The sequence below is a fragment of the Tessaracoccus luoxuelianae genome (assembly GCF_054483915.1).
On sequence record NZ_JBTLTG010000002.1, the window covers coordinates 115344 to 228425 of the forward strand.

The 113082-nt window shown below is 67.5% G+C and carries 117 protein-coding genes and 3 pseudogenes (1 of these 120 cut by a window edge); 96 read left to right on the forward strand and 24 right to left on the reverse strand.

What is annotated here, in order from left to right:
- The 4 genes from ACX1D1_RS16235 to ACX1D1_RS16250 all read left to right on the forward strand — a co-directional run.
- Positions 1-2535: the 3' portion of a tetratricopeptide repeat protein gene (locus ACX1D1_RS16235; protein ID WP_459056698.1), read on the forward strand. Its footprint begins 426 nt before the window's first position; 2535 of the gene's 2961 nt are visible here — the last part of the coding sequence; its start codon lies off the left edge, out of view; it ends in the stop codon at positions 2533-2535.
- Positions 2536-2963: 428 nt separating this feature from the next.
- Entirely contained in the window at positions 2964-3317 is a 354-nt protein-coding gene (locus ACX1D1_RS16240; protein WP_459056699.1) for a hypothetical protein, read from the forward strand.
- Entirely contained in the window at positions 3314-3742 is a 429-nt protein-coding gene (locus ACX1D1_RS16245; protein WP_459056700.1) for a hypothetical protein, read from the forward strand. The genes ACX1D1_RS16240 and ACX1D1_RS16245 overlap by 4 nt, the downstream gene beginning before the upstream one ends.
- A 121-nt stretch (positions 3743-3863) precedes the next feature.
- Entirely contained in the window at positions 3864-4022 is a 159-nt protein-coding gene (locus tag ACX1D1_RS16250) for a hypothetical protein (protein WP_459056701.1), read from the forward strand.
- Between the two features lie 145 nt (positions 4023-4167).
- Here ACX1D1_RS16250 and ACX1D1_RS16255 read toward each other — a convergent pair whose 3' ends face one another.
- Positions 4168-5169 (reverse strand): DUF3039 domain-containing protein, encoded by a 1002-nt coding sequence (locus ACX1D1_RS16255; RefSeq protein ID WP_459056702.1) that lies wholly within the window; start codon positions 5167-5169, stop codon positions 4168-4170.
- A 53-nt stretch (positions 5170-5222) separates the two neighbouring features.
- Positions 5223-5624 carry a helix-turn-helix domain-containing protein gene (locus ACX1D1_RS16260; protein ID WP_459056703.1) on the reverse strand — a complete coding sequence of 134 codons (402 nt, stop codon included), beginning with the start codon at positions 5622-5624 and terminating at the stop codon, positions 5223-5225.
- A 341-nt stretch (positions 5625-5965) separates the two neighbouring features.
- Between ACX1D1_RS16260 and ACX1D1_RS16265 the strand changes: the two genes are divergently transcribed.
- The 15 genes from ACX1D1_RS16265 to ACX1D1_RS16335 all read left to right on the forward strand — a co-directional run bounded on the left by ACX1D1_RS16265 (position 5966) and on the right by ACX1D1_RS16335 (position 19883).
- Positions 5966-6457, forward strand: coding sequence for a MucR family transcriptional regulator (locus ACX1D1_RS16265; protein ID WP_459056704.1), 492 nt, complete (start codon positions 5966-5968; stop codon positions 6455-6457).
- Between the two features lie 312 nt (positions 6458-6769).
- Positions 6770-7546 carry a hypothetical protein gene (locus ACX1D1_RS16270; protein ID WP_459056705.1) on the forward strand — a complete coding sequence of 259 codons (777 nt, stop codon included), beginning with the start codon at positions 6770-6772 and terminating at the stop codon, positions 7544-7546.
- Positions 7547-7903: 357 nt separating this feature from the next.
- Entirely contained in the window at positions 7904-8323 is a 420-nt protein-coding gene (locus tag ACX1D1_RS16275) for a hypothetical protein (protein ID WP_459056706.1), read from the forward strand.
- A gap of 386 nt (positions 8324-8709) precedes the next feature.
- Positions 8710-8880: a hypothetical protein gene (locus ACX1D1_RS16280; RefSeq protein WP_157633319.1), complete on the forward strand. Its 171-nt coding sequence runs from the start codon at positions 8710-8712 to the stop codon at positions 8878-8880.
- On the forward strand, positions 8877-9611 hold the full coding sequence (locus ACX1D1_RS16285; RefSeq protein WP_459056707.1) for a hypothetical protein: 735 nt from the start codon (positions 8877-8879) through the stop codon (positions 9609-9611). The genes ACX1D1_RS16280 and ACX1D1_RS16285 overlap by 4 nt, the downstream gene beginning before the upstream one ends.
- Positions 9608-9940 carry a hypothetical protein gene (locus ACX1D1_RS16290; RefSeq protein WP_459056708.1) on the forward strand — a complete coding sequence of 111 codons (333 nt, stop codon included), beginning with the start codon at positions 9608-9610 and terminating at the stop codon, positions 9938-9940. Before ACX1D1_RS16285 ends, ACX1D1_RS16290 begins: the two co-directional genes overlap by 4 nt.
- Before the next feature lie 2 nt (positions 9941-9942).
- Positions 9943-10713: a hypothetical protein gene (locus tag ACX1D1_RS16295; RefSeq protein WP_459056709.1), complete on the forward strand. Its 771-nt coding sequence runs from the start codon at positions 9943-9945 to the stop codon at positions 10711-10713.
- A 3-nt stretch (positions 10714-10716) separates the two neighbouring features.
- Complete coding sequence (locus ACX1D1_RS16300) at positions 10717-12183, forward strand: hypothetical protein (protein ID WP_459056710.1); 1467 nt, start codon at positions 10717-10719, stop codon at positions 12181-12183.
- Entirely contained in the window at positions 12164-13669 is a 1506-nt protein-coding gene (locus ACX1D1_RS16305; protein ID WP_459056711.1) for an SCO6880 family protein, read from the forward strand. The genes ACX1D1_RS16300 and ACX1D1_RS16305 overlap by 20 nt, the downstream gene beginning before the upstream one ends.
- Positions 13669-15156 (forward strand): putative type IV secretion/conjugal transfer ATPase, encoded by a 1488-nt coding sequence (locus ACX1D1_RS16310; protein WP_459056712.1) that lies wholly within the window; start codon positions 13669-13671, stop codon positions 15154-15156. The genes ACX1D1_RS16305 and ACX1D1_RS16310 overlap by 1 nt, the downstream gene beginning before the upstream one ends.
- Complete coding sequence (locus ACX1D1_RS16315; RefSeq protein WP_459056713.1) at positions 15156-16625, forward strand: M23 family metallopeptidase; 1470 nt, start codon at positions 15156-15158, stop codon at positions 16623-16625. Before ACX1D1_RS16310 ends, ACX1D1_RS16315 begins: the two co-directional genes overlap by 1 nt.
- Entirely contained in the window at positions 16622-17164 is a 543-nt protein-coding gene (locus tag ACX1D1_RS16320; protein WP_459056714.1) for a hypothetical protein, read from the forward strand. Before ACX1D1_RS16315 ends, ACX1D1_RS16320 begins: the two co-directional genes overlap by 4 nt.
- 259 nt (positions 17165-17423) lie before the next feature.
- Positions 17424-17873 carry a hypothetical protein gene (locus tag ACX1D1_RS16325; RefSeq protein WP_459056715.1) on the forward strand — a complete coding sequence of 150 codons (450 nt, stop codon included), beginning with the start codon at positions 17424-17426 and terminating at the stop codon, positions 17871-17873.
- Positions 17870-19306, forward strand: coding sequence for a type IV secretory system conjugative DNA transfer family protein (locus tag ACX1D1_RS16330; protein ID WP_459056716.1), 1437 nt, complete (start codon positions 17870-17872; stop codon positions 19304-19306). The genes ACX1D1_RS16325 and ACX1D1_RS16330 overlap by 4 nt, the downstream gene beginning before the upstream one ends.
- Before the next feature lie 16 nt (positions 19307-19322).
- On the forward strand, positions 19323-19883 hold the full coding sequence (locus ACX1D1_RS16335; protein ID WP_459056717.1) for a hypothetical protein: 561 nt from the start codon (positions 19323-19325) through the stop codon (positions 19881-19883).
- Here the strand turns inward: ACX1D1_RS16335 and ACX1D1_RS16340 are convergent.
- The gene (locus tag ACX1D1_RS16340) at positions 19864-20145 is read right to left on the reverse strand and encodes a hypothetical protein (protein ID WP_459056718.1); all 282 of its coding nucleotides are present in this window, start codon (positions 20143-20145) and stop codon (positions 19864-19866) included. The genes ACX1D1_RS16335 and ACX1D1_RS16340 overlap by 20 nt on opposite strands.
- Positions 20146-20255: 110 nt before the next feature.
- Here ACX1D1_RS16340 and ACX1D1_RS16345 point away from each other — a divergent pair, with 110 nt between their 5' ends.
- The 7 genes from ACX1D1_RS16345 (at position 20256) to ACX1D1_RS16375 (ending at position 25559) form a co-directional block, all read left to right on the forward strand.
- Complete coding sequence (locus ACX1D1_RS16345; RefSeq protein WP_459056719.1) at positions 20256-20459, forward strand: substrate-binding domain-containing protein; 204 nt, start codon at positions 20256-20258, stop codon at positions 20457-20459.
- Between the two features lie 298 nt (positions 20460-20757).
- Entirely contained in the window at positions 20758-21054 is a 297-nt protein-coding gene (locus tag ACX1D1_RS16350; protein WP_459056720.1) for a putative quinol monooxygenase, read from the forward strand.
- 170 nt (positions 21055-21224) lie between these two features.
- Positions 21225-22343: a helix-turn-helix domain-containing protein gene (locus tag ACX1D1_RS16355; RefSeq protein ID WP_459056721.1), complete on the forward strand. Its 1119-nt coding sequence runs from the start codon at positions 21225-21227 to the stop codon at positions 22341-22343.
- A 13-nt stretch (positions 22344-22356) separates the two neighbouring features.
- Positions 22357-22803 carry an RpiB/LacA/LacB family sugar-phosphate isomerase gene (locus tag ACX1D1_RS16360; RefSeq protein ID WP_345582446.1) on the forward strand — a complete coding sequence of 149 codons (447 nt, stop codon included), beginning with the start codon at positions 22357-22359 and terminating at the stop codon, positions 22801-22803.
- Complete coding sequence (locus ACX1D1_RS16365) at positions 22800-23651, forward strand: transketolase (RefSeq protein WP_042540841.1); 852 nt, start codon at positions 22800-22802, stop codon at positions 23649-23651. The genes ACX1D1_RS16360 and ACX1D1_RS16365 overlap by 4 nt, the downstream gene beginning before the upstream one ends.
- Positions 23641-24579, forward strand: a complete 939-nt coding sequence (locus ACX1D1_RS16370) for a transketolase family protein (protein WP_042540843.1) — start codon at positions 23641-23643, stop codon at positions 24577-24579. Before ACX1D1_RS16365 ends, ACX1D1_RS16370 begins: the two co-directional genes overlap by 11 nt.
- A gap of 46 nt (positions 24580-24625) precedes the next feature.
- Positions 24626-25559, forward strand: a protein-coding gene (locus ACX1D1_RS16375; RefSeq protein WP_459056722.1) for an IS5 family transposase whose coding sequence is annotated in 2 segments (ribosomal slippage) — positions 24626-25003 and positions 25005-25559 — 933 coding nt in all. Because the reading frame shifts where the segments join, the coding sequence is not laid out codon by codon here.
- A gap of 48 nt (positions 25560-25607) precedes the next feature.
- On the opposite strand, the gene ACX1D1_RS16380 is transcribed toward ACX1D1_RS16375, so the two are convergent.
- Positions 25608-26345 carry a GntR family transcriptional regulator gene (locus ACX1D1_RS16380; protein WP_459056723.1) on the reverse strand — a complete coding sequence of 246 codons (738 nt, stop codon included), beginning with the start codon at positions 26343-26345 and terminating at the stop codon, positions 25608-25610.
- 157 nt (positions 26346-26502) lie between these two features.
- Between ACX1D1_RS16380 and ACX1D1_RS16385 the strand changes: the two genes are divergently transcribed.
- The 6 genes from ACX1D1_RS16385 to ACX1D1_RS16410 all read left to right on the forward strand — a co-directional run bounded on the left by ACX1D1_RS16385 (position 26503) and on the right by ACX1D1_RS16410 (position 32169).
- Positions 26503-27894 (forward strand): IS1380 family transposase, encoded by a 1392-nt coding sequence (locus ACX1D1_RS16385; RefSeq protein WP_459056724.1) that lies wholly within the window; start codon positions 26503-26505, stop codon positions 27892-27894.
- Between the two features lie 273 nt (positions 27895-28167).
- Positions 28168-29046, forward strand: coding sequence for a class II fructose-bisphosphate aldolase (locus tag ACX1D1_RS16390; protein WP_459056725.1), 879 nt, complete (start codon positions 28168-28170; stop codon positions 29044-29046).
- Positions 28995-29816 carry an HAD-IA family hydrolase gene (locus ACX1D1_RS16395; protein WP_459056726.1) on the forward strand — a complete coding sequence of 274 codons (822 nt, stop codon included), beginning with the start codon at positions 28995-28997 and terminating at the stop codon, positions 29814-29816. The genes ACX1D1_RS16390 and ACX1D1_RS16395 overlap by 52 nt, the downstream gene beginning before the upstream one ends.
- 18 nt (positions 29817-29834) lie before the next feature.
- On the forward strand, positions 29835-30476 hold the full coding sequence (dhaL, locus tag ACX1D1_RS16400) for a dihydroxyacetone kinase subunit DhaL (RefSeq protein ID WP_459056727.1): 642 nt from the start codon (positions 29835-29837) through the stop codon (positions 30474-30476).
- A 50-nt stretch (positions 30477-30526) separates the two neighbouring features.
- Positions 30527-31522 (forward strand): dihydroxyacetone kinase subunit DhaK, encoded by a 996-nt coding sequence (gene dhaK, locus ACX1D1_RS16405; protein ID WP_068751136.1) that lies wholly within the window; start codon positions 30527-30529, stop codon positions 31520-31522.
- A 227-nt stretch (positions 31523-31749) separates the two neighbouring features.
- On the forward strand, positions 31750-32169 hold the full coding sequence (locus ACX1D1_RS16410; RefSeq protein WP_042540859.1) for a GlcG/HbpS family heme-binding protein: 420 nt from the start codon (positions 31750-31752) through the stop codon (positions 32167-32169).
- 106 nt (positions 32170-32275) lie between these two features.
- Here the strand turns inward: ACX1D1_RS16410 and ACX1D1_RS16415 are convergent.
- Positions 32276-32353, reverse strand: a pseudogene (locus ACX1D1_RS16415) (DNA-binding response regulator); the annotation flags it as partial.
- A gap of 45 nt (positions 32354-32398) precedes the next feature.
- On the opposite strand from ACX1D1_RS16415, the pseudogene ACX1D1_RS16420 reads away from it, so the two are divergent.
- The 3 genes and pseudogenes from ACX1D1_RS16420 to ACX1D1_RS16430 form a co-directional block, all read left to right on the forward strand.
- Positions 32399-32494, forward strand: a pseudogene (locus ACX1D1_RS16420) (hypothetical protein); the annotation flags it as partial.
- A gap of 50 nt (positions 32495-32544) precedes the next feature.
- Positions 32545-33540, forward strand: coding sequence for a dihydroxyacetone kinase subunit DhaK (dhaK, locus tag ACX1D1_RS16425; protein ID WP_068751136.1), 996 nt, complete (start codon positions 32545-32547; stop codon positions 33538-33540).
- A gap of 227 nt (positions 33541-33767) precedes the next feature.
- The gene (locus ACX1D1_RS16430) at positions 33768-34187 is read left to right on the forward strand and encodes a GlcG/HbpS family heme-binding protein (protein WP_042540859.1); all 420 of its coding nucleotides are present in this window, start codon (positions 33768-33770) and stop codon (positions 34185-34187) included.
- Positions 34188-34293: 106 nt separating this feature from the next.
- On the opposite strand, the gene ACX1D1_RS16435 is transcribed toward ACX1D1_RS16430, so the two are convergent.
- The gene (locus tag ACX1D1_RS16435; RefSeq protein WP_459056728.1) at positions 34294-34947 is read right to left on the reverse strand and encodes a response regulator transcription factor; all 654 of its coding nucleotides are present in this window, start codon (positions 34945-34947) and stop codon (positions 34294-34296) included.
- 758 nt (positions 34948-35705) lie between these two features.
- On the opposite strand from ACX1D1_RS16435, the gene ACX1D1_RS16440 reads away from it, so the two are divergent.
- The 4 genes and pseudogenes from ACX1D1_RS16440 to ACX1D1_RS16455 all read left to right on the forward strand — a co-directional run bounded on the left by ACX1D1_RS16440 (position 35706) and on the right by ACX1D1_RS16455 (position 38759).
- Positions 35706-36038: a hypothetical protein gene (locus ACX1D1_RS16440; RefSeq protein WP_459056729.1), complete on the forward strand. Its 333-nt coding sequence runs from the start codon at positions 35706-35708 to the stop codon at positions 36036-36038.
- Positions 36031-37074, forward strand: coding sequence for a site-specific integrase (locus tag ACX1D1_RS16445; RefSeq protein WP_459056730.1), 1044 nt, complete (start codon positions 36031-36033; stop codon positions 37072-37074). The genes ACX1D1_RS16440 and ACX1D1_RS16445 overlap by 8 nt, the downstream gene beginning before the upstream one ends.
- A 341-nt stretch (positions 37075-37415) precedes the next feature.
- Positions 37416-38447: pseudogene (locus tag ACX1D1_RS16450) on the forward strand (heavy metal translocating P-type ATPase); the annotation flags it as partial.
- Positions 38448-38525: 78 nt separating this feature from the next.
- Positions 38526-38759: a heavy-metal-associated domain-containing protein gene (locus tag ACX1D1_RS16455; RefSeq protein WP_459056731.1), complete on the forward strand. Its 234-nt coding sequence runs from the start codon at positions 38526-38528 to the stop codon at positions 38757-38759.
- 58 nt (positions 38760-38817) lie between these two features.
- Here the strand turns inward: ACX1D1_RS16455 and ACX1D1_RS16460 are convergent, their stop codons facing one another.
- Positions 38818-39642: an SAM-dependent methyltransferase gene (locus ACX1D1_RS16460; protein WP_459056732.1), complete on the reverse strand. Its 825-nt coding sequence runs from the start codon at positions 39640-39642 to the stop codon at positions 38818-38820.
- Positions 39643-39735: 93 nt separating this feature from the next.
- Between ACX1D1_RS16460 and ACX1D1_RS16465 the strand changes: the two genes are divergently transcribed.
- On the forward strand, positions 39736-40101 hold the full coding sequence (locus tag ACX1D1_RS16465; protein WP_459056733.1) for a VOC family protein: 366 nt from the start codon (positions 39736-39738) through the stop codon (positions 40099-40101).
- Here ACX1D1_RS16465 and ACX1D1_RS16470 read toward each other — a convergent pair.
- Positions 40098-40421: a hypothetical protein gene (locus ACX1D1_RS16470; RefSeq protein WP_459056734.1), complete on the reverse strand. Its 324-nt coding sequence runs from the start codon at positions 40419-40421 to the stop codon at positions 40098-40100. The two genes, ACX1D1_RS16465 and ACX1D1_RS16470, sit on opposite strands and share 4 nt — an antisense overlap.
- A 188-nt stretch (positions 40422-40609) precedes the next feature.
- Between ACX1D1_RS16470 and ACX1D1_RS16475 the strand changes: the two genes are divergently transcribed.
- Positions 40610-41029 (forward strand): VOC family protein, encoded by a 420-nt coding sequence (locus ACX1D1_RS16475; RefSeq protein ID WP_459056735.1) that lies wholly within the window; start codon positions 40610-40612, stop codon positions 41027-41029.
- A gap of 1 nt (position 41030) precedes the next feature.
- Here ACX1D1_RS16475 and ACX1D1_RS16480 read toward each other — a convergent pair whose 3' ends face one another.
- Positions 41031-41630 carry an O-methyltransferase gene (locus ACX1D1_RS16480; protein WP_459056736.1) on the reverse strand — a complete coding sequence of 200 codons (600 nt, stop codon included), beginning with the start codon at positions 41628-41630 and terminating at the stop codon, positions 41031-41033.
- Between the two features lie 38 nt (positions 41631-41668).
- Here ACX1D1_RS16480 and ACX1D1_RS16485 point away from each other — a divergent pair, with 38 nt between their 5' ends.
- From ACX1D1_RS16485 to ACX1D1_RS16495, 3 genes are read left to right on the forward strand one after another with little or no spacing between them, the layout of a single operon-like run.
- Positions 41669-42688, forward strand: a complete 1020-nt coding sequence (locus tag ACX1D1_RS16485; protein ID WP_061620010.1) for a DUF7639 domain-containing protein — start codon at positions 41669-41671, stop codon at positions 42686-42688.
- Positions 42628-42933, forward strand: a complete 306-nt coding sequence (locus ACX1D1_RS16490; RefSeq protein ID WP_061620011.1) for an NADAR family protein — start codon at positions 42628-42630, stop codon at positions 42931-42933. The genes ACX1D1_RS16485 and ACX1D1_RS16490 overlap by 61 nt, the downstream gene beginning before the upstream one ends.
- Before the next feature lie 56 nt (positions 42934-42989).
- Entirely contained in the window at positions 42990-43481 is a 492-nt protein-coding gene (locus ACX1D1_RS16495) for a SixA phosphatase family protein (protein ID WP_459056737.1), read from the forward strand.
- 646 nt (positions 43482-44127) lie between these two features.
- Here the strand turns inward: ACX1D1_RS16495 and ACX1D1_RS16500 are convergent.
- Both ACX1D1_RS16500 and ACX1D1_RS16505 read right to left on the reverse strand, forming a co-directional pair.
- Positions 44128-44796 carry a uracil-DNA glycosylase family protein gene (locus ACX1D1_RS16500; RefSeq protein ID WP_459056738.1) on the reverse strand — a complete coding sequence of 223 codons (669 nt, stop codon included), beginning with the start codon at positions 44794-44796 and terminating at the stop codon, positions 44128-44130.
- Positions 44793-45173 (reverse strand): helix-turn-helix domain-containing protein, encoded by a 381-nt coding sequence (locus ACX1D1_RS16505; protein WP_459056739.1) that lies wholly within the window; start codon positions 45171-45173, stop codon positions 44793-44795. Before ACX1D1_RS16505 ends, ACX1D1_RS16500 begins: the two co-directional genes overlap by 4 nt.
- Positions 45174-45953: 780 nt before the next feature.
- On the opposite strand from ACX1D1_RS16505, the gene ACX1D1_RS16510 reads away from it, so the two are divergent.
- Positions 45954-46745: a coiled-coil domain-containing protein gene (locus ACX1D1_RS16510; RefSeq protein ID WP_459056740.1), complete on the forward strand. Its 792-nt coding sequence runs from the start codon at positions 45954-45956 to the stop codon at positions 46743-46745.
- Positions 46746-46803: 58 nt separating this feature from the next.
- On the opposite strand, the gene ACX1D1_RS16515 is transcribed toward ACX1D1_RS16510, so the two are convergent.
- The 3 genes from ACX1D1_RS16515 to mobF all read right to left on the reverse strand — a co-directional run bounded on the left by ACX1D1_RS16515 (position 46804) and on the right by mobF (position 58245).
- A complete protein-coding gene (locus ACX1D1_RS16515) occupies positions 46804-51945 on the reverse strand; it encodes a helicase-like domain-containing protein (protein WP_459056741.1) in 5142 nt (1713 codons plus the stop codon).
- A 116-nt stretch (positions 51946-52061) separates the two neighbouring features.
- Positions 52062-52442: a TnpV protein gene (locus ACX1D1_RS16520; protein WP_459056742.1), complete on the reverse strand. Its 381-nt coding sequence runs from the start codon at positions 52440-52442 to the stop codon at positions 52062-52064.
- A gap of 103 nt (positions 52443-52545) precedes the next feature.
- Entirely contained in the window at positions 52546-58245 is a 5700-nt protein-coding gene (mobF, locus tag ACX1D1_RS16525) for a MobF family relaxase (protein WP_459056743.1), read from the reverse strand.
- 114 nt (positions 58246-58359) lie between these two features.
- On the opposite strand from mobF, the gene ACX1D1_RS16530 reads away from it, so the two are divergent.
- From ACX1D1_RS16530 to ACX1D1_RS16540, 3 genes are all read left to right on the forward strand, one after another.
- Complete coding sequence (locus ACX1D1_RS16530; RefSeq protein WP_459056744.1) at positions 58360-58743, forward strand: hypothetical protein; 384 nt, start codon at positions 58360-58362, stop codon at positions 58741-58743.
- Between the two features lie 376 nt (positions 58744-59119).
- Positions 59120-60655 (forward strand): IS21 family transposase, encoded by a 1536-nt coding sequence (gene istA, locus ACX1D1_RS16535; RefSeq protein ID WP_459056745.1) that lies wholly within the window; start codon positions 59120-59122, stop codon positions 60653-60655.
- Positions 60652-61395 carry an ATP-binding protein gene (locus ACX1D1_RS16540; protein ID WP_459056746.1) on the forward strand — a complete coding sequence of 248 codons (744 nt, stop codon included), beginning with the start codon at positions 60652-60654 and terminating at the stop codon, positions 61393-61395. Before istA ends, ACX1D1_RS16540 begins: the two co-directional genes overlap by 4 nt.
- A gap of 365 nt (positions 61396-61760) precedes the next feature.
- On the opposite strand, the gene ACX1D1_RS16545 is transcribed toward ACX1D1_RS16540, so the two are convergent.
- The 6 genes from ACX1D1_RS16545 to ACX1D1_RS16570 form a co-directional block, all read right to left on the reverse strand.
- Positions 61761-64253: a DEAD/DEAH box helicase gene (locus ACX1D1_RS16545; RefSeq protein ID WP_459056747.1), complete on the reverse strand. Its 2493-nt coding sequence runs from the start codon at positions 64251-64253 to the stop codon at positions 61761-61763.
- Position 64254: 1 nt separating this feature from the next.
- Positions 64255-66030: a site-specific DNA-methyltransferase gene (locus tag ACX1D1_RS16550; protein WP_459056748.1), complete on the reverse strand. Its 1776-nt coding sequence runs from the start codon at positions 66028-66030 to the stop codon at positions 64255-64257.
- Positions 66031-66299: 269 nt separating this feature from the next.
- Positions 66300-67580 carry a hypothetical protein gene (locus tag ACX1D1_RS16555; protein ID WP_459056749.1) on the reverse strand — a complete coding sequence of 427 codons (1281 nt, stop codon included), beginning with the start codon at positions 67578-67580 and terminating at the stop codon, positions 66300-66302.
- A 140-nt stretch (positions 67581-67720) separates the two neighbouring features.
- Complete coding sequence (locus ACX1D1_RS16560) at positions 67721-67864, reverse strand: hypothetical protein (protein WP_459056750.1); 144 nt, start codon at positions 67862-67864, stop codon at positions 67721-67723.
- A gap of 37 nt (positions 67865-67901) precedes the next feature.
- Positions 67902-68483 carry a hypothetical protein gene (locus ACX1D1_RS16565; RefSeq protein ID WP_459056751.1) on the reverse strand — a complete coding sequence of 194 codons (582 nt, stop codon included), beginning with the start codon at positions 68481-68483 and terminating at the stop codon, positions 67902-67904.
- The gene (locus ACX1D1_RS16570) at positions 68474-69436 is read right to left on the reverse strand and encodes an MvdC/MvdD family ATP grasp protein (protein ID WP_459056752.1); all 963 of its coding nucleotides are present in this window, start codon (positions 69434-69436) and stop codon (positions 68474-68476) included. The genes ACX1D1_RS16565 and ACX1D1_RS16570 overlap by 10 nt, the downstream gene beginning before the upstream one ends.
- 152 nt (positions 69437-69588) lie before the next feature.
- Here ACX1D1_RS16570 and ACX1D1_RS16575 point away from each other — a divergent pair, with 152 nt between their 5' ends.
- From ACX1D1_RS16575 to ACX1D1_RS16695, 25 genes are all read left to right on the forward strand, one after another.
- Positions 69589-70467 (forward strand): TIGR02391 family protein, encoded by an 879-nt coding sequence (locus tag ACX1D1_RS16575; protein ID WP_459056753.1) that lies wholly within the window; start codon positions 69589-69591, stop codon positions 70465-70467.
- 178 nt (positions 70468-70645) lie between these two features.
- The gene (locus ACX1D1_RS16580; protein WP_459056754.1) at positions 70646-70978 is read left to right on the forward strand and encodes a hypothetical protein; all 333 of its coding nucleotides are present in this window, start codon (positions 70646-70648) and stop codon (positions 70976-70978) included.
- A gap of 13 nt (positions 70979-70991) precedes the next feature.
- Positions 70992-71465, forward strand: coding sequence for a hypothetical protein (locus ACX1D1_RS16585; RefSeq protein WP_459056755.1), 474 nt, complete (start codon positions 70992-70994; stop codon positions 71463-71465).
- Positions 71466-71535: 70 nt separating this feature from the next.
- On the forward strand, positions 71536-71775 hold the full coding sequence (locus ACX1D1_RS16590) for a hypothetical protein (protein ID WP_459056756.1): 240 nt from the start codon (positions 71536-71538) through the stop codon (positions 71773-71775).
- Between the two features lie 196 nt (positions 71776-71971).
- Positions 71972-73771: a hypothetical protein gene (locus ACX1D1_RS16595; RefSeq protein WP_459056757.1), complete on the forward strand. Its 1800-nt coding sequence runs from the start codon at positions 71972-71974 to the stop codon at positions 73769-73771.
- Positions 73772-74279: 508 nt separating this feature from the next.
- Positions 74280-75041 carry a ParA family protein gene (locus ACX1D1_RS16600; protein ID WP_459056758.1) on the forward strand — a complete coding sequence of 254 codons (762 nt, stop codon included), beginning with the start codon at positions 74280-74282 and terminating at the stop codon, positions 75039-75041.
- Positions 75042-75250: 209 nt separating this feature from the next.
- Positions 75251-75439, forward strand: coding sequence for a ParB family protein (locus ACX1D1_RS16605; RefSeq protein WP_255443813.1), 189 nt, complete (start codon positions 75251-75253; stop codon positions 75437-75439).
- A 177-nt stretch (positions 75440-75616) separates the two neighbouring features.
- The gene (locus ACX1D1_RS16610) at positions 75617-75952 is read left to right on the forward strand and encodes a hypothetical protein (RefSeq protein WP_458996623.1); all 336 of its coding nucleotides are present in this window, start codon (positions 75617-75619) and stop codon (positions 75950-75952) included.
- A 454-nt stretch (positions 75953-76406) separates the two neighbouring features.
- The gene (locus ACX1D1_RS16615; protein ID WP_459056759.1) at positions 76407-77777 is read left to right on the forward strand and encodes a sigma-70 RNA polymerase sigma factor region 4 domain-containing protein; all 1371 of its coding nucleotides are present in this window, start codon (positions 76407-76409) and stop codon (positions 77775-77777) included.
- A gap of 22 nt (positions 77778-77799) precedes the next feature.
- Positions 77800-78162: a helix-turn-helix domain-containing protein gene (locus tag ACX1D1_RS16620; RefSeq protein ID WP_182800769.1), complete on the forward strand. Its 363-nt coding sequence runs from the start codon at positions 77800-77802 to the stop codon at positions 78160-78162.
- Between the two features lie 89 nt (positions 78163-78251).
- Positions 78252-78959: an SAF domain-containing protein gene (locus tag ACX1D1_RS16625; RefSeq protein ID WP_459056760.1), complete on the forward strand. Its 708-nt coding sequence runs from the start codon at positions 78252-78254 to the stop codon at positions 78957-78959.
- Positions 78959-79690 carry a CpaE/TadZ family protein gene (locus tag ACX1D1_RS16630; RefSeq protein ID WP_459056761.1) on the forward strand — a complete coding sequence of 244 codons (732 nt, stop codon included), beginning with the start codon at positions 78959-78961 and terminating at the stop codon, positions 79688-79690. The genes ACX1D1_RS16625 and ACX1D1_RS16630 overlap by 1 nt, the downstream gene beginning before the upstream one ends.
- On the forward strand, positions 79687-81210 hold the full coding sequence (locus ACX1D1_RS16635; protein WP_459056762.1) for a TadA family conjugal transfer-associated ATPase: 1524 nt from the start codon (positions 79687-79689) through the stop codon (positions 81208-81210). Before ACX1D1_RS16630 ends, ACX1D1_RS16635 begins: the two co-directional genes overlap by 4 nt.
- Positions 81207-82088 carry a type II secretion system F family protein gene (locus ACX1D1_RS16640; protein ID WP_459056763.1) on the forward strand — a complete coding sequence of 294 codons (882 nt, stop codon included), beginning with the start codon at positions 81207-81209 and terminating at the stop codon, positions 82086-82088. Before ACX1D1_RS16635 ends, ACX1D1_RS16640 begins: the two co-directional genes overlap by 4 nt.
- On the forward strand, positions 82085-82972 hold the full coding sequence (locus tag ACX1D1_RS16645; RefSeq protein WP_459056764.1) for a type II secretion system F family protein: 888 nt from the start codon (positions 82085-82087) through the stop codon (positions 82970-82972). Before ACX1D1_RS16640 ends, ACX1D1_RS16645 begins: the two co-directional genes overlap by 4 nt.
- 20 nt (positions 82973-82992) lie before the next feature.
- A complete protein-coding gene (locus ACX1D1_RS16650; RefSeq protein WP_459056765.1) occupies positions 82993-83178 on the forward strand; it encodes a hypothetical protein in 186 nt (61 codons plus the stop codon).
- Complete coding sequence (locus tag ACX1D1_RS16655; RefSeq protein WP_459056766.1) at positions 83153-83542, forward strand: TadE/TadG family type IV pilus assembly protein; 390 nt, start codon at positions 83153-83155, stop codon at positions 83540-83542. Before ACX1D1_RS16650 ends, ACX1D1_RS16655 begins: the two co-directional genes overlap by 26 nt.
- Positions 83543-83729: 187 nt before the next feature.
- Entirely contained in the window at positions 83730-84146 is a 417-nt protein-coding gene (locus tag ACX1D1_RS16660; RefSeq protein WP_459056767.1) for a hypothetical protein, read from the forward strand.
- Positions 84140-85072, forward strand: coding sequence for a hypothetical protein (locus ACX1D1_RS16665; RefSeq protein WP_459056768.1), 933 nt, complete (start codon positions 84140-84142; stop codon positions 85070-85072). The genes ACX1D1_RS16660 and ACX1D1_RS16665 overlap by 7 nt, the downstream gene beginning before the upstream one ends.
- 5 nt (positions 85073-85077) lie before the next feature.
- Positions 85078-85503: a TadE/TadG family type IV pilus assembly protein gene (locus tag ACX1D1_RS16670; RefSeq protein ID WP_459056769.1), complete on the forward strand. Its 426-nt coding sequence runs from the start codon at positions 85078-85080 to the stop codon at positions 85501-85503.
- Positions 85504-85574: 71 nt separating this feature from the next.
- Positions 85575-85958, forward strand: a complete 384-nt coding sequence (locus ACX1D1_RS16675; RefSeq protein WP_459056770.1) for a pilus assembly protein TadG-related protein — start codon at positions 85575-85577, stop codon at positions 85956-85958.
- Positions 85955-88915 (forward strand): tetratricopeptide repeat protein, encoded by a 2961-nt coding sequence (locus ACX1D1_RS16680; RefSeq protein WP_459056698.1) that lies wholly within the window; start codon positions 85955-85957, stop codon positions 88913-88915. The genes ACX1D1_RS16675 and ACX1D1_RS16680 overlap by 4 nt, the downstream gene beginning before the upstream one ends.
- Positions 88916-89343: 428 nt before the next feature.
- Positions 89344-89697: a hypothetical protein gene (locus ACX1D1_RS16685; RefSeq protein ID WP_459056699.1), complete on the forward strand. Its 354-nt coding sequence runs from the start codon at positions 89344-89346 to the stop codon at positions 89695-89697.
- On the forward strand, positions 89694-90122 hold the full coding sequence (locus ACX1D1_RS16690; RefSeq protein WP_459056700.1) for a hypothetical protein: 429 nt from the start codon (positions 89694-89696) through the stop codon (positions 90120-90122). The genes ACX1D1_RS16685 and ACX1D1_RS16690 overlap by 4 nt, the downstream gene beginning before the upstream one ends.
- Positions 90123-90243: 121 nt before the next feature.
- Positions 90244-90402 (forward strand): hypothetical protein, encoded by a 159-nt coding sequence (locus ACX1D1_RS16695; RefSeq protein ID WP_459056701.1) that lies wholly within the window; start codon positions 90244-90246, stop codon positions 90400-90402.
- Positions 90403-90547: 145 nt separating this feature from the next.
- On the opposite strand, the gene ACX1D1_RS16700 is transcribed toward ACX1D1_RS16695, so the two are convergent.
- Complete coding sequence (locus tag ACX1D1_RS16700; RefSeq protein WP_459056702.1) at positions 90548-91549, reverse strand: DUF3039 domain-containing protein; 1002 nt, start codon at positions 91547-91549, stop codon at positions 90548-90550.
- Positions 91550-91602: 53 nt separating this feature from the next.
- Complete coding sequence (locus ACX1D1_RS16705) at positions 91603-92004, reverse strand: helix-turn-helix domain-containing protein (RefSeq protein WP_459056703.1); 402 nt, start codon at positions 92002-92004, stop codon at positions 91603-91605.
- Between the two features lie 341 nt (positions 92005-92345).
- Between ACX1D1_RS16705 and ACX1D1_RS16710 the strand changes: the two genes are divergently transcribed.
- From ACX1D1_RS16710 to ACX1D1_RS16780, 15 genes are all read left to right on the forward strand, one after another.
- A complete protein-coding gene (locus ACX1D1_RS16710) occupies positions 92346-92837 on the forward strand; it encodes a MucR family transcriptional regulator (RefSeq protein ID WP_459056704.1) in 492 nt (163 codons plus the stop codon).
- Positions 92838-93149: 312 nt separating this feature from the next.
- A complete protein-coding gene (locus ACX1D1_RS16715) occupies positions 93150-93926 on the forward strand; it encodes a hypothetical protein (RefSeq protein WP_459056705.1) in 777 nt (258 codons plus the stop codon).
- 357 nt (positions 93927-94283) lie between these two features.
- Positions 94284-94703, forward strand: coding sequence for a hypothetical protein (locus ACX1D1_RS16720; RefSeq protein ID WP_459056706.1), 420 nt, complete (start codon positions 94284-94286; stop codon positions 94701-94703).
- Between the two features lie 386 nt (positions 94704-95089).
- Complete coding sequence (locus ACX1D1_RS16725) at positions 95090-95260, forward strand: hypothetical protein (protein ID WP_157633319.1); 171 nt, start codon at positions 95090-95092, stop codon at positions 95258-95260.
- Positions 95257-95991, forward strand: coding sequence for a hypothetical protein (locus ACX1D1_RS16730; protein WP_459056707.1), 735 nt, complete (start codon positions 95257-95259; stop codon positions 95989-95991). Before ACX1D1_RS16725 ends, ACX1D1_RS16730 begins: the two co-directional genes overlap by 4 nt.
- Positions 95988-96320, forward strand: coding sequence for a hypothetical protein (locus ACX1D1_RS16735; RefSeq protein WP_459056708.1), 333 nt, complete (start codon positions 95988-95990; stop codon positions 96318-96320). Before ACX1D1_RS16730 ends, ACX1D1_RS16735 begins: the two co-directional genes overlap by 4 nt.
- A 2-nt stretch (positions 96321-96322) precedes the next feature.
- The gene (locus ACX1D1_RS16740; RefSeq protein WP_459056709.1) at positions 96323-97093 is read left to right on the forward strand and encodes a hypothetical protein; all 771 of its coding nucleotides are present in this window, start codon (positions 96323-96325) and stop codon (positions 97091-97093) included.
- A 3-nt stretch (positions 97094-97096) separates the two neighbouring features.
- Positions 97097-98563 carry a hypothetical protein gene (locus ACX1D1_RS16745; protein WP_459056710.1) on the forward strand — a complete coding sequence of 489 codons (1467 nt, stop codon included), beginning with the start codon at positions 97097-97099 and terminating at the stop codon, positions 98561-98563.
- Positions 98544-100049, forward strand: a complete 1506-nt coding sequence (locus ACX1D1_RS16750; protein ID WP_459056711.1) for an SCO6880 family protein — start codon at positions 98544-98546, stop codon at positions 100047-100049. The genes ACX1D1_RS16745 and ACX1D1_RS16750 overlap by 20 nt, the downstream gene beginning before the upstream one ends.
- Positions 100049-101536 (forward strand): putative type IV secretion/conjugal transfer ATPase, encoded by a 1488-nt coding sequence (locus ACX1D1_RS16755; protein WP_459056712.1) that lies wholly within the window; start codon positions 100049-100051, stop codon positions 101534-101536. Before ACX1D1_RS16750 ends, ACX1D1_RS16755 begins: the two co-directional genes overlap by 1 nt.
- The gene (locus ACX1D1_RS16760; RefSeq protein ID WP_459056713.1) at positions 101536-103005 is read left to right on the forward strand and encodes a M23 family metallopeptidase; all 1470 of its coding nucleotides are present in this window, start codon (positions 101536-101538) and stop codon (positions 103003-103005) included. The genes ACX1D1_RS16755 and ACX1D1_RS16760 overlap by 1 nt, the downstream gene beginning before the upstream one ends.
- Positions 103002-103544, forward strand: coding sequence for a hypothetical protein (locus ACX1D1_RS16765; RefSeq protein WP_459056714.1), 543 nt, complete (start codon positions 103002-103004; stop codon positions 103542-103544). Before ACX1D1_RS16760 ends, ACX1D1_RS16765 begins: the two co-directional genes overlap by 4 nt.
- Before the next feature lie 259 nt (positions 103545-103803).
- Entirely contained in the window at positions 103804-104253 is a 450-nt protein-coding gene (locus tag ACX1D1_RS16770; protein ID WP_459056715.1) for a hypothetical protein, read from the forward strand.
- Complete coding sequence (locus ACX1D1_RS16775) at positions 104250-105686, forward strand: type IV secretory system conjugative DNA transfer family protein (protein ID WP_459056716.1); 1437 nt, start codon at positions 104250-104252, stop codon at positions 105684-105686. Before ACX1D1_RS16770 ends, ACX1D1_RS16775 begins: the two co-directional genes overlap by 4 nt.
- Before the next feature lie 16 nt (positions 105687-105702).
- Entirely contained in the window at positions 105703-106263 is a 561-nt protein-coding gene (locus ACX1D1_RS16780) for a hypothetical protein (RefSeq protein ID WP_459056717.1), read from the forward strand.
- Here ACX1D1_RS16780 and ACX1D1_RS16785 read toward each other — a convergent pair.
- On the reverse strand, positions 106244-106525 hold the full coding sequence (locus ACX1D1_RS16785) for a hypothetical protein (RefSeq protein WP_459056718.1): 282 nt from the start codon (positions 106523-106525) through the stop codon (positions 106244-106246). The genes ACX1D1_RS16780 and ACX1D1_RS16785 overlap by 20 nt on opposite strands.
- Before the next feature lie 110 nt (positions 106526-106635).
- Between ACX1D1_RS16785 and ACX1D1_RS16790 the strand changes: the two genes are divergently transcribed.
- The 7 genes from ACX1D1_RS16790 to ACX1D1_RS16820 all read left to right on the forward strand — a co-directional run bounded on the left by ACX1D1_RS16790 (position 106636) and on the right by ACX1D1_RS16820 (position 111939).
- Positions 106636-106839, forward strand: coding sequence for a substrate-binding domain-containing protein (locus tag ACX1D1_RS16790; RefSeq protein WP_459056719.1), 204 nt, complete (start codon positions 106636-106638; stop codon positions 106837-106839).
- 298 nt (positions 106840-107137) lie between these two features.
- Positions 107138-107434 (forward strand): putative quinol monooxygenase, encoded by a 297-nt coding sequence (locus ACX1D1_RS16795; RefSeq protein WP_459056720.1) that lies wholly within the window; start codon positions 107138-107140, stop codon positions 107432-107434.
- 170 nt (positions 107435-107604) lie between these two features.
- Entirely contained in the window at positions 107605-108723 is a 1119-nt protein-coding gene (locus ACX1D1_RS16800) for a helix-turn-helix domain-containing protein (RefSeq protein ID WP_459056721.1), read from the forward strand.
- A gap of 13 nt (positions 108724-108736) precedes the next feature.
- Positions 108737-109183, forward strand: a complete 447-nt coding sequence (locus tag ACX1D1_RS16805) for an RpiB/LacA/LacB family sugar-phosphate isomerase (protein ID WP_345582446.1) — start codon at positions 108737-108739, stop codon at positions 109181-109183.
- On the forward strand, positions 109180-110031 hold the full coding sequence (locus ACX1D1_RS16810; RefSeq protein ID WP_042540841.1) for a transketolase: 852 nt from the start codon (positions 109180-109182) through the stop codon (positions 110029-110031). The genes ACX1D1_RS16805 and ACX1D1_RS16810 overlap by 4 nt, the downstream gene beginning before the upstream one ends.
- A complete protein-coding gene (locus ACX1D1_RS16815) occupies positions 110021-110959 on the forward strand; it encodes a transketolase family protein (RefSeq protein WP_042540843.1) in 939 nt (312 codons plus the stop codon). The genes ACX1D1_RS16810 and ACX1D1_RS16815 overlap by 11 nt, the downstream gene beginning before the upstream one ends.
- A 46-nt stretch (positions 110960-111005) precedes the next feature.
- Positions 111006-111939 (forward strand): IS5 family transposase gene (locus ACX1D1_RS16820; protein WP_459056722.1). Its coding sequence is split into 2 segments (ribosomal slippage): positions 111006-111383 and positions 111385-111939, totalling 933 coding nucleotides; the frame shifts between segments, so codons are not numbered across the junction.
- 48 nt (positions 111940-111987) lie between these two features.
- On the opposite strand, the gene ACX1D1_RS16825 is transcribed toward ACX1D1_RS16820, so the two are convergent.
- The gene (locus ACX1D1_RS16825) at positions 111988-112725 is read right to left on the reverse strand and encodes a GntR family transcriptional regulator (protein ID WP_459056723.1); all 738 of its coding nucleotides are present in this window, start codon (positions 112723-112725) and stop codon (positions 111988-111990) included.
- A gap of 157 nt (positions 112726-112882) precedes the next feature.
- On the opposite strand from ACX1D1_RS16825, the gene ACX1D1_RS16830 reads away from it, so the two are divergent.
- Positions 112883-113082 (forward strand): hypothetical protein (locus ACX1D1_RS16830; RefSeq protein ID WP_459056771.1); only part of this gene is annotated, 200 nt, incomplete at its 3' end.

Sequence of the window (113082 nt, forward strand, 5' to 3'; positions counted from 1 at the left end):
GCGGCGGTGGCGCTGCCCAGCCAGGACCCCCGCCCCACACCCCCACCCGACGTGGCCCCGGCAGAGTCGGTCACGGTCGAGGAGGGCGACACCCTGTGGGATCTCGCCGAGGAGCACCTCGGCGACCCTGGTCGGTGGCCCGAGCTCTACGACGCCAACAAAGGCCACCCGCAGCCCACCGGGCACGTCCTTCAGGACCCCGACCAGATCGACGTCGGCTGGACCCTCACCATCCCCGGCCAACCAGCCCGAGCCACCACCGAACCGGCGCCCCAGACCCAGACGCAGCCGGAGACTCCTCGCCGCGAAGCCGTCACCGCACTGCTCCCCGCCGAAGACACCGCCCCCGTCGAGACGCCGGCCGCCGCCACCCCGTCGACAGCACCTTCAGTCACGCCCTCCGCCACGCCGTCCGCCGCCGCGCCGTCCGCTGCCGCGCCCACGGCGATCTCCTCCGCGGCTCCGGCGACGCTGACCCCGCTCCGCGCGGAAGCCACCGCCGTGGACATCGCCGAGGACTCCGACAGGGTTGATGCGTCGATGTATGCGTGGGAGGTTGCCGGGCTCCTCGGCGCCGGCACGTTCCTCGGTGTCGGGATCTCCACGCTGCTCGGTGCGCGGCGCAGGGAGCAGTTCCGCACCCGCCGCCCGGGCCGGATGATCGCCACCCCCGACCCGGTGGTGACCCCGATCGAGCAGACCGCACAGCTCGCCACGAGCCTCTCCGGCCTCCTGGTGGCCCGCCTCGACCAGGTGCTGCGCCGCCTCGACCCCCACACCACCCTCACCGCAGCCGTCGTCGCCCGCGACGCTTCGATCGTCGTGCACACCCCCGACCAGCTCCCCGCCCCCTGGCAGCAGGACCGGGACGGGTGGCTGCTGCCCAACACCGCCCGCGTGGAGACCGTCGGGGACCTGGTCCCGGACCGGCCGTGCCCCTGGCCGCTGCTAGTTACCATCGGCGCCGACACCGCCGACCGGGTCGTGCTCCTCAACCTCGAACACGCCGGCCTGGTCACGGTGTCCGGGGATCGGGTGATGAGCGCCGACTTCACCCGCTACCTCGCCGCCGAACTCGCCATCAACCCCTGGTCCGACGGGGTTCGGATCGCCTGCGAGGGACCCGCCACCCAGGTCATTGGCATGTCCCCCGAACGCCTCGACGCCCACCTCGACGAGATCCTCACCATCGCCACCACGAACGCCGCACGCGCCGCCCACAACGCGGTGGCAGCGTCTGAGGGCCGCGCCGCACAGGCCGGCGACGAAACCTGGCCCGCGGCCGCCGTCATCACCGGCCAGCCATCAGAGGACCTCGAGCAGCTGGCCGCGCTCATCGCGAACCACCCCCACCAGACCGGCACCGCCCTCCTCACCCTCACACCCAGTGGAGGGGATCTGGCGCTAACACCAGCCGGACGCATCCGCGGCTACGGGTTCGAGCTCACCGCCGTCGGCCTCACCGAAGACGAAGCAGCCGGCTGCGCCGACCTCCTCGCCGCCGCCACCCGCGACGACACCCACCCGGCCCCGGCCGATCAGCTCGTCGACGTCACCGGCAACCTACTCCCCGAGCACCGCGCCGACCGCGACAACGACGACACCGACACGGTCGAGTCGCTGCTCCCCGAACCCGACCACGCCTACATCGACACCGCCGCCGTCACCGCCGACGACCTCACCACCATCGCCCCCCGCGTGCCGGAACCGGTCGCCGAGACGCTGCAAGACCGGGATCCGGACCTCGACGCGCAGGTCCGGGCCTGGTTCTCCCCCCACTGCCCCTACCCCCGCCTGTCCCTCCTCGGCCCCGTCACAGCCCGCTGCCACGGCAAACCGCTGGCCAAGCAGAAGGCCTACTACACCGAAGCCCTGGCCTACCTCGCCCTCCACCCCCACGGGGTGACCGGCGACCAGGTCGCCGCAGCCCTCGGCATCACCATCGAACGGGCCCGCACCGTCATCTCCACCCTCCGCCTATGGCTCGGCACCAACCCCCACACCGGCAGCCCCCACCTCCCCGACGCGAAAAGCTCCCCACAGGCCAAAGCCAGGGGAGTGGGGCTCTACCTCGTCGAGGACCTCCTCGTCGACGCCGACCTGTTCCGCCGCCTCCGAGCCCGCGGCCTCGCCCGCGGACCAGCCGGGATCGAAGACCTCGAAACCGCGCTGCAGCTCGTGACAGGCCGCCCGTTCGACCAGCTGCGCCCCGCCGGCTGGACCTGGCTCATCGACGGAGACCGCGTCGACCACCACATGATCTGCGCCGTCACCGACGTCGCCCACATCCTCGTCACCCGTCATCTCCACACCGGTGACCTCGACGCCGCGAAACGCGCCGCCACCATCGCCCTGACAGCCGACCCCGACTCCGAAACCGCACGCCTCGACCTGGCCGGGATCATGGTCCACGACGGCCACTCGACCTCTGCACGCCAGATCCTCGCCGACGCCCTCGGCGAGGACGCCGACCTCGACCTCACACCCCGAGCCACTGACATTCTCAACGGCAAAGACTGGTTGAAGACTGGATAGTGCGACTGCCTGGGACTACCCAGTTAGAGCCCCACCACTTCAACGAAGGCCAACCACCTCTGCCCGCCCAATCGTCGGCACCCTCGGCGACGACGCCGACCTCGACCTGACACCCGCATAGCCCACCACAGCTACCCCGCGGACGCCGTGGCCGCTGCTCCGAACCACGAGAAAGTTCTAGGCCGTCGGTTACGCGCTGGCTGATGCGGGTCCGGGTTCTAAGAGCAGGACCAGCAAAAGACAAAGGGAGAAGGGGTGAGCGTGCCGTGTCGGATGCGCAGCAGCTGATTGTGACCGCGAAGAGTGGGGCGGAGGTCTGTGCCCAGTTGGTGTTCTGGACGCGCCAGTTGCAACGCGCCTTGGACGCGCGCCGCCGCCTGCTGGGAGTTGCCGCCGCTGGAGTTGAAGGCCGCGCTAGAGGAGCAGTGATGACCGCCACGTCGGAATCTGACGAGGTGACGTCGGTGGATCTCGGCACCTGGACTCCCCAGGCCCCGTCCGATAGTCCGCTGCTGGTGGCGCCGTGTTCGGTGCCGCGGGTCCGCCGCCTGAATGCCTGCCTTCGCGACCCGGCGTTGTTGCGGCGGGTGGCGACCCGGGTTCCGGGCCGGTCCCTGCCGCGCCAGGGTGGCTGGCGCGGCGGCACCCCACGCACCGGCGGTGTGTTGGTCGTCCCGGAGAGTCCGGCGCTTCGCCTCGCCGGGATTACCGCTCAGCCGCTTCCTCGGCTGCTGCACACCGCAGCGGCTCCCGTCACTGATCTTCTGGAGGACCTCTCATGATCCGTATCTCGCTGTGTTTCGAGCCCGCCCGCGGGGGTGATGGTCCGGTCCGCCCGATCGCCCCGCTCTCGGCCACTGCCGTGAGGGAGCTGACGCAGCTCCTGAACCATGAACTGAACCTGACACCGAGGTATCGCAGCTTCGCCCTCCGGGAGGATCCCCGGGTCCGGCTCCTGCTGGAGCCGATCGGACCGTCGGCGGCCGCCGACGCGCCGGTCGTCAGCCATCCACCCGAGTACGTCGACGAACTCGTCGAGACCCTGCTGACGGAGCTCCTGCCCGTCCTCTCCGCCCAGGATCCCGGTCTCCCGCTGCTCGCACCAGATCTGTGGATGCGCCGTTTCGTACCAGTCGACTCAACTCCGGACCTCGAGCCCGACACGCTCAGAAGTGCGCCACGGCCTCGACGGTCACCGCCGGTGTAGCGCGTTGGCCGTGCAGGGCCGAGGGGGGTCGGCTGGTGGGCCCAGACCGGGGCCCGAGCCGGCGTCGATGTCCGAGGGCTTCCGTAGGCTCCATGACATTCATCAGAGGGGAAGACATCACATGCCCACCGAGAAGAAGAGCAAGCCCCGAAAGCGTAAGACGCCGCTGCTGGCCGATGGCCGCGAGGAGATCTTCTTGCCGGAGTGGCTGAAGACAGGCAGCTACAACCTGGTGCGCGTCGCTGACGAGAGGCCTCCGTCGAAGCCGTTGGCGAAATGACTCTCGCCCTCGGGTGGGGCGCTGGGCGGTCGGCGCAGTGCGTCATGGAGGGTTTGCGCTCGGGGGTGGGGTGGATGGTGACCGCCGCGGGCTGCTTGTGTGTGCGAGCCCGGCTAGCCCACGGCTAGCCCGTGCTAGCCCTGGTTCAGGCTTTCAGGTCCTCGAGCCGTGTCTGGCAGACCTGACAGCACGGCAAGGCTTCGTGGTCCTGGGTGGGGACGAAGTATGTGCCGCAGAGTGCTCGAACGGCCTTGCCGTTGACGGTGCTGCCGGCCAGGTGTTGCCGGTGGGTGTAGTGGGCGCTGTGGCCTGGCTCGGATTCTGCGAGCTCGTGGTCGGCGGTGAGGGCCTCCAGCGCCGCGACGCGGGCGGCGAAGTAGCCGGGCTCAGCGATGGTGGAGAAGGTGTCTTTGTAGCGGTCCCATCCTTGTTCGGGCGGACTGAGCGTGATCAGGGCCCGCAGGGTCAACTGCCACACAAGGTTGCTTCCCGCGTGGGCACGGGTTGGGGTGAGCTCGAGCTCGACTTCGTCGGCGGCATAGTCATGTTCCCGCACCAGTGTCACGGTGATTGTGAGCGTCGCGACGGCACCCCTGGTGATGGGGTGGGCGATCTCGATCTGCTGGGTGCCTCCTGCGTGGATGGCGCGCAGTGCTTCCAGTAGTTGCTCTTGGACGCTCAGCTCCCACAGGGTGAGGAGGCGTGCGGCGGTTTCCTGTTTGAGGAGACGACGGTCCTCGTCTGTGGGGAGCCAGCGGAGTGGCTCGTCGGTGTGGTCGTGGCGCCTGATCTGTTCGTAGAAGTCGTCGCGGTCCTCATGTCCGCCCTTGGCCAGTCCCGCCACGACGAGCCAGTGAACGCCGGAGGTGTCATCACGCCAGACCCCGCCGCGCCACTGGCCTGCCTTGATCTCCATCAGCGGCACCGTGGTGCTGCTGGCGATCGATCCGACGAAGGTGTCGGTGTCGGCGTCGTGGCGAAACGAGTCCGCTGCCTTGGCCACGATCGGGTGGGGGAGCTCGCTGAGCGGGTGCAGGTCCTCGAACGTCCCTGAGGTCAGAACACGGCGGGGGTAGGGAGATGCCCAGTCAGCTGTGAGGTCCTCGACGAGCAGGCGAAGGGTCGGACGGGCTCGACGGCTGTGCACCTGCCCATTGTGCCGGAGCGCTCCGACACAATGAGCCGCGCTCTGGCGGGCGTTTAGAGGAGGTCGGCGAGCTCGTTGATCGCGCCGGTGCGTGTCTGACGCTGGTGGGCGAAACGCTCAGCGAGTTCGCGGCGGTCGTGATCGCGCTGTGTCTCGAAGGCAATGAGGTCGGCTAGGCGAATACGGCGATCTCGGCCGACACGATGTGACATCAACTCACCACGATCTAGAAGCTTGTACAGGTGGCTCCGGCTCATCCCCAGACGCTCGGCAACCTGGTTGGGAGTCAGGATGGCCGCGTTGTCGACGACGGCCAGGTCGACGCCGTCGCTGATGCACCGACTCACGCTGAGCAGCACATCGCGGAGCTCGGGGCCCACTTCAGCGCTGTCGGCGAACTGTGCCAGCGCTGCGAGCTGGGCGTCGGGGACAGTGGAAGTCTGAATGGTCTGCATCACTAACTCGTCTCGAAAAGTCACAACTGACATAGATGTCACAGATGACTCTACCTCAACTGCAGCGCTAGCGCTGCACCGCACCAGTGAACAACCAAGGTGCCAACTCCTCGCCGATCGAGATCCGGAGCCAGCGGGCGGCGGCGCCAGGCATGGGTGGGACGGCAGGGTGGGCGGTTAGTCTCATGGGCATGTCGCGGTGTGGGGCGTTCGGGTGCACGACGGAGACGGTGGATCCGCTGTGCATCTTCCACGCGAGGAGGGTCCGGCGGGGTCTCGGGCTGCCCACCGTTGACGATCTGAGGGTCGGGGACCCGAGTGGCCGTGGCGTGTGGGGGAGGGTGGACCGCACCGCCGAGGGGGTCTTGTGTCATGAGTGTGGGCAGCGGTTCGCCAGTCTCGGTATCCATCTGGCCCGTGCCCACGAACTCACCGCCCGGGTGTATCGGGATCGGCACGGGATCGCCGACGAGGAGTCTTTGGCGGTCGTGTCAGCGGGGCCGCGGCGGCGTCCGCATCCGTGTGGCCGTTGCGGCACGATCCTGACGGTGCCGGGGAAGCTGTGTGACGACTGCCGCGTCACGCGCCGGGTCGAGCTAGAGAGCCGCCAGGCGGCTCTGGCGGAGCCGAGACCGGTCAAGGCGCGGTGGCGGCGCCTGACCGGGGAGGAACGTGACGACCTGCTGCGGGCGGCGCCCGAGGAAATGGGGTCGTTGATCGCGTCGCTGCAGCGGAGCCGGGTCACATCGGCGGAGATCGCCGCCGTCCTGGGCCGAAGTCAGAAATGGATGGCGCGCACCCATCCCCGCCCCGACTGGGGAACCCCACGCTGAGGACCGCACCCGTGTTGTGCACAGCGTTGTCCACCGCGGTAGGTGAAACGATCACAACCCCAGGGGCACCCGGGACAGTAGGCGTCGGCGAGGCTGAGAGACCCGCCGAGCGCGCGACCCCACCCCTAGCTCCATGCCTTGGAGCGCGGCTGTCCAGCGGCCTGGGTGAAGTTTCGGGGGTAGGTTCATCGCCCCTAGCCAGACGCCGAATCGGGGTCGCGTACCCCTCGTGGGGCGGGGTTTGGGGGTAGGGAACGGGAGAGGTGCCCGCGGGAGGTTCATCGCGAACCAACCGCGAAAGGACCCCTTGCGATGAGCGTGCGCGCAGCCCTCCATCTCGACCCTCTTCTTCAGGCCGCCGACGACACCTGGCCGCAGTGGACCAGGACCGAGCCCCTGCTTGCCCGGTTCGCCTCGCACCGGGAGATCGGGCAGTGGCGGATGGATGATGTCGACTGGCAGGAGGACCGGGAGATGTTCCTCGCGTTGGGTCGGCTGACGTTGGTGGAGGAGTCACGGACCGCCGCGACAGCGGTCCTGGTGTTCCTGGTGCTGCCCGCATGTGAGGCCACTGTCATGCGGCGGGCCTCCAGGACCCATGACGTGAGGCAGCTGGAGGATGTGGCGGCTGGCTATCTGTGGACCGAGGTGGCGCAGTATCCGTGGGACGATCCGATGAAGGGCTGGATCCCGCAGGGGGTCGCCCGCCGCGTCGGTCGGGCGATCGACCGCGACTTCGGCTGGGGAGAGACGGCGGAGCGGGTCTGGCGGGATCGGGCCACGCTGGACTTCGAAGCGGTGGAGCGCCTCAATCATCGCGGGGCGTATATGAGGCCACTGCACACCACCGACCTGTACTGGTGGGCGGTGACCGAGGCGGGGCTCAGCAGGGAGGACATGGATCTGCTGGTCGCGCTGGCGGTCACCGCCCACGAGGACGGGATCACGTCGCGGTCCAGCGCGGGTATCACCGCCCGCTCCGCGTGTGTGCAGCTGGTCCAGCCCGGACAAACCGTCGACCAGCTGCAGTACCGCGCCAGGAAAGCGTTGACGGTCCTCCGCGAAGCAGCCCGCAGCACCGCCGCCTGACCCAATTCGACGATCTGCCCGCGCACATCGAGGACTGCACACCGACCCTGAGTTCCACCGACACTGGTCGCCGCTCGAATCGGGTGAGGCGAGTCGGTGATCGATCTGTTGGAGATGATCTAGACCATGAACCCACGACGTGCAGCGGTAGTAGCCGTAGCCATGACCGCCACGTGCGCGGTCCTCGCCGGCTGTTCGCCGGGCACTCAATCTGCCGGCAGCCCGTCCACGTCCCCGACGATGGTGACAACCAGCGCTGCGCCGGCCTCACCCTCCACGACGCCGAGCCCATCCCCGAATGCCGAACCCTCCGGGAGCCAAGAGTGGTTCCCCGACCGGCCAGCCGGAGAGTCTGCGGTGCAGGCCGAGATCCGCGCCGCCTGGGAAACCCACGAGATCACCATGGACAAGTTCACCCGGAATCCCGACCTGACCGATCTGACGGAGATCCAGCTCGTCAGCACGGGTCAGGAAGCCACCGATTCGGTCGCTGGAATCGTTCGGCTTCGGAACAACAACCTGATCCGCAAGGGGTATGTGATCTTCCGTGACGCGGTGATCGCTGAGCCGACCACCGACACCGATGGAGTCACCACCTCGGAAATCAACTTCTGTTTCGACCCAACACACTTGCAGACCGTCGACATCGACACCGGCCAGCCCGGCGAGAGCGTCATCCAGCCCGATCAGACGATGAAGGTCATGGTCCTCATGGAGCAGATGCCCGACGGGAGTTGGCGGGCGGCGCTGTCCGAGACCGAATTGGCTCCGTGCTGAGAGGCTTCGATCACGGGCGGCCTCTTCCTCCACTGCTGCCGGCGGCATGACGCCAGGGTCACCAGATTGTTCCTAGGGCGTTCGTGATGGAGTGCCCACTCCGGGTCGGTGCCTGACGCCGGCTCACCGGGCATTGCTGCTGCGCTCTGAACACTCCGGCCCGCACGACGTCGCTGGCTTGCCCCACCCCGCCCGGCCCTTCAGCAGGAACCCTGCCTGCACCTCCCACGGTCAAGCAGCCGCTGGTTAGCCGGCCTCCCCTCCTGCCCGGACGTAGGGGCTCCCTGTCTGCGTGGAGTCGCTGGAACTTCTTTACGCGCTGGCCGGGATTGGACCGGGTTCATAGGGGGCAGGACAGCACGAGGACAGCGAAAGGGGCCACGGAGATGTCGGATGAGGAGACGCAGCAGCTGATCGTTGCTGCGAAGGGCGAGGCGGAGGCCTGCGACCAGTTGGTGTTCTGGACCCAGCGCCTGCAGCACGCGCTGGATGCCCGCCGGCAGCTGCTGGACGTTCCCCCGGAGGAACTGAAGGCCGCCTTGGAGGCGCAGCGATGACCACCGCCACGTTCTCGCTGGCTGAGTTGCGCGCCGCCTACACCGCCCTCCACGCCGGAGCCTTCACCACCGACCCAATCCCCCAACCCGAAACGGCCGCCGCAGAAGTGGCGGAGCGGCCGGCTGTGGCTGCTGCGGTGGTGGGTGTGGTCGGGGTCTCGGGTGGGGTGGGGACCACGACCGTGGCGTTGGCGATCGCCGAGGCCCTCGGCGCCGGCCGCCTGGTCGAGCTCAGCGTGCCGCACACCTCGGGGTTGGCGGCCGCCTCGGGGGCTGAACTCGGCACCCAGGACGGCTGGAGTATCGGGTCGCGCGACGGGCTGCGGCTGGAGCGCCGCGCCGACCCCGACGCTGCGATCCTCACCGACACCGCCGCTGGGGTGATGGTTCTTGACCTCGGCGCTTGGGCAGAGCCTCAGCCGGCGGTGTCTGTGTTGGTGGTGGTGGCGGCGTGTTCGGTGCCGAGCGTGCGGCGTCTCAACGCCCGCCTCGACACCCTCGACGGTCTGCGGGTGGTGCCGGTGATCACCGGGGTCCCGGGTCGGGCACTGCCCAAACCGGTCGGTTCGGTGTGCGGGCCGAGGCTGCGCGCCGCGGCAGCGGCCGGCCGGCTGCTGCTGGTGCCGGAATGCGCGTCTCTGCGGGTCGGTGGGGTTACTGCCGATCCGCTTCCTCGTCGGCTGCAGTCCGCGGTCGACGTCATCAAGTCGTGTGTGGAGGAACTCTCATGATCATTCAGTTCGTAGCCGAGGCCGTGTCTGCGGGTGTGTTGGTGCCGGCGGAGGGGCGGGGGATGGTGTGCCCGGTGGCGCCGGCGGGGGCGCAGGTCCTGGTCGATGAGTTCCTGGGCTGGTTCTCGTGGGCGTTGGTGTGGGTGGCGTTCCCGGCGGGGATCCTGGCCGCGGTGGCGGCGGTGATCCTGGGCAAGGTGTTCTCGATGCCGCACGTGTCGAAGGGTGGCCTGATCGGGGTGTTCGTCGTCCTCGGCGCCGCACTGCTCTACCTCGTGATCCCGGGCATCTTGTCGGGGTTCCTCGGCGACGGCTGCGTCACCCGCTAGCCATGAGGCCCGATCGCGCGCACCTGACCCTGCTGGCCGCCGTCACGGCGGTGGCGTTGCTGCTGCTCTCCGGCCTGGGGTTCGCCGTCTACTTCGCCGTCGTCGACGACCCCACCACCCCCACGACGGCGAGAGTCGTCGACTCGCTACCTATCGGCGGCGCCTCGCTGCGCGATGAGATCGCGGCCGCACCGATGCTGCCGGTGGCGCCGGCGGATGCCACGGGCGGTACCCCTGCCCTCGGCCCGCTGCCGACGATCGACATCCCCCTGGTTGATCAGATCGGGGCGGAGGGGATCCCGACCGGGTACCCGCAGACGCCTGAGGGGGCGGTGGGGCAGTTGGGGGAGATCCTGGTCTCCGTCCTGAGCTCGATGGACCTGACTCATGCGCAGCGAGTGCAGCAGTCCTGGTTCGAGGACCCGACTGGCACGGCGGGCTCGTGGCCGGTGCTGGGGCTGATTCAGTCGTTCCTGACCGCCGGCAAGATGCCGGACGGTTTGCAGCCGGGGGCCTCGCTGACCGTGATCCCCTCGGCGGGCCAGGTGAAAGGCTCTGACGGCGACGGCTGGCATGTGGGGTGTGTGTTGGTGGAGATCACCTACACGTTCCGCGACCAGGCCCGCCTGGCCTATGGGCACTGCGAACGCATGACCTGGGTCGACGGCCGGTGGCTGATCGCGGAGGGGGCGCATCCGGTGCCGGGGCCATCGACGTGGCCGGGCACCGAACTCGCCGTCAAAGTGGGCTGGCTGACCTGGCGGGACGCCTGAGCCATGTGGGAGCAGATCGGGGAGTTGTTCGGTGATCTGGCCGCGGCCGGGGGTCAGATTGTGGTGGACGCGTGGGTGGCGATCTGCATGGCGGTGTGGGGCGCCGGGTTGTGGGTGATGCGCGCGATCCTGCAGCTCGGGGACTGGTTCCTCACCCCCAACCTCAACCCCGACGGGTCGTCGGCGCTGTGGTCGGTCTACGGCCTCACCCTCTGGCTCGGCCTCTCGCTGGCGCTGATGCTGCTGATCGTGCAGCTGGTCGGCACCGTGCTCCGCCGAGACGCCCTCTCCCTTGGCGGCGCCCTCTTCGGCGCGGTGAAGTTCCTGCTGGTGTGCACCCTCTGGTACACCTACGGCGCCGCCCTGGTCACAGCTGTGGAGGGCCTCAACACGGCGCTACGGATCCAGCTGCTGGGCACGGCCGATCTGGCCGACTGGGAGCCCACGGGTCTGGACTTCACCGAAGGCGTGATGACCGGCACCACCGCCACCGTGCTCATGCTGCTCGGGTTGGTGTTGTGGCTGGCCGCCTTCGCGCATCTGGTGGTGATGCTGGGCCGGGCGGTTTCCCTGATCGTGATCGCCGCCACCGCCCCCATCGCCGCAGCCGGACTGATGTACAAGCCCTTCGAAGCCTGGTTCTGGAAGGCGTTTCGCTGGTTCCACGCCGCCGCCATCGCACCGCTGCTGATGACCCTGATGCTCGGGTTGGGGGTGCAGCTCGCCACCGGCGTCTCCCTCGGGATGGAGGACTCCGCCCAGGAGGCCGTCGCCCTCGCGCTGCCGAGCGTGGTGATGATCGCCGTCGCCGCACTCTCCCCGGTGGCCCTGTTCCGGCTGCTGGCCTTCGTCGATCCGGGCACCACCAGCGGCGCCTCGTTCCGCGCCGGCCTCGCCGGCACCACCGGCGCCTCCTCAGCCGCCGGCCACGCCCACACCGCTGTGACCCGCAGCGGCGGCAGTGGTGGCGGTGGTGGTGGTGGGGCGGGGGAGTCGGCCACGGCGAGCCGTGCCGCCGCGGCGCAGAGCTCCAGCCTCAGCCCGGCCGCAGCCGGGGCCGGCGGCGGCGGAGCCGGGGGAGCCGCGGGGGGCTCCGCTGGTGCTTCTGGGGGTGCTGCAGCCGGCGCGGGTGCTTCTGCCGGTGGGGGAGCGGCCGCTGGTGCTGCTGGTGTGGGTGCGGTGGCGGGGCCGGTGGGTGTGGTGGCGGCGGGGGTGATCCTCGGCGCGAAGAAGCTCGTCGACGGGTTCCAGCAGGTCGGCGCCCGCGCCACCGGGCTGGTCAACGACACCACCTCCGGCATGGGGGCCGGCGACCCGTCCTACCCGTACGACCCGGCCGGCGACATCCGCCGCGCTCCTCATCCGGCGCAGGTCGCCACCACGACGACATCAACCCAGCCGCAGCGTGCGGCCCAGCCTCCTGTGGCTGTGAGAGAAGCGGAGGACCACAATGGCGGCCAGAACCTTTGACGCGTTCACCACCCCGAAGGCCGGCGTGATCTGGGGGCTGAGCGTCCCCCAGCTGCTGTTCCTGTCGGTGGCGACGTTCCCGGCGTGGATGGCGATCAGCTCACAGCGCTGGCTGGCCGGGATCATGTGGGTGCCGGTGTGGCTGCTGCTGCTGTTCCTCACTGTCGTCCCCCTCGGCGGCCGCCCCGCAGTCGGCTGGTTCGCCGCCGCCGCCGCGTTCGCGGTCGCCGGCCTCAGCGGGTGGTTGACCTTCCGGTCGAAGGCCGCCACCGGAACCCTCCGCGACCTGGACGAGCTGGACATGCCCGGCTCCCTGACCGGCGTCGAAGTGTTGGACGGCCCACCCATCGGTTTGACCCAAAGGCGGGTCGCGGTGATCAAACACGCTGCTGCCAGGACGTGGGCGATCACGGCACGGATCGAGCATGACGGGATCGCGATGGCCACCGACGCCCTGTGCAACCGGTACGCCGACGGCCTGACCGATCTGCTGGACACCGCCGCCCGGGGCGAGTTGATCTCAGAGATCCACCTGATGGTGCGCACCACCCCGGATGACTGCACCGAGCGGGAACTGTGGCTACGCGCCAACATCACCCCCGACGCGCCCGTCACGAGCGTGGCCACACAGATCGAGCACCTGCGCTGGTCCCAGGCCGGGGTCCGCACCGAAGCCTTCATCACCCTCGTCATCCCTGAGGCCCGCCTCAGCAAGGAAGCCAGACACATGGGCGGCGCCACCGACGGCCGGATGAACACCCTCCTCTCCCTGGCTGCCGAGATCGGAGCAGTAGTCACCGGCCCCATCGGCGCACGCAACGTCGAATGGCTCACCTCCCCAGAGTTGGCGCAGGTCGTCCGGCTGGGGTTCGCCCCCGGCGACCGCGCCGGCCTTGTCGCCGCCGCCCACGACGCAGCCAACGATCTGCAGGTGTGCGCGGGGGTGCCGTGGGCGTTGGCGGGCCCCGCGCAGGCGTACGCCGCCGTGCGGCACTATGCGCATGATGCGTGGGCGACGGTCACTGCGACGGTGAAGCTGCCCGAGCGTGGCGCAACGATGGGCGGCTGGGGACACGTCCTGGCCCCGTCCGAGGCGGTGGAGCGGCGCAGTGTGGCGATCGTGTTCCCGATCGAGAAGCAGTCGGCCGCGGATCGGAAGGCGGCGCAGCAGGAGTTCGGCCAGAGCCTCGGCCAGGGGTTGAAGGACCGGCTCGGGGTCCGCACCGGCGCCAAGGACCACCGCCGGCAGGCGAAACTGGACCGGGTCGAGGTGCAGCTCGCGATGGGCGCCACCATGAGCCACCCCTACGCCCTCTGCTCCACGACGATTCCCGCGACGTCCCCGGTGGCGGAGTTCGGCCGCCGGCTGGATGCGGCGATCCGCCGCGGCGGCATGGCACCGCAGCGCCTCGACATGTCCCAGGACCTGGCCTTCGTCACCGCCACCCTCCCGCTGGGGGTCAGCCTCACCACCAGGCACCAGTGATGGCCCGCAGCATCAACCGCCTGCTGGCGGACTTCGGCCACACCCTGCCCACCAAACCCTCACCAGAGCAGCCAAAGCTTCCCCGTGAGTTCACTTCCGCCCCGCCCTGGCGCGGCAAACCCGCGAGGGGGGCGGGGTGGGTGGCGTCTCGGCCTGCGGTGAAGCGGTACCAGATGACCTCCGACCAGGCCGGCGTGTTCTGGCCCTTCCTCACCGCCAGCCCATTGCCGCCGACCGGGGCCCCGATGGGCACCGACATGAGCAACGGAGCCACCTTCTACGTCGACCCCCACGGCTGGGTCCTCAACGACTCGATACCGGTCACCAATCCGAACATCTTCGTGTTCGGGAAACCCGGCCGCGGGAAATCCGCATGGGTCAAAGCGTTCCTCAACCGGATGTTCGCCTTCGGGTACCAGGCCCTGATCCTCGGCGACCCGAAGGACGAGTACGAGCTGATGTGCCGCCACTTCGGCGTCGAACCCTTCGCCATCGGCCCCGGCATGCCCACCCGCCTCAACCCCCTCGACCCCGGACCACTCGCCACAAACTGGGGCCAACTGAACCGCGATGAGCAGGAGCGGCGTTCGGCGGTCATCTTCGGACGCTGGCTCGTCCTCCTCCGGTCGTTGATCGGCTCCCAAAGCATCGGCGACAGGAAAGTCGCGGTGGGACCGACGGAGGAACAGGTCCTCAAAGCCGTCCTCGTTGAACTCACCCACACCACCAATTCGGACAGCCGAGCGTTGCGGCCGATCGTGATCCCGCAAGTGTGGCAACAACTCCACTCACCCAGCGACCACCTCATCAGCGAGCTGCGCTACCCGGACCGGCACACGTTCCTCGACGACACCCGACTGCTCCGCGATGCGGTGGCGCAGCTGATCTCGGGTGTGTTCGCAGGCATCTTCGATGCTCCCACCACCGTGGCCATCGACTGGAACGCGCCGATCCAATCCCTGTCCCTCTCGAGGCTGATGCCATTGGGTGACGACGCCGTCGGGATGGCGTTGATGTGTCTCAACTCCTGGGGCACCGCCATGCGCCACGTGAGCGGCCGGCGCAGGATCAACGTCCGCGACGAAGTCTGGCGACAACTCCGCCTCGGAACCGGCGCCGTCTCCTCCTTCGACGCGGACCTGCGGCTGTCGAGGTCTCATGGGGATATTGAGATCGCCAACGCCCACAAACCCTCGGACTACCTGGGTGCGGGGCATGCCGGGTCGCAGGCGCAGCAGATCGCCAAAGACCTCCTCCACCTCGGCGACATCAAGGTCCTCTTCGGCCAGGACGCCGAAGTCGCCGACGACCTGGAACAGCTCCTCGACCTCGGCCCGATCGCCCGCGACATCGTCACCGGCTGGGCCATGGGAGGCAAAGGCCGAGCCCTCATCGCCGTAGGGCCCCGCCTCCACAAAGTCGCACTCACCCTCCACCCCGACCTCGAACAACCCCTGACCGACACCAACCAGAAACTGCAGACCTGATGTGGAAGGCACTGGCCGCGATCGGGGCGGCGCTGACGGTGCCGCTGGCACCGATCCTCGTGTTCGCCGGCGCCCTGACCGGACCTCAGGTCCAGACCCAGACCATCAGCGCCACGTGCGCAGGATGGGCCGGCGACACCCCGGTCGGCATCGAGTTGGATGCGGGGCAGATGAACCGCGCCGCCCTCATCTACGCGGCGGCACTCGACACCGGCGCAGGCCCCGCCGGCGCGGTAGTCGGGATCGCCACCGCCATGCAGGAATCAGTCCTCGGCGCCCACCCCGCCGCCGCCACCCCCAACCAGGATGGCGACGTCGGACTCTTTCAGCAACGCTCCCTGGTCGGCTGGTACGCCGACGGCACCACCCAAACCGAGAACCTCACGATCCTGGCCGACGACACCTACCAGGCCCGCACCTTCTACCTCGGCCACACCACCCTCACCGGTTGGCACATCCCCGGCCTCACAGACATCGACGGCTGGCAGCACATGTCTGTCGCCCAGGCGGCGCAGAAGGTGCAGGTGTCGGCCTACCCCGACGCCTACGCCAAACACGAAGGCCTCGCCCGCACCCTCGTCGCCCTCTTCGCGGGGCAACCCGCCGGCCTCGCCAACTGCGGCCCGATGGACCCCAACTTGGACTGCGCTCCCACGGGGATGGCCTCGGAGCGGGGGCAGACCCCTGACGCGCTGCGCGTGATGCGCTGCATCCACGCGAAGTGGCCGCAGATCCGATCGCTGCTTGGCGTCCGCCCTGGAGACCCGAAAGATCACGGTTCGGGCCGGGCCGTCGACGTGATGATCCCCAACTACTTCTCCCCAGCCGGAATCGCCCTGGGTACGGAGATCGCGGAATGGGCCCGCACCAACGCCACCGCGCTCGGCGTCACATATGTTATCTGGCGCGAACACCTCTGGTCCGTCGCCCGCGCCGATGAGGGCTGGCGACGCTGCGGCCAGGCCGCGTCCTGCTACACCGGCCCCGACCCATCGGCCGCGCATCTGGACCACGTCCACATCTCCGTCCACGGCACCCAAGGAACCGGCACCACCACCACCGCAGCCGCCGGTGGCTCGGTGGTGTTGCCCGTCGACCAGTACCGCCTCACCTCCCGCTTCGGGGACACCGGATCCCGGTGGAAGAAGACGCACACCGGCCTCGACTTCGCCGCCCCCACCGGCACCCCCATCCGCGCCGTGATCGACGGCACCATCACCCGCACCGAGTCTGCCTGTGCCTACGGCAACCTCACCACCCTCACCACCGCCGATGGCACCGTCATCTACTACGCCCACCAATCCACCACCAACGTCCGCGTCGGCCAGACGGTGACCGCCGGGACCGTGATCGGAAGGGTCGGCGCCACCGGGAACGTCACCGGCCCCCACCTCCACCTGGAGGTCCGCGTCGGCGGTATCCCGACCGATCCTGACCGATGGTTCCGCACTCGAGGAGTCACCCCGTGACCTCACACCCCGCCGACCGTCTCCTCACCGCAGTGCTCGCCGCGCTGCTGCTCGCCGGCTGCAGCGACACGCCGATGCAGGCACCCACCCCACACACGACCACGCCCGCTGCCCACCCGGTCACCTCACCGGCATCGGTGGGGGAGAGCGACCCAGCCGAGGGCTGGGTCGGCGACGACGAACTCGACACCACCCCGTCGACGGTGGATGCGCATCCCGACGAGCCGCCCGAGGATGTCCAGGTCGTGGCGGCGGTCTCCGCGGCCACCGCGTTCGTCGTCGGCTGGTTGACCGTCGACCAGGAGCGGCGGCGTGAGCGCCTCGAGGGTGTGGCGGCGGAGGCGCTGATCGCCAGCTTCGACGACCCCCGCTTCACCCCCGCCGCCCGCACCCAGCACGGCCCAGCCCATGTGATCGACGTCGATCCGATGCAGATCACCACCCGCCACCGCCTCGACACCGGCGACGTCGTCGACGTCACCCTCATCCTCGACCCCGACAGCACACACGGCTGGATCGCCATCACCATCACCACCTGACAAACCCACCCAACCGAGCAGCGGGCGGCGCGCCTGGACGGCAGCCGATGGTAGGTATCCGGGCCTTGCCCCAGCCCGGTAGCGTCCAGAATCACACCCAAAGCGGTGTCGACTCCCTCGACACCATCCAGCCGGAAGCCTCCAGCGACCCCCCATCGCCGGAGGCTTCCGTGCACCCCGGACCAGAGACCAGTCCTGCCCAGCGCTGATGTCTGAAGGCTCACGCTGTGGACTCGTCTTGTCCGGGTTCGTAAGGGGCATGACTGATTCGCAGCACGACGACGGCTACGCCTGGACCTGGGAACCCCCCGTCGGCGCCCTCACCACCATCGCCCTCCTCGGGGTGGTGGCCGTCCAGGCCGGCCGCAGCCTCACCCTCGCCGCAGCCGGAGCCGGCTGGCACTGGCCACCGTCGGCCGCCCTGATCACCAGCAGCTGGGGCATCCTCACCGGCAACCTCCACGCCGGCCTCACCACCCACGGCACCACCGCCGTCGGCATGGCCCGGGTGGCATGGGCGATCGCCGGCGCGCTGTTCATCGCCGGCCTGACCGCCGCCATCGTCCTTGCGCTGCGCGTCACGGCAGGCCGCCGCTTCAAGGGCATGGCCACCACCGGGCAGGCCGAACAGCTCCTCGGGCTCGGCCGGCTCCGCGCCACCCGGGCCGTGATCCGCCCCGACCTGTACCGAAAGAGTCACCGGCGATGAGCAGGTTTGAGCCGACCGAGGTTGGGTGGCGGATCGGCACCAGCAAGGTCCCGGTGGGGGTGCAGCTGTGGCAACCGTGGGACCGCACCGCCGGCGTCATCGGACCCCAAGGCTCCGGCAAGACCCTCGACATCCTCACCCCCGCCCTCCTCCAAGCCCCCGGCGCCGCCCTTGTCACCCTCACCAAACCCGACGACCTGCTGCTGACCCTCGCCGCTCGCCAAGCGAAGGGCCCTGTTGCGGTGCTCGACCCGTTCGGTGCCGCGCCAGGGCTGCCGGAGCTGATCTGGGACCCGATCGACGGCTGCGTCGACGCCACCGTGGCCGAGAAGCGCGCCAAAGCGTTCTGCGCCGGCACCCTCGGCAGCGGGGGAGACGGGGCCGATTCCGCCGCCCGCTTCTACGCCGCCGAAGCCGCCAAAGTCATCCAGTGCTACCTCCACGCCGCGGCGTTGGCCGGCTACACGTTGAACGACGTCCTGGAATGGTCCGCCAACCCCCGCACCGCCACCCTGCCCTCGGAGATTCTCCGGTCGCATCCGATGGCGGAACCGAACTGGTCCGGCCTCCTCGCCGGCGCGGTCAGCAACACCGATGAGCGCACCGCCGGCAACACCAAATCCACCGTCGACCAGGCCCTGGCGCTCTTCGCGACGAAGGATCGCCGGGAACGCTGCGTCCCTAGCGACGACCGGCCGGCCGTCGACATCGCCGACCTCATCCGCCAAGGCGGCACCATCTACCTGCTCGGCCGCGAAGACCCCTACGTCTCCGCCTCCCCACTCATGACCGCCGTCGCCGAGCACGTCCTCGACACCGCCCTCCAGCTCGCCCACGAGAGTGGGTTCGGCAGGCTGTGTCCACCGATGCTGGCCTGCCTCGACGAACTCCCCTCCACCGCACCCCTACCGACACTGGCCACCCGGATGGCCAATGAGCGGGCGCTGGGCATCTCATTCATCTGGGCCTCCCAGACCTGGGCCCAGCTCACCCGCATCTTCGGGGAACAGCAAGCCCGCGCGATCAAGGACCTCACCAACAGCCTGATCATCTTCGGCGGCTCCAAAGACGCCGGCTTCAACCGAGAGATCAGCGACCTCCTCGGCACCCGCCGCATCACCCGCCGCAACCACCAACACGGCGGACACGGCTCGATCTCCACCCACGGCGAAGACACCCCCGTCATCCGCCCCGAACAACTCCGCGAACTCCCCACCCGCACCGCCCTCGTCGTCGCCGAGAACGGCAAACCCATCCTCGCCACCCTCCACCGCGCCATCGACGGCAAACCCGGCAAACACCTCCTGACGCAGCAGCGCCAAGCCCGCCGCCTCCTCACCACACCCGAGAGTGGGGCTCCCCACCCGATGACGGTGAGGGAGAGGACCGCGCTGGCTCACTCCTACTCACGCCAACTCGGCCTCACCGACTAGACAAGGGACCCGCCCGATGACGAACCTTCTGGAGCCGTTCCCCGAACCCTCGGAGCGCATGCTTGCTGCCCTGGTCGACCTCGCGATACTCGCCCGCGGGGGAGACGCCGCCGAGGCCATCATGGCCACCGGCGAGATCCTGCCCAGGATCTGGGACATCACTTCGATCGCCGACCCCGACCTGCGGCAGGACACCTGGCAGTGGCTCGACGCCTTCGTGATCTGGCTCAACACCCAACACGCCTGGTACTCCGCCGACCACACACCCGCCTGCTGGCCGCAACACCCAGGCCTGATCCGCGAACTCTCCACCCTCGCCGCGATGCGCTACCAAGCCGGCGAAGCCACCAGCCCCATGCCGCTCGAGGAATGGCACCGCTACGCACTGCCCGGCTACCTCGACCGCACCCGCGATCAACGCCGCGCCTGCGACGAGAAACACCAACCCTGGCCCGGCCGCGCCGCCCACGCACGTCACACCAACGACGACGCAGCGGCCCGACGCCTTCGCGTCTTCAGCCGCGATGTTGACAGCACTACTGTCGTGCAGCAGACGGTCACCCTGCAGGCTCTATAGGTGCGAGACCAGACTGGGGGAGCGAAGCCGGTTGCTCGACGTTGGAGATCCTGTCACCGTTCACCCAGCCCACTAGGAGTTCACCGTCCTCAACCCGCGCCACAAGCCCTTCCCACTGACCAGCGGTCTTGCGACGGTCAACCACCAGAGCGGCCACGGTGCTATCGAGCCACACATGACGCACCCTCAGCTCGTCGAGTCTCCTCGGCGTCCGCCCCAGGCGATCGCTGAGAGACCCGAAATCGGATCGCTTCATGGTCATGGAGCGGACGCTACGGTGCATCGCTGACAAACATCGCCGCCGAGCCTGGCGGGTGGTCCCCGCTGAACTCGAGGGCAGACATCCAGGCGCGATGCGTCCTGTCGATCGAGTTGTCCCCCATCTCTGCGCTTGTCGATGCGGCGCTCCCCGACCTAGAACTGGCCGACCTGCTGCGGAAACCCTTGACCGTCGTGGCGCAGGCCCCAGCAAAGATCGGCCAAGCTGCGGCCGAGTGCTTGTTCGCACGCATCAACGGTCTGGAGGGCGGCCCGGCTCAAACGATCTACCTCCCCACCCACCTAATCATCCGCTAGGTAGGCTCCTATCCCGATGGTGGCCTGGCTGGCTCTCAATCTGTCTGATCCGCATCGTGGTCGAGAACGCCGGTGCCGACGTCGTCGCACTCCTCCTTCATGACAGCGTTGCCGAAACAGATCGTTGATCCGAACGCGGAGTTCGCCGGCGGCAGGCCAATCGTTCACGGAGTGCAGCAGAACTGGGTGCGAATAGACTGGTTTCGCTCGTCGGTGTACAGTACAGGACAAGGTTCCCGACGGCGGCGTACTGCCGACCGGGTGCCATGCCGCCGCAAAGTCAAGAAGTCCGTTCAAGGTGACCAAAGCTCTCCTCGTGCGTCTCGAAGCCCTGCCGGGCAAGGAGACCGAACTCGCAGACTTCCTCACCGGGGCGCGGTCGATCGTGATGGAAGAGCCAGGCACTGTCGCCTGGTTCGCGATCCGGTTTGGCCCCTCTACCTTTGGCGTGTTCGACGTGTTCCCCGACGACGAGGCCAGAGACGCCCACCTCGCCGGAGGTGTCGGCCAGGCGCTCGGACCCAACACCGGCGTGCTCTTCTCCGAACCGCAGATCGAGAAGATCGACCTTCTCGCCGACAAGCTCCCGGCGTAGCCGCCACCGCAACCGTGAGATCTCTCTGCCCATCCATTTCAGCTGACGAGAACAGCAAACATTTGGCGGAACCAACACGACCGTAAGCCACTGTTCTCGGCGACCGGATTCCGAATGCAGCGAGTCTCGAACCGATGCGGCGCACGGCGCACAGTCCTAGACTGAGCGCCGTGTCGACCCGTGAAGACACACCGACCCCTCGCGAGAGCGCGGTCCTCGCCGCGGTCGAGCGGCGACTGAGCAACCCCGAGATCGCCGCGGAGTTGTTCATCTCGGTGCGCACCGTCGAGAGCCATATCGCGAGCCTGAAACGCAAGCTGGGCGCCGGGAGCCGGTCCGACCTGATGGCGGCGGCCGGGCGAGCCGAAGCGGCGCCGATGCGCCTCTCGGGCTCGCACCCGTCGCCCGGTGAGGTGGAGCTCGCGGCCGAGGTCTGCGCGCGTCTCGACGGGCTGCCGCTCGCGATCGAACTCGCGGCGGCCGTCGCCCGCCACCTGTCGCTCGCCTCGCGCCTCGAGCGCGACTTCGCGACCCTCGATCGCGAGGTACCCGAGGGCCGGCACCGCACCCTCGAGACGGCGTTCGAGTGGACCTGGGACCTCCTCACCGACGAGGAGCGCGAGGTGCTCTGCCGGCTCGGCGCGCTGCCGCGCACGTTCGACGTCGACCTCGCTGCTGCAGTGACGCATCCGGGTGCCGAAGGGGTCGTGCTGCGCCTGCTCGACCACTCGTTGATCGTGCCCGCGGGCGGACACCCGAGGCGGTTCCGCCTGCTCGCCGTCACGCGCGAGTTCGTGCGCTCGCGCACCGAGCCGGAGGTCATCCATGAGGTGCTGCGACAGCACGCCGAGTTCCTCGACGAGAGCGTGCTCGTGTTCGTCGCGACGGCCCGCACCGACAGCAGCCTCGAGGCCATGCACAGGTCGGAGACACTGTGCCCAGAGGTCAACGCCGCCCTGCGCTGGGCGCTCGCGGCGCGGCATCCGGCTGCGGTCTCGCTCGCGAACTCGCTCTCGATCGGCGTCGAGCAGTTCGGATCGGACGCCGACAGCATCCGCACGCTCGCGATGGCGGCGTCGGTCGTCGTACACGACGATCGCCTCGAGGTCGTCGCCGACGTCGAGGGCCGCGGCGAGGTGCAACGCGTCGAGCGATCGCATCGACGGCGGAGTGGGGTGGGCATCTCTGGCCATGCTGTCTCCCAGTTCGATGGGCGGACCATCCAGTCCGATCTTGCATCTTACGTCGATTCGGTCTATCCTCAGATATACAGGCCTATACAGGTATAGACAGGAGACATGCGTGTTGATTGGAATTGGCTGCGACCCGAACGCAACAACCCTCAAGGATGCCGTCGCTGATTACCTTCGCGAGCTCGGCCACGAGGTTCGCGATTTCGGCTCCGACGACCCCCTATATCCGAAGACGGCCATTGCGGTGGCGGAAAGCGTCGCGGCGAAGGAGGTCGAGCGTGGTGTCGTGATGTGCGGCACCGGCATCGGCGTCTCCATCTCGGCGAATAAGGTTCCCGGCGCATACTGCGCCCTGCTCACGGATGCGTACCAGGCCGAGCGTGCACAGCTAAGCAACGACGCCAACATGGTCGCTTTCGGAGCTCAGGTCACCGGCGTCGAGTCGGTCAAGCGACTCGTTCGGGAGTACCTGTCGGTGTCGTACGTGGAGAACGAGCGGAGTGCGCCGAAGCTCGCCGCTCTGTACGACTACGAAACCGAGAACACTCGCGTATGAATGCCATCCCGCTGCAGATCGAGGCGGAGCTCGCACGCCTCAACGTCCTGCGGATGGTGCGGGCAGGCGGTTCTGGCCACCTCGGCGGGGCGCTCTCGTGCATCGACATCGTGACCGCCTTGTATTTCGCGACCATGCGCGTCAACCCGCAAGCCGCGAAGGACCCGAATCGCGACCGGTTCCTGCTGTCCGCGGGCCACAAAGCAATGGCGCAGTACGCAGTTCTCGGGCGTCGCGGTTACTTCGAGGAGGCGCTGTTCGACACGTACGGCTCTGTCGGCAGCAAACTCGGCGGTCACCCCGACCTTCACAAGCTTCCGGGCATCGAAGCGAATACGGGTGCCCTGGGTCACGGGCTGTCGATTGCTGCAGGGATGGCACTGGGCCTCCGTGCCGCGAGCAACGGAGGACGGGTTTTCACCATCCTTGGGGACGGTGAGCTCCCCGAGGGGGCGAACTGGGAAGGGGCGTCGATTGCTGCGCACCACCGACTCGACAACCTCGTCGCTTTCGTCGATGTCAACGATCTGCAGATTTCCGGGCCGACCGCTGAAGTCATGAACATGGAGCCGATTGCCGACAAGTTCGCGGCGTTCGGGTGGAATACCGTCACCATCGACGGGAACGATATCGATGCCGTCCTCGACGCTGTCAGCGTTGCGGATGGCGAAAAGGGCCGGCCGACCGTTGTCGTTGCTCGCACGACGAAGGCGAAGGGCATCAGCTTCCTGGAGGGAACCCTTGCCTCGCACTACTGGAAGCCGACGGTCGAGGAGCTCGACCGAGCCGAACGTGAAGTGCACGCCCGCATCGACAACCTGCGCGAATGGAACGACCATGGCTGCTGAGACGCTTACTCTTATCGATCCGCGAAAGACCTTCGGGCAAGCAGTGACCGACCTCGCTGCGGACGATGACCGTGTCGTCGTCCTCTCCGCCGACAGCGGGCTGTCGTCGGGGTTCGGCTCATTCCGCGAGCGCTTCCCCGACCGCTACTATGAGTTCGGCATTCAGGAGCACGGAACGACGGGCGTCGCCGCAGGTCTCGCGTCGACCGGCAAGATCCCCGTCTTCGCGGCCATCGCAGCGTTTGTCACCAACCGGAACTACGAAGCATTCCGCAATGACATCGCGTACATGGGTCAGAACGTCAAGATCGTCGGTCGCAACGGAGGGATCACTTACTCCGACCTCGGGCCCACACACTACTCCCTCGAAGACTATGCAATCATCCGCATGCTTCCCGGTGTCGTCGTCCTCTCACCCCAGGACCCCGGAGAGATCCGGGAGGCAGCGAAGGCGATGATTGAGCACGACGGGCCCGTGTACATGCGCATCGGGGGCCCATCGATCCCCGATCTGTTCCCACAGGCACCGTTCACCATCGGGGAAGGGCGGATGATTCGGGAAGGGTCTCGCGCAACGGTCGTCACGACGGGGACCATCACCCCGGAGGTCGTGGTCGCGGTGCAACGGCTCGCGGACGACGGCATCGATGTGGACCTCATCGGGATGCCAACTGTCGAACCTGTTGACGCGGCGCTTATCCGCGCGTCCGCTCATCGCACCGGACGCGTCATCACCGTCGAGGAGCACTACACCCGCGGCGGTCTCTCCGCGGCCGTTGGCGAGGCTCTGGCATCCTCGGGAATTCCCGTGCACGCCATCGGGTTGCCGCATGAGCACATCGTCACCGGTACGTACTCAGGACTGCTTGCTCGATACGCGCTTGACGCCGCGGGACTGGACGAGCGCATTCGGCTGCTCGTCCGCTAGGGCGTGTCTCCCATATGGCTCATGATTGATGCGCGATTCTTGACGGGTGACTTCTGTTTTGGACTCCCGCACTCGCCGATTGACGGACGAGCAGTGGGTGTTGATCGCCCCGTTGCTGCCGTCAAACACCGGTCGGCGTGGTCACCCGTTCGGTGATGATCGCCGCGTCGTGGACGGGATCATCTACCGGTTTCGGACCTCGACGCCCTGGCGTGATGTGCCTCGGGATGAGTTCGGCCCCTGGCAGACGGTGTGGAAGCGCCACCGTCGCTATGCCGGCGATGGCACCTGGGACCGGGTGCTGCAGACGTTGCTGTCTCAGGCGGACGAAGCCGGATTGATCGACTGGGACGTCTCGGTCGACGCAAGGATCGCGCGTGCGCACCAGCACGCGACCAACACCACGCGCCCTGAGCAGGACACAGGGGGCGTTCTCGAATTACAAACCTCTGCCGCTTGAGGAGATCGAACCGGCCGGCCATGGCATCGGCCACTCCCGCGGCGGACTGACAACGAAAGTCCACCATGCCGTCGACGGCAACGGGATGCCGTTGGCGATCGTGGTCACCGGCGGGCAGCGCAACGACGGCGCGATGCTCGAGCAGGTTCTCGATGACATCCGCGTACCAAGGATCGCTGGCGGCAGGCCTCGCACCCGACCGAACGCGGTTCTGGCGGATAAGGCCTATGGCAGTGGGGTGAACCGGCGCTTGCTCCGCGCCCGCGGAATCCGAGCCGTGATCCCGGAGAAGAGCGACCAGATCGCCGCCCGAAAACGCAAGGGACGCAAGGGCGGCCGACCACCCGCGTTCGACGCAGGTGCCTACAAAGACCGCAACGTCGTCGAGCGGTCCTTCGCGCTCATCAAGCAATGGCGCGGAATCGCGACTCGCTACGACAAGCTCGCCATCACCTACCGAGCCGGCGCCGTCCTCCACGCCTGCCTCACCTGGGCCGCGCTATTGGGAGACATGCCCTAGCCAGGCGGACCCGCTGTGGTGGACCCCGAGTCATCCACCACGGCGGGTTCACTCACGCTTGTAATCGAACTTCAGCCGCACCGTATCGCCGCGGAAGACGATGGTCGAGTACTCAAAGGCCGTCCCTGCCGGGTTCGTGATGACATCCGTCAACAGCAGTGCCGGGTCGCCCTTGCGCAGCTCCAGCAGCTTGGCGTCGGTTCCTTCGACGGCGATGACTTCCAGATCTTCGGAGACGCTCTTCATCGACAGATTGAATTTGTCTTCGAGAACCACGCACAGCTGCTCGTTGACGACATCCAGCTGATCCAGTCCCGGTGCGAGGCTCGCTGGCACGAAGGAGCGGTGGACGCTCAGAGGCTTCCCGTCTACCGTCCGCAGTCGTATGATGGCGATGACCTCGGCGCCCGCCGGCAGATTCAGGTGCTCACGCACTCTCGTCGGCGCGGGAACGCGCTCCGTAGAAATCAACGTCGTCGCGATGTCGTACCCGAGCACTTCGAGCTGCTCACGGATTCCTTTGTATGCAGGAGAGACCGCGTTGATCTTTTGCGGGGCGACGAACGTGCCCTTGCCGGCAACGCGGATGAGCAGACCATCACCCGCCAGTTTGTTGAGCACACCACGAATCGTCATGCGGCTCAGGCTGTACTCCCGGTTCAGCTCGTTCTCCGACGGGATGCGCTGCTCGGGTGCCCACTCACCACTGGCGATCTTCGCGTGAAAGATGTCCTCGAGCTGCTGATAGATCGGTGTCGCTGAGTCGCGCTCAATCACGTCCGTCATCTTTATGCCTCCAAAACTTTCCACATGATCTTACCTAGCCTCGATCGTTCATGGCGGAGTGAGCGACGCGTGCTGCAGATAGGCCGGAGTGCCTTCTGACTACGGGATACTTGGACATGCGACTGTTCAAAACCCTGAAGTGGAAGGCACTCCGTAGGTGAAGCGTACTTCGTGGTCCACCGGTATGTCCGTGACCGGCGATGGCGGCGCGGTGATCGCCCACGCCGGCAGCATCGGGCTGAGGATGCTGGCCGAGAACACCGGCCTGACCGGAGCCCTGTCGACGGCGATGGCCCGGCGTTCGTTCATCCCCTCGGTGCATGACTGTGGCCAGGTACTGACCGATGTCGCGGTGCTACTCGCCGACGGCGGCGAGGCGATCTCCGACATCGACGTCCTGCGCCACCAGAGGCAGATCTTGGGGCCGGTCGCGTCTGCTCCGACGGTGTGGCGGGCGTTGGATGAGGTCACCGACGCCAGGCGGAGGAAGATCTCCACGGCCCGGGCCCGGGTCCGGCGCCACGTGTGGTCCCAGCTGACAGCCACTGGCGGGGTTCTGGCTTCGAAGGTCGCCGGGACCGATCTCGGAGAGACGATCGTGTTGGATGTCGATGCCACGATCGTGGTGACGCACTCGGAGAAGGAGTTGGCGTCGCCGACGTTTAAGAGGACGTTCGGGTATCACCCGATCGGTGTGTGGTGCGACAACACCGGGGAGTTCCTCGCCGCCGCGCTGCGGACGGGTCGGGCGGGGTCGAACACCGCCGCCGATCACATTGAGGTCCTGGGTGAGGCGATCACTCAGGTCCCGATGCCGTATCGCCGGAACCTGTTGATCCGCTGCGACGGTGCCGGCGCCTCTCACCAGTTGCTGGACTGGCTCCATGCGCAAGGCCAAGTCAGAGGCCGCAGCCTGGACTACAGCGTGGGGTTCACCATCGGGGAGAACGTGCGCCACGCCATCACCGAACTGCCCGTCGGGTCCTGGTCTCCGGCGCTGAAGGCCGATGCTCAGGTCCGAGAGGGCGGGGAAGTCGCTGAGATCACGAGACTGCTCAATCTCGATGGCTGGCCGACAGGGATGAGGGTGATCCTGCGCCGGGAACGCCCGCATCCGGGGGCTCAACTGTCGCTGTTCGAAGCCCACGACGGGTGGCGCTATCAAGCGTTCGCCACCAACACCACCAGCGGCACCCTGCAGTTCCTCGAGGCCCGGCATCGGGCCCATGTCCGGGTCGAGGACCGGATCCGACACGCGAAAGACTCCGGCCTGGGCAGGTTCCCGTCCCGTGAGTTCGGCATCAACCAGACCTGGCTGCAGTTGACGATGATCGCCGCCGATCTGGTCGCCTGGCTCAAGATGCTGGCCCTCGACGGTGACCTCGCGAAAGCCGAACCAAAGGCACTCAGGTATCGGCTGCTGCATGTCCCGGCCCGACTCGTCTATGGCGCTCGCCGGCGACGGTTGCGTCTACCCAAGACCTGGCCCTGGGTCGAGCAACTCGTGGCCGCGTTCGCCCGGATCGCCGCGATCCCACCACCTGCCTGACCCCACCAGCCCATCACTACCCGAGGAAACCTGGAGAACCGCAGCCCGGCAGCGTCAGCCGGCCAACAATCACGCCCTCACTTGGCCCCGTGTTCAGATCGGGCCCCGACAGCCCGGCTGGCAGCTCTCAAGCCGCCTCATGAAAGACGGAGGCTAGTCCGTCTTGTATAGAGTTGTATAGCCATGTACTCTGGACCAAAAGGACCGGAACGAAAGATGTTCCGGCCCGAGCTCGCTGAGGCAGAGCCTGACACAAGGAAGTGAGATCGGACTATGGCCGTATCAACTCGTCGTCTCACGACGGGAGCGCGGAAGCACGGATACGCGGTTCCCGCCGTGAACGTCTTCGACGAGATCAGCATGCGCGCGGTCATCGCCGCAGCCGAGGAGAAGGACTCGCCTCTGATTGTCCAGATCTCGACAAAGACTGTTCGCACCTCGGGGACCGCTTTCATCACGAGCCTTTTCCAGGCGCTCACGCGGCACACATCCGTGCCGGTCGCGCTCCACTTGGATCACTGCCCGGACCGTTCTGTCCTCTCTGACGTCATTGCCGCCGGGTGGTCATCGGTTCTCTTCGATGCTTCTGACCGTGATCTTGCTGACGCAGAGCGTGAGACGACGGAAGTCGTCAAGGAGGCTCACGCAGCGGGCGTCGACGTCGAATCCGAGATCGAGAACATCCTCGGGGTCGAAGACGGAGTCGGCAGCGACGAAGCCCACCACGCGTATACCGTCGACCAGCTCGCAGCCATCGCGGAGCGCACCGGCGCTGACCTGCTCGCCCCGCAGTTGGGCACGAGCCACGGCCTGTTCACGTCCAAGCCGACCCTTCTCCCTGAGCGCGCCCGCGAACTCGCGCACCTCACGGACAAGGGAATTGTTCTTCACGGGGGAACCGGCCTTGAGCCGGCCGACTTCCGCGCCTTCATCAACAATGGCGTCTCCAAGATCAACATCTCCACAGCCGTCAAGCACGCGTACATGCAGGCATCGGCGGAGCATCTCGATTGGGCGCGCGCCAACAACCATTGGGATCCGCCGAAGTTGATGACTGCCATCGGTGATGCTGTCACCAGCGTCATCGGTGACCACATCGAATGGTTCGGCTCCGATGGCACGGCAGCCAAGGCGAAGGCCGTCAAGCCGTGACTCGCGCCCTGATCTTCGACTGCGACGGAGTGCTCGCAGACACCGAGCGCGATGGTCACCTGCCCGCCTTCAACGACACCTTCGCGCATTTCAACCTTCCCGTGCACTGGTCCGAGGAGGACTATGCCGAGAAGGTACGAATCGGCGGCGGCAAGGAGCGTCTCGCCTCGCTTCTCACCAGCGACTTCATTGCGTCGGCGAACCTGCCCACCGACGAAGCTGCACAGATCGACCTCGTCAAGCAGTGGCACCGCTTCAAGACCGACCGCTATACAGCGAAGGTTCGAGCCGGCGAGATGCCGGGACGGCCCGGAATCGCCCGAATCGTCGCTGCTGCACACGACGCAGGATGGCTGCTCGCTGTCGCATCCACGTCCGCCGAAGAATCGGTGCGCGCCGTGCTGGAACATGCGGTCGGTGCAGAGTCCGCCTCCTGGTTCCGTATCTACGCGGGAGACGTGGTCCCGGCGAAGAAGCCGGCACCGGACATCTACCTGCTCGCTCTGCGGGACCTCGGTGTCGACGCGGCGGACGCTGTGGTCATCGAAGACAGCCAGAACGGGCTACGGGCCGCCGCCGCGGCCGGCATCACCACGGTCGTGACGGTGTCCAGTTACACCGCCGACGAGGACTTCACCGAGGCGGCACTGGTCGTTGACAGCCTGGGCGACCAGCCGCAGACGCCAGCACACTTCCTTTCCAACCCGCGCGGCGTCGAGGAGACCGGCCAGGTCACCCTCGACACCCTCACTGCCCTCACCACCCGATAACCGAACCCGAGGAACATCATGAGCAGCACCTTCAGCCAGGCGGGCGCCGCCCGCGTCGAGAGCGTCATCAAGCTCATCGCACAGACGTGCGTCGACAACGAGAAGTACTTCAGCGACCTGGACGCCGTCGCCGGCGACGGCGACTTCGGATACTCGCTCGCTCGCGGATTCGAGAACGTCATCGCCGAATGGGACGAGTACGACCGGTCGGATCTCAGCACCTTCATCCAGAAGGTCGCGACAACGATGTCCGGCCGCATCGGTGGCACGTCCGGCCCGATCTGGGGCACCGCGTTCCTTCGCGCCGCTATCTCCGTGAAAGACAAGAACGACATCACCCAGGCCGATGTGGTCGCGATGCTCCGCTCAGCCATCGAGGGCATCATGAAGCGCGGCGGCGCATCCCTCGGAGACAAGACGCTGCTCGACGCTCTGGTCCCGCTCACCGACGCCATCGAGGCGGACCTCGATAAGGGTCTGGACGGCAAGGCCGTCGCTCAGCACGCAGCCGAGGTCGCACGCACCGCCGCCGAAGAGACCGCGAAGCTCGAGGCACACCGCGGCCGAGCGTCCTACACCGGTGAGCGCAGCATCGGCTCCCCCGACCCAGGCGCCATCGCGATGGCAGTGCTCGCCGAGCGCGTCGCCGAGGCCTGGTAACGACTTACCCTCCCTCCATTACCCATCCGACACAAAGAAGTGAGGACACAATGAAGAAGTTCATCAACGACCCGAAGGCGTTCGTCCCGGAGATGCTGAAGGGCCTGGCCCTGGCGAACCCCGACACGCTCACGTACGACCCGAAGTACAACCTCATCGTCCGCGCCGATGCGCCCAACAACGACAAGGTCTCTATCATCCAGGGCTCCGGCTCCGGCCACGAGCCCGCACACGTGATGATTGTCGGCAAGGGCATGCTGGACGCCGCCTGCCCCGGTGACGTGTTCGCCGCCCCGCCCACCGATTTCGTCGTCGAGGCCGCACGCCGCGTCAAGAGCGACAAGGGTGTGCTGCTGCTGGTGAACAACTACACCGGCGACAAGATGGCATTCGAAATGGCAGAAGAACTCGCTGCCGCAGAGGGCATCAAGGTGCGCACCCTCTTCATCGACGACGACGTCGCGGTGAAGGACTCGCTGTACACCATCGGTCGCCGCGGCGTCGCCGGCAACTTCTTCGTCATCAAGGCCGTCGGCGCTGCCGCTGAGGCCGGCAAGGACCTCGACGAGATCGTCCGGATCGGCGAGAAGGTCAACGCCGTCACCCGCACCATGGGCGTGGCGCTCACCGCCTGCACCCCGCCCGCCAAGGGCGAGCCGCTGTTCGAGATCGGCGACGACGAGATCGAAGTCGGCATCGGTATCCACGGTGAGCCCGGCCGTGCACGTCAGAAGTGGGTCCCGGCGAACGAGATCGTCGACCTGCTTCTGGAGCCCATCGTGAGCGACATCCCCTACAGCAGCGGCGATGACGTCGCGCTGATGGTGAACGGTCTCGGTGGCACCCCCATCAGCGAGCTGTACCTTCTGTACGGCATCGCACACGAGAAGCTCGCGGCCCAGGGAATCACCCCAACCCGTAGCTATGTCGGCGAGTACTGCACCTCGCTGGACATGGCGGGCGCGTCCATCACGCTTGTCAAGCTTGACGACGAGATTCGCGAACTTCTCGAGGCTCCCGCGGAGATCCCGATCCGCACCTTCTGAGGAGCCCCCCGCTGTTCGGCGTAGGTCACGCTGCGCCGCACAGTCCCGTACCGAGCGCGCCCGGGTAGACCGCGATTGACCTTCCACCTTCTACCCGGGCGCCGCCCCCTCGCACCACCATCTGTGAACTGTCAGGCCTTCATCGGGGCCGGCCGAGGCCACCCCAGTCGTCGCTCACGCGACGCCTAACACCCGCAACAACTGACCTTCAATGAAGAGGAGACACCATGTCGAACCCCAAGATCCAGGACACCATCACCCTTGAGGACGCTCGCCGCGTCATCGATGCCGCCATCGCGCGCGCTGAGGAGATCGGACAGCCCCAGGACATCGCCGTCGTGGACGCCGGAGGCAACCTCAAGGCACACGTGCGGATGGATACTGCGAACATCGGCAGCATCCACATCGCCATCAACAAGGCGTACACGTCCATCGCTTTCCAGACCCAGACCAAGGACCTCACCGAGGCAACGCGCCCGACGGGCGACCTGTACGGACTCAACGACGCTCACGGTGGCCGTATCGTCGTGTTCCCCGGGGGCATTCCGCTGGTCCGCGACGGCGTCATCGTCGGAGCCATCGGAGTGTCCACCGGTAGCATCGAGGAAGACCAGACTGTGGCTGAGGCCGGAGCCGCCGCACTCTGACTTCGGACCGCACGAGCTGGCGCCGATCCCTGTTGAGCGGTGTCCGATCTCACGAGAACCTCAACTCCACCCAGCCGTCAGCACAAGACGGCCAGCAACGCAGCCGTCACGCCAGCCGGTAGCCCATCCCGCGGACCGTCTCGAAGCGGTCCTTGCCCAGCTTGCCCCGCAGGTATCGGACGTAGGCGCCGCCGCCGAAGAGACCGCGAAGCTCGAGGCACACCGCGGCCGAGCGTCCTACGCAGGTGAGCGCAGCATTGGCTCCCCTGACCCCGGCGCCATCGCGATAGCGGTGCTCAGCGAGCGCGTCGCCGAGGCCTGGTAACGACTTACCCTCCCTCCATTACCCATCCGACACAAAGAAGTGAGGACACAATGAAGAAGTTCATCAACGACCCGAAGGCGTTCGTCCCGGAGATGCTGAAGGGCCTGGCCCTGGCGAACCCCGACACGCTCACGTACGACCCGAAGTACAACCTCATCGTCCGCGCCGATGCGCCCAACAACGACAAGGTCTCTATCATCCAGGGCTCCGGCTCCGGCCACGAGCCCGCACACGTGATGATTGTCGGCAAGGGCATGCTGGACGCCGCCTGCCCCGGTGACGTGTTCGCCGCCCCGCCCACCGATTTCGTCGTCGAGGCCGCACGCCGCGTCAAGAGCGACAAGGGTGTGCTGCTGCTGGTGAACAACTACACCGGCGACAAGATGGCATTCGAAATGGCAGAAGAACTCGCTGCCGCAGAGGGCATCAAGGTGCGCACCCTCTTCATCGACGACGACGTCGCGGTGAAGGACTCGCTGTACACCATCGGTCGCCGCGGCGTCGCCGGCAACTTCTTCGTCATCAAGGCCGTCGGCGCTGCCGCTGAGGCCGGCAAGGACCTCGACGAGATCGTCCGGATCGGCGAGAAGGTCAACGCCGTCACCCGCACCATGGGCGTGGCGCTCACCGCCTGCACCCCGCCCGCCAAGGGCGAGCCGCTGTTCGAGATCGGCGACGACGAGATCGAAGTCGGCATCGGTATCCACGGTGAGCCCGGCCGTGCACGTCAGAAGTGGGTCCCGGCGAACGAGATCGTCGACCTGCTTCTGGAGCCCATCGTGAGCGACATCCCCTACAGCAGCGGCGATGACGTCGCGCTGATGGTGAACGGTCTCGGTGGCACCCCCATCAGCGAGCTGTACCTTCTGTACGGCATCGCACACGAGAAGCTCGCGGCCCAGGGAATCACCCCAACCCGTAGCTATGTCGGCGAGTACTGCACCTCGCTGGACATGGCGGGCGCGTCCATCACGCTTGTCAAGCTTGACGACGAGATTCGCGAACTTCTCGAGGCTCCCGCGGAGATCCCGATCCGCACCTTCTGAGGAGCCCCCCGCTGTTCGGCGTAGGTCACGCTGCGCCGCACAGTCCCGTACCGAGCGCGCCCGGGTAGACCGCGATTGACCTTCCACCTTCTACCCGGGCGCCGCCCCCTCGCACCACCATCTGTGAACTGTCAGGCCTTCATCGGGGCCGGCCGAGGCCACCCCAGTCGTCGCTCACGCGACGCCTAACACCCGCAACAACTGACCTTCAATGAAGAGGAGACACCATGTCGAACCCCAAGATCCAGGACACCATCACCCTTGAGGACGCTCGCCGCGTCATCGATGCCGCCATCGCGCGCGCTGAGGAGATCGGACAGCCCCAGGACATCGCCGTCGTGGACGCCGGAGGCAACCTCAAGGCACACGTGCGGATGGATACTGCGAACATCGGCAGCATCCACATCGCCATCAACAAGGCGTACACGTCCATCGCTTTCCAGACCCAGACCAAGGACCTCACCGAGGCAACGCGCCCGACGGGCGACCTGTACGGACTCAACGACGCTCACGGTGGCCGTATCGTCGTGTTCCCCGGGGGCATTCCGCTGGTCCGCGACGGCGTCATCGTCGGAGCCATCGGAGTGTCCACCGGTAGCATCGAGGAAGACCAGACTGTGGCTGAGGCCGGAGCCGCCGCACTCTGACTTCGGACCGCACGAGCTGGCGCCGATCCCTGTTGAGCGGTGTCCGATCTCACGAGAACCTCAACTCCACCCAGCCGTCAGCACAAGACGGCCAGCAACGCAGCCGTCACGCCAGCCGGTAGCCCATCCCGCGGACCGTCTCGAAGCGGTCCTTGCCCAGCTTGCCCCGCAGGTATCGGACGTAGACGTCGACGACGTTGCTGCCCGGGTCGAAGTCGAAGCCCCACACATTGCTCAGCAGCTGCTCGCGGCTCAGCACCTGCCCAGGGTTGCGCAGGAACGTCTCCGCCAACGTGAATTCGCGGGCGGACAGGTCCACCCACTCGCCGTCCACCTGGGCCTTGCGCGTTCGGAAATCCAGCACCAGGCCGTTGTGCGACAACTGCGTCACGCTCTGCCCGGCCGGCTGGGGCGACTCGGTGCGCAACCGCAGCCGGATCCGCGCCAACAGTTCCTCGAACGAGAAGGGCTTGGGCATGTAGTCGTCCGCGCCGCCCTCGAGCCCGGCCACGCGGTCAGCGACGGAGGACCGGGCCGTGAGCATGATCACCGGCACGGCGACCCCCTGCCCGCGGATCTGTTCGAGCACCTCGAAGCCGTCGATGTCCGGCAGGCCGACGTCGAGGATCACCAGGTCGAAATTGCCGTGCACCGCCAGCGTGGCGCCCTCGGACCCCGACGCGGTGGTGTGGGAGGTGAAGCCCGCCGCCTTCAGCCCCTTGGCGATGAATCCGGCGATGCGGGTCTCGTCCTCGCGCATGCACGCTCTCATGCTCCCCACGGCCCGGGAACAACCGCGCATACACGGCCGACTCCTCCATGCCGGCCACGGCATCCCAGTCGATGCCCTCCCGATCCGCGGCTTCGATCACCGCCGCGACGCTGGTGCGGGACATGCCCTGCGCGGCGATCTGCCGCCCCGTGAACCCCTCAGCCCGAAGCCGGAGCACCAGCTTCGCCTTGATCTTGCGTACCATCCGAACAACTCCTTCTGCCGCGTGATTGGCCACACGGTAGAAGGAGCCTAGAAACGGTGGCCCTCAACCCAAATATTGGGTGGCACTCACCGACGCGAACGCGTCAGCCGGCGACTGGCCCCCAAGCGCAATATCGGTGGCCCTCAGAAGTGCGAATACTCAGCCGCGGCCCGGCGACTTCGGCTGTTCCGTGAAACTGAGTCGTGAGGAAGATGAACTCTCCTATCGCAGGGGCTACGGGTTCCACCACATCCTGCAGCCGGGCGATGAGGGCTCAGCGATCAGCGTGACCGTGACCAGCTCAAAGAGCGGATGTGCAGCAGTCTCAAGAACCTCCGCTCCCACAACGATGGTGCAGCCAGCACCCGTGCTGCCTCAGTAGAGATCACGTCAGCATTTCGCTCTGATCTGGGTCGGTCGCAGCTGCCCGCGCGTCGGTGGAGTAGGGGCGACTGACCCAGGCTCGAATGCTGCCGAAACGCCTCCCGTATTACATCGGATTATCCAGAGAATCCGATGTAATAACCGGTAAGATCCAGGCATGGCCACCCGACGCCGACAGCACCTCGTCACCCTCGACGACGTGCCGCTGCCCCCGTACGAGTGGAGCCACGCCCGCTCCGGCGTGAAGTCGGCGTGGGGTGTGAACCTGCCGATCTCGGAGCGCCACGATCTGCAGCTGATGGCCCAGCGCGGCACCGCCGGCCGCTGGACCTGGACGCTCACCATCTACAGCACCGGCAGCACCGACCAGGTGACCCGCATCGCCCGCGGCGTCCAGTCCACCCTGACAGCCGCCAAACCGGCTGCCGAGGCCGCCGCCCGCACCTGGCTCGCCGACCAACTCGAGCTACCTGACGAGTCCCATGTCTGACAGCCAGCCAGGGGGCCTGCACAGTGCGGCTGGTGGTCTGGTCGCGGTTGATCATCAGGCGGGGATGTTGCTGCCGGAGGACCTGTCGTTGGATGCGGCCGAGGCCGCGTTTGCCACGGCGTCGCGGGCCTCATCGACGCTGCGCGGGTACCGCTCCGACTGGACCGAGTTCGTCACCTGGTGCCGCGACAACCACCACACGGCACTGCCCGCCACCGACATCGCGATCTCCCGCTACATCTCGGCGCTGGCCACCGCCGGAGCGAAGGTCGGCACGATCAGCCGGCGTCTGTCGACGATCCGGTTCGCCCACAAGGTCCGTAACCATCCCGACCCCACCCAGACCGCGCGCGTGATCGCCGTCTGGGAAGGGATCCGCCGACAACTCGGCGCTCCCCCGGACCAGGCCCGCCCCCTCATGCCCCCACTCCTCCTCGACGTCGTTGATGCTTGCCCGGCGATGACGAAATGGAAGACCCGCGACGATGAGCCCTCGCTCAGCGGGATCCGGGACCGGGTACTCCTGCTGGTCGGGTTCGTGTCCGCGCTGCGCGCCTCCGAACTCGCCGCCCTCGAGGTCGATCAGATCAAACCCCACGAACGGGGGCTGGTGATCGAGCTCACCCGCTCCAAAACCAACCAGACCGGAGACCTTGAGCTCGTGGTCCTCCCCTGGGGTGCCCGCCAGGACTACTGCCCCGTCACCGCGCTACGCCACTGGCTCACCGTCGCCGGCATCACCGAAGGCCTGGTGTTCCGGTCCGTCTCCAAAGGCAACCGGGTCAGCGCCCGTGGCCTCACCCCCGACGGCCTGTCTCGGCTGATCACCCAGGCAGTCACCCGGGCCGGTCTCGACGCCACCGGCTTCTCGGCGCATTCCCTTCGGGCGGGGTTCGTCACCTACGCCGCGAAACGCGGCGCCACCTCCCTGCAGATCGCCAGACAGACCCGGCACAAGGACCTGGCCTCCATCGGCATCTACACCCGCATCGAAGACGCCTGGGAAGAGAACGCCGCCACCCAACTCCCTCTCTGAAGAGGTCGGCGGGCTTGGCCTCGAATCGTCCCCGGGTCCGGCCGGAGGCCTCCCTGGACACTCCCCCGCTTCACTCTCATGCCGAGAAGCGAGCTTTCGCGCGACGCTCACGGACCCTTGTCTAGCCTTGCCCCATGCAGATCCTGGGAGATAGGACCCGACAATTGCCGGCGCCGCCGCACGTCGTGTTCACCTCCCTGACACACCCAGGCCTTCCCTGTGCGCGTCCCTGGTTGGTGCTCCTGGACGACGAGGTGCCACCCGTCATCCTCAGCAGTCACGAGCCGCACCGTGTCCAGTGGAGCTCCCTGTGGCCCTCGCGGCCCAACGACCTCGTGGACCTCGAGACCTCCGCCAAGATCACCGCCGTCGCCCTCGACAAGACCGGCACCCTCACCGAGGGCAAGCCCAAGCTGACCGACGTCGTCGTCCTCGACCCGTCCCTCTCCGCCGACGAACTCCTCACCATCGCCGCCCGCGCCGAGGCCGGGTCCGAGCATCCGCTCGCCCGCCCGATCATCGACGGCGCCGTCGCCCGAGGCCTCGAGGTGGGCGGCCTGCCCACTCACACCGAGCCGGTCGCCGGCCAGGGCATCGTCGTCGAACTCGACGGCCAGCGCGTCGCCATCGGCAACACCCGCCTGCTCGACGCCGAGGGCGTCGAGGCCCCGACCTCCGTGCTCGATGACCTGTCCGCCCAGGGTCGCACCCCGATGGCGATCGCCATCGACGGCCGGCTCGCCGGCGTGGTCGCCGTCGCCGACAAGATCCGCGACGACGCCGCCGAGATGATCCGCCGCCTGCACGCGAACGGCGTGAAGAAGGTCGTCATGCTGACGGGCGACAACCAGCGCGTGGCCGACGCCGTCGGCGCCCAGGTGGGGGTCGACGAGGTGCACGCGGGCCTGCTGCCCGAGGACAAGCTCGACATCGTCGCCAAGCTCCAGCGCGAGGGCCATGTCGTCGCGATGGTGGGCGACGGCGTCAACGACGCCCCCGCCCTGGCCACCGCGGACATCGGCGTGGCCATGGGTGCCGCGGGTACCGGGGTCGCGATCGAGACCGCCGACATCGCGCTCATGAAGGACGACCTGCTGAAGCTCCCCCAGGCGGTCCGCCTCGCCCGCCGCACCGTCGCCAACATGAAGCAGAACATCACGGTGGCCTTGGTGGTCGTCGCGACGCTGCTCGCCGGCGTCCTCTTCGGCGGCGTCACGATGGCGATCGGCATGCTCGTGCACGAGGCCTCCGTGCTGGTGGTCATCGTCAACGCGATGCGCCTCCTCCGCAGCGAGAACCCGCGTCGCCCGAAGGCCGCCAGCCCGGCGAAGACCGTTGTCAGCCCCGATCGCGAGCTCGTCAACCAGCCCTGATCCGAACTTGATCCAGATCAAGGAACGCAACCCCGCAACTCCGTACAGTCACAGACATCAGCCACGAAAGGACACACCATGACCGCGCAGACCACCACCCACACCATCCTTCGCGCCGAGGGCTTCTCCTGCCCCTCGTGCGTCACCAAGATCGAGAAGCAGGTCGGCCAGCTCGCCGGCGTCGAGACCGTGAAGGTGCACTTCGCCTCGTCCCGCATCGAGGTAGACCACGACGCCGAGCGCACCAGCGCGCAGGACCTGGTCGACACCGTCGCCAAGGCCGGCTACAAGTCGAAGGTCTCCGCCTTCTGAGCCAGCCCCCACCAACCCACGAGCCCCCGGCCAGCCACACCCGGGGGCTCGTTGTCGTCTATCCGACGGCGCACGCCACGACGGCGAACGTCGGCGACGCCGCGTCGAAGGGACCGCCGGCCGCGTCGCCGACGACCTGCTCCACCTCGAAGCCAACCGCATTGAGCTCCGCCTCGACCTCCGCCACGGTGAGGCAGTGGGTCCAGTTCCAGAACTCCCGCACGTGGCCGTCGCGCTCGATGACGTAGCGGTCGAGCATCAGTCGCAGGTGTGGGTAGGTCCACCGCTCATGCACGCCTCGGTACGGGCTGGGCGCCCAGAAGCCGCGCTGCAGGTCGGCCTCCTCGCGCCGGAACTCGGTGGGATCGAAGCGGGCCGCGGAGGTGACGTCGAACGCCAGGCGGCCGCCGGGTCGGAGGGCCTCCCGAACGCGCCGCAGCAACACGGCCCGCTGAGACGGACTGAGGACGCAATAGTCCCCGTAGATGAGGATGGCGGCGTCGTGGCCCGACCCGAGGTCGGCCTCGAGGTAGCTGCCCTCGAGAGTCCGCACGGGCAGATCCTCGGCCGCGGCAGCGGCGCGCAGGTGCTCCAGCGAGAGCGGGGCGACATCGACGGCGAGCACCTCAACGCCTCGACGCGCGAGGCGAATCGCGTAGAGGCCGGGGCCGGAGCCCAGGTCCAGAAGGCGGGCGCCGTCGCTCAGTTGGAGCGCGGAGAACAACCACTCGGCGGAGCGGTCGATGAACTCATGCCGACGCGACGACGCGTTGATGTCGGGGTCCAGGTGGTGGGTGAGCATGCGCGCGGAGATGTGCGGGTCGGCCCAGAACTCCGGCGTGGTGTAGACGCTGAACGGCTCGGGTCGTCCGGTGGCGGTCATGCGTCGACACTACCCACCGACGGCGGTCCCGCGGCCTCTTCCAAAGGAGGGTCCCGAGACGTAGCGTTGGACTCCCGACCCCAGGAGGTCCCCATGCACGGCGACATCACCCACATCGACATCCCGGTCAGCGACCACGTCAAGGCCCGCGAGTTCTACGGCGAGCTCTTCGGCTGGCAGTTCAACGAGTACCCCGGCTTCGAGGGCTACCCCATGTGGCAGGCGCCCAACAAGATCAGCGGCGGCGGACTGGCCCCGCGCGACGAGTCCTTCACGCAGCCGCGTTCGTACGTCGAGGTGGACTCGATCCACGACACCCTGGCCAAGGTCGAGGCGAACGGCGGCACGGTGATCATGCCCAAGACCGCGATCTCCGAGACGAGCTGGTTCGCCTTCTTCGAGGACCTCGACGGTAACGTGCTGGGCCTCTACGAGGGAGAGACGGACACCTCCGCCTAGCGGCTGGGCTGGCTTGGCTCGAGGGCGCCGCCGACGGCGAACAGGAACGTGACCGCCGCGGCCTCCCAGAAGTTGCCGACGAGGATCGCGCCGATGGCGGCGACGGAGACCAACAGGTCGATGCTGATGTGCTTGACCATCAGCGAGCGGAAGGCCTTGATGGCGATGGGCAGGCCGGCGACGACGGCGGCCGCCAGCATGAGGATGTTGCCGACGGTGGTCGCGCCCAGCTTGTCGGCGATGAGGGAGGCGACGATGGCGACGCCGGAGATGGCGGGCACGGCCCAGCGGCCGTGGAGCCAAGTGTGGATCTTGTTCATGATGCGTCCTTCGGGGGTGATCTTGACCTTGAAATTACGCGCGATCGGCGCCCCGTTCCTTGACGCACGTCAAGTTCTGAAGCGGGCTGATGGAGGGGTGAGGAAGGGGGCGTTTTCAGTGATGGATCTGGTGCCGTCATTGGCACCAGATCCATCACTGAAAACGCCGTTCGGTGCGACGATGGGTCATGACCTTCACGCTGACCATGGATGCCGCCGACCCGAGGCGGCTGGGTGACTTCTGGGCGCTGGCGCTCGGTTACCGGCCTGAGGACCCGCCGGGGAACTTCGCCACGTGGGCGGAGGCGCTGACGAGTTGGGGTCTTCCCGAGGAGCGCTGGAACGACGCCTACGCGATCGTCGGAGACGGCCCGCGGATCTTCATCCAGAAGGTGCCCGAGCCCAAGACCGCCAAGAACCGGTTGCACATCGACGTCCACAGCAACGCCGGCGGCCCCGACCAGCCGAAGGCCTGGGACGTGATGCGCGCCAAGGCGGCCAAGCTGGTCGCCGCGGGTGCCGACGTCGTGGAGGAGTTCCGGCAGCCTCCTCAGGGCGAGTGGATCGTGATGGAGGATCCGGAGGGCAACGAGTTCTGCGTGGTGTGACTCAGTCGCGCACGCAGAGCATGAGGCCCGAGCCCCACGGCAGGAACTCGGTGCGCCAGCCGTCGATGGACTGCATGTCGGCGATGAGGCGGTCGACGTTGGCTTGATGGCCGTCGGGCCAGCCCGGCTGCGGGTACAGGTCGTCGAGGACGAACCAGCCGTGCGGCTTCACCAGTTCCATGGCGAGGTCGCGGTCGTGGTACTTGCCGGGCCAGGTGTCGGCGAAGACGACGTCGAACCGCTCCGGGCGGGCGACCGCCTCGCGGAGCCACTCCGAGCCGTCTCCCAGCACCCACTCGACGCGGGGGTCGTCGTCGAAGGTGGCGCGCGCGACCCGCTGCAGGTCGTCCTCGAGCTCCACCGAGACCAGTCGTGAGTCGGCGTCCATGCCGTCGAGCAGCCACGCCGCCCCGTAACCGACTCCGGTGCCGAGCTCGAGGAAGGTGCCGCCCGGGCGCGACGCAACCAGGAGTCGAAGCAGCCGGCCGAGGTCGCCCTCGGAGGACTGCACGAAGCCCAGATCCTCCGCCGCTGCGGTCAGCACGGCCAGGGTCTGGCGGAGCGAGGAGCCGTCGGGCGTGGGTCGAGTGGTGGAGCTCATGCGTGCATCCAAGCACAGGGTGTGGGCAAGATGGGCCCGTGAACGACTCGACGGCCGACGACGCGCTGGCGCGCTGGCACCGCGCGCACGCGGCGGCGTCGATGGTGGGCTGGGACTTCTCCCGACTCGACGGGCGAATGACCGCGGACGAGCCCTGGTGGGACCTCGAGGGCGACTGCCGCGAGGCGCTGGCGACGGCGACCAGCGCGCTCGACCTCGGCACCGGCGGCTGTCCTGAAGTCGGGGAACCACCCGGGCGCTACCTTGGGCGCATGAGCACCTGGACGCGAACGTACCGACCTGTCGAGGGTGAGCGCGTCGACGGCGTCGTCACTCACGTCCTCGGCCGCCGTGACTCGAGGGGCGGGCACTACTTCGGCGTCACGAACCTCGAGGTGTACGCGGACGGTTCCATCCTGTGCGACTTCGGGCGGATGGATCTGGACGGGTTGCGCCAGGCGTTGTCGGTGAACCGGATCGCCCTGAACGTGGCCGAGGGGACCACGGTGACGCTGGGCCTCACCGCTCGGATGACTGCGGCCACGCCGTCGGGCCCGCCGGTGGCTGACGAGGACTTCGTCAGGGAGGTCGCCGACCAGATCGAGCGCCTCAACGGTCGGCCCACGTCCCGCGAACTCTGCCGCGACGCCGCCGAGGCCTTCGCCGAGGAACCGAGCCACGAACGCTGGTTGGTGATGCAGGAGGCGTATCTGCGGGTACCGGCCCACCTGCGGCCGTACGTCTTCTCGGACATGGACGTGAAGGACCAGCCGATCCGGGTTCTCCTGACGCCTCTGGGCGGATCGACGGCCGAGGGCGTCACCGTCACGGAGAAGGTCCAGGCGCAGGCGATCGAGTACTTCCGCGAGCGCCGGGCCGACCGCACCGGTGGGAAGCCCACAAGGAGCGCGAGTTCCACGAGTTCACGGGGACTCCCACCGTCATCGAGAAGGTGTTCGTGCGCGACGAGTACTGGCCCCAGCCGCCGGCGCCGGAGGTGCTGCACAACAACTTCCCGCGGCAGATCGTCGTCGACGGCCAGCCGTACCCGACGGTGACGGCGGCGTTCCACGCGCTGCAGCGCCCGGGCGCCGGGCCCGATGCCAACCTCGCGCTCATGGCGGCAGCCCTGCGCGCCAAGTACACGCAACACAAGGACCTGGCGAAGGCGCTGCTCGCCACCGACGGCCGCATCGAGTACGCCAACGGCATCGACGGCTTCTGGACCAGCTACCGCGGAGGCCGCAACTGGATCGGACGGCTCCTGGAGCTCGTCCGGGCGGAGTTGCGCGCCCGACGCTGACGTCGCACTCCGGTCTGGCAGGCACGTCGGCGGCGCTGCGTGGCTAGGGTTCCATCATGGGAGTACGCCTCATCCTCATCCGTCACGCGAAGTCCGACTGGAATGCGGGGGTCTCCGACCGCGACCGCCCGCTCAACGGCCGGGGCCGTAGCCAAGCGCCTGAAACGGGTGAGTGGCTGGCTGGCCGGTTCGGCGACGTCGACCTCGCCGTCGTGTCGGTGGCGGCGCGGGCGCGGGAGACGTGGGAGCTGGTCTCGCGGCACCTGTCCGCGGCCGAGGTGCGCGACGCCGAGGACGCCTACACGTTCGACGGCGACGACCTCGCGGACCTGGTCGCGGGGCTGCCCGAGTCGGCGTCGTCGGTGGTGCTGGTGGGACACAACCCGGCGATGGAGGAGTTGATCCACCTCGCGACGGGGCGGTTCCTGCCGATGCCGACGTCGGCGCTGGCGGTGCTGGAGCTGGACAGCTGGTCCCAGGTCGCCGAGGGCACTGCCGGGGTGGTCGCGGCCGGGCGCCCCGCCGACGACCAGTGGTCGGTCGAGTGAGCTAGGTCCCAACCCGTCACCATGCAGGTGGTGTCACTCGGGGGCTTCTCCCAGCCGAGCATGCTTCGCAGTAGTTGGCCGTTCACCGTCCAGTCCAGGAATGCGTGCTCGTTGGCCTGGGCTCTGTCGCCATTCAGGAGCGTCGTCGCCGTTGTTGCTTCGACTACGGCGAGGAGGTCCATGTTGCCAGCCTAGAACCCGTCGCAGGGATGGAACCCCAGACGCCCGGATCTGCCGCGATGGGTGGCGCTCACGTGTTCAAGGTGTTCGTCGGCGTGCCCACCATCGCCAAGACGCGGGTAGGACCGCCGCTGCAGCGAGCAGCCACCAGAGTTCGTCCATCCCAGGTGGATCGGCCCAGGGGCCGAGGTAGAACATCGTGACCACGACGATCGCGGTGACGATCGTCCGTGACAGCGGATGACATCCATGTGACAGCAATGACATGCACGTGAGGGACAGCCCTCGCGTCTTGGCCTTGACCGCCGACCAGCGCGGCTCCACCTCCGCTTAGAGCACGCTCATCTCCCCCGGTATGTCGCGGGGGAATGGCATTGAAGTTGTCACAGCGGACGACACGTTGACGCCATCGGTGGGTGGATTCCGCTACCCACCGATGGCGTCAAGCCTTCACCGTGGAAATGAATCAGGACAGCTTCTGGCCGTCCTCGAGTGCTCGCGCCACCAGTGGTGAGACATCGGCCAACGGGTTGCGCCAGTCGGCACGCGACGGATGAGTCACGGTGACGATCTTCAGTCCCCCAGGAGCACGATGTGTCGTGCTCCGCCAACCGCGGTTGTTCCGCTCAGTGAAATGGTCGATCTCGTGATGGGCGCCGTACTGCCGACGGACGAACTCGCCGGCACTCTTGCCGAAGCAGACGACGACCTTCACGCCGAGGGTACGAATGACGGCCTCGTGGAAGGGCCAGCAGAGCGCGGCCAATCTGTCGAACTCCTTAGCAATGTCCGACTCAGCACGCGTCCGGGAGAACACCAGGCAGCTCGCCGGAACCTCAGTCGCTTGGAGGGACACCTTGCGAAGCAGGTGGAGAACGTTGTGGTCAATGCGGGCGGCCGGCTTCCACGTGTGCGTGACGTAGGCCGAGTAGGCGCTGTGGGCGACCTTGAGCTGCTGGAACTGTTGACGGACTGTCTCAGCGCCGTCCCCGCCGGGGTTGAGACCCAGGAGGTAGAGGGGTTTCCGACCAGTGAAGCCCGCTTCGCCGGTGTAGAACGCGTGTCCCGGAACGTCCAACATTTCCTCGGGGATCAGCGCAGCAAATCCCTCCACCCCTGGCTCGGTGGCGCTCACTTCTGCTCCTCCACTTCGTCGAAGTAGACGACCCTGAAGGCCGCGACGGCCCGGCCCTCGTCGCCGTGGTCATTCATGAGAATCCATCGAACTGAATCAACGAGGGCGCGGTACCACGATGCGGGAAAGCCGAGGTGGGTCCCGGCGCGTGGAATCATCATCACACCATCAGGCGTGGCGAGCAGCTGTTCGGCACAAGGCCGCGCCGCCAATTCCCCCATCGCCGTGGCGATAATGTCCAACTCTTGTGCGACCCCCTCCGGGATCGCACGATGTCCATTCTCCCAGCGCTGAACTGTCTTGAGAGCCACACCGAGTCGCTCGGCTAGCCAGTACGAGTAGCCACTGCTTGAGCTGAGACGGTAGTTGAAGATCATGCTCCGCTTCGAAGGCCCCGATGAGTGTGTTCGTCGTCGGTTCCACGAAACTCATCTGCTCAGAAGATCTGCAACGGTCTCGGGCTCACTGGACATGTGGTCACTCCTAGGACTGGCCCGGTTTGGCTGACGATCGGTGTGGAGGGTTCTCAGGTAGTTCCGGCGGTCGTGTAGATCATCTCAGATCGGGACCCGGGTGAGAACTTGCCGAGGACGCGTTGGCTACGAAAATTGGTCGTCGCTAGGCCTCCGCTCAACCATCTGACATCTGCGATGCAAGCGTCAACGGATGTGGAACAGCACCTCCAGGGTCGCAGCCGTAATCAGCGTGGTTCGGGCAGGTGCCCGCCCATGTTTCAGACCGACGGCGCCAAGGCTGATCGTCGAGGCGATGCACCTTGTCCGGCGGCGGCTCCGGGCCGAGCAGGACCGCCCCAAACTGATCGGATCATCCGCGCTCTGGCTGGGGGCTGAGAGCCCCCCAACGCCGGAGACGCCGATGCGAGGCCGAAAGCAGGTTTTGTTTTCGTTACGTCAGTGCGTTACGTAACGTCATGCTAGGGTGACGTTATGACGATTGAGACTGTGCAGCGGATGTGTCGGTTCCCGGGGTGTGAGCGGCCGGCGGTATCGTCTTCGGAGGGTGTGGGGCGTCCGTCGGAGTATTGCGATGATCGGCAGCACACTCGGGCGGCGGCGTGGCGGGCTCGGCAGAAGCTGGCCGAAGGGCCTCGCCCGGTGGAGGCGTTTCCGGTGGATGCGGCGCGGCAGCGGGCGAGCATGATCACTGGTCAGGTCACCGGGATGATCGAGCACCTCGGTCAGCAGCTCACTGTTCTGGTCGAAGAGCTGCGCACCGTCGGTGACCCGGAAGCGGTGGAGGCGCAGCTGGAGGCGGTGTCGAGTGAGGCGGCCGAGCAGGTGGCCACAGCCAACGCGCGCGCGACCCGGGCTGAGCAGGGTCAGCGTCGAGCGGAGGCCGAGAAGGCTGAGGCGGACGCCGCCGCCACGGAGGCCACCGCGGCCGTCGAGGAACTGACCGCGGCCCTGGCCCAGGCCCGCCAAGACCTGCACGACTCGACGCAGGCACGGGAATCGCTCGCCGCGGAGCTCGCCGCCGTGCAGCAGGTCATGGCCGAGGCGCAGGCCCACGCCGATGAGGTGCAGACGCAGCTGCGCGACGACTTGGCGATCGCCAGGTCCGAGCTCGCCGACGCGATCACGCAGCGCGACGAGGCCCAGGCCCGCGGCGAGGAGACGCAGCACGCTCTTGCCGCGGCCCAGTCCCGCGCCGAGACGGCCGTTGCCGAGACCGAAGCCCTACGCGTGAAGGTCGGGGAGCTCCAGGGGGCTGCCGCGGTCCTCACGGCCGAGCGTGACGCGGCCCGCGCAGAGACGCAACGCGAACGTGTCCATGCTGACCAGCGGGTGGCGGACCTGCAGGCGGCCTTCGACGCCCAACTCCACCAACGACAGGCCGAGATCACCCAGGCACGCGAGGAGCTGCACGTCTACCAGGAGCGGGCCATCCGCGCCGAGGCGCTGGGCCCGGTGCCCAAACGCCGCACCTGACCACGCCTGGGTCGAGTGACCCGGGATCTCCCCCGAAGGCCGAGGTCCCGCTTGGCCTCTATCTGGGTGGCGTGTGCCGGGGCGCCGTCGACAGGGTGTGACCCATCGGATGCTGGGTCGTGTGCAGGGTGGTGCTGTTGGTCGGCGGGGGTGTGGTTCGTTGTCGGAGGTTGGTTTCGAGGGCGCGGTGGATGGCCTGGGGGTGGAGGCCTTTGAGGCGTGTGGAGAGGTGGTCGAGGTCGGCGCCGAGGTGGGCGAGTCGGTTCAGGTGGATGCGGGTGGTGTCGCGGTTGGGGTCGGTGAGGAGGGCGGGGTTGGTGGCGTGTGCCCAGGTGTCGAACCGTTCCTGGTCGGCGGCGTCGTTGGGGGTGTTGGGGCTGGTGAGGGGGGTTTGGTGGGTGAGTTGTTCGTTGATGGTGGTGTAGCGCTGTCGGGCGGTGTCGAGGTCGTCTTGGTGGGGGAAGGGTTGCCCGTGGAGGGCGGTGGCGTGCGCGTGGCGGGTGTGGTGTTCGGCTAGGGATTCTTCGTGGCCGGCGATGAGGGCTGGGAGGGCTCGGCTGATGAGGTTCTCGAGTTTGGTGAGGGTGCCTTTCTGCGGGTTGCCGAGATCGATGTGCGGGATCGTGACGGCGGGGGTGTCGCCGGCGGCGGTGAGGGTGAAGGCGATGTTGCCGTTACCGAGTGCGGTCATCTGGATCTGGTGGCCGCCGAGCTCGGCGACAGGGCCGAGGTCGAGGTGCTGGTCGGGTCGGAGGTTCAGCTGGGTGAACATGGCGTGCAGCTCGTCGGCGGCGTCGCCGCGTTTGGTGTAGCGCTGACCGTTGAGGGTGACGTGGAACGCGTCACCAGCGGTCGGCACGCTGAGTGCGGCGGCGGCGTGGAGTTCGGGGAGCCGGCCGGTGAGGTGCTCGATGGCCTGCTGGCTGCTGCTGATGGTGTGCCTGAGCGCGATCTGGGTGTGCTTGTGCGCTTCGGCGAGGCGGGTGAGACGGGCCAGGTCGTGTTGGGCTTGGGCGTGTTGGAGGAGGAGGGGGTTACCGGAGGCGATGGCTTTGAATTCGGCGAAGCTGAGGGTGGCTTCGGAGACGTCTTCGATGTCGCGGGCGCCGCCGAGGGTGCCGCGCATGATTTGGTCGATGAAGCGGCCTTTCCGTTCGAGGGTTTGCCACATGTAGGTGTCGAAGGAGCCTTCGGTGATGACCTGGCTGATCTGGACGGTGGTGTTCTGGTTGCCTTGGCGGATGGCGCGGCCTTCGCGTTGGGTGACGTCGGCGGGTCGCCAGGGGGCGTCGAGGTGCATGACGTGGAGGGCGCGGTCTTGGACGTTGGTGCCGGTGCCCATTTTCGCGGTGGACCCGATGAGGACGGCGATCTTCCCGCTACGGGCGTCGGCGAACAGGCGGGCTTTGGCTTGGTCGGTGGTCGCGTCGTGGATGAACCGCACCGATCCGGGTGGGAGTCCGTTGGCGTGGAGTTGGTCGCGGAGCTCGTGGTAGATGTTCCACTGGTCGCTGGGGGTCGACAGGTCACAGAACACGATCTGCAGCCCGCCGAGGATCGGGGATGGCTGGCCGGTGGCCGGATCCAGATACTCCCGGGTTTTGGTGGTGTGCCAGATGCGGGTGATTTCGGCGGCGGCGATGTCGACTTTGCCGGGTTCGTGGAGGAGGGGGTGCTGGTCGGGGTCGGTGACCAGGCGCATGTCGAGGGCGGCGAGGCGGCCGTCGTTGCCGATTTTGAGCATGTTGTCGTCGCGGGGGTCGACCTGTCGGCCGGCGATCAGGTCGACGCGGTCGGCCAGCTCGTCGATGTAGCCGGTCAACGCCGCGGATTTTGCGACGGTGAGCAGTTGTGGGAGGGGGGTGCCGTCGTGGCGGGGGGTGATGGTGGGGACGGGCAGGTTGAGGTCGGCGGCGGTTTTCACGTCGCCGAAGGAGTGGAACATGGTGAGGAGTTCGGGAACGTTGGTGAAGCGGGCGAATCTGGCGCGGAGTTGGAACTTGTCGCCGGTGATGTTGGTTTCGAAGCCGGTGACCACTTCCCCGAAGGTCGCGGCCCAGGAGTCGAAGTCGTTGATCCCGGCCTGGGTGAGGAGGTGGGGGGCGAGGTAGTGCTGCATGACGTACATCTCGGTGACGGAGTTCGCGATCGGGGTGGCGGTGGCGCCGGTGATCACGCGATGCCCGTAGCGTGCACGCAGGAACCACAGTTTCGCGTCGAGGTCCTGGGACCGTTGTGAGCCGTCGATGGAGGCGCCGGGGATGTTCGAGGCGACGCGCAGGTTCTTGTAGTCGTGGAGTTCGTCGATGACCAGGTAGTCGATGCCGGTTTCTTCGAAGCTGATCCCGGGGTCGCGGGGCTGGTCGAGTTTGGCTTTGAGTTTCTCTTCGGCGCGCAGGATCTGCTTCTCGATGGCCTTGACGCGGGATTCGGCGCGGCCGCCGGCGTCAGCGAGCCGGGTCAGTGCGGCGCGGATGTCGCGGGTCTGGTCGGTGAGGTAGTCGAGTTCGCGGCGCGGGTCCAGGGAGAGGGCTTGGAAGGCGGTGCGGGTGAGGATGACCGCGTCCCAGTCGTTGGCGGCGACGCGGGCGACGAACGCGCGGCGTTTGTCGGAGGTGACGTCATCGGCGCCGGCGGCCAGGACGGTGGCGTGGGGGTAGAGCTGCATCCAGTCGCGGGTGAACTGCGCCAGCAGGTTGTTGGGCACCACGATCGCGGGTTTGCGGATCATCTGGAGGCGTTTGAGTTCGGTGGCGCCGATGATCATCTCCGCGGTCTTCCCGGCGCCGACGACGTGGAACAGGCCCACGGATGGCTCGTTGAGCATCCGCGCGACCGCCGCCCGCTGATGCGGCCGCGGGGTGAACGAGCTCACCAAACCGGGAAACGTCAACTGTTGACCTTCGGCGCTGTAGTCGCGCAGCACGATCGAGTTGAACCGGCGGTTGTACTCGGCCTGCAGCCGCGCGCCACGCTCGGGGTCCTCCCACACCCACCCGGCGAACCGCTCAGCTAGCAGGCGGGCTTTCTCCTGCGCGGCCTCGGTTTCGGTGGCGTTCAACGTGTCGATCTTGCGGCCGTCACGGTCGGTGTGGGAGTCCTTGACCAGGATCTGCGTCTGGGTCAGCAGGCGTTGGATCAGTTCGGGGGCGGTGAGCCGGCGGGTCCCCCAATCGTGGGTGGCCGACATCGACCACTTGTTGCCCTCGACCACCCACTCGGAGCCATGAATATGAGTCACCTTCGCCTGCCGATCCTGCAGGACTTCGCGCATGAACAAGGTGTGATCCTCAGCCGGGATCCACACCGCCCCCAGCGCGGCGGTGATGTCACCTGGGCCCAGATCGGGGGGCAGCACGGCCCGCAGCGCGGCCACGTTGTGATGCCAGCGGGGATCGACGGCGGCCGCCTGCCGGGCGAGGTCGAGTTTGTCGCGGACGTTGCCGGAGAGGTACTCGGCCCGCAGCACCACACCGCTGCTGTCGCCTTCGGGGGTGGGGGTGTCGAACACCAGATCATCAATCCGTTGTCGTGCCTGGTCCTGGTCGCAGCCCAGCAGGGCGGCGATGGTGGGCAGGTCGACGCGGCCGAGGGTGTCCAGGCTGACACTGACCGCATCCGAAGGTGTCTCGGCCGAGGTGACGGGTTCCCGGGGCACGATCTGCCGGGCGGTCAGCAACCCCGCGGGCAGAGCCAGGCCGGTGTCGTCGTCGAAGCGTTCCAGGGCCGCGACCAGCGGACCGTAGGGGTCGAGGCGGGTCACCAGCCGCACCGCCGCCGGTATCAACCGCGCCGGTCTGCGGGCAGGGTCTTTCGGCTGCGTCAACGTGAACCGATTGATCGGCCCAAACGCTTCGACGTAGCGTTCCCACGACCGCAGCAGCCTTCGCCGGTCCTCCTCCAACCCAGGGTCACCATCGGCGGCGGTGGTCTCGGCCGCGATCACGGTCCGGGCCTGGTCCCGCAACTCGAGCAGGGCCCGCACCTCCACGTGTTGCCTGACCGGGACCTCCACCGCCACATTCACGCCCTCGGAGACCACGGTGAACCGGCCATCAGGGTGCGCGCTCAGATGCCCATCACGCTCAGCCACCACCCCCTCCCCCACCACCACCGCAGGCGAGTCGCCGGTGGAGGGCGTGAACGTCCACCCCCTCTCCCGGGCCTGACCGGTGATCCCCGCCAGGGCGTGGCGGAGGGCCTCGCTGGTGTCGATGTCGGGGGTGGGGGTGATGTGGAGGCCCGCCACACCGTGCATCCCGACCCTGCATTCCGGCTGGCCGAGCACCAGCGACGGGTTGGCGGTCAGGCGACGGTTGATGTGGAGGGTTTCCTCGGTGCCGTGGGGTCCGGGCACGGTGACCGGGTCGGTGAAGATCCAGTCATCCTCCCCCGGAGCCTCCCCTTCGACGCGGCGGCGGAGGATCAGGAGGTCGGTGACGGCCTCGGTGCCGGCGGCCGCGGTGTGGGCGCCGGTGGGGAGCCGGATGACGCCGACCAGGTCGGCGAGGTGGTGCAGGTCGCGGCGATGCGCCGGGTCACGCGAGTCGAGGGTGTAGTGGCTGGTCAACACCGCCACCAGCCCGCCGGGGCGGGTCAACTGCACCGACTTGGACAGGAAATGGTTGTGCATCACGTAGTGGTGCGGGTTGTGCAGCGGGTCATGGAGCCGGACATCAGCGAACGGCACGTTCCCGACCACGGCGTCGAAGTACCCGCCCGGTAGGCGGGTCTCGGCAAACGACTCGGCACGGATCCGCGCCGCTGGATACAGCAGGGCGGCGATGGCGGCGGTGGTCGGGTCGAGCTCGACGCCCATCATCGACACCGCCTCCGGGGCGGTCCCGATGAACACCCCCGCCCCGCAGCCCGGCTCCAACACCCGCCCCCCAGTGGTGGGGGCGCCGAGTTCGATCAGCGTGTCCCAGATCGCGCGGGCATACTCCACATGCGTGTAGTGCGCGTTGATCGTGGTGCGGCGCGCCGCATCGTAGGCGGCCGGGTCCAGCAGCTCCCGCAGCATCTGGCGCCGCTGCGCATGATCGGGGCGGGCTTCGTCGAAGATCTGCGACAGGCCCTGCGCCCCCCACGACCCCCACCGGGCCAACACCTCCTGCTCCCCCACCGTCGCAGGGCGGCCCTCGGCCTGCACCCGGTGAAGGACGCGGATCGCGGCCACGTTGGCATCGAACCTGGCCACCGCCCCCGACGGCGCCAAACCGTCCTGCCCCCCAACCCGAAACCCCACCACCGCGCCGGCCACCGGCCCGGCCGCGGACGTGGCAGCGGTTGAGGGAGGGGCTGGTGGGGTGGGGGTTACTGGTCCTCGATCAGGCCCGTCTTGTCGTGGATCGCGTGGTGAGTCTCCATCAGCAGCTGCAGGATCGAAGAGGTCTGCGGGTCGAAGCCCGCGTTCTCGTCGTCGTCCTCTTCCAGGGTTTCCGGTTCCGGGGTCAGCATCTCGGCCCGGACGATCTCCTCGGCCTGCATCCGGATCGCGTTGAGCCGACCCACCTTCTCCCAATAGGTTTCGCCGGTCGGGTCGGGGCCCTGCATCTGCTCGGCCAGCCACACCACCCGCGTCTGGGCCTCCTGCCCCAACGTCGAGAAGAAGTGGTTGGGATCCTCCAGCGCCGCGTACCTGGCCGGGGCCAGCATCTGCCACGACTGCTCGGCGAACCGGCCGTACTGATTCATCAACGGACTCCTCTGCTGCGCTGAGCCACAACTCCTCGAGCGAGGGCTGGTCATAGCGGGATCGACTTCTAGACGCCATGCCTTCGAAGAACCCCAACTCAGGTCACACACCGCGTGAACCATCATCGCGACCCACCCCTCTCCACAGTCCTTGTAGCGTCATCCTCTCGGGCCCCTCCGACATCTTCGAACCGGTGGGCCTCTGGCTGGCGAGGTTGCGCAGCACGTTGCGCAGCCCTGCTATCACTTTCTCCGGGTCGCGACCCGCCAGCCTCCGAGCCAGTGCGGTGAGGTCGGTGCCGGCGGCCTGCAACCTGGTCAGGTCCGCCTGCACACTCCCCCACCCTTCACGAAGGAGGGCGGGGTTCACGGCTTGAGCCCAGGGACGCCAGTCGACCTGCACCGCGGCCCCCGGCTCGTGGTGTGCCAGGGTCGCGGCCGCCACTGCGGCCGGTACCTTCGCCAGCCGCCGGGCCAAGAGGGTGGTGTCGGCGCCGGCGTGGTGGAGCTCGTCGAGCCGGGCGGCGAGATGCGGCCACTCCCCCACCCCAGCCAGGCCGGTCAGGTCGGCCCAGCGTTGCCAGCGGTCGGCTGGGGTCTGGTCGAGGCGGCGGCGTGTCTGCCTGGTCTGTTCGCGTGTCTGGTCGGCGGCCGCGGCCGGGGTGGTGGTCCAGGCATGGATCCGCGTCACCAGGTGTCGAGTCTGCTCCTCCGGCACCTGGGCCTGGTGTTGCTGCCAGGTGGCTGGGGGGCGGGCGGCGATGATCTCGGCGACCTGCCGGCCAGCCTCGGCGGGGTGGAGGAACGTGACACGGTCACGGATCATCAGCTCCCCCTGCGCCGTGGTGGCCTCGGCCAGCGCGTGGTGGAGGGCGTCGGGGCCGTGCTGTTGGAGTAGCTGTGCTGGGTCTCCGCCGGCTGGGAGGAGCAGGCGGCGTGGGTCGCGGCGGTGCTGGGCGAGGAGCCAGAAGGTGTTCTCGGCTGCGACGTGGCCGGCGTTGTCGGCGTCGGTGGCGATCAGCGGGGTGGGTCCGTCGCGCAGCAGCAGCGTCTGCTCCGGGGTCAGCGCGGTTCCCAGCGGTGCGACGCCGACGAAGGCCCCGTGGCCGGCGAGGGTGACCGCGATCGCGTCCATCGGGCCCTCCACGATCACCGGCGTGGCGGTGCCATGGAGGAGGTGGTGGCCGTAGAGGACGTCGCGCTTCGCGAACAGCGCGCTGGCGGGGCTGTTCAAGTATTTCGGGCCGTGGTCGTCGTCGGCGTCGGGGTGCCTGCGGCCGACGAACCCGACGATGACGCCTTCGTGGTGGATGGGGAGGATGGCGCGGTCGCGGAAGCGGTCGATCACGGTGCCCTGCCGGGTGGTGGTGGCCACCCCCGCGGCGAGCAGCTCGGCGGTGTCGAATCCTTGCTTCCGCAGCGCACTGACCAGCGTCGTCCAGCCCGCGGGGGCGTGCCCGATCCTGAATCGCGGGTCGCCGGCCAGATCCTGACCGGACCGCTGCGAGAAGTAGTGCTGGCTCCACGAGCCGGGCAGTTGGGCCTCGAAGAACGCGGCCGCCGCCTCGGTGACCTGGGCGAGGCGCTGCGGGGTGTGGGGGGTCTCGGCCCAGCGGTCGGCGGCCGCGAACCCCTGCCGCAGCTCGACCTCGGTGAAGTCCGGATCGGTACGCTCCCGCAAACTCGCCGCCTTGGCGAGGTCGGCGGTGCGGGTGGACCAGTCGATGTCCTCGATTCCCTCAGGCGGCAGCTCGTCGGGATGCGGCGGCTCCACCTGCTCGTCCGGGGGCGGGGTGGTGAGGTGGTGTGTGCGCCACAGCATGGCCTGGCACGCATCATCGAACCCGGACACATCCACCGTCGGGGTGATCAGATTGTCGAGGTGGTGTCCGTGGTCGGTGGCGTGGGTGAGTGCTGCGGCCAGGTGGGGCCACCAGGGGCTGGCCTCCAGCTCGGCCGCCGCTTCGTACCCGAGCCGGTCGACCAGATCTGATTCCCAGGTGGGGAGGGTGGGACCGGCGCCGTCGGCGGCGAGGTGTCGGGCCAGTCGCCACCACAATGCGGCGGCGGGCTGTTCCGCGGGCAGTGGTCCGTCGGCGACGGCGGCGGCGAGGTGCTCGGTGACGGGCACACCGGCCTGATGGAGGGCGGCGAGGCGGTGCGCCAGGACGGTGGCGTATGGGTCGCGGGGCAGATCGGCGCGGACGTCGCGCAGCAGATCGGTCCACACCCTCACCGGATGCGCAGGCCGCAACCGGTCCAGGAGACGCTGCTGCCAGCGGTGCGCCGCGGCGCCGAGCTGGGGAGGGCCGGTGGGGCGCCGGTCTGCGCGGTCGACCTGCCACGCCGCCCGCCACACCTCCACCTCCCCCACGCTCGAGGTCGTCAGGGTCTGCCCGGGCAGCGCCCACACCGGCCGCGACACCCCCGCCGCAGCGTCACGCACCTCGACAGCGAAGTCCTCCACCAAGCCCTGGCGTGCGGCCAGGTACGGCCCCCACTGCGGATGCGCGGTGAGGGCGGAGGGGATGGCGGGGAGCCACGGCAACGGCCCCACCCCGGCAGGGTTCGGGAGCCGCCAGGTCAGCACCGCCGCCGGATCCGCAGCCGTCCCCAGCTCACGGGCATCGACCGCCGCCCGCAACACCTCCAGCGGCGAGGTGGCTTGGTCGGCGGCCGCGTGCAGGAGATGGGACCGCAGCGTGGGCCACGCGGGGCAGGACGTCAGCTGCTCCACCACCTGGTCGGCCTGCTCATCCAACTCGACGACCAAGTCGGCATAGAGCTGTTCGATGGCCACGGTGACCGCGTCGGTGTAGCGGGCGGCCGCGAACCCCAGGCGGGTGTACGGATCGGTGGCGTGGCGGGCTTCGGTGGTCACCGATCGGGAGGATCCGTCCCGGGCCAGGACCTGCTCCAGGACGTCGCCGGCGGTGACCGGCCGCAGCGTCGCGGGATGGATCGGGGCATTCTCCTCTCCCCCGTCGACGACCTGCACATACGCCTGGTTCGATTCGCGGCCGCGGCTCATCGCCACATACAACTGCTGCCTGCTCTCCGTCCCGGTCAGCACCGTGTGGGTGGTGTCGACCGTGACCCCCTGAGCGCAGTGCACCGTCACCGCGTACCCCAACTCCACATGCTCCGAGACATACGTCGGCGGCAGCACGACCCGCAGCCCGGTGCTGCGGTGGACTGCTCGGAGTGCGCCGGCCGGGTCGACGCCGGTGACGGTCCACCGGTCGCCGTTCTTCACCCAATCCGTCGCGCTCACACTGAGCCGCCGGTCATTGAATCGGGTCACGATCACATCCCCCACCGATGCCACGTTCCCATCCGACAGCACCGCAACGGGACCTCCACCATCGCCGTCGGGGGTGTCGGTGAGACGGTGGTCGCGGGCCCACCGGTTGAGTTGGGCGACCTGGTCGCGGGTGCCGGCCAGCATCACGCTGTCGAGCCCTACGGCGCGGTCGTGGAGCCAGCCTGTGAGGGCGTCGCGCAGCACGGTTTCCTCGGAGCCGGCATGGATTCGTCCCTGGTCGAGGTAGAAGCCCAGGGCCTCGAGCCGGCCCTCCCGCAGGGCCAGGGAGGCTGCTGCTTCGGCGGGGTCGACGAAGCGCATCACCTCGGTCAGCTGTACCGCGCCGTGGGTCTCGGTGATGTCGCGCAGCACGCCGCCGGCGCCGACCGCGGCGAGCTGCTGATCATCACCGATCAGCCGCACCGACGCCCCCCGCCCCACAGCGAACCCGACCACTACGGCCAGGGTGGGGGTATCGGCCATGCCTGCCTCGTCGACGATCAACAACGTCTCCGCACCGATCAGAGCCTCCACGGCCGCCTGGTTGTGGTGGAGGTCGTGGGCGATCTTCGCCAGCGTCGCCGCTGCCCCGACCTGCTCCCCCAGCACCCCCGCCGCGACCGCGGAGGGAGCCAGGCCCAGCACGGTGCCGCCGCTTTCCCGCCACGCGCCGGCCAACACGGCCAACGCTGTGGTCTTGCCTGATCCGGCCGCCGCCAACCCCACCTGCACGCGCCGACCGCTGGTCGCCATGTACCGGACCAGCTGGATCTGTCCCGCGTTCAACGTCACCCCGCCGGCGGTGGAGGCCAGCAGCGCGACAGTGACGTCGACCTCGTCGACCCGCCGCCCATCGGTCATGCCGGCGGCCGCGGTGATGACCTGTTCGGCTTCAATGACGGCGGTGGAGGTGAACCGGCGACCCCCGACGGTGCTGTACACCGACTGCCCATCACTGCGGCGCAGGAGTTGCGGATCACTGACCGGATCGGTCCAGCCGGCCACCGGCAGACACCGGGCGGTCGCGGCCGCGAGCAGCGCGGCGGTCAACTCCTCCGCCTGCTGCGGGTCCGTGGCGCGTTCCCGGGCACGGCGTGAGGCTTCGGCTTGCAGGTGCCACACCGTCCACGACGCCCGCGACACACCCATCCGGGCCACCATCTCGTTGGCAACAGAGTCGACCCATTCCGTCGTTGCCGCGGGTCCCGGCCTGCTGGCGGCGGCGGTCACGTCGGTGAGCATCCGGGCCACCCCGTCGACGCCGAGGACGGCAGCTGCTTCGGTCGCCCAGGTGGTGCGCTGCTCGGCCAGTGAGCGGGGTTCGTGCTTGGCCTGCCTGGTCTCCAGGGTGGCCTGCTGCGCCAACGCGATCGCCTCGGCCGGTGTCGGCGGCCGACCATGCGCGTGCTGGAAATCGACTGCCAACTCCGCCTGACGGGCCTCGATCGCCGCCCGCCGGCTCGACCACGCCTCCCGCAACCGTGCCGGCACACCCACGATCTCCCGCACCACCCGCTTGCCCGGATCCCGCGCCGTGTCGACCGCGAACCGGACCCCGAGACGGGCCACCAGGTGGGCCTCCAGAGCCGTGTTGTACACCTCCGAGATGCTCACCATCCCCGCATGCAACGGGCGGCCGTCGACCGCCAGCCACGCCCCATCCAAGGTCTGGACCTTGTTCGCGATCGCGACATGGGTGTGAAGGTTCGGATCCCCCGCCCGAGAATCCCGATGCGTGAACGCGGCCGCGACCAGGCCGGTGACTTCGACCTGCCGCACCCCGCCATGCCCCCGCCTCGAGAACAGGACCCGCTCCTCCAGATAGCGCAGCGCGTCCGCGACCGCCGCGTTGTGAGCCTCCTCGATCTGCGCCGCCACCTCCTGAGGCGCCACCGCCCACAGGGCAGAGACCGACTTCACCGGCGTGAACGTCACGTCATAGCCCGCGCACGCAATCGTCGGGTTCCTCGTCAACGTCGCCACCTCCGACGACAACTCCGCCCCGCTCGGCGCCCTCCCCATCCTCTGCTGGAAGCCAGCAGTGGCGAGCTCGTTGCGGATACCAGCCCGCACATCCACCGGCACCGTCCCACCACTGCCCAGTCCGTTAGCTGCAGCCCACTGACTGCACCGGATCGCGACCTCCTGCTGGAACACCGTCGCCGCCGTGCGCACCTGGAACGGCGACCCCAGGCGGGCCGCCTGGCGGATCTGAGCGGGCGTCGCGTCGGCCGGGAGAGCAGCCAGCCGGGCTTCCATGTCCGGATGGAACCCGGCCCCGAACAAGGCACGCATCTGCACCTCCGACACCGCACTCCCCGGCTGCATCTCCAACGCTTCCAGGCCGGTGCCGACCCACCGACCCGGCACCTCGCCCTTCTCCGTGTAGTAGCTCGTCAGCGACGCGTGGCCCTTCTCCGTTGAATCCTGCGCAGCAACCTGCCGGGTCAGGTAGTCATAACCCGACCCGGCAGTCAGCTTGTGCAAAGACGCCGTCACACCCCCTACCAACCCGAACCCGACCCGGCTACAGCGTGAACCGACTCCGCTGAATTCTCGTGTGACGGCCCGGGAATCACGCGAGGTCCGGTGCCCGAGGAGCAGACTCGTCGCATGAATCCCGAGCTTGGCGCCGACTACGAGCTGCTCGCAGCCGTAGCGCAGGTCGTCCAGGTCTTGGCATGGATCGCCATCCTCGTCGGAGCGTTCCTGCGCGAGAGCGGTACCCGTGAGTACCTCAGCAAGGGCGCCGAAGGCTTGGGATGGGTGGCCCTGATCGGCTCCGGAATCGTGGGCTCGCAGATAGCCGCCCAGCAGGCGCTGAACTGCTCACTGTGGGGGCGAGACTGCATCGAGACGGACGCTCAAGCCTGGGCCTACCTCTGGGAACACCTGCTCAAAGGCATCGTCTACGACGCGGTCGTCGGCGGCGTCGCCGAGCTCGTTGGATGGTCCGCGGCCCGGCTACGCAAGAGCCGGCAGACCTCCGGACCATGACGCGTAGACCCGCGGACGCGAATGTACCCCCAGTCGATCATCGGCCCAAGCCAGCCACGTTTGATGTTGCATCAAATGCAACAACCCGGGCCTTCCCCCGATGGTGCAAGAGGTGTGTTGCACTTGAGATCGGGAGGCACCTGAGTTCTATGTGCTGTGGGACATCGCTGATCGAGCTGACCGCGGTGCCGTACACGCCGACGCCATGGTGCTGCATATTGCGCTGGGTGAGAGCCGGTGTTCCGTTGTGGGGTGAGCCGGTGTTCCGTTGATGGCTGAGCCATGGTGACGCCGGGGTCGGCCGCGGTTTCGCGTGTGGGAGGTTCGTCGGGTTCGTGCCGTTGGGGCACGGGCGTGACGAGAGGGGTCGCCTTCGATGGTTGACTACAAGAGGATTCTTCAGCTTCGTGCTGAGGGGGTGAGTCAGCGCGGGATCGCTGACGCGTTGGGGTGTTCACGTAACACGGTGGCGGGGGTGTTCGCTGCGGCGGACTCGGCTGGTGTCGTGTTCGGGCAGGTTGCGGACCTCGGGGCTGAGGAGGTCCGCGCCCTGTTGCTGCCGGAGCCGGTGAGGGCGGACTCTGGGCGGGCTGCACCAGATTTCGAGTATGTGCACCGGGAGCTGGGTGGGCCGTCGGTGACATTGCTGGTGTTGTGGAACGAGTACGTGGCGAGGTGCCGTTCGACGGGCGAGGTGCCGTATCAGTATTCGTTCTTCAACGAACAGTACCGCCGCTGGATGAAGTCGACGGGGGCGTCGATGCGGATCCAGCGGAGCCCCGGGGAGTCGGTCGAGGTCGACTGGGCCGGGGACGCGCTGTGGTTCGCGGACCCGCTGAGCGGGACGCCGACGCAGGCGTGGGTGTTCGTGGCGGCGTTGTCGTTTAGTGCCTACACGTATGTGGAGGCATTCACCGATATGACGCTCTCGTCGTGGATCGAGGGTCACGTGCATGCGTTCGAGCAGTTCGGGGGTGTGGGTCGGCTGTTGGTGCCTGACAACCTCCGCACGGGTGTGTCGCGGGCGGACAGGTATGAGCCGGCGTTGAACCCGGCCTATGCGCAGTTGGCGGAGCATTACGGCACCGCGATCATCCCGGCCCGCGTGAAACGTCCCCGCGACAAGGCGGTGGTCGAAGGCAGCGTCCGGTTCGTCGCCGGGCAGGTCGCGGCGATACTGCGCAATCGCCAGTTCGTCGGGTTGGCGGAGTTGAACGAGGCCATCTTCGACGAGGTCGCTGCGATCAACGCCCGCCCGTTCCAGAAACGGGAGGACTCTCGGCTGGTGGTGTTCGAACGTGACGAGAAGCCGCTGCTGGTGCCGCTGCCGCCGATCGGATTCGAGTTGGCCGATCTCCGCAAGGCGAAGGTGGGGCCGAACTATCACGTCCAGGTCGACCGGAACTTCTACTCGGTCCCCGCCCGGTTGATCGGCAAGTCGTTGGATGTCCGGGTCACCTCCAGCATCGTGGAGGTGTTCGACGGTGTCGAGCGTGTCGCGTCCCATCCGCGGTTCAAGGGGGTCAGGGGCCGCTACTCGACGCTGCCCGCGCATATGCCGGCCTCGCACCTGAGCCGGTTGGTGGACTGGTCACCGGAACGCTTCGAGCAGTGGGCCTCGACCGTCGGGCCGAACACGGTGGCCGCGATCCGGGCGATCCTGGGCTCCCGGAAGATCGTCGAGCAGTCGTACCGGTCATGCCTAGGGGTGATGTCGCTGGCCAAGAGGTCGGGCGGCATGGCCCGGCTGGAGGACACCTGCGGCAGGGCGTTGGCGGCTACCCCGGCGCCGTCCTACACGCTGATCAAGAAGCTATGGGCAGGATGGACACCTGCCCCGACCCCGCCGCCGCCATCGCTGGGTGATGCAGGGTTCGTCCGCGGCGCTGACTACTACGGGAGCCGGGCATGATCGACATCGAGACCCTCACCCGGCTCAAGACCATGCGGCTCTCAGGGATGGCCGAGTACTTCGAGAACCTCGCCGACACCACCACCGCGGCCTCGTTGAACGGCCCCGAGCTGGTCAAGCAGGCCGTCGACTGGGAATACGAACGGCGCCGCGACAGCAAGCTGCACCGACTCCGCCGGCAGGCCGGCCTCGCGCAACCCGGAGCCGACATCGCCGACCTCAAGGCCATGCCCGGACGCAGCGTCGACGCCGAGTTGATCAGCCGGCTGGCGATCGGTTCCTACCTGGTCAAACACCAAGACGTCATCCTGCAAGGACCCACCGGAGCCGGGAAAACCTACGTCGCCTGCGCCCTGGGGAACAAGGCCTGCCAGCAGTACCGCCGGGTGCTCTACCTGTCCGCCGATGAACTGTTCGACCGGATCACCATCGCTGAGCGCACCGGCGACAAGAAACGATGCCTCGACACGCTGGTCAAGGTCGAGCTGCTGATCATCGACGACTGGTTCCTCACGCCGCCGAGCCGGCCCCAGGTCCAGCAACTCCACACCCTGATCGACCGGCGCCACAAGAGGGCCTCAACGATCTACTGCACCCAGCTGCCGCCCGGGCAATGGCACGACCGGATGGAAGAGAAGATCCTCGCCGACGCCATCGTCGACCGGATCACCACCAACGCGCACGCCACCGTCCTCAACTGCGACGACTCCATGCGCAAACACTTCACCCACCTCGAATAGCCAACAGTCGGGGGCCGACCGTCCCGGCCGGCCCCCGACACCCACAGCCCACCCCACCACGCCCGTCGCACTGGCTCACCACCGCCCGGAACACTGGTTCACCACACAGCGGAACACCGGCTCTACCTGAGCGCAATATCCATGGTGCAGAGAAACCAGGCTGGGACAGGACGATGCGTTGGCAGGTTCTGCAACGACGGACGGACCTGACCGGGAGAGAAACGACGGACGGACCTGGCCGGAAGAGAGAGTGCTGCCAACTCACGGTCGTGCCGAGCCAGCAATCAGATCAGACAGACCCGTGGTCCTGTCAGACAGACCCGTGGTCCTGTCAGGTCACTCTGGCCCGTGGCTCTTGCCCCCGGTCACTCCGGCTTCGTAGTTACAAGCAGCGAGTTCCAGGACCCAGCTGCCTGCTTGATGTCCGACTCGGTGGCGAACATGTAGCGCCAGTCTCCGAAGTCCTCTTCATCGCGGACAGCGCGTGACCACGTTTCGGCGGCGGCCTTCTTGCGGAGCACGGAGTCGTCTCTTGCGTGGTCATCAGCCTTGCTCTCGACTAGCCAGTAAGTGTCTTCGGTGTCGAGCGCGATGAAGTCTGGGAAGTAGGCTCCCTCTGGAGTGGGTATGAACGCCTGCCCTCCGACGTAGACACGAAGCCACCATTTGAGTGCGTCGTCGCGATCCAAGAGCCGGGCCAACTCGAACTCGGTCGAGCCTGCGTCGAAGTAGGCGACGGGCATTAGGTTGCGCTTCCAGCCGACGTAGGCGGCATGCTTCTTGAACTTGCCTGGTCCGTGGGCCGGCAAGGCTTCAACCGGTACTACGACCGGTTCCAGGGGCAGGGTTACCTTCACGAAGTGGTACTTCATCTGCAGCTTGCGGTTGACGATCTTGTCCCGGATGAGCCGCCGCATGCCTTCCACGGCCTGCTCGCGACGCTTCTGACCCCATTGGTCGGCATGGGCAGTGTGGACCACGCCAGCGCCCTTCAGGAAGGCGCGTACCAGCCTCCTAGCCGCGTTCTTGCTGGCCTTCTCTTGCGGCACTTCTGGCTGTTGCATGATCATGGCAACGAGGTCGTCGTAGACCACGTCGAGACCTTCTAGGGTCTGTTGTGCGGTCTCGTGGGCTTGCGGGGCGACCGTGATCGACACCTGGTCTCCATCGCGCTCGGCTTCTAGTGCATCGCGGAAGATGAAAGTGGGCACCTCGTTGACGAAGGCCACCCCCGCCTTCTCGGCGTCCCCGTCGGGGATGTCAGACAGCGAGAAGGGCGCATACGCCAAAAGCGACTCGCGGCGGGGGAAGACGACCTGAGGTGCGTTCTTGACACGGCCCTGGGGCCTGGGTATGCCCGTCTCCAACCGTTCCGCCGTCTCATGGAACAACATGCTCGGCACATGCTGATCGTCGCCATCAGTTCCCTCCTCATCGAACAGTGCCCACTGACCGGGGGCGGCAGCAAGGCTGCTGCCAGGGTCACTGCCGCTCACGACACCGCCCCACTCTGAGTTTCGATGTCCATCCATGAAATCGAGAGGCTGTCTCTGGTCCACTTCGGCGGTCGTGGCGAAACCATGCGTATCTACCTCGACGGAGAAGGCCGGGAGTTGGATTCTCTGGCGGAGAACGTCCTTCTGATCGAGCAACTGTTTGTAAGAGTCATGAGCCACCAAGTCCACCTGGTCAACGGCGGGGATTCCCGTGCGCTGCCCGAAGGGCAGCCGCAGACCACGGCCTAGGATCTGCTCGGTCAGTGTTTGCGATGCCAGCCTGCGCAGCGCCACGATGACCGCGATGTTCTTCACGTCCCAGCCCTCACGGAGCATGTTGACGCTGACTATGGCCCGAATCGGGGAGTCCGTCTCCTCCACCTTCGACAGTGCTTCCAGGGCGACGTCAGAGGACTGGGAGGTGATCTCCAGCACCTGCGTCCCATCTCCGATGAAACCTGGCTGGGCCAACATCTGGCCGACCTCGGTGGCGTGTTCGATCCCTTGGCACACTACGAATAGGACCGGCTTCACTGCAGGAGCACCTGGGTACGTCTGACGGTAGACCGCGTAGGACTCTTCCTTGTGCCGGAGCAGCTGGCAGGCGTCCTGCAACTGCGTCCGTTCGTCCTTCGTACCATCCTTGCGGTAGACGATCACCGGGACCTTGACGTGCCCGTCAGCGATGGCCTCGCCTAGGGTGTACTGGAATACCACCTTCGCGTAGTCATCCTTGTCCGGCGTCGCGGTCAGGCCCACCAATGCTACGGGATCGAGATCCCGGATCGCCGCTGAGAACGCTGTGGCCTTCTCATGGTAGACGTGGTGCTCGTCCGCAATCACAAACAGATCGTCTGAGCCCTCAAGGTACGAGTACAGCGCGTCTCCGAGATTCTCATCCTCGGAGCGCACCTTTCGACTCACCTTGTCCGTGGGGCGGATCAGTTGCTGCACGTTGAAGACAAACACCTTCAGTCGGTTCGGATCACGGAGAGCTGCCCCTACGTTCGCGGCCTGGAAGTTGTCTGGGGTGATGATGAATGGCTCAATGTCTGCACCAGGTACGTATTTCGCTGACGCTGCGTCGAAGTTCGCCAGGGTCTTCCGTTGGATCGTGGTGCCCGGCGTCACCACAAGGACATGTCGCACGCCCTGGGTCGCAAGGTACTCGATCAGCGACGACATGAGGAAGGTCTTGCCTACGCCTGTCGCCAAGTCCGCGATCATCTCTTGAAAGCTGAGGGCACCCTCAGCCAGCTTCTCCACGATGGTCGCAAGCGCATCTTTGTTCGGCGCTCTCAGATCGAAGCGTGCCGCGATCTCTTCGATTAGCACTTCGTCGTAGGCGATACTCACTGCCATGTCACTTCACCGTCCCGTTTGGGAACATATCCCCTGGAGCTTTCTTGATCCTTGACCCCGTCGACAAGCGCTGGAGCAGTTCTGCTGCTTCAGGAAGCACGCTCTTCGCGACGATCACGGCCTTCTCCCTCTCTGCTAAGTGCTCAACAACCGTGCGCACCACGGTCGCGTCCGCAACACCATCAATCACCGCGAGCCGCTGCCGGTTCCGCTTCCCGCAGAACACGGGATCGTCCGGAGTCAGGGTGAACTTCAACTGGCCTGCCACAGCCTTCGACCAGGTGCCGTTCGTGGCCGCGGAGGAGAGGAATACTTCTCCGGATTCGTCGTCGACCTCGTACATGGAGGGTCCCATCTTTGCGACGGTGAATCCGCCTCCAGAGTCCCATCGTCGGGTCCTGCATTCCCGAGTCTTCGTCGAGGCGCGAAGGGCCCTGATGGTGGCTTCATCAAGCCCGTCCTCCTCCTTCAACACCCTAGTCAGGTAAGTGTTGAACTGCCGCGCCTCGTCCGCGGTGAGACCCTCAGGCAGCTCCTCAACAGCGACCCGCTCAGACCGGTAAGTGACGCCCCCCTCATCTTGACCCGTTACCACGTGAGTCAGGCGCGGAATGATGAAGGTGTCTGCGTTGGCTTGACTCAGTTCGACAGTCAGCCATCGACGCCCCATCTTGTGGGCCACCGCGGCGGTTGTCCCTGAGCCTCCGAAGAAGTCCATCACCAGGTCACCGGGTGACGTAGCTATGTGGATGATGCGCTCCAAGAGGCGCTCGGGCTTGGGAGTGTCGAACACCGATGCTTCGCCGAAGAGCGCGATGCTCTCACGCTTACCATCGGGATTTCCGTCAACCTGGTCCACGAGCCAGACTGTCATGGGAACTAACCCATCATCGTCCGTGGGGAACTTCTTGAGGCGTGGCTTCCCATTGCCACCGCGCGGCCAGTAGATCAGATTGTCCGCGAGGAGCTCTTCGAACCGAGGCTTGCTGTAAGTCCAAGCGCGGTTGGCGGGCGGAGAGTGAACGACTCCAGTGGGGGTCGTAATGTCATAGAACTGGGCCTTGGTCGCGTGCCCCGCCTGAGCGGACATAGGTACGCTCCGCCAAGGTCCCCGCTCATCGTGGTCAGGGTTTGAGAATCTGCCCATATCTGGGAGGCGATGCCGTGTCTGCTTCCACATCTGCGCCCCTTGAAGGGCATATACCAAGATGTAGTCATGGCTCGAGCTGAACGCAGCACGGTTGTCCCGGGAGGTCTTCTTCTGCCACACAACAGTGGTGACGAAGCGATCCGCGCCGAAGACTTCATCCAGCAGGAGTCGCATGCGATGTACTTCGCCGTCATCCAAGTGAACCCAAACTGAAGCGTCTGGGGCGAGTAGCGGTCTCATCGCGCGGATGCGGTCGCGCATCATCGTCAGCCAGATCGAGTGCTCCAGCTGGTCGACGTAGTTCTCGAACGTCTCCTCAGTGTTGAACGGCGGGTCGATGTAGACCAGCCCTACCTGCCCCTTGAACCGGCTGAGGTACTCCGGGATCGTCCCGAGGGAACGGAGTGCGTCTCCAGAGTCCCCGATGATCAGCAGGTTGTCGTTCGCTCCGGTCGGTCCGTTCGTTTCACCGACCTGCTCCAGGACCTCGATGGACTTCACCTCAAGCGCACGAGGATCGTTGGGGTCAACCCAGGCGTAGTCGTACTTGCCGTCCTCGACCGGGATGAGAGCAGAGTCCTTGCCCATCCATGTGAGTTCCAACCGGCCCTTGGGGGTGCGCTTCATCTACCTGCCTCGCTGCGTCGTGCGACCCTAAGGGGTCTTCTACTGATCGTATGGCCTGGTCCGACAGGTTCGACCAAATCGCTGGGCCGGTGGGCCACCCGTGTCCCCACCGCGCAGAACTCGTCCCCAAAATGAGCCCCCACGACACTCAGTCTGCCTGGTCGAGGGGAGCTCCGAAGACTCCGCTCTGAGCCACTGGTTCAGCCACTTTGAGCGACAGTCAGGCCGGCCACGATGCGCTTCGCGCGCTCGCCGATCCGTGTCCTAGGTCAGCTGCGCAGGGTCTTTTCTTGCCAGTCAATGAGTACTTGGTCGGGCACCTTCAAACCGAATTGGCTGAAGAGAGTCTGTGAAAGAGTCACACCCACCCCGCGTGGGTTACGCATCAAGTCTGTGGTTGAGCAGGTCTCAGACGCAGTCAACCGATTCGCATGGATCAGATACTCGCGATCGAGTTCGCGGGCCCAGTCACCAGAGATCAGCCGCCTGCCCGCGATGCCGTTCAAGGCCACATCGATCGTGATGGACTCACACTGCAGGGTTGCCGCCGCTCGTGCACCAAACTCCGCTACCTCGACGAGGTAGAACAGGATCTCCCAGACCCGGACAACCATGGCATCGGCATCCCTCTCTCCCAGGTCCCCGCTGAACACGCAGCGATGCAGGAACTGGCCGCTCGTGCAGACGCGCCAGGCTTCTGAGTGCGGAAGGCCCTGTGGGGCTATGTCCTGCCCGATCCAAGTGCCGTGACGAAGGATCGGACTCCGATAATCAACGTAGGGTACTGGCCATCCACGCAGACGCACGGCGTTTCGCACGACCAGCGCCTCCAGCGAGTTCGGTGACACCCGATTCGTGTCGAATGTGTCAGGCCTCACTGACACGTCGAAGTGTCCCTTGGAGAGGATGGACTCCAATGCTTGACTGGGATCTGCCCACGCGGCCTCCGCCTCTGTCGCGAAGGCCGTGCGTGCTGCCTCGTCAACGGACTGCACGGCCCCCAGCCCGAGGCCGGCATCGCCGACACGACGAACGAACTCCCGAACCCCCTTGGTAGTGGCGAGGTCCAGAAGATCACGCATTTCTGCTACCGATGGGACGGCGATGGACTGTGGCTTGCCACGTGGGCGCACGTACGTTGCACCGTTCTGTAGCTCACCCTGGTAGTCCCGTTTGCAGATGTGCGGAACCTGGTCGAACTCGCTGACCTCAAGCACCACGACGTCGACCCCATTCGACAGCTGAAGCGGGTGCACCGCAAAGGCCACGGGCGGGTCTGAGTAGCGTGCAAGAGCATCGTGTACGCCGTCGTAGTCGGACCAGGCGGCGAGTTGATTCCGATCCAGGCCGGGCATCATCGCTGTCATGTTGGTTTCGTCAATGCCAAGACAGACCTGCCCACCGTCTCGGATGTTGGCCAAAGCCATCGTTGCACGTGCGACCTTCGCGCAGAACGCCTTGTCGGTGCGATTGCCGGGTCCCTTCACCTCGAAGGAGCGGAGCTCGTGTCCAAGCGCGAGGATCTCCTCGACCTCAGCGTTGGTGACCATAGACGCCAGACTAGCGACACGTGTACTTGCGCCGGAGGATGTGGTCGCAAGATTCAGGCATCACAGAGACGAGCGGGGGGGGCGCTCTGGAACCATGCAGATCGATCGAGTTCTTGACGGGGGTCCTTGGACTAGGGTCGTCAGACCGGGAACTCGCCGAGTAGGGAACCAGAGCGATCATTGTCGATCGTCTCCACTGAGGCGGTGTAGATCGTTCCGGGAGGGATGGGGTTATGCGGCATCCGCGGTGCGTCCTCGCTGAGAAACTCGTACAGATCGGCCATGAGGACAGCATATCGGCGCGTGTTCGGCAAGCTCGTATCAGCCGGCCGCCACAAACACTGGAACGTAGATCAAGGCCGCGAGGACCGCGAGTAGCGCAGCAGAACGAAGCACCGTCAATCTGGTGCGGACAGTCTCCTCTCCGATCGCGACGGCCGAGACGTAACCGATGGCAAGTGGCCGCTTAATCGGTGAGGGCTGGCTCGCGGCCAGCGCCGCATCCGTTCGCCCGAGGTCGACACGCCCCGCGAGGAGACTGGCTGCGCCGGCTGCTGCGAGGAATGCGAACACAGCCGCCACAGCCCACGCCAGCGCGAGCCACCATGGTCCGGACCAGGAGGAGTGCCCTGATGTCGCGAGGAGGGCAGCCTCGGCGAGGCTAAGGGTAAGGAGCGTTCCTGAGCGGTCGCGGACGCTGTCAGTGTCGTGGACTTGGCGATCGAGTTGCCGGCGACCCTCTTCGATCAGCAGATCGAGATCCTCGTCCGTGTATCCAGTGAGATTGGCGTCGAACGACCGTGGGGCTGCGAATGTCGGCAGCTCTCGTCCCGGGCGAAGAAGTCCCCACGCGTGTGCAAGGTAGAGGCGAACTTCGGCGAGGTGCCCGACGATTACTGACACGGAGAGCCTCCCACGAGCCAGTCGCTGATTGCGTGCCCTACAGCGTCGGTGAGGTCGTCGGGAAGGAAAAGCCACTGTCCCCCCGGGTTCAGATCGATGAATCGTGGCACGCCGTCCTCATCGACCATCCAGTCCTGACTGGAGTACCCGACACTCATCGCCGCTGCCACCTTGACTGCAGCGCTCTCGACTTCAGGCCAGCATGTGGCCCTGACGAAGCCCGAGTGTGAATCCGGGTCGCGACGCCAGTCAAGGGTGAGCTCATCCGCCGGCAACTGAGCGCACCACGCATGGTCGTTGACGGTAACGACGCGAAGGTGAAGTCGGGCTCGCACCTTCTCTTGCGCGAGATGGGGAGATTCAAGCAGGTTCCCTGTAGGCAAGGACCCCGGTGCAACCTCAGTCGCAAAGACCACTCGATCCTCGCCATCGACGGAGCGGAAACTGCCCGGCCCGAGTGGTTTGAGAACCATGGATGAGCCGAAGCGCGCCAAGGCGTCCCGGCTCGTCGCCACTTGCCACTCCGGCACGGGGACGCCTGCCAGTCGTGCTATCTGGTACTGCGTGATCTTGTTTTCGGCGGCGAAGACTGCAGAAGGATCGGACAGCCATCGGATGTGTCGGTCACGGACGAGCGAGCCAAGCAGAGCGAGACGAGCAGCGAGTTTGGCTGCTGATTGAGTGCCCATGACGATGCCGGCGTCGCTTCCGGCAGGGGACAGGCGTCGTAGCCATCCGCGGGCGCCGAATTGGTTCAGGACCACCAGATGGTCGGCTAGATCCCTCAGGATCACGGCTGTGCCGGACAGCTCAACGAGGGTGTGGTCTAGCGTGGATGCATCGACGATGACGGTGCCCGAGCGGGGAAGTTGGGCAGCGACAGCCGTGATGTGCGGGTCTGTGCTGTTTCCGATGATCAGTCTCTTGACCGGAGGAAGAACGAAAGAGGTCACGTGCTGAGCCAACTTTCATGTTCCCTCTGCGAGATGGGCGCGAGACGGGACCGCTCTGTCGCACAGCACCCAGAAGGATGCGCGTCATGCGCGGTCGGACACCGCGAGGGCATCAAGAGGATCACCGCCAGTCCGTAGGCCAAGATGGCTCTGTGAGTCGATACGGATCAGACTACCTACGCCGCCTCGTCGCGGCTGTCGAGGACTTCGAGACAGCCTTCGAGGCCTGGATGCAGACGCAGCACGAGAGTTCTCATCTGGAATCCCGTGGCCTGTGGCCAACAGTCGCGACCAAGGAGGGGCAGGATCCACAAGCTGTCAGCGACTTGGAACTCCGAGTCGCGCAAGCGGCTGGCGCAGCGGCGAGGGCTGTCGAAGTTACAGGCGCCTACCTTGGCGTACAAGGCATCGGTGTTCAAGATCCCCTTTCGAACTGGATGACGATGCGGAACCCGAGGGCGTGGTTGTCTCCTCACGAGGTTCGGACTACCGCTGCAACAGTCAAAGGCCGGCTCGCCAGCATGATCAGCGACGCCGAAGCCGCAGCGGACTCTGACGTCCCAGTGTTCTCTCCAGCGAGGCTGCACACACTCATCTGGTCGGCCGCGGCGAATCACTGGACGACGCACCAGTATCGGGTGGCGGTCCGCGAAGCGGCTGAGGCCTTGAACCAGTACTGGAAAGACCGGCTCGACCGGCACGACGTCGATGACACAAAGTTCTGGCAGGAGACCTTGTCAGGCGGAGAGCCTTCCCCGGGAAAGCCGAAGCTTGTCTGGCCTGGTGATCCGGAGTCCAAGACCAACAAGAGCATGGCGGGAGGACTAGAGCCCCTCGCCAAGGCGCTCAACGGGCTGGCTACCGGGCTCAATCTCACGATTCGCAACGTCACGACCCACACTCGGACAGAGCTCACAGAGCAGGAAGCGATGGAGAGGCTCGCTGCCTACAGCTACCTGGCCAGGATCCTCGATCAATGCCAACTCCGCACAGCCTCGACGCCAGGGGCAGGGGAGAGCCGCAGCACATAGGTGGGCACCCTACACGCGGGTCTCTTGTGTCGTGGCCAACGAGTGTGCGGACGCACAGCGTTCAGGGTCGACAGACAGACTCTGGGAGATGTCAGTCCGCTGTGGTGGTGTTGGGTGCGGGTTCTTCTATTCGATGGGGCTTGGAAGCAGACCCCCGCGACGAGGGAGGCGATGAGTGATGGCACAGAATCCACGTCTGGAGGCGCGCCGGCTGGTGCAGGAGCAGCTGGTGAGGCGCCGTGAGGAGGCTGCAGCGCGTGAGGCCAGGATCCGGGAGCATGCGTTGGTGGCGACGGCGGCCGCGGTGGAGCGGCAGCAGGTCGTGGAGGACACGGAGCGCCGGATCGGCCAGGCCCTGCACGCCCTGACCCAGGATCTGTCGGTGCCGGAGGCCGCGGCGCTGTGTGGGCTGGAGCTCCGTGAGGCCAACCGGCTCCGCCGCCTGCAGCAACACCACCATCACGATCCCGCGGCCTCCCCCGATCCGGCGTCCTTGGCGCCGGGCATCTGAGCGAGGGGGGATCGTGTCGTTGACGACGGAGGATCTGGCTTCGGAGGTGCTGGTTGGCCGTTTCCGGGCGAAGCTGCGGGTGCTGCCGGGAAGTGACTGTGTGTGGTGGGCGGGGGCGATCAGCCGCAACGCCGGCCATGGCCGGTTCTGGCTGGGTCCTCGCCGCGCGGTGGTGGCACACAGGTTCGCGTTCGCACTGGCGGAGGGCTTCGACGCCCTGAGGGATGTGGAGGTGCTGGCGCATGAGTGCGACAACCCGCTGTGTCAGCGGGTCGGGCCAGGTCATGTGGTCGCGTCGACGAGGACGCGGAACCAGATCGACTGGATCGCGCGGGGTGCGGTGTCGGCGGGCAACTACATCGGCCCGGACTCCTCGTTCGACCGGAGCCTGGTGATGCGCGACCTGCTGCTGCTCGATACAGGAGCCGCTGCGCGGCATCTGGCCTCACTCCCCCACCGCCACGGCGTCCAACTCCCGCTGTGGTAGACGAAAGTTCGTGCCGCGACACGCGCGAAACAGCCGTTAACCTTAAGCGAATCACACTAGTGTGATTCGCATGAGTGCTCCTCGTCGCCCCCGGAAGTCCATGGTGAACCCGATCCAGTTTGGTGTGACCATCGAGACCGTCGTGAACGAGCGCCTGTCGGCGCTGGCGGCGGCTTCAGGCGCATCTCGATCGCTGTTCGTGCAGCGACTCATTGAGAACGTGCCCCTCGACGCCAACGGCGTGCCCGTGTGGTGGCCGGCCGAGGAGTACCCCCACCGCATGGAGGAGACCCTGCCCATGACCGGGTAAACCCCCTGAAATGACAACGAGCCCCGCGCCAACGGGGCTCGTACAAGTCATCAAGTTGTGAGGCTCGAGCGCCAACTCTTGCCGGAGGACTTCCCTCGAAACCGTTTCCTGACTGGAACTGCGATCAAACCCAAAGGAGGTCTTGACGTTGAGTATAGATACCAGAATCGTTTCTGCCTACCCCCGTGGGGTCGGCGTGTCGCGTGTCGCGGCGTGGGACCTCGCGGTGGCGATCTCTCCCCGCGACTATCTACGGGTCCAGCTACCCGACGCGAGTGGCGGGTTCTCCTCGCAGTACATCGGCCGCGCGTCGATCGACGGGCCGGCGCCGGAGGCCCCGTGGGCGGTGCACCTGACCGACACGGCCGGCCGGTTTCATCTGGTCGCGTTCGACCTGGACGGCAAGACCGAGGCCGCGGCCCGGCAGGCGGCCGCGGACCGGGACAGGATCACCGGCTGGCTGGATCAGGTGGGCATCGAGTACCTGGTATGTGCCTCGGGCGGTATCGGGCAGGGCTGGCACATCTGGGTGGCCCTGTACGACGGGGTGCCGGCTTCGGTGGTGCATGCGGTCACCGATCGGGTGAAGGTGGCCTGCCCGTCCCTGGACCGTGCCCCGCTGGGGAACCTGGTCACCGGCTGCGTCCGCCCCCCAGGCGCCCCCCACGCCTCCGGCGGTACCTCCAGGATCGTGGCCGGCGACCCGCAGGCCCTGACCCGCGCCTCCACCACCGCCGAGGACCTCCACCGGCTCGCGGACCTGGTCGCCGAAGACGTCGCCGCACTCCCCGCGTTGACTCGCCTCGACGACGACGTGGTGGCCGGGCTCCCCCGCGACGCCCACGGCCACCCCTACCTCACCGGCGCCCTCCGGCCCCTCCCGGCCGCGGTGTCGGCCGCGATCGGGCAGTACCCCGTCGACGCCTCCTCCCACCTGTTCACGATCCTGCTGTCCATGGCCCGCTCCCGCCGACGCTTCGACGACGTCATCGGTCTGCTGCACTCCCCCGGCCTCGAGCACGTCCGCACCCTGCGCGACTCACACACCGGCCACCGCACCCCCCGCCCCACTGCCGGCCCCCACTCCCCGATCGCCACGCTGACCCGGCAGTGGCGCCGCGCTGTGGCGGTCGTGGCCACCACCGGCGACCGTCACGGCTCCGACCACACGTTCCTGGCCCGCGCCGAACACCTCGCCCTCGACGTGGAGCGCCGGCAGCAGCGCGCCGACGCCTCCCCCACCCGCTGGAGCGGCCCCCACGGCGCCACAGACCGCCGCATCCTCGACGCCCTCCACCTGATCGCCCTCGACGCCGTCACCCCCGACGTCGACGCCTCCATCCGCCACCTGGCCCTCCGCACCGGGATCTCCCGAGAAAACACCCGCCTGGCGCTCCACCGCCTCCAGGCAGACGGATGGACCCAACTCGTCACCCCCGCCGCCGGCACCCAAGCCGCCACCTGGACCATCGACCCCAAACGAGATATCCACAACACCCTGGAGTCTCTCCGGTCACAAGCGGTCCCACCGCGCACCCCACCCCCGGCCACAGGCACCACCCGCGACCGCCTCCGCACCACCCTCACCGCCCGCCAGGAGGCGGCCCGACACGACCTGTTCACCCGACGGGGACTCGGCGTCGAAGTAGGAAACACCTACGCTCGCCGGCACGACACTCCCCCACCCCAAGCCGACGCGCTCCAGGACCTCGCAAACGCCGGCCTCCTCCACCCTCACACCCCCGACCACCTCGAGGCCCTCGCCCAGGCCCGAGGCGTCCACGGAACCCTCGCCAGACGCGAAACCACGTACAGCATCGAACAAGCGATGTGGCGCTGGTGGATCGTCGAACTCCAACGCACCAGAGAACGACACCGCCACCAACCCGCCCTCGGCGACAAAGGCCCCTGGAGCCAATGGGGCAAATACCCCAGACGACCCGACGGCCGCGCCACCTTCAGACAAGCACGCCTCCAGCTGCTCCTCGCAGCCTGACCACCAACCACACCCCTGCACCCCCACTCCCCCACCCACCCCTCCGCCGACGAGCCGAACTCGGCCACAGCCCTCGAAGGCAAGCGGTGCGAAGCACCGCGCGGCAGCACAAAGTGGCAGGGACTGTCGTGGTCGCGCGAGCCCCAGTCGCGGCTGAATACCGCTATCAGAGTTACTGCCGGTGATAGCGGCGTACCTAGCAGGCGCTTACCGTCACCGCCACTAGTACTGACGACGGCAATAGCACTACTGCTGTCATGAGTACTAGTAGTGGTAGCGGTAGTGTGTGCTTGACCCAGCGACGGGTGGTGAGGCTGTAGTGGGAGCGGCCTACTAGTACTGATAACGGCTAGGACGCCTGTGCCCGCATTGGTACTAGTACTGATGCGGTGGGATTCCCCGGCGTGTCGCGGGTCTCCAGCTGGGGATTGCCAGCAATACTGGCAGTAACCCTATGGGCGGTAGTAACGGCGATGGAAAGGTGGCTTGCATGTCACATGCTCGAGTCGTGGCGGTGGTGAATCAGAAGGGTGGGGTCGGCAAGACGACGACCGTGTTCCACCTTGCGCGTTCGGCGGCTCGCCGGGGCCGCCGGATCTTGGTGATCGATCTGGACCCGCAGGCGAACTCGACGGCTGCGCTGGCGGAGGTAGAGCCGGACCAAGTAGGCATCGCAGATGTTCTGAAGCGGCCGCCGGAGGCCCTGGCGGATGTTCTTGTCGAGGGGCCGTGGGGGATCGACGTTGCGCCATCATCGGGTGAGCCGCTGGCGTGGGTCCGTGATCAGCTTGTGGGGGAGACGATCGGGCGGGAACGGCGACTAGCGACTGCCCTGGCGTCTCTTTCGGAGTACGACCTAATCCTTATCGACTGTGCGCCGGCTGTCGACCAATTGACCATCAACGCGTTGGTCGCGGCCCAGCTGGCCCTGATCGTGACTGAGGCGAAGCTGTTCTCGGCGAACGGATTGGGCTCGTTGCTCAACACGATCCATGGGGTGAGGACGAACTACCACGCCGGTCTGCGGATCGCAGGAATCGTGGTCAACCGTTTAGAGCAGCAGACTGTCAGCAGCGCGCATTGGCTCAAGGAGATCGACGCGCTTGCCGCTGAGCTCGGCGTCGAGGTGTACAGCCCCAAGGTGCCGAAGCGTGTGGCTATCGCGGACAGCGTTGAGGCTGGAATCGGCCTCGACGAGTGGGGGGGTGTGGACGATTTGGCTGCGATCTACGACGGATACCTGGACAACCTGGAGAGGGCATTGGCATGAGAGACCGACCACAACCCAAGAAGTCGACAATCGCGGGTCGATCGCCCATCCCTGTGGAGGAGCCGGTCCTTGAGAAGGTCACCGCCGAGGCTGCGCCGGAGAGAAGTGTGGCCCAGCCGCCCGAGTTGGTCCCCGCGGTCGTCGTTCAACCTCTGCCGGCGACGCCAGCGAAGCCAGGGGAGCCGCGTTACCCGAAAGTGTCGATATACATGGACCCCGAGCGGGCGGATCGAGTTCGTGCGGCCTACATGCACACCATGTCGCACCTCGGCACGCAGAGTTTCTCGAGCTTCATGGGCCGTGCCGTGATGGCTTACGTCGAGCAGCTGGAGAAGCAGTTCAACGATGGGGTGCCGTTCCCCCAGGTCCAGGGTCGGATGCCTCTCATCCGAGACTGACCGTTCACCGAAGCAAACTGCCGCTATCACCGCTAATGACGGTGATAGCGGCAGTTTTGCCTTCCCAGGGGTTGGTTCCGCTGTAGAGGGACTTCGTCGGGGTTCTACGAATCGAGGACAGGCGGGGCAATGGGATCGGCCCTCGTGCCTGTGGATAGTGGGAAGTGAGGCGCGACCTTGACGAACAAGAAGGCAAACACACCGAAGGAGGACGTAGTGATCGAAGGTTCGTATGAGGTGTTTGCGCTGGTTGATGAGGCCAGTCACCTGATGATGTACGACGACACGGTTCCTGGTTTCACAGCCTTGGACATCGTCGCCTGCCAGGTGATGGCGTCTGATCTGGCGCATGGCGCTGACGAGGTGACGCTCGAGCTGCCGGCATCGGTGGGAGAGTGCATTGACCAGGCAGCTCGTAGGGCTGCGGACTGGGATCCGGCCCAGCTGACCACCGAGGCGCTTCGGCTAGTGCTGCTCCTTTCCGATGTTCGTCACACCCTGGTCAAGGGCTGAAGTGGCCAGGTTTGAGCGAGCAGTTCGGGCCGCCGCTGCGGTCCTGAATGGGGGCAGTGTGTCGCTGAACACTTGGGCGCACACCGTCAGCCAGTGCGATGAGTTCCTCGGTGGGGCTGATCCGGCGATCCGACGCGCCGCTGGGGTCCGCTCGCTGGTGGTTGTAGAACCCTTGCAGCTTCGACGCACCGCTTTGCGGGAGGTCGGTCTAGATGTACTACCGGGCACGCCGCCTAATCAGCGTGAACGCCAGGAGTTGCGCGCGGTTGCGCTGTATGTCACTCGTGCTGCCTCCCGCCGGGCGGAGGGTGCGTCCAAGCTCGTGCTGGCAGGGGTGGAGCGCAGTCTGCTTGAGGCGACTCCTCCGATCAGGACCTTCGAGGCCGGGCTGAATGAATGGCGACTGACTCTCGCGTCGACAATCGACACGATTGACCCGAGTGCGGCTTTGGTCGTGAGTCGTACCCAGTACTCGCTGCTCAGCGCCGGGGCGACTGCGATGAAGGGCTTGGAGGTCGCCGACGGTGTTGGCCACGAACGCCTCCTGGTGGCGCTGGAAGCAAGTCGCATGCAGTGGCTCCGGGCGTACGAGGTGTGGAAAGAGATGCTCCCGCGTCAGACAGCCCCGACGGACGACCTCCGTAAGGCCATGCTGGCGCTCCAGCTGACAGCCACTCAGTCCAGCGAGGCCGACAAGCTTCGCGGCCTTCTGGCTACTGGGTTTGGTGGGAATCTGGCGGCCGCGTTGGCGGTGACGCCTGCTGATATGCGGGTGGAGTCTGGTCTGGTGGCTGCTGCGGTGACGTTGGAGCAGCGCAGTGATCTGGCCGCCGTAGTCCAGCCTCGTCGGGTCAGTGACCCAGAACCGCCTGTGAGGCCGCCGATGGGGCCGAGCGTGGGCCCGGCGGTGCAGTTCACCGCGGACACGAGTCCGACGCAGCGGGTGGCAGAGCCGAGGAGTGCGCTGCTGGACCCGGAGAGGCCGAGGATCGAGGATCACGCAGCTCTGGTTGAACTCGCGGGGCAACGTGACGCTGGGGTGATCGCGGCGGCGGCCAGGTCAGGTGTCGCGGAGGCCCAGGCCCTGGTAGCAGGCGCGTCGCCGAGCGAGCTGGATGCGCTGGTGGAACGGGGCCGGTCGGCGCGGGCAGCGATCGCGGCCTCAGGTGTGGCGGCTGCCAAGCATTGGAGCAGGAAGATCCCACCTGCTCTGGCCCATGCGCGTGATGAATATGTCGCGGAGGCGTCGCTGCGGATGGCGGTGATCGTGGACCGGTGGGACCCTCGTCGCGCGTCGTGGGGGTCGTTCGCGTACCGGGAGGCCGGCTACGAGTTCTGGGACCACAACCGCCGACGGTTACAGAGCCGAGAGGTGGTCAGTGAACGGATCGGGGACTTCGCCAGCGGGCAGGACCGCACGGTGGGCCCGGTCAGTGAGTCACCCGAGGAGCTGGTGCTGCTCAGGGAGGAGCGCGAGCGCGTGGCGCAGTTGGTGGAGGGGCTGCCGGGTCGGCTGAGTGAGGTGATGGCGGGTCGTCTGGGGCTGGCTGGACAGCGTAAGACGTTGGCTGCAGTGGGGGAGGAGACAGGATCGTCGGTGTCGACTACCCACCGGGATGAACGCGAGGGGACCCGGCTTCTTGCCGCCCGCTACCTCGCCGGGCAGGAGGATCAATCTTCGCCGACGCCGGCGGCGCAGGGTCCGGTGACGTTGCGGCTCCTGGCGCAGGTGCTGCAGTCGGGGCAGAGCGCAGGGTCGGTGGCGGTGAGGCCGGAGCATCGGGATGGTCGGCCCGCCCCTGGTGTGCGGGGGGTGTCGCGGTGAGGCGGGCCCCTATCCTGTGGGCATGTCAGTGGCAGAGCGGCTCCGTGAGGCACGGCTGGCCGCGGGTCTCACGCAGGCGCAGCTGGCTCAGCGGGTTGGTGTCGCGGACGGCACCCGGGTCGCGGCGTGGGAGCACGGCCGCTCGACGCCGCATCCGGCGACCTGGGCCACGATCTGTTCACTGCTTGGGATCGAGCTGGAGGAGGCGGGGGTGGTGACCCTGCGGTCTCTTAGACTGCGCCGTGGCTTGACTCCTGACGACGTGGCTGCAGAGCTGGGGGTGGCTGCTGGCACGGTGCGGCGGTGGGAGTCGGGGGCTCACCAGCCGCGGGCCAAGCACGCGCAGCGGCTGGCCGAACTCTACGGAGTCCACACCCTCCCCTGAAGTGACCAAAAGTCACTAGTTATACATGTACGTTGCGGGTAGGTTCACGCTATGGGACCAGTGTGCCCGGGTTGATAGAGAGTGTGACCATGACTATGGCTCCAACAGGAGACGAACCAACTGCGAGGCCGCCGATCGTGACGGCGCCGGCCGCCCGGACTCAGCGGCGGCCGCTGTTCGCGGTGTTAGCGGGGTTGCTGATCCTGCTCGGCGCCGCCGGGGGAGCGTTGGTGTTCTGGTCGACAGGCTCCACCGTCGAGGCGGTCGCCGCCCGTGTCCCCGTGGCCCGCGGGCAGGTGATGACCGCGGAGATGTTCACCACCGTTCAGATCGCCCCCAACCAGCAGCTGAGTTACCTGGACGCCGACGAGTTGCCTGCCCTGTTGGGGAAACGCGCCGCGCATGATGTGGCGGCCGGTTCCCTGGTGGGCCCGACCGCCGGGGTCGAGGTCATGGTGCCGTCGTCGGGTCGCACGGTGGTGGGGTTGTCGTTGCCGCCTGGTGCGGAGCCGGCGGTGCCGTTGCAGGTCGGGGACCGGGTGCGGGTGATCCTGACCGAGCCGGCCTACGCCTGCGCGGCGGGGGAGTCCGGCACCATCGACACCCCTGAAGGCACCTCGACGGCGCAGTGCACCGTCAACGTGGTGATCCCGGCCGTGGTGGTGGCCACCGCCCGCGATGAGGCTTCCGGTCAGGTCTCGGTCTCGGTGGACGTCGCCGAGGATGATGCACCGCGGACGGCGGCGGCGGCGGCGTTGGGTCGTGCGGCGCTGGTCCTCGACAGCCGGGACACCTGATGGCTGTCTACGCGCTGACCTCCGCTGCGGGTTCGCCTGGGGTGACCACGACCGCGCTGGGTCTGGCGTTGGAGTGGCCGAACCAGGTGCTGTTGGTCGACGCCGACCCCGTGGGCGGGTCGGCGATCCTGGCTGGCTACTACCGCGGCACCGTGGGTCATCCCGGCACGCTGGTCGAACTCTGGTCCGCCCACCGGCAGGGCGCCCTCGAGGCCGCAGTCCGCGAGTTGCCGCTGCGGCTGTCGGAGACCGCCTCCCTGATCCCCGGGCCCGCCGGCGCCGCCCAGGCCGGCGGACTCAGCGATCTGTGGCCGGCGCTGGCCGCGCAGCTGCGGGTGCTGTCCCAGCTCGGCGTCGACGTCCTGATCGATCTGGGCCGCCTCGGCCACACGCACTTCGCCACCCCCCTGGCCCGGGCCGCCGACGAGCTGCTGCTGGCCATGCGTAGCGATCTACCGGCGGTTGCAGCCGTGGCGGCCGCGGAGGTGCCCTCGGATGCCCCGGTGCGTGGGCTGCTGATCGGCCCGAACCGGCCGTATACCGCCCACGCCGTCGCATCGGTGATCAAACGCGAGGTGTCGACCTCGTTGCCGTGGGCGCCGGAGGAGGCCGCCGTCCTCAGCCACGGCCAGCCGGAGCCGAAGCGTGGCCTCAAGCTCCGCAAGGCGCTGCGGCAGGCCGCCGAGGAGCTCCACACCACATCCATCACCGCCCTGGGGGTTTCCGCATGAGCGACGCACTCGAAGCCGCTGCCGAGATCGACCCCGGCACCCTGGCCCTGTTCACCCAACCCACTCCACCGGCGGGCCGGACCCGCGGCAGCTTCCGCATGCTCACCACCGACGAGCCACGCCGCCAAGCCCAGCAGGCGCCCGACGCGCAGCCCGAGTTGGTGCGGCCGGTGCTCGCCCCCCGCGTCCAGCGTCGCCTGGCGGGGGAGATCGACTGGGATCTGGTCGACACCCTCCGCGAACGCGTCTCAGCGGAACTCTCGGAACGCGACCCCGACCCCGCGGAGCGCGAGGACGTCGGGCGGGAGATCATCGCCGCGGTCCTGGAGGAGGAATCCCGCGCCTCCACCGTCCGCGGCCAACTCACCTGGACCCTCGACCACCAGCACCAACTCGCCCAAGCCCTGTTCGATGCCGTCTTCCGCCTCGGCCGGCTCCAGCCCTACCTCGACGATGAGGCGGTGGAGAACGTCATCATCTCCGGCTACGACAACGTCCTGGTCGAGAACAGCGACGGCGAACTCGTCCCGGCCGCGCCGGTGGCCTCCAGCGACGAGCAGCTCATCGAGTACCTGACCTTCATGGCCGCCCACCAACCCAAGCCGCGCGAGTTCTCCGAGGCCGCGACCAAACTCCACCTGGCGCTACCGAACCGCGCCCGCCTGTTCGCCTCAGCGTGGGTGACGTCCCGGCCGACGGTGATCATCCGCCGCAACCGCCTCATCGACGCAGGCCTCCACGAACTCGTTGCACTCGGATCCCTCTCATCCGTTGCCGCGTCGTTCTTGTCGGCGGTGGTGCAGGCCCGCATGTCGCTGGTGGTCTCCGGCGACCAGGGAACCGGGAAGACCACGATGCTGCGCGCGTTGGCCCACGAGCTGCCCGCACACGTGCAGATCGGCACCATCGAAACCGAATACGAGCTGTACCTCAAAGACACCGGCGACCACCAGGTTGTCCACGAGTGGCAGGCCAACCCCGGCTCCGGAGAGATCGGACTCAACGGCCGCCGCGCCGGCGAATACACCGTCCGCGAAGCCCTCGAAGACTCCCTCAGAGCCAACTTGAGTTACACGATCGTCGGTGAGGTCCGCGGCTCAGAGATCGTGACCATGTTCAAATGCATGCAGTCCGGGTCCGGCTCCATGTCCACCACCCACGCCCGCACAGCCGAGGGCGCGATCCGCAAGCTCGTGACCTGCGCGACGCAGGAAGGTGCCAACATCACCCGCGAGTACGCGCTCAACGTGATCGCCGAGGACATCGACGTGATCGTCCAACTCCAGGTCGAATCCGTCCAACAGCCCGACGGGACGTGGCGGAAACGCCGCTGGGTGAGCGAGATCATCGCCGTCGAACCCGGCGAGGACGCCAAGGGCTACGCCACCACCACCATCTTCGCCGCCGAGCCGGGCAGCCACCGCGCCACCGCCCAGATCCTGCCCCCCAGGTTCCGGATGCTCGAGCGGTTCGGGTTCGACCTGGCCGGCTTCAACGCCGAACGGGGAACCCGCCCATGACCGTCCTGGCTGCCCTGTCGGGTGCGCTGATCGTCGCCGGCATCCTCGGCCTCATCTACGCGCTGACCCCCCACCCCGTCACCCCCGCGAAGACCCCCCGCATCCGCCGGCGCCGCCGGCTGTCGAAGGTCCGTGTCGTCGCCCTCGCCGGGCTGGCCGCCGGCGCCCTGACCGCGGTCGTCACCGGGTGGCTCGTCGCCCTGGTCATCGCACCAGCCGCCTCGGTGATGATCTACAAGATGATCACCGGTCGGGCGACGAACCGCATCGAGCGGCTCAACGCCCTGGCGGACTTCGCCCGCGCCCTCGGCGGCGTGCTCACCGTGGGCCGCGGCCTGGAGCAGGCGATCCTGCACGCCGCCCGCTCCGCCCCCGCCGCGCTGGCCCCCGAAATCGGCCGCCTCGCGGCACGGGTCCGCGCCAACGTCGCCACCGCCACCGCGCTCCGCCTGTTTGCCGATGAGTTGGATGATGCGACCGGGGACCTGTTCGCCGCCACCCTGATCCTCGCCGCGGAACGCCGCGGCCCCGGTGTCGCGTCCGCGATGCAGGGCCTGGCCGAATCGATCGACGAGGACGTGAAGGCACGCCGCCAGGTCGAAACCGAGCAGCAGAAGGCCCGCACCGCCGCCCGCATGATCACCATCATCTCCGCGCTCCTCCTGACCGGCCTGTTCCTGGCCGGCAGCTACGTCGAGCCCTACCGCACCCCCCTGGGCCAGGTCCTGCTGACCGTCTTCATGTCCCTGTACCTGGCCGCCTTGGTGTGGATGGGGCGCATCTCCGCCACCAAACCTCTGCCACGCTTCATCGGCACCGGCATCACCGCACAGCCCGCCACCGATATCGTCGCCGCGAGGCAGGGTGGTGTGCGATGACCGCGCTGCAGCTGGCCATGCTCGCGGGTGCCACGATCACCGCCGGCCTCATCCTGCTCGTCGCCGGGTTCGTTCCGGCGCCGACTCATCTGAAGGACGCGATCGGTCGCCTCCAACCTCGCATCAGCCTCGACACACCTACCGGGCCGGCTGTGGATGCGGAGGTGCGGCTTGGTCGCTGGGCCGAACGCCACCTTCCCGCGGTCATCTGGGGCGTGGCACCGGAGAAGGACCTGGCACTGTTGGGGCGCACGAAGGCGGCGTTCTACGGCTCCAAACTGATCTCCGGCATCCTCGGCCTCCTTGTCGTCCCGGTGATCAGTGCGGCGACGATGATGTTCGGGCTCCCGGTCCCTGTCGCGGTGCCCGTGCTCGGCTCGATCGGGTTCGCGGCGATCATGTGGTTCCTGCCCAACAGCGAGCTCCGCGACCAGGCCCGGAAGGCCCGCGATGAGTTCAGCTACGCGTTGGTGGCGTTCGTGGAAATGGTGGCCCTGGAGCGGCTCTCCGGCGCCACCGTCCCCGAAGCCTTGCTGCGTGCCGCAGACACCGGCGATTCGTGGGTGTTCCAACGGCTGGCTACCGTGTTGCGCCGCACCCAGTACACCGGGCAGAACCCGTGGGACGCGCTGGCGGACATGGGCCACCACTACGACCTCACGGATCTGGTCGACCTGGCCGACATCATGCGCCTGGCCGGCGCCGACGGCACCCGCATCTACACCTCACTGCGCGCCCGCGGCGCCGCCATGCGCAACGCCACCCTCAACCAACAAATTTCCCGTGCGAACGCCGACGGGGAACGCATCGCCGTCCCCGTCGCCCTGCTCGTCCTCGTCCTGGCGATCACCCTGGTCGTCCCCGCAGTCCTCCGCATGATCTAACAACCGAAAGGAAACCCACCATGCTTGCTCTCTACTGCTACCTCACCGCCGCCCTCCACACCCACACCACGCGTGTCCGGGTCCGGGATCAGCGCGGCCTGTCCCAGGCCACCGAGAACGCGATCCTGCTGGCCGGGGCGGTCGGGATCGCCGTCATGCTCATCTCCGCGCTCACCGCATATGTGCAGGCCAACCTCCCCTCCTGACCAGGACCAGCGGGGCCTCAGCTCCTCCGTCCTGGCCAGCATCCTGTTCCCGCTGGTCCTCAGCGCCCTGTGGCTGACCATGCAGTGGGCCATGCTCACCTGGGCACACGCCACCGCCCAAGCAGCAGCACAAGACGGAGCCAGAGCCGCAGCAGCCCTCAACGCCACCGCAGGACACGGACAATCGAAAGCCCTCACGGCCGCCGACAACGGATCCATCAACAACCTCCACGTGTCGGCCCAGCGCGCCGCCCGCCTCACCACGGTCACCATCACCGGCACCGCCCTGCGCGTCATCCCGGGGTTCCCGGTCAGCATCGACGTGACCGCCACTTCACCCACCCAACGACTCACCCCATCCTGACGGAGACGAAGAGATGATGATCAAGCGACTCGCACCCACTGCACTCGCCGCGCTACTCCTGCTCGGTGCATGCACCCCAGAACCTGTCGAGACGCCCACACCCGTGGTCAGCACCCCGGCCGCGTCCCCGTCATCCACTCCGACCTCGAGCCCTTCGCCTAGCGCGTCGCCGTCACCGACCAGCACCTTGTCACCGGAGCAGGAGGCCGCTCAGGCCGTCGTCGTGGAGTACTTCCGCGCGATGAACGCCGTCCGCAGTGACCCCGACGCCGACTTCCAGCAGGTAGCTGACACCACGACCGGCACCTTCACCAGTGACCTGTCGCAGGTGGTCATTGACTACCGAACCAAGGGCGCCGTGCAGGTGGGCGAGAACGTCTACACCTACAAGGGTGTTGGGCCGGTCGTGGAGGCAGGGGGAATGCGATCCGTCGAGGTTCGCGTCTGCAGCGACAGCACCAACAGCGACATGGTCGACGCTGCAGGCAACTCCGTCCTCGACCCCGACCGCAGCCGCTTCGTTGACACGAGGCTGGACGTCGTCGAGGTGGGCAACAGCTGGCGGGTCCAGGGCGGCCAGAGTGAAACGGTCACATCATGCTGATGACCCGATTGGCGCAGAGTCTGAGCTTCGCACTCCTAGCGATCCTCTGCGGTGCCGCCCCTCAGGCCATGGCCGAGGGCACCGGCGGTGCGGTGCTCGACGAGTACACAGTCGTGGTGAGCGTCCAAGTTCCTGGCTCGTCGTCCGGGGGCGGCGGCGGGGGGCAGGGGAGTGCTGGCGCCGGAGGCGGATCCGCCCCGTCGGGGTGCTTTACCGGCACCGGGGCGGAGTTGCCCTGCTACCAGTGGGGCCTGGCCTGGCGGCCCGACCTGCAGTGCTACGCCCGCGTCAAGCCCGTCCAGCCCCCGCTCACCGATGTCATCTGGAAGGGCAACACCACGGGGACCATCATCGAGTGCCGGACCGGCACAGAAGGTGGCTGGAGCAACACCTGGGACCTGTGGTCCGCAGCCGCGCAATTGCAGGCCCCGCCTGACCCCGCCGTGTTGGCGCGGCGGGCAGTGGAGCGGATGCAGCTCGAAGCGATCCGGATGGGCACCTTCCCCGAACAAGCCGAACGAGCACCGAGAGATCTCGGCTACGTCGGCTGGAATGCGTGGATGTGGGTGTCGAACCCGACCCCGTCGACGTGGGGGCCGATCACCCGATCGGTGTCGGAGGCCGGCTACACCGTCTCCGCCACCGGCCAAGTTGAGAAGGTCGTGTGGGACATGGGCGACGGCACCACCATCACCTGCGGCCAAGGCAAGCCCTGGCGCTCCATCTGGGTCCACAACGAACCATCGCCAGATTGTGGCCACATGTACGCCAAGGATGGCGAGTACACGATCACCGCCACCTCCTACTGGGTGGTCAACTGGTCCGGCATCGGGCAGAGCGGCACCATCACCACGCAGCTGTCCGACACGGCCACCCTGCGGATCGCCGAAGTCCAGGTCGTCAACGTCGTCACCCCCGAAAGCTGACGACGATGAGGCGTGATGGTGAGCGGGGGATGATGGTGGCCGTCGAGACCGCCATCATCCTGCCCGTCCTGCTGGCCATGGTCGGTCTGCTGGTCGTGCTGGCCACCGGAGCATTGGCGCAGATGACGGTGAACTCCGCCGCCTCCCAGGCCGCCCGCGCCGCCTCCCTCGAACGCGACACCGCAACCGCCACCGCCACCGCACGCCAGGTGGCCGCCTCCACCTTGACCGAGTCCGGCACCACCTGCCGCACCTCCAACGTCGCCGTGAACGCCTCCGGCCTCCGCGCACCCCTCGGCACGCCGGCCGTCGTGTCGGTGACCGTGACCTGCACCGTCGACCTCCAGGTCGGCCTCCCCGGCTTCCCCTCCACCCGCACCCTCACCGCCACGAAGACCTCACCGGTCGACACCTACCGGAGCCGACGATGAACCCCCGTCACGCGCTGACCCGCCCCGGTCGGGGTTCTACTGGGCATGGGAAGAAGCGTGGGGAGCGGGGAATGGTGTCGGTGTGGGTGTCGGTCGCGATGGTGGCGTTCATCGTGACCATCGGCATCGGGATCGACTTCGCCGGCCACGCCGGCGCCGCCCAGCACGCGCGCGCCGTCGCCGACGAAGCAGCACGCGCCGGCGGACAACACCTGACCCTCGACTCCGGCCGGGCCCGCCCCGATGTGCACACCGCCATCGCGGCCGCCAACACCTACGTCGCCGCCTCCCCCTACACCGGCTCCACGGCGATCCGCGGCGGCGACACGATCACCGTCACCGTGCGAGGGTCCTACGACTGCCAGTTCCTCTCCATCATCGGCATCACCACCCTGCGCGTCGAAGAAACCGGAACCGCGACCGTGAAATCCGTCCTCGGAGGAACCGAACAATGACCCGCACCCTCCGCACCCTCCGCACCCTCCGCAGCCTCGCCGCCATCCTCGCCATCGCCGGCATCGTCGCCGGCGCCCCCTGGCTGCTGATCCAACTCGGCCAACTCCCCGGCTTCCTCCCGAGCTGGGATCGCCTCGCGGGGATGCTGCTTGCCCCCGACTCCGGCCGCTTCCTGCTGGTCCTGGTCTGGGCCGCCGCCTGCGTCCTGTGGGCCTGGCTCACCATCCTCATCCTCATTGAGGCTGTGGCGTTGCTGCGCGGGGTGAAAGCGCCGCGTCTGCCGGCCGCGTCGATGCCGCAAGGCCTGGCCCGGGCCCTGGTCGTCGCGGCCGCCGCCGCGTTCATCGCCACCCCCCTAAACGCCGGCGCAGCCCAACCAGACACCCCCACAGTCGCCGTCCCGGCGCCGGCTGCGGTGCCGGCGGCGGTGGCGCTGCCCAGCCAGGACCCCCGCCCCACACCCCCACCCGACGTGGCCCCGGCAGAGTCGGTCACGGTCGAGGAGGGCGACACCCTGTGGGATCTCGCCGAGGAGCACCTCGGCGACCCTGGTCGGTGGCCCGAGCTCTACGACGCCAACAAAGGCCACCCGCAGCCCACCGGGCACGTCCTTCAGGACCCCGACCAGATCGACGTCGGCTGGACCCTCACCATCCCCGGCCAACCAGCCCGAGCCACCACCGAACCGGCGCCCCAGACCCAGACGCAGCCGGAGACTCCTCGCCGCGAAGCCGTCACCGCACTGCTCCCCGCCGAAGACACCGCCCCCGTCGAGACGCCGGCCGCCGCCACCCCGTCGACAGCACCTTCAGTCACGCCCTCCGCCACGCCGTCCGCCGCCGCGCCGTCCGCTGCCGCGCCCACGGCGATCTCCTCCGCGGCTCCGGCGACGCTGACCCCGCTCCGCGCGGAAGCCACCGCCGTGGACATCGCCGAGGACTCCGACAGGGTTGATGCGTCGATGTATGCGTGGGAGGTTGCCGGGCTCCTCGGCGCCGGCACGTTCCTCGGTGTCGGGATCTCCACGCTGCTCGGTGCGCGGCGCAGGGAGCAGTTCCGCACCCGCCGCCCGGGCCGGATGATCGCCACCCCCGACCCGGTGGTGACCCCGATCGAGCAGACCGCACAGCTCGCCACGAGCCTCTCCGGCCTCCTGGTGGCCCGCCTCGACCAGGTGCTGCGCCGCCTCGACCCCCACACCACCCTCACCGCAGCCGTCGTCGCCCGCGACGCTTCGATCGTCGTGCACACCCCCGACCAGCTCCCCGCCCCCTGGCAGCAGGACCGGGACGGGTGGCTGCTGCCCAACACCGCCCGCGTGGAGACCGTCGGGGACCTGGTCCCGGACCGGCCGTGCCCCTGGCCGCTGCTAGTTACCATCGGCGCCGACACCGCCGACCGGGTCGTGCTCCTCAACCTCGAACACGCCGGCCTGGTCACGGTGTCCGGGGATCGGGTGATGAGCGCCGACTTCACCCGCTACCTCGCCGCCGAACTCGCCATCAACCCCTGGTCCGACGGGGTTCGGATCGCCTGCGAGGGACCCGCCACCCAGGTCATTGGCATGTCCCCCGAACGCCTCGACGCCCACCTCGACGAGATCCTCACCATCGCCACCACGAACGCCGCACGCGCCGCCCACAACGCGGTGGCAGCGTCTGAGGGCCGCGCCGCACAGGCCGGCGACGAAACCTGGCCCGCGGCCGCCGTCATCACCGGCCAGCCATCAGAGGACCTCGAGCAGCTGGCCGCGCTCATCGCGAACCACCCCCACCAGACCGGCACCGCCCTCCTCACCCTCACACCCAGTGGAGGGGATCTGGCGCTAACACCAGCCGGACGCATCCGCGGCTACGGGTTCGAGCTCACCGCCGTCGGCCTCACCGAAGACGAAGCAGCCGGCTGCGCCGACCTCCTCGCCGCCGCCACCCGCGACGACACCCACCCGGCCCCGGCCGATCAGCTCGTCGACGTCACCGGCAACCTACTCCCCGAGCACCGCGCCGACCGCGACAACGACGACACCGACACGGTCGAGTCGCTGCTCCCCGAACCCGACCACGCCTACATCGACACCGCCGCCGTCACCGCCGACGACCTCACCACCATCGCCCCCCGCGTGCCGGAACCGGTCGCCGAGACGCTGCAAGACCGGGATCCGGACCTCGACGCGCAGGTCCGGGCCTGGTTCTCCCCCCACTGCCCCTACCCCCGCCTGTCCCTCCTCGGCCCCGTCACAGCCCGCTGCCACGGCAAACCGCTGGCCAAGCAGAAGGCCTACTACACCGAAGCCCTGGCCTACCTCGCCCTCCACCCCCACGGGGTGACCGGCGACCAGGTCGCCGCAGCCCTCGGCATCACCATCGAACGGGCCCGCACCGTCATCTCCACCCTCCGCCTATGGCTCGGCACCAACCCCCACACCGGCAGCCCCCACCTCCCCGACGCGAAAAGCTCCCCACAGGCCAAAGCCAGGGGAGTGGGGCTCTACCTCGTCGAGGACCTCCTCGTCGACGCCGACCTGTTCCGCCGCCTCCGAGCCCGCGGCCTCGCCCGCGGACCAGCCGGGATCGAAGACCTCGAAACCGCGCTGCAGCTCGTGACAGGCCGCCCGTTCGACCAGCTGCGCCCCGCCGGCTGGACCTGGCTCATCGACGGAGACCGCGTCGACCACCACATGATCTGCGCCGTCACCGACGTCGCCCACATCCTCGTCACCCGTCATCTCCACACCGGTGACCTCGACGCCGCGAAACGCGCCGCCACCATCGCCCTGACAGCCGACCCCGACTCCGAAACCGCACGCCTCGACCTGGCCGGGATCATGGTCCACGACGGCCACTCGACCTCTGCACGCCAGATCCTCGCCGACGCCCTCGGCGAGGACGCCGACCTCGACCTCACACCCCGAGCCACTGACATTCTCAACGGCAAAGACTGGTTGAAGACTGGATAGTGCGACTGCCTGGGACTACCCAGTTAGAGCCCCACCACTTCAACGAAGGCCAACCACCTCTGCCCGCCCAATCGTCGGCACCCTCGGCGACGACGCCGACCTCGACCTGACACCCGCATAGCCCACCACAGCTACCCCGCGGACGCCGTGGCCGCTGCTCCGAACCACGAGAAAGTTCTAGGCCGTCGGTTACGCGCTGGCTGATGCGGGTCCGGGTTCTAAGAGCAGGACCAGCAAAAGACAAAGGGAGAAGGGGTGAGCGTGCCGTGTCGGATGCGCAGCAGCTGATTGTGACCGCGAAGAGTGGGGCGGAGGTCTGTGCCCAGTTGGTGTTCTGGACGCGCCAGTTGCAACGCGCCTTGGACGCGCGCCGCCGCCTGCTGGGAGTTGCCGCCGCTGGAGTTGAAGGCCGCGCTAGAGGAGCAGTGATGACCGCCACGTCGGAATCTGACGAGGTGACGTCGGTGGATCTCGGCACCTGGACTCCCCAGGCCCCGTCCGATAGTCCGCTGCTGGTGGCGCCGTGTTCGGTGCCGCGGGTCCGCCGCCTGAATGCCTGCCTTCGCGACCCGGCGTTGTTGCGGCGGGTGGCGACCCGGGTTCCGGGCCGGTCCCTGCCGCGCCAGGGTGGCTGGCGCGGCGGCACCCCACGCACCGGCGGTGTGTTGGTCGTCCCGGAGAGTCCGGCGCTTCGCCTCGCCGGGATTACCGCTCAGCCGCTTCCTCGGCTGCTGCACACCGCAGCGGCTCCCGTCACTGATCTTCTGGAGGACCTCTCATGATCCGTATCTCGCTGTGTTTCGAGCCCGCCCGCGGGGGTGATGGTCCGGTCCGCCCGATCGCCCCGCTCTCGGCCACTGCCGTGAGGGAGCTGACGCAGCTCCTGAACCATGAACTGAACCTGACACCGAGGTATCGCAGCTTCGCCCTCCGGGAGGATCCCCGGGTCCGGCTCCTGCTGGAGCCGATCGGACCGTCGGCGGCCGCCGACGCGCCGGTCGTCAGCCATCCACCCGAGTACGTCGACGAACTCGTCGAGACCCTGCTGACGGAGCTCCTGCCCGTCCTCTCCGCCCAGGATCCCGGTCTCCCGCTGCTCGCACCAGATCTGTGGATGCGCCGTTTCGTACCAGTCGACTCAACTCCGGACCTCGAGCCCGACACGCTCAGAAGTGCGCCACGGCCTCGACGGTCACCGCCGGTGTAGCGCGTTGGCCGTGCAGGGCCGAGGGGGGTCGGCTGGTGGGCCCAGACCGGGGCCCGAGCCGGCGTCGATGTCCGAGGGCTTCCGTAGGCTCCATGACATTCATCAGAGGGGAAGACATCACATGCCCACCGAGAAGAAGAGCAAGCCCCGAAAGCGTAAGACGCCGCTGCTGGCCGATGGCCGCGAGGAGATCTTCTTGCCGGAGTGGCTGAAGACAGGCAGCTACAACCTGGTGCGCGTCGCTGACGAGAGGCCTCCGTCGAAGCCGTTGGCGAAATGACTCTCGCCCTCGGGTGGGGCGCTGGGCGGTCGGCGCAGTGCGTCATGGAGGGTTTGCGCTCGGGGGTGGGGTGGATGGTGACCGCCGCGGGCTGCTTGTGTGTGCGAGCCCGGCTAGCCCACGGCTAGCCCGTGCTAGCCCTGGTTCAGGCTTTCAGGTCCTCGAGCCGTGTCTGGCAGACCTGACAGCACGGCAAGGCTTCGTGGTCCTGGGTGGGGACGAAGTATGTGCCGCAGAGTGCTCGAACGGCCTTGCCGTTGACGGTGCTGCCGGCCAGGTGTTGCCGGTGGGTGTAGTGGGCGCTGTGGCCTGGCTCGGATTCTGCGAGCTCGTGGTCGGCGGTGAGGGCCTCCAGCGCCGCGACGCGGGCGGCGAAGTAGCCGGGCTCAGCGATGGTGGAGAAGGTGTCTTTGTAGCGGTCCCATCCTTGTTCGGGCGGACTGAGCGTGATCAGGGCCCGCAGGGTCAACTGCCACACAAGGTTGCTTCCCGCGTGGGCACGGGTTGGGGTGAGCTCGAGCTCGACTTCGTCGGCGGCATAGTCATGTTCCCGCACCAGTGTCACGGTGATTGTGAGCGTCGCGACGGCACCCCTGGTGATGGGGTGGGCGATCTCGATCTGCTGGGTGCCTCCTGCGTGGATGGCGCGCAGTGCTTCCAGTAGTTGCTCTTGGACGCTCAGCTCCCACAGGGTGAGGAGGCGTGCGGCGGTTTCCTGTTTGAGGAGACGACGGTCCTCGTCTGTGGGGAGCCAGCGGAGTGGCTCGTCGGTGTGGTCGTGGCGCCTGATCTGTTCGTAGAAGTCGTCGCGGTCCTCATGTCCGCCCTTGGCCAGTCCCGCCACGACGAGCCAGTGAACGCCGGAGGTGTCATCACGCCAGACCCCGCCGCGCCACTGGCCTGCCTTGATCTCCATCAGCGGCACCGTGGTGCTGCTGGCGATCGATCCGACGAAGGTGTCGGTGTCGGCGTCGTGGCGAAACGAGTCCGCTGCCTTGGCCACGATCGGGTGGGGGAGCTCGCTGAGCGGGTGCAGGTCCTCGAACGTCCCTGAGGTCAGAACACGGCGGGGGTAGGGAGATGCCCAGTCAGCTGTGAGGTCCTCGACGAGCAGGCGAAGGGTCGGACGGGCTCGACGGCTGTGCACCTGCCCATTGTGCCGGAGCGCTCCGACACAATGAGCCGCGCTCTGGCGGGCGTTTAGAGGAGGTCGGCGAGCTCGTTGATCGCGCCGGTGCGTGTCTGACGCTGGTGGGCGAAACGCTCAGCGAGTTCGCGGCGGTCGTGATCGCGCTGTGTCTCGAAGGCAATGAGGTCGGCTAGGCGAATACGGCGATCTCGGCCGACACGATGTGACATCAACTCACCACGATCTAGAAGCTTGTACAGGTGGCTCCGGCTCATCCCCAGACGCTCGGCAACCTGGTTGGGAGTCAGGATGGCCGCGTTGTCGACGACGGCCAGGTCGACGCCGTCGCTGATGCACCGACTCACGCTGAGCAGCACATCGCGGAGCTCGGGGCCCACTTCAGCGCTGTCGGCGAACTGTGCCAGCGCTGCGAGCTGGGCGTCGGGGACAGTGGAAGTCTGAATGGTCTGCATCACTAACTCGTCTCGAAAAGTCACAACTGACATAGATGTCACAGATGACTCTACCTCAACTGCAGCGCTAGCGCTGCACCGCACCAGTGAACAACCAAGGTGCCAACTCCTCGCCGATCGAGATCCGGAGCCAGCGGGCGGCGGCGCCAGGCATGGGTGGGACGGCAGGGTGGGCGGTTAGTCTCATGGGCATGTCGCGGTGTGGGGCGTTCGGGTGCACGACGGAGACGGTGGATCCGCTGTGCATCTTCCACGCGAGGAGGGTCCGGCGGGGTCTCGGGCTGCCCACCGTTGACGATCTGAGGGTCGGGGACCCGAGTGGCCGTGGCGTGTGGGGGAGGGTGGACCGCACCGCCGAGGGGGTCTTGTGTCATGAGTGTGGGCAGCGGTTCGCCAGTCTCGGTATCCATCTGGCCCGTGCCCACGAACTCACCGCCCGGGTGTATCGGGATCGGCACGGGATCGCCGACGAGGAGTCTTTGGCGGTCGTGTCAGCGGGGCCGCGGCGGCGTCCGCATCCGTGTGGCCGTTGCGGCACGATCCTGACGGTGCCGGGGAAGCTGTGTGACGACTGCCGCGTCACGCGCCGGGTCGAGCTAGAGAGCCGCCAGGCGGCTCTGGCGGAGCCGAGACCGGTCAAGGCGCGGTGGCGGCGCCTGACCGGGGAGGAACGTGACGACCTGCTGCGGGCGGCGCCCGAGGAAATGGGGTCGTTGATCGCGTCGCTGCAGCGGAGCCGGGTCACATCGGCGGAGATCGCCGCCGTCCTGGGCCGAAGTCAGAAATGGATGGCGCGCACCCATCCCCGCCCCGACTGGGGAACCCCACGCTGAGGACCGCACCCGTGTTGTGCACAGCGTTGTCCACCGCGGTAGGTGAAACGATCACAACCCCAGGGGCACCCGGGACAGTAGGCGTCGGCGAGGCTGAGAGACCCGCCGAGCGCGCGACCCCACCCCTAGCTCCATGCCTTGGAGCGCGGCTGTCCAGCGGCCTGGGTGAAGTTTCGGGGGTAGGTTCATCGCCCCTAGCCAGACGCCGAATCGGGGTCGCGTACCCCTCGTGGGGCGGGGTTTGGGGGTAGGGAACGGGAGAGGTGCCCGCGGGAGGTTCATCGCGAACCAACCGCGAAAGGACCCCTTGCGATGAGCGTGCGCGCAGCCCTCCATCTCGACCCTCTTCTTCAGGCCGCCGACGACACCTGGCCGCAGTGGACCAGGACCGAGCCCCTGCTTGCCCGGTTCGCCTCGCACCGGGAGATCGGGCAGTGGCGGATGGATGATGTCGACTGGCAGGAGGACCGGGAGATGTTCCTCGCGTTGGGTCGGCTGACGTTGGTGGAGGAGTCACGGACCGCCGCGACAGCGGTCCTGGTGTTCCTGGTGCTGCCCGCATGTGAGGCCACTGTCATGCGGCGGGCCTCCAGGACCCATGACGTGAGGCAGCTGGAGGATGTGGCGGCTGGCTATCTGTGGACCGAGGTGGCGCAGTATCCGTGGGACGATCCGATGAAGGGCTGGATCCCGCAGGGGGTCGCCCGCCGCGTCGGTCGGGCGATCGACCGCGACTTCGGCTGGGGAGAGACGGCGGAGCGGGTCTGGCGGGATCGGGCCACGCTGGACTTCGAAGCGGTGGAGCGCCTCAATCATCGCGGGGCGTATATGAGGCCACTGCACACCACCGACCTGTACTGGTGGGCGGTGACCGAGGCGGGGCTCAGCAGGGAGGACATGGATCTGCTGGTCGCGCTGGCGGTCACCGCCCACGAGGACGGGATCACGTCGCGGTCCAGCGCGGGTATCACCGCCCGCTCCGCGTGTGTGCAGCTGGTCCAGCCCGGACAAACCGTCGACCAGCTGCAGTACCGCGCCAGGAAAGCGTTGACGGTCCTCCGCGAAGCAGCCCGCAGCACCGCCGCCTGACCCAATTCGACGATCTGCCCGCGCACATCGAGGACTGCACACCGACCCTGAGTTCCACCGACACTGGTCGCCGCTCGAATCGGGTGAGGCGAGTCGGTGATCGATCTGTTGGAGATGATCTAGACCATGAACCCACGACGTGCAGCGGTAGTAGCCGTAGCCATGACCGCCACGTGCGCGGTCCTCGCCGGCTGTTCGCCGGGCACTCAATCTGCCGGCAGCCCGTCCACGTCCCCGACGATGGTGACAACCAGCGCTGCGCCGGCCTCACCCTCCACGACGCCGAGCCCATCCCCGAATGCCGAACCCTCCGGGAGCCAAGAGTGGTTCCCCGACCGGCCAGCCGGAGAGTCTGCGGTGCAGGCCGAGATCCGCGCCGCCTGGGAAACCCACGAGATCACCATGGACAAGTTCACCCGGAATCCCGACCTGACCGATCTGACGGAGATCCAGCTCGTCAGCACGGGTCAGGAAGCCACCGATTCGGTCGCTGGAATCGTTCGGCTTCGGAACAACAACCTGATCCGCAAGGGGTATGTGATCTTCCGTGACGCGGTGATCGCTGAGCCGACCACCGACACCGATGGAGTCACCACCTCGGAAATCAACTTCTGTTTCGACCCAACACACTTGCAGACCGTCGACATCGACACCGGCCAGCCCGGCGAGAGCGTCATCCAGCCCGATCAGACGATGAAGGTCATGGTCCTCATGGAGCAGATGCCCGACGGGAGTTGGCGGGCGGCGCTGTCCGAGACCGAATTGGCTCCGTGCTGAGAGGCTTCGATCACGGGCGGCCTCTTCCTCCACTGCTGCCGGCGGCATGACGCCAGGGTCACCAGATTGTTCCTAGGGCGTTCGTGATGGAGTGCCCACTCCGGGTCGGTGCCTGACGCCGGCTCACCGGGCATTGCTGCTGCGCTCTGAACACTCCGGCCCGCACGACGTCGCTGGCTTGCCCCACCCCGCCCGGCCCTTCAGCAGGAACCCTGCCTGCACCTCCCACGGTCAAGCAGCCGCTGGTTAGCCGGCCTCCCCTCCTGCCCGGACGTAGGGGCTCCCTGTCTGCGTGGAGTCGCTGGAACTTCTTTACGCGCTGGCCGGGATTGGACCGGGTTCATAGGGGGCAGGACAGCACGAGGACAGCGAAAGGGGCCACGGAGATGTCGGATGAGGAGACGCAGCAGCTGATCGTTGCTGCGAAGGGCGAGGCGGAGGCCTGCGACCAGTTGGTGTTCTGGACCCAGCGCCTGCAGCACGCGCTGGATGCCCGCCGGCAGCTGCTGGACGTTCCCCCGGAGGAACTGAAGGCCGCCTTGGAGGCGCAGCGATGACCACCGCCACGTTCTCGCTGGCTGAGTTGCGCGCCGCCTACACCGCCCTCCACGCCGGAGCCTTCACCACCGACCCAATCCCCCAACCCGAAACGGCCGCCGCAGAAGTGGCGGAGCGGCCGGCTGTGGCTGCTGCGGTGGTGGGTGTGGTCGGGGTCTCGGGTGGGGTGGGGACCACGACCGTGGCGTTGGCGATCGCCGAGGCCCTCGGCGCCGGCCGCCTGGTCGAGCTCAGCGTGCCGCACACCTCGGGGTTGGCGGCCGCCTCGGGGGCTGAACTCGGCACCCAGGACGGCTGGAGTATCGGGTCGCGCGACGGGCTGCGGCTGGAGCGCCGCGCCGACCCCGACGCTGCGATCCTCACCGACACCGCCGCTGGGGTGATGGTTCTTGACCTCGGCGCTTGGGCAGAGCCTCAGCCGGCGGTGTCTGTGTTGGTGGTGGTGGCGGCGTGTTCGGTGCCGAGCGTGCGGCGTCTCAACGCCCGCCTCGACACCCTCGACGGTCTGCGGGTGGTGCCGGTGATCACCGGGGTCCCGGGTCGGGCACTGCCCAAACCGGTCGGTTCGGTGTGCGGGCCGAGGCTGCGCGCCGCGGCAGCGGCCGGCCGGCTGCTGCTGGTGCCGGAATGCGCGTCTCTGCGGGTCGGTGGGGTTACTGCCGATCCGCTTCCTCGTCGGCTGCAGTCCGCGGTCGACGTCATCAAGTCGTGTGTGGAGGAACTCTCATGATCATTCAGTTCGTAGCCGAGGCCGTGTCTGCGGGTGTGTTGGTGCCGGCGGAGGGGCGGGGGATGGTGTGCCCGGTGGCGCCGGCGGGGGCGCAGGTCCTGGTCGATGAGTTCCTGGGCTGGTTCTCGTGGGCGTTGGTGTGGGTGGCGTTCCCGGCGGGGATCCTGGCCGCGGTGGCGGCGGTGATCCTGGGCAAGGTGTTCTCGATGCCGCACGTGTCGAAGGGTGGCCTGATCGGGGTGTTCGTCGTCCTCGGCGCCGCACTGCTCTACCTCGTGATCCCGGGCATCTTGTCGGGGTTCCTCGGCGACGGCTGCGTCACCCGCTAGCCATGAGGCCCGATCGCGCGCACCTGACCCTGCTGGCCGCCGTCACGGCGGTGGCGTTGCTGCTGCTCTCCGGCCTGGGGTTCGCCGTCTACTTCGCCGTCGTCGACGACCCCACCACCCCCACGACGGCGAGAGTCGTCGACTCGCTACCTATCGGCGGCGCCTCGCTGCGCGATGAGATCGCGGCCGCACCGATGCTGCCGGTGGCGCCGGCGGATGCCACGGGCGGTACCCCTGCCCTCGGCCCGCTGCCGACGATCGACATCCCCCTGGTTGATCAGATCGGGGCGGAGGGGATCCCGACCGGGTACCCGCAGACGCCTGAGGGGGCGGTGGGGCAGTTGGGGGAGATCCTGGTCTCCGTCCTGAGCTCGATGGACCTGACTCATGCGCAGCGAGTGCAGCAGTCCTGGTTCGAGGACCCGACTGGCACGGCGGGCTCGTGGCCGGTGCTGGGGCTGATTCAGTCGTTCCTGACCGCCGGCAAGATGCCGGACGGTTTGCAGCCGGGGGCCTCGCTGACCGTGATCCCCTCGGCGGGCCAGGTGAAAGGCTCTGACGGCGACGGCTGGCATGTGGGGTGTGTGTTGGTGGAGATCACCTACACGTTCCGCGACCAGGCCCGCCTGGCCTATGGGCACTGCGAACGCATGACCTGGGTCGACGGCCGGTGGCTGATCGCGGAGGGGGCGCATCCGGTGCCGGGGCCATCGACGTGGCCGGGCACCGAACTCGCCGTCAAAGTGGGCTGGCTGACCTGGCGGGACGCCTGAGCCATGTGGGAGCAGATCGGGGAGTTGTTCGGTGATCTGGCCGCGGCCGGGGGTCAGATTGTGGTGGACGCGTGGGTGGCGATCTGCATGGCGGTGTGGGGCGCCGGGTTGTGGGTGATGCGCGCGATCCTGCAGCTCGGGGACTGGTTCCTCACCCCCAACCTCAACCCCGACGGGTCGTCGGCGCTGTGGTCGGTCTACGGCCTCACCCTCTGGCTCGGCCTCTCGCTGGCGCTGATGCTGCTGATCGTGCAGCTGGTCGGCACCGTGCTCCGCCGAGACGCCCTCTCCCTTGGCGGCGCCCTCTTCGGCGCGGTGAAGTTCCTGCTGGTGTGCACCCTCTGGTACACCTACGGCGCCGCCCTGGTCACAGCTGTGGAGGGCCTCAACACGGCGCTACGGATCCAGCTGCTGGGCACGGCCGATCTGGCCGACTGGGAGCCCACGGGTCTGGACTTCACCGAAGGCGTGATGACCGGCACCACCGCCACCGTGCTCATGCTGCTCGGGTTGGTGTTGTGGCTGGCCGCCTTCGCGCATCTGGTGGTGATGCTGGGCCGGGCGGTTTCCCTGATCGTGATCGCCGCCACCGCCCCCATCGCCGCAGCCGGACTGATGTACAAGCCCTTCGAAGCCTGGTTCTGGAAGGCGTTTCGCTGGTTCCACGCCGCCGCCATCGCACCGCTGCTGATGACCCTGATGCTCGGGTTGGGGGTGCAGCTCGCCACCGGCGTCTCCCTCGGGATGGAGGACTCCGCCCAGGAGGCCGTCGCCCTCGCGCTGCCGAGCGTGGTGATGATCGCCGTCGCCGCACTCTCCCCGGTGGCCCTGTTCCGGCTGCTGGCCTTCGTCGATCCGGGCACCACCAGCGGCGCCTCGTTCCGCGCCGGCCTCGCCGGCACCACCGGCGCCTCCTCAGCCGCCGGCCACGCCCACACCGCTGTGACCCGCAGCGGCGGCAGTGGTGGCGGTGGTGGTGGTGGGGCGGGGGAGTCGGCCACGGCGAGCCGTGCCGCCGCGGCGCAGAGCTCCAGCCTCAGCCCGGCCGCAGCCGGGGCCGGCGGCGGCGGAGCCGGGGGAGCCGCGGGGGGCTCCGCTGGTGCTTCTGGGGGTGCTGCAGCCGGCGCGGGTGCTTCTGCCGGTGGGGGAGCGGCCGCTGGTGCTGCTGGTGTGGGTGCGGTGGCGGGGCCGGTGGGTGTGGTGGCGGCGGGGGTGATCCTCGGCGCGAAGAAGCTCGTCGACGGGTTCCAGCAGGTCGGCGCCCGCGCCACCGGGCTGGTCAACGACACCACCTCCGGCATGGGGGCCGGCGACCCGTCCTACCCGTACGACCCGGCCGGCGACATCCGCCGCGCTCCTCATCCGGCGCAGGTCGCCACCACGACGACATCAACCCAGCCGCAGCGTGCGGCCCAGCCTCCTGTGGCTGTGAGAGAAGCGGAGGACCACAATGGCGGCCAGAACCTTTGACGCGTTCACCACCCCGAAGGCCGGCGTGATCTGGGGGCTGAGCGTCCCCCAGCTGCTGTTCCTGTCGGTGGCGACGTTCCCGGCGTGGATGGCGATCAGCTCACAGCGCTGGCTGGCCGGGATCATGTGGGTGCCGGTGTGGCTGCTGCTGCTGTTCCTCACTGTCGTCCCCCTCGGCGGCCGCCCCGCAGTCGGCTGGTTCGCCGCCGCCGCCGCGTTCGCGGTCGCCGGCCTCAGCGGGTGGTTGACCTTCCGGTCGAAGGCCGCCACCGGAACCCTCCGCGACCTGGACGAGCTGGACATGCCCGGCTCCCTGACCGGCGTCGAAGTGTTGGACGGCCCACCCATCGGTTTGACCCAAAGGCGGGTCGCGGTGATCAAACACGCTGCTGCCAGGACGTGGGCGATCACGGCACGGATCGAGCATGACGGGATCGCGATGGCCACCGACGCCCTGTGCAACCGGTACGCCGACGGCCTGACCGATCTGCTGGACACCGCCGCCCGGGGCGAGTTGATCTCAGAGATCCACCTGATGGTGCGCACCACCCCGGATGACTGCACCGAGCGGGAACTGTGGCTACGCGCCAACATCACCCCCGACGCGCCCGTCACGAGCGTGGCCACACAGATCGAGCACCTGCGCTGGTCCCAGGCCGGGGTCCGCACCGAAGCCTTCATCACCCTCGTCATCCCTGAGGCCCGCCTCAGCAAGGAAGCCAGACACATGGGCGGCGCCACCGACGGCCGGATGAACACCCTCCTCTCCCTGGCTGCCGAGATCGGAGCAGTAGTCACCGGCCCCATCGGCGCACGCAACGTCGAATGGCTCACCTCCCCAGAGTTGGCGCAGGTCGTCCGGCTGGGGTTCGCCCCCGGCGACCGCGCCGGCCTTGTCGCCGCCGCCCACGACGCAGCCAACGATCTGCAGGTGTGCGCGGGGGTGCCGTGGGCGTTGGCGGGCCCCGCGCAGGCGTACGCCGCCGTGCGGCACTATGCGCATGATGCGTGGGCGACGGTCACTGCGACGGTGAAGCTGCCCGAGCGTGGCGCAACGATGGGCGGCTGGGGACACGTCCTGGCCCCGTCCGAGGCGGTGGAGCGGCGCAGTGTGGCGATCGTGTTCCCGATCGAGAAGCAGTCGGCCGCGGATCGGAAGGCGGCGCAGCAGGAGTTCGGCCAGAGCCTCGGCCAGGGGTTGAAGGACCGGCTCGGGGTCCGCACCGGCGCCAAGGACCACCGCCGGCAGGCGAAACTGGACCGGGTCGAGGTGCAGCTCGCGATGGGCGCCACCATGAGCCACCCCTACGCCCTCTGCTCCACGACGATTCCCGCGACGTCCCCGGTGGCGGAGTTCGGCCGCCGGCTGGATGCGGCGATCCGCCGCGGCGGCATGGCACCGCAGCGCCTCGACATGTCCCAGGACCTGGCCTTCGTCACCGCCACCCTCCCGCTGGGGGTCAGCCTCACCACCAGGCACCAGTGATGGCCCGCAGCATCAACCGCCTGCTGGCGGACTTCGGCCACACCCTGCCCACCAAACCCTCACCAGAGCAGCCAAAGCTTCCCCGTGAGTTCACTTCCGCCCCGCCCTGGCGCGGCAAACCCGCGAGGGGGGCGGGGTGGGTGGCGTCTCGGCCTGCGGTGAAGCGGTACCAGATGACCTCCGACCAGGCCGGCGTGTTCTGGCCCTTCCTCACCGCCAGCCCATTGCCGCCGACCGGGGCCCCGATGGGCACCGACATGAGCAACGGAGCCACCTTCTACGTCGACCCCCACGGCTGGGTCCTCAACGACTCGATACCGGTCACCAATCCGAACATCTTCGTGTTCGGGAAACCCGGCCGCGGGAAATCCGCATGGGTCAAAGCGTTCCTCAACCGGATGTTCGCCTTCGGGTACCAGGCCCTGATCCTCGGCGACCCGAAGGACGAGTACGAGCTGATGTGCCGCCACTTCGGCGTCGAACCCTTCGCCATCGGCCCCGGCATGCCCACCCGCCTCAACCCCCTCGACCCCGGACCACTCGCCACAAACTGGGGCCAACTGAACCGCGATGAGCAGGAGCGGCGTTCGGCGGTCATCTTCGGACGCTGGCTCGTCCTCCTCCGGTCGTTGATCGGCTCCCAAAGCATCGGCGACAGGAAAGTCGCGGTGGGACCGACGGAGGAACAGGTCCTCAAAGCCGTCCTCGTTGAACTCACCCACACCACCAATTCGGACAGCCGAGCGTTGCGGCCGATCGTGATCCCGCAAGTGTGGCAACAACTCCACTCACCCAGCGACCACCTCATCAGCGAGCTGCGCTACCCGGACCGGCACACGTTCCTCGACGACACCCGACTGCTCCGCGATGCGGTGGCGCAGCTGATCTCGGGTGTGTTCGCAGGCATCTTCGATGCTCCCACCACCGTGGCCATCGACTGGAACGCGCCGATCCAATCCCTGTCCCTCTCGAGGCTGATGCCATTGGGTGACGACGCCGTCGGGATGGCGTTGATGTGTCTCAACTCCTGGGGCACCGCCATGCGCCACGTGAGCGGCCGGCGCAGGATCAACGTCCGCGACGAAGTCTGGCGACAACTCCGCCTCGGAACCGGCGCCGTCTCCTCCTTCGACGCGGACCTGCGGCTGTCGAGGTCTCATGGGGATATTGAGATCGCCAACGCCCACAAACCCTCGGACTACCTGGGTGCGGGGCATGCCGGGTCGCAGGCGCAGCAGATCGCCAAAGACCTCCTCCACCTCGGCGACATCAAGGTCCTCTTCGGCCAGGACGCCGAAGTCGCCGACGACCTGGAACAGCTCCTCGACCTCGGCCCGATCGCCCGCGACATCGTCACCGGCTGGGCCATGGGAGGCAAAGGCCGAGCCCTCATCGCCGTAGGGCCCCGCCTCCACAAAGTCGCACTCACCCTCCACCCCGACCTCGAACAACCCCTGACCGACACCAACCAGAAACTGCAGACCTGATGTGGAAGGCACTGGCCGCGATCGGGGCGGCGCTGACGGTGCCGCTGGCACCGATCCTCGTGTTCGCCGGCGCCCTGACCGGACCTCAGGTCCAGACCCAGACCATCAGCGCCACGTGCGCAGGATGGGCCGGCGACACCCCGGTCGGCATCGAGTTGGATGCGGGGCAGATGAACCGCGCCGCCCTCATCTACGCGGCGGCACTCGACACCGGCGCAGGCCCCGCCGGCGCGGTAGTCGGGATCGCCACCGCCATGCAGGAATCAGTCCTCGGCGCCCACCCCGCCGCCGCCACCCCCAACCAGGATGGCGACGTCGGACTCTTTCAGCAACGCTCCCTGGTCGGCTGGTACGCCGACGGCACCACCCAAACCGAGAACCTCACGATCCTGGCCGACGACACCTACCAGGCCCGCACCTTCTACCTCGGCCACACCACCCTCACCGGTTGGCACATCCCCGGCCTCACAGACATCGACGGCTGGCAGCACATGTCTGTCGCCCAGGCGGCGCAGAAGGTGCAGGTGTCGGCCTACCCCGACGCCTACGCCAAACACGAAGGCCTCGCCCGCACCCTCGTCGCCCTCTTCGCGGGGCAACCCGCCGGCCTCGCCAACTGCGGCCCGATGGACCCCAACTTGGACTGCGCTCCCACGGGGATGGCCTCGGAGCGGGGGCAGACCCCTGACGCGCTGCGCGTGATGCGCTGCATCCACGCGAAGTGGCCGCAGATCCGATCGCTGCTTGGCGTCCGCCCTGGAGACCCGAAAGATCACGGTTCGGGCCGGGCCGTCGACGTGATGATCCCCAACTACTTCTCCCCAGCCGGAATCGCCCTGGGTACGGAGATCGCGGAATGGGCCCGCACCAACGCCACCGCGCTCGGCGTCACATATGTTATCTGGCGCGAACACCTCTGGTCCGTCGCCCGCGCCGATGAGGGCTGGCGACGCTGCGGCCAGGCCGCGTCCTGCTACACCGGCCCCGACCCATCGGCCGCGCATCTGGACCACGTCCACATCTCCGTCCACGGCACCCAAGGAACCGGCACCACCACCACCGCAGCCGCCGGTGGCTCGGTGGTGTTGCCCGTCGACCAGTACCGCCTCACCTCCCGCTTCGGGGACACCGGATCCCGGTGGAAGAAGACGCACACCGGCCTCGACTTCGCCGCCCCCACCGGCACCCCCATCCGCGCCGTGATCGACGGCACCATCACCCGCACCGAGTCTGCCTGTGCCTACGGCAACCTCACCACCCTCACCACCGCCGATGGCACCGTCATCTACTACGCCCACCAATCCACCACCAACGTCCGCGTCGGCCAGACGGTGACCGCCGGGACCGTGATCGGAAGGGTCGGCGCCACCGGGAACGTCACCGGCCCCCACCTCCACCTGGAGGTCCGCGTCGGCGGTATCCCGACCGATCCTGACCGATGGTTCCGCACTCGAGGAGTCACCCCGTGACCTCACACCCCGCCGACCGTCTCCTCACCGCAGTGCTCGCCGCGCTGCTGCTCGCCGGCTGCAGCGACACGCCGATGCAGGCACCCACCCCACACACGACCACGCCCGCTGCCCACCCGGTCACCTCACCGGCATCGGTGGGGGAGAGCGACCCAGCCGAGGGCTGGGTCGGCGACGACGAACTCGACACCACCCCGTCGACGGTGGATGCGCATCCCGACGAGCCGCCCGAGGATGTCCAGGTCGTGGCGGCGGTCTCCGCGGCCACCGCGTTCGTCGTCGGCTGGTTGACCGTCGACCAGGAGCGGCGGCGTGAGCGCCTCGAGGGTGTGGCGGCGGAGGCGCTGATCGCCAGCTTCGACGACCCCCGCTTCACCCCCGCCGCCCGCACCCAGCACGGCCCAGCCCATGTGATCGACGTCGATCCGATGCAGATCACCACCCGCCACCGCCTCGACACCGGCGACGTCGTCGACGTCACCCTCATCCTCGACCCCGACAGCACACACGGCTGGATCGCCATCACCATCACCACCTGACAAACCCACCCAACCGAGCAGCGGGCGGCGCGCCTGGACGGCAGCCGATGGTAGGTATCCGGGCCTTGCCCCAGCCCGGTAGCGTCCAGAATCACACCCAAAGCGGTGTCGACTCCCTCGACACCATCCAGCCGGAAGCCTCCAGCGACCCCCCATCGCCGGAGGCTTCCGTGCACCCCGGACCAGAGACCAGTCCTGCCCAGCGCTGATGTCTGAAGGCTCACGCTGTGGACTCGTCTTGTCCGGGTTCGTAAGGGGCATGACTGATTCGCAGCACGACGACGGCTACGCCTGGACCTGGGAACCCCCCGTCGGCGCCCTCACCACCATCGCCCTCCTCGGGGTGGTGGCCGTCCAGGCCGGCCGCAGCCTCACCCTCGCCGCAGCCGGAGCCGGCTGGCACTGGCCACCGTCGGCCGCCCTGATCACCAGCAGCTGGGGCATCCTCACCGGCAACCTCCACGCCGGCCTCACCACCCACGGCACCACCGCCGTCGGCATGGCCCGGGTGGCATGGGCGATCGCCGGCGCGCTGTTCATCGCCGGCCTGACCGCCGCCATCGTCCTTGCGCTGCGCGTCACGGCAGGCCGCCGCTTCAAGGGCATGGCCACCACCGGGCAGGCCGAACAGCTCCTCGGGCTCGGCCGGCTCCGCGCCACCCGGGCCGTGATCCGCCCCGACCTGTACCGAAAGAGTCACCGGCGATGAGCAGGTTTGAGCCGACCGAGGTTGGGTGGCGGATCGGCACCAGCAAGGTCCCGGTGGGGGTGCAGCTGTGGCAACCGTGGGACCGCACCGCCGGCGTCATCGGACCCCAAGGCTCCGGCAAGACCCTCGACATCCTCACCCCCGCCCTCCTCCAAGCCCCCGGCGCCGCCCTTGTCACCCTCACCAAACCCGACGACCTGCTGCTGACCCTCGCCGCTCGCCAAGCGAAGGGCCCTGTTGCGGTGCTCGACCCGTTCGGTGCCGCGCCAGGGCTGCCGGAGCTGATCTGGGACCCGATCGACGGCTGCGTCGACGCCACCGTGGCCGAGAAGCGCGCCAAAGCGTTCTGCGCCGGCACCCTCGGCAGCGGGGGAGACGGGGCCGATTCCGCCGCCCGCTTCTACGCCGCCGAAGCCGCCAAAGTCATCCAGTGCTACCTCCACGCCGCGGCGTTGGCCGGCTACACGTTGAACGACGTCCTGGAATGGTCCGCCAACCCCCGCACCGCCACCCTGCCCTCGGAGATTCTCCGGTCGCATCCGATGGCGGAACCGAACTGGTCCGGCCTCCTCGCCGGCGCGGTCAGCAACACCGATGAGCGCACCGCCGGCAACACCAAATCCACCGTCGACCAGGCCCTGGCGCTCTTCGCGACGAAGGATCGCCGGGAACGCTGCGTCCCTAGCGACGACCGGCCGGCCGTCGACATCGCCGACCTCATCCGCCAAGGCGGCACCATCTACCTGCTCGGCCGCGAAGACCCCTACGTCTCCGCCTCCCCACTCATGACCGCCGTCGCCGAGCACGTCCTCGACACCGCCCTCCAGCTCGCCCACGAGAGTGGGTTCGGCAGGCTGTGTCCACCGATGCTGGCCTGCCTCGACGAACTCCCCTCCACCGCACCCCTACCGACACTGGCCACCCGGATGGCCAATGAGCGGGCGCTGGGCATCTCATTCATCTGGGCCTCCCAGACCTGGGCCCAGCTCACCCGCATCTTCGGGGAACAGCAAGCCCGCGCGATCAAGGACCTCACCAACAGCCTGATCATCTTCGGCGGCTCCAAAGACGCCGGCTTCAACCGAGAGATCAGCGACCTCCTCGGCACCCGCCGCATCACCCGCCGCAACCACCAACACGGCGGACACGGCTCGATCTCCACCCACGGCGAAGACACCCCCGTCATCCGCCCCGAACAACTCCGCGAACTCCCCACCCGCACCGCCCTCGTCGTCGCCGAGAACGGCAAACCCATCCTCGCCACCCTCCACCGCGCCATCGACGGCAAACCCGGCAAACACCTCCTGACGCAGCAGCGCCAAGCCCGCCGCCTCCTCACCACACCCGAGAGTGGGGCTCCCCACCCGATGACGGTGAGGGAGAGGACCGCGCTGGCTCACTCCTACTCACGCCAACTCGGCCTCACCGACTAGACAAGGGACCCGCCCGATGACGAACCTTCTGGAGCCGTTCCCCGAACCCTCGGAGCGCATGCTTGCTGCCCTGGTCGACCTCGCGATACTCGCCCGCGGGGGAGACGCCGCCGAGGCCATCATGGCCACCGGCGAGATCCTGCCCAGGATCTGGGACATCACTTCGATCGCCGACCCCGACCTGCGGCAGGACACCTGGCAGTGGCTCGACGCCTTCGTGATCTGGCTCAACACCCAACACGCCTGGTACTCCGCCGACCACACACCCGCCTGCTGGCCGCAACACCCAGGCCTGATCCGCGAACTCTCCACCCTCGCCGCGATGCGCTACCAAGCCGGCGAAGCCACCAGCCCCATGCCGCTCGAGGAATGGCACCGCTACGCACTGCCCGGCTACCTCGACCGCACCCGCGATCAACGCCGCGCCTGCGACGAGAAACACCAACCCTGGCCCGGCCGCGCCGCCCACGCACGTCACACCAACGACGACGCAGCGGCCCGACGCCTTCGCGTCTTCAGCCGCGATGTTGACAGCACTACTGTCGTGCAGCAGACGGTCACCCTGCAGGCTCTATAGGTGCGAGACCAGACTGGGGGAGCGAAGCCGGTTGCTCGACGTTGGAGATCCTGTCACCGTTCACCCAGCCCACTAGGAGTTCACCGTCCTCAACCCGCGCCACAAGCCCTTCCCACTGACCAGCGGTCTTGCGACGGTCAACCACCAGAGCGGCCACGGTGCTATCGAGCCACACATGACGCACCCTCAGCTCGTCGAGTCTCCTCGGCGTCCGCCCCAGGCGATCGCTGAGAGACCCGAAATCGGATCGCTTCATGGTCATGGAGCGGACGCTACGGTGCATCGCTGACAAACATCGCCGCCGAGCCTGGCGGGTGGTCCCCGCTGAACTCGAGGGCAGACATCCAGGCGCGATGCGTCCTGTCGATCGAGTTGTCCCCCATCTCTGCGCTTGTCGATGCGGCGCTCCCCGACCTAGAACTGGCCGACCTGCTGCGGAAACCCTTGACCGTCGTGGCGCAGGCCCCAGCAAAGATCGGCCAAGCTGCGGCCGAGTGCTTGTTCGCACGCATCAACGGTCTGGAGGGCGGCCCGGCTCAAACGATCTACCTCCCCACCCACCTAATCATCCGCTAGGTAGGCTCCTATCCCGATGGTGGCCTGGCTGGCTCTCAATCTGTCTGATCCGCATCGTGGTCGAGAACGCCGGTGCCGACGTCGTCGCACTCCTCCTTCATGACAGCGTTGCCGAAACAGATCGTTGATCCGAACGCGGAGTTCGCCGGCGGCAGGCCAATCGTTCACGGAGTGCAGCAGAACTGGGTGCGAATAGACTGGTTTCGCTCGTCGGTGTACAGTACAGGACAAGGTTCCCGACGGCGGCGTACTGCCGACCGGGTGCCATGCCGCCGCAAAGTCAAGAAGTCCGTTCAAGGTGACCAAAGCTCTCCTCGTGCGTCTCGAAGCCCTGCCGGGCAAGGAGACCGAACTCGCAGACTTCCTCACCGGGGCGCGGTCGATCGTGATGGAAGAGCCAGGCACTGTCGCCTGGTTCGCGATCCGGTTTGGCCCCTCTACCTTTGGCGTGTTCGACGTGTTCCCCGACGACGAGGCCAGAGACGCCCACCTCGCCGGAGGTGTCGGCCAGGCGCTCGGACCCAACACCGGCGTGCTCTTCTCCGAACCGCAGATCGAGAAGATCGACCTTCTCGCCGACAAGCTCCCGGCGTAGCCGCCACCGCAACCGTGAGATCTCTCTGCCCATCCATTTCAGCTGACGAGAACAGCAAACATTTGGCGGAACCAACACGACCGTAAGCCACTGTTCTCGGCGACCGGATTCCGAATGCAGCGAGTCTCGAACCGATGCGGCGCACGGCGCACAGTCCTAGACTGAGCGCCGTGTCGACCCGTGAAGACACACCGACCCCTCGCGAGAGCGCGGTCCTCGCCGCGGTCGAGCGGCGACTGAGCAACCCCGAGATCGCCGCGGAGTTGTTCATCTCGGTGCGCACCGTCGAGAGCCATATCGCGAGCCTGAAACGCAAGCTGGGCGCCGGGAGCCGGTCCGACCTGATGGCGGCGGCCGGGCGAGCCGAAGCGGCGCCGATGCGCCTCTCGGGCTCGCACCCGTCGCCCGGTGAGGTGGAGCTCGCGGCCGAGGTCTGCGCGCGTCTCGACGGGCTGCCGCTCGCGATCGAACTCGCGGCGGCCGTCGCCCGCCACCTGTCGCTCGCCTCGCGCCTCGAGCGCGACTTCGCGACCCTCGATCGCGAGGTACCCGAGGGCCGGCACCGCACCCTCGAGACGGCGTTCGAGTGGACCTGGGACCTCCTCACCGACGAGGAGCGCGAGGTGCTCTGCCGGCTCGGCGCGCTGCCGCGCACGTTCGACGTCGACCTCGCTGCTGCAGTGACGCATCCGGGTGCCGAAGGGGTCGTGCTGCGCCTGCTCGACCACTCGTTGATCGTGCCCGCGGGCGGACACCCGAGGCGGTTCCGCCTGCTCGCCGTCACGCGCGAGTTCGTGCGCTCGCGCACCGAGCCGGAGGTCATCCATGAGGTGCTGCGACAGCACGCCGAGTTCCTCGACGAGAGCGTGCTCGTGTTCGTCGCGACGGCCCGCACCGACAGCAGCCTCGAGGCCATGCACAGGTCGGAGACACTGTGCCCAGAGGTCAACGCCGCCCTGCGCTGGGCGCTCGCGGCGCGGCATCCGGCTGCGGTCTCGCTCGCGAACTCGCTCTCGATCGGCGTCGAGCAGTTCGGATCGGACGCCGACAGCATCCGCACGCTCGCGATGGCGGCGTCGGTCGTCGTACACGACGATCGCCTCGAGGTCGTCGCCGACGTCGAGGGCCGCGGCGAGGTGCAACGCGTCGAGCGATCGCATCGACGGCGGAGTGGGGTGGGCATCTCTGGCCATGCTGTCTCCCAGTTCGATGGGCGGACCATCCAGTCCGATCTTGCATCTTACGTCGATTCGGTCTATCCTCAGATATACAGGCCTATACAGGTATAGACAGGAGACATGCGTGTTGATTGGAATTGGCTGCGACCCGAACGCAACAACCCTCAAGGATGCCGTCGCTGATTACCTTCGCGAGCTCGGCCACGAGGTTCGCGATTTCGGCTCCGACGACCCCCTATATCCGAAGACGGCCATTGCGGTGGCGGAAAGCGTCGCGGCGAAGGAGGTCGAGCGTGGTGTCGTGATGTGCGGCACCGGCATCGGCGTCTCCATCTCGGCGAATAAGGTTCCCGGCGCATACTGCGCCCTGCTCACGGATGCGTACCAGGCCGAGCGTGCACAGCTAAGCAACGACGCCAACATGGTCGCTTTCGGAGCTCAGGTCACCGGCGTCGAGTCGGTCAAGCGACTCGTTCGGGAGTACCTGTCGGTGTCGTACGTGGAGAACGAGCGGAGTGCGCCGAAGCTCGCCGCTCTGTACGACTACGAAACCGAGAACACTCGCGTATGAATGCCATCCCGCTGCAGATCGAGGCGGAGCTCGCACGCCTCAACGTCCTGCGGATGGTGCGGGCAGGCGGTTCTGGCCACCTCGGCGGGGCGCTCTCGTGCATCGACATCGTGACCGCCTTGTATTTCGCGACCATGCGCGTCAACCCGCAAGCCGCGAAGGACCCGAATCGCGACCGGTTCCTGCTGTCCGCGGGCCACAAAGCAATGGCGCAGTACGCAGTTCTCGGGCGTCGCGGTTACTTCGAGGAGGCGCTGTTCGACACGTACGGCTCTGTCGGCAGCAAACTCGGCGGTCACCCCGACCTTCACAAGCTTCCGGGCATCGAAGCGAATACGGGTGCCCTGGGTCACGGGCTGTCGATTGCTGCAGGGATGGCACTGGGCCTCCGTGCCGCGAGCAACGGAGGACGGGTTTTCACCATCCTTGGGGACGGTGAGCTCCCCGAGGGGGCGAACTGGGAAGGGGCGTCGATTGCTGCGCACCACCGACTCGACAACCTCGTCGCTTTCGTCGATGTCAACGATCTGCAGATTTCCGGGCCGACCGCTGAAGTCATGAACATGGAGCCGATTGCCGACAAGTTCGCGGCGTTCGGGTGGAATACCGTCACCATCGACGGGAACGATATCGATGCCGTCCTCGACGCTGTCAGCGTTGCGGATGGCGAAAAGGGCCGGCCGACCGTTGTCGTTGCTCGCACGACGAAGGCGAAGGGCATCAGCTTCCTGGAGGGAACCCTTGCCTCGCACTACTGGAAGCCGACGGTCGAGGAGCTCGACCGAGCCGAACGTGAAGTGCACGCCCGCATCGACAACCTGCGCGAATGGAACGACCATGGCTGCTGAGACGCTTACTCTTATCGATCCGCGAAAGACCTTCGGGCAAGCAGTGACCGACCTCGCTGCGGACGATGACCGTGTCGTCGTCCTCTCCGCCGACAGCGGGCTGTCGTCGGGGTTCGGCTCATTCCGCGAGCGCTTCCCCGACCGCTACTATGAGTTCGGCATTCAGGAGCACGGAACGACGGGCGTCGCCGCAGGTCTCGCGTCGACCGGCAAGATCCCCGTCTTCGCGGCCATCGCAGCGTTTGTCACCAACCGGAACTACGAAGCATTCCGCAATGACATCGCGTACATGGGTCAGAACGTCAAGATCGTCGGTCGCAACGGAGGGATCACTTACTCCGACCTCGGGCCCACACACTACTCCCTCGAAGACTATGCAATCATCCGCATGCTTCCCGGTGTCGTCGTCCTCTCACCCCAGGACCCCGGAGAGATCCGGGAGGCAGCGAAGGCGATGATTGAGCACGACGGGCCCGTGTACATGCGCATCGGGGGCCCATCGATCCCCGATCTGTTCCCACAGGCACCGTTCACCATCGGGGAAGGGCGGATGATTCGGGAAGGGTCTCGCGCAACGGTCGTCACGACGGGGACCATCACCCCGGAGGTCGTGGTCGCGGTGCAACGGCTCGCGGACGACGGCATCGATGTGGACCTCATCGGGATGCCAACTGTCGAACCTGTTGACGCGGCGCTTATCCGCGCGTCCGCTCATCGCACCGGACGCGTCATCACCGTCGAGGAGCACTACACCCGCGGCGGTCTCTCCGCGGCCGTTGGCGAGGCTCTGGCATCCTCGGGAATTCCCGTGCACGCCATCGGGTTGCCGCATGAGCACATCGTCACCGGTACGTACTCAGGACTGCTTGCTCGATACGCGCTTGACGCCGCGGGACTGGACGAGCGCATTCGGCTGCTCGTCCGCTAGGGCGTGTCTCCCATATGGCTCATGATTGATGCGCGATTCTTGACGGGTGACTTCTGTTTTGGACTCCCGCACTCGCCGATTGACGGACGAGCAGTGGGTGTTGATCGCCCCGTTGCTGCCGTCAAACACCGGTCGGCGTGGTCACCCGTTCGGTGATGATCGCCGCGTCGTGGACGGGATCATCTACCGGTTTCGGACCTCGACGCCCTGGCGTGATGTGCCTCGGGATGAGTTCGGCCCCTGGCAGACGGTGTGGAAGCGCCACCGTCGCTATGCCGGCGATGGCACCTGGGACCGGGTGCTGCAGACGTTGCTGTCTCAGGCGGACGAAGCCGGATTGATCGACTGGGACGTCTCGGTCGACGCAAGGATCGCGCGTGCGCACCAGCACGCGACCAACACCACGCGCCCTGAGCAGGACACAGGGGGCGTTCTCGAATTACAAACCTCTGCCGCTTGAGGAGATCGAACCGGCCGGCCATGGCATCGGCCACTCCCGCGGCGGACTGACAACGAAAGTCCACCATGCCGTCGACGGCAACGGGATGCCGTTGGCGATCGTGGTCACCGGCGGGCAGCGCAACGACGGCGCGATGCTCGAGCAGGTTCTCGATGACATCCGCGTACCAAGGATCGCTGGCGGCAGGCCTCGCACCCGACCGAACGCGGTTCTGGCGGATAAGGCCTATGGCAGTGGGGTGAACCGGCGCTTGCTCCGCGCCCGCGGAATCCGAGCCGTGATCCCGGAGAAGAGCGACCAGATCGCCGCCCGAAAACGCAAGGGACGCAAGGGCGGCCGACCACCCGCGTTCGACGCAGGTGCCTACAAAGACCGCAACGTCGTCGAGCGGTCCTTCGCGCTCATCAAGCAATGGCGCGGAATCGCGACTCGCTACGACAAGCTCGCCATCACCTACCGAGCCGGCGCCGTCCTCCACGCCTGCCTCACCTGGGCCGCGCTATTGGGAGACATGCCCTAGCCAGGCGGACCCGCTGTGGTGGACCCCGAGTCATCCACCACGGCGGGTTCACTCACGCTTGTAATCGAACTTCAGCCGCACCGTATCGCCGCGGAAGACGATGGTCGAGTACTCAAAGGCCGTCCCTGCCGGGTTCGTGATGACATCCGTCAACAGCAGTGCCGGGTCGCCCTTGCGCAGCTCCAGCAGCTTGGCGTCGGTTCCTTCGACGGCGATGACTTCCAGATCTTCGGAGACGCTCTTCATCGACAGATTGAATTTGTCTTCGAGAACCACGCACAGCTGCTCGTTGACGACATCCAGCTGATCCAGTCCCGGTGCGAGGCTCGCTGGCACGAAGGAGCGGTGGACGCTCAGAGGCTTCCCGTCTACCGTCCGCAGTCGTATGATGGCGATGACCTCGGCGCCCGCCGGCAGATTCAGGTGCTCACGCACTCTCGTCGGCGCGGGAACGCGCTCCGTAGAAATCAACGTCGTCGCGATGTCGTACCCGAGCACTTCGAGCTGCTCACGGATTCCTTTGTATGCAGGAGAGACCGCGTTGATCTTTTGCGGGGCGACGAACGTGCCCTTGCCGGCAACGCGGATGAGCAGACCATCACCCGCCAGTTTGTTGAGCACACCACGAATCGTCATGCGGCTCAGGCTGTACTCCCGGTTCAGCTCGTTCTCCGACGGGATGCGCTGCTCGGGTGCCCACTCACCACTGGCGATCTTCGCGTGAAAGATGTCCTCGAGCTGCTGATAGATCGGTGTCGCTGAGTCGCGCTCAATCACGTCCGTCATCTTTATGCCTCCAAAACTTTCCACATGATCTTACCTAGCCTCGATCGTTCATGGCGGAGTGAGCGACGCGTGCTGCAGATAGGCCGGAGTGCCTTCTGACTACGGGATACTTGGACATGCGACTGTTCAAAACCCTGAAGTGGAAGGCACTCCGTAGGTGAAGCGTACTTCGTGGTCCACCGGTATGTCCGTGACCGGCGATGGCGGCGCGGTGATCGCCCACGCCGGCAGCATCGGGCTGAGGATGCTGGCCGAGAACACCGGCCTGACCGGAGCCCTGTCGACGGCGATGGCCCGGCGTTCGTTCATCCCCTCGGTGCATGACTGTGGCCAGGTACTGACCGATGTCGCGGTGCT

Bases quoted from the DNA above. Each gene is read 5' to 3' on its own strand.
- ACX1D1_RS16240 (WP_459056699.1), top strand. From the start codon at position 2,964: ATGACCGCCACGTCGGAATCTGACGAGGTGACGTCGGTGGATCTCGGC.
- ACX1D1_RS16245 (WP_459056700.1), top strand. From the start codon at position 3,314: ATGATCCGTATCTCGCTGTGTTTCGAGCCCGCCCGCGGGGGTGATGGT.
- ACX1D1_RS16250 (WP_459056701.1), top strand. From the start codon at position 3,864: ATGCCCACCGAGAAGAAGAGCAAGCCCCGAAAGCGTAAGACGCCGCTG.
- ACX1D1_RS16260 (WP_459056703.1), bottom strand. From the start codon at position 5,624: ATGCAGACCATTCAGACTTCCACTGTCCCCGACGCCCAGCTCGCAGCG.
- ACX1D1_RS16270 (WP_459056705.1), top strand. From the start codon at position 6,770: ATGAGCGTGCGCGCAGCCCTCCATCTCGACCCTCTTCTTCAGGCCGCC.
- ACX1D1_RS16280 (WP_157633319.1), top strand. From the start codon at position 8,710: ATGTCGGATGAGGAGACGCAGCAGCTGATCGTTGCTGCGAAGGGCGAG.
- ACX1D1_RS16285 (WP_459056707.1), top strand. From the start codon at position 8,877: ATGACCACCGCCACGTTCTCGCTGGCTGAGTTGCGCGCCGCCTACACC.
- ACX1D1_RS16290 (WP_459056708.1), top strand. From the start codon at position 9,608: ATGATCATTCAGTTCGTAGCCGAGGCCGTGTCTGCGGGTGTGTTGGTG.
- ACX1D1_RS16295 (WP_459056709.1), top strand. From the start codon at position 9,943: ATGAGGCCCGATCGCGCGCACCTGACCCTGCTGGCCGCCGTCACGGCG.
- ACX1D1_RS16300 (WP_459056710.1), top strand. From the start codon at position 10,717: ATGTGGGAGCAGATCGGGGAGTTGTTCGGTGATCTGGCCGCGGCCGGG.
- ACX1D1_RS16305 (WP_459056711.1), top strand. From the start codon at position 12,164: ATGGCGGCCAGAACCTTTGACGCGTTCACCACCCCGAAGGCCGGCGTG.
- ACX1D1_RS16310 (WP_459056712.1), top strand. From the start codon at position 13,669: ATGGCCCGCAGCATCAACCGCCTGCTGGCGGACTTCGGCCACACCCTG.
- ACX1D1_RS16315 (WP_459056713.1), top strand. From the start codon at position 15,156: ATGTGGAAGGCACTGGCCGCGATCGGGGCGGCGCTGACGGTGCCGCTG.
- ACX1D1_RS16325 (WP_459056715.1), top strand. From the start codon at position 17,424: ATGACTGATTCGCAGCACGACGACGGCTACGCCTGGACCTGGGAACCC.
- ACX1D1_RS16330 (WP_459056716.1), top strand. From the start codon at position 17,870: ATGAGCAGGTTTGAGCCGACCGAGGTTGGGTGGCGGATCGGCACCAGC.
- ACX1D1_RS16335 (WP_459056717.1), top strand. From the start codon at position 19,323: ATGACGAACCTTCTGGAGCCGTTCCCCGAACCCTCGGAGCGCATGCTT.
- ACX1D1_RS16340 (WP_459056718.1), bottom strand. From the start codon at position 20,145: ATGACCATGAAGCGATCCGATTTCGGGTCTCTCAGCGATCGCCTGGGG.
- ACX1D1_RS16365 (WP_042540841.1), top strand. From the start codon at position 22,800: ATGAATGCCATCCCGCTGCAGATCGAGGCGGAGCTCGCACGCCTCAAC.
- ACX1D1_RS16370 (WP_042540843.1), top strand. From the start codon at position 23,641: ATGGCTGCTGAGACGCTTACTCTTATCGATCCGCGAAAGACCTTCGGG.
- ACX1D1_RS16380 (WP_459056723.1), bottom strand. From the start codon at position 26,345: ATGACGGACGTGATTGAGCGCGACTCAGCGACACCGATCTATCAGCAG.
- ACX1D1_RS16390 (WP_459056725.1), top strand. From the start codon at position 28,168: ATGGCCGTATCAACTCGTCGTCTCACGACGGGAGCGCGGAAGCACGGA.
- ACX1D1_RS16395 (WP_459056726.1), top strand. From the start codon at position 28,995: ATGGTTCGGCTCCGATGGCACGGCAGCCAAGGCGAAGGCCGTCAAGCC.
- dhaL (WP_459056727.1), top strand. From the start codon at position 29,835: ATGAGCAGCACCTTCAGCCAGGCGGGCGCCGCCCGCGTCGAGAGCGTC.
- dhaK (WP_068751136.1), top strand. From the start codon at position 30,527: ATGAAGAAGTTCATCAACGACCCGAAGGCGTTCGTCCCGGAGATGCTG.
- ACX1D1_RS16410 (WP_042540859.1), top strand. From the start codon at position 31,750: ATGTCGAACCCCAAGATCCAGGACACCATCACCCTTGAGGACGCTCGC.
- dhaK (WP_068751136.1), top strand. From the start codon at position 32,545: ATGAAGAAGTTCATCAACGACCCGAAGGCGTTCGTCCCGGAGATGCTG.
- ACX1D1_RS16430 (WP_042540859.1), top strand. From the start codon at position 33,768: ATGTCGAACCCCAAGATCCAGGACACCATCACCCTTGAGGACGCTCGC.
- ACX1D1_RS16435 (WP_459056728.1), bottom strand. From the start codon at position 34,947: ATGCGCGAGGACGAGACCCGCATCGCCGGATTCATCGCCAAGGGGCTG.
- ACX1D1_RS16440 (WP_459056729.1), top strand. From the start codon at position 35,706: ATGGCCACCCGACGCCGACAGCACCTCGTCACCCTCGACGACGTGCCG.
- ACX1D1_RS16445 (WP_459056730.1), top strand. From the start codon at position 36,031: ATGTCTGACAGCCAGCCAGGGGGCCTGCACAGTGCGGCTGGTGGTCTG.
- ACX1D1_RS16455 (WP_459056731.1), top strand. From the start codon at position 38,526: ATGACCGCGCAGACCACCACCCACACCATCCTTCGCGCCGAGGGCTTC.
- ACX1D1_RS16460 (WP_459056732.1), bottom strand. From the start codon at position 39,642: ATGACCGCCACCGGACGACCCGAGCCGTTCAGCGTCTACACCACGCCG.
- ACX1D1_RS16465 (WP_459056733.1), top strand. From the start codon at position 39,736: ATGCACGGCGACATCACCCACATCGACATCCCGGTCAGCGACCACGTC.
- ACX1D1_RS16470 (WP_459056734.1), bottom strand. From the start codon at position 40,421: ATGAACAAGATCCACACTTGGCTCCACGGCCGCTGGGCCGTGCCCGCC.
- ACX1D1_RS16475 (WP_459056735.1), top strand. From the start codon at position 40,610: ATGACCTTCACGCTGACCATGGATGCCGCCGACCCGAGGCGGCTGGGT.
- ACX1D1_RS16480 (WP_459056736.1), bottom strand. From the start codon at position 41,630: ATGAGCTCCACCACTCGACCCACGCCCGACGGCTCCTCGCTCCGCCAG.
- ACX1D1_RS16495 (WP_459056737.1), top strand. From the start codon at position 42,990: ATGGGAGTACGCCTCATCCTCATCCGTCACGCGAAGTCCGACTGGAAT.
- ACX1D1_RS16505 (WP_459056739.1), bottom strand. From the start codon at position 45,173: ATGATCTTCAACTACCGTCTCAGCTCAAGCAGTGGCTACTCGTACTGG.
- ACX1D1_RS16510 (WP_459056740.1), top strand. From the start codon at position 45,954: ATGATCACTGGTCAGGTCACCGGGATGATCGAGCACCTCGGTCAGCAG.
- ACX1D1_RS16520 (WP_459056742.1), bottom strand. From the start codon at position 52,442: ATGAATCAGTACGGCCGGTTCGCCGAGCAGTCGTGGCAGATGCTGGCC.
- ACX1D1_RS16530 (WP_459056744.1), top strand. From the start codon at position 58,360: ATGAATCCCGAGCTTGGCGCCGACTACGAGCTGCTCGCAGCCGTAGCG.
- istA (WP_459056745.1), top strand. From the start codon at position 59,120: ATGGTTGACTACAAGAGGATTCTTCAGCTTCGTGCTGAGGGGGTGAGT.
- ACX1D1_RS16540 (WP_459056746.1), top strand. From the start codon at position 60,652: ATGATCGACATCGAGACCCTCACCCGGCTCAAGACCATGCGGCTCTCA.
- ACX1D1_RS16545 (WP_459056747.1), bottom strand. From the start codon at position 64,253: ATGGCAGTGAGTATCGCCTACGACGAAGTGCTAATCGAAGAGATCGCG.
- ACX1D1_RS16550 (WP_459056748.1), bottom strand. From the start codon at position 66,030: ATGAAGCGCACCCCCAAGGGCCGGTTGGAACTCACATGGATGGGCAAG.
- ACX1D1_RS16555 (WP_459056749.1), bottom strand. From the start codon at position 67,580: ATGGTCACCAACGCTGAGGTCGAGGAGATCCTCGCGCTTGGACACGAG.
- ACX1D1_RS16560 (WP_459056750.1), bottom strand. From the start codon at position 67,864: ATGGCCGATCTGTACGAGTTTCTCAGCGAGGACGCACCGCGGATGCCG.
- ACX1D1_RS16580 (WP_459056754.1), top strand. From the start codon at position 70,646: ATGGCACAGAATCCACGTCTGGAGGCGCGCCGGCTGGTGCAGGAGCAG.
- ACX1D1_RS16590 (WP_459056756.1), top strand. From the start codon at position 71,536: ATGAGTGCTCCTCGTCGCCCCCGGAAGTCCATGGTGAACCCGATCCAG.
- ACX1D1_RS16605 (WP_255443813.1), top strand. From the start codon at position 75,251: ATGGACCCCGAGCGGGCGGATCGAGTTCGTGCGGCCTACATGCACACC.
- ACX1D1_RS16620 (WP_182800769.1), top strand. From the start codon at position 77,800: ATGTCAGTGGCAGAGCGGCTCCGTGAGGCACGGCTGGCCGCGGGTCTC.
- ACX1D1_RS16625 (WP_459056760.1), top strand. From the start codon at position 78,252: ATGACTATGGCTCCAACAGGAGACGAACCAACTGCGAGGCCGCCGATC.
- ACX1D1_RS16630 (WP_459056761.1), top strand. From the start codon at position 78,959: ATGGCTGTCTACGCGCTGACCTCCGCTGCGGGTTCGCCTGGGGTGACC.
- ACX1D1_RS16635 (WP_459056762.1), top strand. From the start codon at position 79,687: ATGAGCGACGCACTCGAAGCCGCTGCCGAGATCGACCCCGGCACCCTG.
- ACX1D1_RS16640 (WP_459056763.1), top strand. From the start codon at position 81,207: ATGACCGTCCTGGCTGCCCTGTCGGGTGCGCTGATCGTCGCCGGCATC.
- ACX1D1_RS16645 (WP_459056764.1), top strand. From the start codon at position 82,085: ATGACCGCGCTGCAGCTGGCCATGCTCGCGGGTGCCACGATCACCGCC.
- ACX1D1_RS16650 (WP_459056765.1), top strand. From the start codon at position 82,993: ATGCTTGCTCTCTACTGCTACCTCACCGCCGCCCTCCACACCCACACC.
- ACX1D1_RS16655 (WP_459056766.1), top strand. From the start codon at position 83,153: ATGTGCAGGCCAACCTCCCCTCCTGACCAGGACCAGCGGGGCCTCAGC.
- ACX1D1_RS16665 (WP_459056768.1), top strand. From the start codon at position 84,140: ATGCTGATGACCCGATTGGCGCAGAGTCTGAGCTTCGCACTCCTAGCG.
- ACX1D1_RS16670 (WP_459056769.1), top strand. From the start codon at position 85,078: ATGAGGCGTGATGGTGAGCGGGGGATGATGGTGGCCGTCGAGACCGCC.
- ACX1D1_RS16675 (WP_459056770.1), top strand. From the start codon at position 85,575: ATGGTGTCGGTGTGGGTGTCGGTCGCGATGGTGGCGTTCATCGTGACC.
- ACX1D1_RS16680 (WP_459056698.1), top strand. From the start codon at position 85,955: ATGACCCGCACCCTCCGCACCCTCCGCACCCTCCGCAGCCTCGCCGCC.
- ACX1D1_RS16685 (WP_459056699.1), top strand. From the start codon at position 89,344: ATGACCGCCACGTCGGAATCTGACGAGGTGACGTCGGTGGATCTCGGC.
- ACX1D1_RS16690 (WP_459056700.1), top strand. From the start codon at position 89,694: ATGATCCGTATCTCGCTGTGTTTCGAGCCCGCCCGCGGGGGTGATGGT.
- ACX1D1_RS16695 (WP_459056701.1), top strand. From the start codon at position 90,244: ATGCCCACCGAGAAGAAGAGCAAGCCCCGAAAGCGTAAGACGCCGCTG.
- ACX1D1_RS16705 (WP_459056703.1), bottom strand. From the start codon at position 92,004: ATGCAGACCATTCAGACTTCCACTGTCCCCGACGCCCAGCTCGCAGCG.
- ACX1D1_RS16715 (WP_459056705.1), top strand. From the start codon at position 93,150: ATGAGCGTGCGCGCAGCCCTCCATCTCGACCCTCTTCTTCAGGCCGCC.
- ACX1D1_RS16725 (WP_157633319.1), top strand. From the start codon at position 95,090: ATGTCGGATGAGGAGACGCAGCAGCTGATCGTTGCTGCGAAGGGCGAG.
- ACX1D1_RS16730 (WP_459056707.1), top strand. From the start codon at position 95,257: ATGACCACCGCCACGTTCTCGCTGGCTGAGTTGCGCGCCGCCTACACC.
- ACX1D1_RS16735 (WP_459056708.1), top strand. From the start codon at position 95,988: ATGATCATTCAGTTCGTAGCCGAGGCCGTGTCTGCGGGTGTGTTGGTG.
- ACX1D1_RS16740 (WP_459056709.1), top strand. From the start codon at position 96,323: ATGAGGCCCGATCGCGCGCACCTGACCCTGCTGGCCGCCGTCACGGCG.
- ACX1D1_RS16745 (WP_459056710.1), top strand. From the start codon at position 97,097: ATGTGGGAGCAGATCGGGGAGTTGTTCGGTGATCTGGCCGCGGCCGGG.
- ACX1D1_RS16750 (WP_459056711.1), top strand. From the start codon at position 98,544: ATGGCGGCCAGAACCTTTGACGCGTTCACCACCCCGAAGGCCGGCGTG.
- ACX1D1_RS16755 (WP_459056712.1), top strand. From the start codon at position 100,049: ATGGCCCGCAGCATCAACCGCCTGCTGGCGGACTTCGGCCACACCCTG.
- ACX1D1_RS16760 (WP_459056713.1), top strand. From the start codon at position 101,536: ATGTGGAAGGCACTGGCCGCGATCGGGGCGGCGCTGACGGTGCCGCTG.
- ACX1D1_RS16770 (WP_459056715.1), top strand. From the start codon at position 103,804: ATGACTGATTCGCAGCACGACGACGGCTACGCCTGGACCTGGGAACCC.
- ACX1D1_RS16775 (WP_459056716.1), top strand. From the start codon at position 104,250: ATGAGCAGGTTTGAGCCGACCGAGGTTGGGTGGCGGATCGGCACCAGC.
- ACX1D1_RS16780 (WP_459056717.1), top strand. From the start codon at position 105,703: ATGACGAACCTTCTGGAGCCGTTCCCCGAACCCTCGGAGCGCATGCTT.
- ACX1D1_RS16785 (WP_459056718.1), bottom strand. From the start codon at position 106,525: ATGACCATGAAGCGATCCGATTTCGGGTCTCTCAGCGATCGCCTGGGG.
- ACX1D1_RS16810 (WP_042540841.1), top strand. From the start codon at position 109,180: ATGAATGCCATCCCGCTGCAGATCGAGGCGGAGCTCGCACGCCTCAAC.
- ACX1D1_RS16815 (WP_042540843.1), top strand. From the start codon at position 110,021: ATGGCTGCTGAGACGCTTACTCTTATCGATCCGCGAAAGACCTTCGGG.
- ACX1D1_RS16825 (WP_459056723.1), bottom strand. From the start codon at position 112,725: ATGACGGACGTGATTGAGCGCGACTCAGCGACACCGATCTATCAGCAG.